Below are 114,554 nucleotides of genomic sequence, written 5' to 3'. Positions count from 1 at the left end.
GTCCCATTACAGCAACGATTATCGACCCATTACACCGTAGCTGAGAACAGGATATCAGAGAAGTCAAACACTTACGTTAACTCCTCCAGGTCTGTTCGCGAGACCGGCCAGCGGATTGGCCGGTTCCTGCAAGCCGCTAGCGCGCGGCCTCGAAGCCGCCGAGCACCGCCGTCAGATTGGCGCCGAGGATGTCGGAGAGATAGCCGCCCTCCTGCACCAGCACCGTCGGCAGGCCGAACCGGGCCAGCCCCTCGCCGATCCGGCGGAAGCCGTCGGTGGTGACGGCGAGGCCGGCCAGCGGGTCCTTCTCGGAAGCATCGAGACCGAGCGCGACCACGAGCGCGGTCGGCGCGAAGGAACGGATCGCCCGCTCCGCTGCCGCCAGCGCCTTCATGTAGTCGTCGTCGCCGGTGCCTCTCGCCAGCGGGATGTTGAAATTGGCGCCGAGGCCGGGTCCGGCGCCGCGCTCATGGGCGTAGCCCCAGACGAACGGATAGAAGAACGACGGATCGGCGTGGATCGACACGGTGAACACATCCGGCCGCTCGTAGAAGATGCCCTGCGTGCCGTTGCCGTGATGGACGTCGACATCGAGGATCGCGACCCGCTCATGCTTCTGGCGCAGGTGCTCGGCCGCGATCGCGCTGTTGTTGAGGAAGCAGAAACCGCCGGCAATATCGCGATAGGCATGGTGGCCGGGCGGACGGCACAGCGCATAAACCGCATCCTCGCCATCGAGCACCATCTGCGCGGCGGTGACCGCGACATCGCTCGAGGCGCAGGCGCCGGCCCAGGTGCCCTTGCCGATTGGCGCTGCGGTATCCGCCGTGTGCCAGCCGAGCTTGCCGACAATATGGGTCGGATAGGTAGCGGCGTTGCGCACCGGATGGATGTTCGCGATCATCTCCGGCCCGGCATCGCCAAGCGCGGTCCACGCATCCCAGGCGTCGGCGAGAAAGCTGAGATATTCCGGACTGTGCACGCGCGCCCGCGGCCCCTGCCCGAATTTGGTCGGCTCGATCAGCGTGTGCTTGCCGGCCTTCAGGCCTGCCAGCAGGCGATCGGCGCGCTCGGGCTGCTCGGTGGTGCGCTGGACCACGCCGCGGACCAGGAAGAACTGCGGATCATGGCTGCGGTGCAGATCACTGTAGACGGCCTTCACGGGACACTCCTGTTGGATGAATCAGAAAGATCGCAAGATCGCGCGGCTATTTCGCCGCCGCCGGCCAAGGCGGAATCTCGCGCACCAGCCGCCCGACTTCGCGCCAGGCGTGACCGAGGTGGTAATCGATATGAGCGACGATGCGCTCGGGGTGACCGGCCTCGATCGCGGCAAGCACCGGCTCATGCGTGCGCGCGATCTCATGCGGATCGTCATAGAGGCGGCCGATCAGGCCGATCACCATGCGCAGCTCGGAGGCGAGATCGTCGAACAGCCGCAGCATCCGCCGGTTGCCGGCGATCTCGCAGATCAGGCGATGGAAGCGGTAATCCTCCTCGACCTGCCGCGCCGGATCGTCGAGATCGGCCATCTCGTACAGCACATCGATCTGCCGGCGCAGCTTGTCGCGCGTCTCCGGCGTCAGGTTGCGCGCGGCGAGCACCGCGGCATGACGCTCCACGCACAGACGCAGGTCGTAGATCTCGTCGATATCATCAGCGGCAAACTGCCGGACGAAGAAGCCGCGGCGCGGATTGGCGACCAGCAAGCCCTGCTGCTCAAGCAGCCGCGCCGCCTCGCGCACCGGCGCCCGGCTCACCCCCAGCTCGCGCGCGATTCCGGCTTCGACCACCTTTGATCCCGGCGGCAGCCGCCCCTGCACGATGGCTTCGGTCAGACGCCGGGCGACCTGGCCGACAAGGTCGGTCTCGTTGAGGGCCGGCAAGCCGACCGGAGGGGAAATCGTGCGCATCAAAAGGGTCCGTTTCGACCCTTGTACATTATTTAATCGCCGACTGTCGACAGTTTAGACTTGATCAATTCTTAGATTGTCGACAGTTTAGCGAAGCGGGCATTGCAACGCAACAAAAACGGCCCGCGGACAGGGACTAGCAGCAACGATGACGACGCATGTGCGGCCCGACGCCGTGAAGGACCAGAACCAGCAATTCCGCATCGACCTCGCCGCGGCCTACCGGCTGATCCACCGGCTCGGGCTCGATGACAGCATCTACACCCACATCTCGGTGCGGCTGCCCGGCAGCCATGACCGCTTCCTGATCAATCCCTACGGCATGCGCTTCGAGGAGGTGACGGCGTCGAATCTCGTCACCGTCGATCTCGACGGCGTCGTGATCGACGATCCGCTCGGGCTCGGCATCAATCCGGCCGGCTTCACCATCCACAGCGCGGTGCATGCGGCACGGCCGGACGTCGCCTGCGTGCTGCACACCCACACGGTGGCCGGCGTCGCGGTATCCTGCCAGAAGCAGGGCCTGCTGCCGCTCAATCAATGGTCGATGCAGTTCACCGGCTGCCTCGCCTATCACGACTACGAAGGCATCGCGCTCGATCTCGACGAACGCGAGCGCCTGGTCGCCGACCTCGGCGACAAGTTCGTGATGGTGCTGCGCAATCACGGCATGCTGACTTGCGGCCGCTCGGTCTCCGAAGCCTTCAAGCTGATGCACAATCTGGAGCGCTCGTGCCGTGCGCAGCTTGCGATCCAGTCCGCCGGCGCCGAGATCGCGCCGCTATCGGACGCGGTCGCGCACAAGACCGCCGGTCAATACGCAACCTTCTACGACAGCATCGAGACCCACGGCGTGCCCGACACCGAGTGGGCGGCCTTCAAGCGCATGCTCGCGCGCACCGATCCGGATTTCGTCAACTAGAGCGTTTTCGAACAAGAGAGCCTGAACATGTTGAAGCGAGTTCTGTTGAGTCTTTTGGTGGCGAGTGCCCTAAGCACCGCGACATTTGCCGAGGAACCGAAATCGGGCGGCGTGATCAACGCGGTGATCCAGCCGGAGCCGCCGGGCCTGATGGTCGGCCTGGTGCAGAACGGCCCCACGCAGATGGTCGCCGGCAACATCTATGAAGGCCTGCTGCGCTACTCCCCGAAGCTCGAGCCGCTGCCCGGCCTCGCCGAAAGCTGGAGCGTCAGCGAAGACGGCAAGATCTATACGTTCAAGCTGCGCAAGGGCGTCACCTGGCACGACAACAAGCCGTTCACCTCGGCCGACGTCGCGTTCTCGATCGATTTCCTCAAGCAGACCCATCCCCGCGCCCGCGGCAACCTCGCCCAGCTCGACAAGGTCGAGACACCGGACGATTACACGGTGGTGTTCACGCTGAAGCAGCCGTTCGGCCCGTTCCTCGGTATCTTCGAGGTCGGCTCGCTGCCGATGATCCCCAAGCACATCTACGAAGGCACCGACTACAAGACCAATCCGGCGAACAACACGCCAATCGGCACCGGCCCCTTCATGTTCAAGGAATGGCAGAAGGGCTCGTTCATCCGCCTGGTCAAGAATCCGAACTACTACATCAAGGGCCTGCCCCATCTCGACGAGATCTACTGGCACGTGATCCCTGATGCCGCCGCGCGCGCGGTGGCGTTCGAGACCGGCAAGGTCGACGTGCTGCCCGGCGGCTCGGTCGAGAATTTCGACGTGCCGCGGCTGACGAAGCTGAAGAATGTCTGCGTCACCGGCGCCGGCTGGGAATTCTTCAGCCCGCACTCCTGGCTGTGGCTCAACAACCGGCAGGGCCCGACCGCGAACAAGAAATTCCGCCAGGCGCTGATGTATGCGATCGATCGCAACTTCGCCAAGGACGTGATCTGGAACGGCCTCGCCAAGGTCGCGACCGGCCCGTCGGCCTCCACGATCAAATACTACACCGACAAGGTGACCACCTATGATTACGACCCGGCCAAGGCCAAGGCGCTGCTGAAGGAGGCTGGCTACAAAGGCGAGAAGGTCCGCCTGCTGCCGCTGCCCTATGGCGAAACCTGGCAGCGCTGGGCCGAAGCCGTGAAGCAGAACCTGCAGGACGTCGGCATCAATGTCGAGATGATCGCAACCGACGTGCCCGGTTGGAACCAGAAGGTGGCCGACTGGGACTACGACATCGCGTTCACCTATCTCTATCAGTATGGCGATCCCGCGCTCGGCGTCGGCCGCAACTACATCTCGAGCCAGATCTCCAAGGGTTCGCCGTTCAACAATGTCGAGGGCTATTCCAACCCCGAGATCGACCAGCTGTTCGCCGACGGCGCCACCGCCTTCCCCGACTCCAAGCGCCAGGACATCTATCTCAAGGCGCAGAAGATCCTGACCGACGACGTGCCGGTGGCCTGGCAGCTCGAGCTCCAGTTCCCGACCATTACCCGGTGCACCGTCAAGAACCTCGTCACGACCGCGATCGGCGTCAACGACGGCTTCCGCGACGCCTGGCTCGACAAGTAACGACGCTTCCCGGCGCGGCGCCGTCCAGCGCCGCGGCTTCTGCCGTTTCCTCGAACGCAACGACGTCACCCATGCTCTCTTTCATTGCCCAGCGACTTGCCAAGGCCGTCGTCGTGCTGCTCGCGATCGTGGTCTTCAACTTCATGCTGATCCGTATGGCGCCGGGCGACCCGGCGATCGTGATGGCGGGCGAGGCCGGCGCCAGCGACCAGATCTTCGTCACCCAATTGCGCGAGAAGTTCGGGCTCGACCAGCCGCTGCCGGTCCAACTCTACCGCTACGTCAAGGGCATCGCGACGCTCGACCTCGGCTTCTCGTTCCGCCAGCAGATGCCGGTGGCCCAGCTGATCGCCGAGCGGCTGCCGGCGACGCTGCTGCTGACCGTCACGGCCTTCGTGATCTCGTTGCTGCTCGGGGTTCTGTTCGGAACATTGGCCGCACGCTTTGCCGGCACCTGGGCCGATACCGCGATCACGATACTGGCGCTGATCTTCTACGCCACGCCGCTATTCTGGGTGGCGCTGATGGCGATCCTGCTGTTTTCGGTCTCGATGGAATGGCTGCCGAGCTTCGGTTACGAGACCGTCGGCGCCAACTACACCGGCTTCGCCCATGTGCTCGACGTCGGCGCCCATCTGATCTTGCCGGCGACGACGATGGGCCTGTTCTTCATGGCCACCTATGCCCGCATGACCCGCGCCTCGATGCTGGAGGTGAAGCGGCATGACTTCGTCAAGACCGCACGCGCCAAGGGCCTGCGCGACGCCGTGATCCAGCGCCGCCATGTGCTGCGCAACGCGCTGCTGCCGGTGGTGACGCTGGCGGGCCTGCAGGCCGGGACGCTGGTCGGCGGCGCCGTGCTTACGGAGACCGTGTTCGCCTGGCCCGGCATCGGCCGGCTGATGTACGAAGCGCTGCTGCAGCGTGACTACAATCTGCTGCTCGGCGTCTTCGTGGTGTGCTCGGCGATGGTGCTCGCCTTCAACCTGATCACCGACCTGATCTACCGGGCGGTCGATCCCCGCATCGAGTTCGCCTCATGAGCAAGTTCTGGCGCACCATGCTGCGCAACCCCGGCGGCGTGATCGGCCTGACGATCCTGCTGCTTGCGATCGCGATCGCCATCTTCGGCCCGCTGCTGTTTCCGACTTCGCCCTGGCGCATGGTGCAGCGGCCGTTCCTGCCGCCGTTCACGGTGCCCGGCCTGCCGCTCGGCACCGATGCACTCGGCCGCGACGTGCTCGCCGGGATCATCTACGGCGCTCGCGTCTCGCTGCTGGTCGGCCTGGTCTCCACCATGGCCGCGCTCGCGGTCGGAATTCCCGTCGGTGCCCTCGCCGGCTATTTCGGCGGCAAGATCGGAGACGCCCTGATGCGCTTCACCGAATTCTTCCAGACCGTGCCGAGCTTCGCGCTCGCCATCGTGCTGGTCGCGATCCTGCAGCCCTCGATCGTCTCGATCGTGCTGGCAATCGCGATCGTGAGCTGGCCGCCGGTCGCCCGTCTGGTTCGCGGCGAGGTGCTGTCACTGCGGACGCGCGAATATGTCCAGGCCGCTGTAGTCACCGGACAGAGCCACAGCTGGATCATCTGGCGCGAGATCCTGCCCAACGCCCTGTCGCCCGTCATCGTGCTGGCCTCGCTGATGGTCGCGACCGCGATCCTGCTGGAATCCTCGCTCTCCTTTCTCGGCCTCGGCGATCCCAATCTGATGTCCTGGGGCTACATGGTCGGCGCCGGCCGCACCGTGATCCGGCAGGCCTGGTGGATCACGCTATTCCCCGGCATCGCGATCCTGCTCTCGGTGCTGGCGCTGAACCTGATCGGCGAAGGGCTCAACGACGCGTTCAATCCGCGCCTCAACAAGGAAGGGCGTTGACGCATGTCGGCCGCACCCGTCGTTTCGATCAAGAATTTGAAGCTCGCGCTGCCGCCGGGCTCCGACCGCCCCTACGCGGTCGACGGCGTCTCCTTCGATCTCGTGCCCGGCAAGATCCTCTGCGTGGTCGGCGAGTCCGGCTCCGGCAAGTCGATGTGCGCGCACGCGCTGCTGGGACTGTTGCCGGACACCATCAGCCGCGAGGCCGGCGAGATCGCGTATGACGGCCGGAACCTGCTCACCCTCGACGATACCGGTTGGCTTGCGCTGCGCGGGCGCCATATCGCGATGGTGTTCCAGGAGCCGATGACGGCGCTCAATCCCCTGATGCGGATCGGCGACCAGATCGCCGAGATGTTCGAGGCGCACGATCTGCTGACACCGCGGCAACGCAAGCAGAAGGCGTTGCAGCTGCTGCGCGAGGTCGGCCTGCCCGAGCCCGAGCGTTCAGCGCGCGCGTATCCGCATCAGCTGTCCGGCGGTCAACGCCAGCGCGCGATGATCGCGATGGCGCTGGCGCTGGAGCCGGCGGTGCTGGTGGCGGACGAACCGACCACCGCGCTCGATGTCACCACGCAGGCGCAGATCCTCGAGCTGATCCGCGACTTGCAGCGCCGCCGCAACATGGCGGTCATGTTCATCACCCACGATTTCGGCGTCGTCTCCGATATCGCCGACCGCGTCGTCGTGCTCCAGCACGGCAAGGTGGTCGAACAGGGCGCGGCCGACGACGTGTTGCGGCGTCCGCAACATGCCTACACCCGCGCGCTGCTCGCGGCGGTGCCCTCGATGCAGCCGCCACCGCGTGCGCCGCTTGCGGATCGCGCCAAGGCGGTCGAGGTGGTCGGTCTCGACAAGACCTATGTCAGTGGCGGCGGCTGGTTCCAGCCGGAGCGGCGGGTGCGCGCCGCGAACGAAGTCAATTTCGATATCCTGCAAGGCGAGACCGTCGGCCTGGTCGGTGAATCCGGCTCCGGCAAGTCATCGGTCGCTCGCCTCGTGATGCGCCTGATCGAACCGGATCAGGGCACGGTCCGTCTCGGCGACACCGATTTCACCCGCATCGCCGGCCGCGCGCTGCGCAGGGAGCGCAGCCGTATCCAGATGATCTTCCAGGATCCGTTCGCCTCGCTCAACCCGCGCCGCAAGGTCGGCAGCATCATCGCCGACGGACCGATCGCCCACGGCACCGATCCCGCGGTCGCACGTCAGCGTGCCGCTGATCTGCTCGGCCTGGTCGGTCTCAATGCCAGCGCGATGGAACGCTATCCGCACGAGTTCTCCGGCGGCCAGCGCCAGCGCATCGGCATCGCCCGCGCGCTTGCGCTCGAGCCGGAAATCATCGTCGCCGACGAAGCCGTCTCGGCGCTCGATGTGTCGGTGCAGGCGCAGGTGCTGAATTTGCTGGAAGACCTCAAGGCGCGGCTCGGCCTGTCGATGCTGTTCATCACCCACGATCTGCGGGTGGCGGCGCAAATCTGCGACCGGATCGCGGTGATGCAACGCGGCGCGATCGTCGAGCTGAAGCCGACGGCGGCGCTGTTCGCGGCCCCCGAGCATCCGTACACCCGCGAGCTGCTCGCCGCGGTGCCCGGGCAGATCTCCTCATCGCGTGCGGCCTGAGCCATGCGTTGTGCCCTGATCAGCAGCAGCCTCGATCTGCGCAACTATTTCGGCGCGGAGCTGGCGCGCATTGCGCCGCATGTCGAGGTGGTCGATCATGCCGGCGGTGCCGCGGATGTCCGTCTCGCTTTGGCCTGGCATCCGCCCGACGACGCGTTCCAGCGCTATCCCGATCTGCAGGCGGTGTGCTCGATCGCCGCCGGCGTCGACAACATCATGGCCTGCCCGAGCCTGCCACCCAGTGTCGACGTGGTGCGCGTGGTCGATCCCGGACAGGGGCAGATGATGTCGGGCTTCATCGCCTGGCAAGCAATCGGACATCAGCGCGGCTTTGCCGCCTTCAGCGCCCAGCAGCGCGACCGGATTTGGCAACGCGGCGCGCAGCGGCGCGCGCAGGATGTTCCGGTCGGCATCCTCGGCAATGGCGAGATCGGCCGGCGCGTCGCCGTCGACCTCGCCCATCTCGGCTTTCCCGTGATGTCCTGGAGTCGGACCGCCAAGGCGATTTCATCGGCGAGCCGGAGCTTTCACGGGCCCGCCGGTCTTGCCGCGATGCTCAGCGAGACCGAGGTGCTGGTCAATCTGCTGCCGCTGACACCGGAGACGCGCAACATCCTCAATGGCGATCTGTTCGGCCGGATGCGTCGCGGCGGCTATCTGATCCAGGTTGGCCGCGGCGAGCATCTGGTGGAGACCGATCTGCTCGCAGCGCTCGACAGCGGTCAGCTGTCAGGAGCTGCGCTCGACGTCTTCGCGACCGAGCCATTGCCCAAGGCGCATCCGTTCTGGCATCATCCGCGGATCGCCATCACGCCGCATGACGCCAGCGACGTCAGCATCAGCGCCGTCGCGACCACGCTTGCCACGACGGCAGACGCGATCCGCGCCGGACGGCGACCCCCGCATGCAATCGACCGCGCGCGCGGCTATTGATTGCGACATCGAGGAGCGCCAGATGCAGATCCCCCGTTCGTCCACTGACGCCGCGGACCGGCTCGACGGGCTGCGCGCCGCCGGGCCGATTGCGGAGGCACATGCGCTGACGCTTGTCAGCGAGCACTACGGCCTGTCGGCCGACATCCGCCGGCTCGACAGCGAGCGCGACCAGAATTTCCGGCTGCGCGCGCAAGACGGATGCGAATACGTCCTCAAGATCGCCAATCCCGACGAAGATCGCGCCGTCACCAATCTGCAGACGGAAGCCCTGCGCCACGTCGCGATCCGTGATCCGTTGCTGCCGATCCCGCGCATCATCCCTGCGCGGAATGGCGCGACCGAACTCGACGTCGGCTTCGACGACGGCTCGACCAGGATGGTGCGGCTGCTGACGTTCCTTGCGGGAACGCCGATGCATCAGGCGCCGCCATCGGCGACGTTGCGCGGTGACGTCGGCCGCTGCGCGGCACGGCTCGCCGTTGCGCTGCGCGACTTCGTTCATCCCGGCGCAAACCATAAATTGCTCTGGGACGTCCGGCACGCCGCCGAGCTGCGTCCGCTGCTCGGCGCGGTACCGTCCGCCCAGCGCGAGCTGGTCGAACGCGTCCTCGATCATTTCGACGCCGACGCCGTGCCCGTATTGGCGCAGCTTCCAACGCAACCGCTGCATAACGATCTCAATCCGCACAACATCGTCGTCGACGCGGCCTCACAGACGCGCATCTGCGGCATCATCGATTTCGGCGACATGACCGCGACGGCGCGTATCAACGACCTCGCGATCGCGGCAGCCTATCAGGTGACCGACAGCGACGATCCGCTGGCGCCGGCGCTCGATCTGATTGCGGCCTATCATGCGGTCTCGCCGCTCGAGCGGTCCGAGCGCAGCATCCTGTTCGACCTGATCGCGACCCGCATGGTGATGACGATCGTGATCAGCAACATCAGGGCCGCTCGCTATCCGGAGAACAGCGGGTATATTCTGCGCAACAACAAGCAGGCGTCGGCCCGGCTCGCCCGGATCGCGACACTGACGCGAACACAGGCCAGGCAGCAGATCGAGCGTGCCTGCCAGGGAGAGTGACACGATGCCGGCCGAAACCTCGACGCAAGAGCTGATCGCGCGCCGCAACCGCCTGCTCGGTCCTGCCTACCGGCTGTTCTACGAGCAGCCGGTGCATGTCGTGCGCGGCGAAGGCATCTGGCTCTACGACGCCGCGGGCAAGCGCTATCTCGACGCCTATAACAACGTCGCCTGCGTCGGTCACTGCCATCCGCACGTGATCGAGGCGATCGCGCGGCAGGCTGCGGTGCTCAACACCCACACCCGCTATCTGCACGAGACGATCCTCGACTACGCCGAGCGGCTGCTCGCGACCTTCCCGGCCGAGATCGGCCAGGTGATGTTCACCTGCACCGGCAGCGAGGCCAACGACCTGGCGCTCCGCGTCGCCCGCACCTGCACCGGCGGCACCGGCGTCATCGTCACCCGGACCGCCTATCACGGCGTGACCGGCGCGCTTGCCGAATTGTCGCCGTCGCTCGGCCTGCCCGAGCCGACCGCGCCCCATGTCCGGCTGGTGCCGGCGCCGCAGTCCGCCGGTGACGAAACGGGCGAGATCTTTGCAAGCCACGTCCGCACAGCGTTCGCCGATATGGCACGCAGCGGCATTCGCCCGGCCGCGCTGCTGGTCGATACGATCTTCTCCAGCGACGGCGTGTTCGCCGACCCGCCTGGCTTCCTGAGGCCGGCCGTGGAGGCCACGCGTGCCGCCGGCGCGCTGTTCATCGCCGACGAGGTGCAGCCCGGCTTCGGCCGCTGCGGCCAGGGCCTGTGGGGCTTTGCCCGCCATGGGATCGTTCCCGACATGGTCACGATGGGCAAGCCGATGGGCAACGGCCATCCGATCGCCGCGATGGCCGCACGCCCGGACTTGCTCAGGGAATTCGGCGCCCGCTCGCGCTACTTCAACACCTTTGGCGGCAATCCCGTGTCGGCCGCCGCCGGCATGGCCGTGCTCGATGTGATCGAGCGGGAAGGCTTGGTCGAGAACGCCGGGCGCACCGGTGCGCTTCTGCGCCAGCGGCTCGACGCCCTGCGCACGCGGCATCAACTGGTGGCAGAGGTCCGCGGTGCCGGCCTGTTCATCGGTGTCGAATTGCGCCATGACGGCACCCCCGCCGGCAAGCAGGCGGCGCAGATCGTGAACGCGCTGCGTGAAAAGGGCGTGCTGATCAGCGCGGCGGGGCCAGGCGGCAATGTCCTGAAGATCCGGCCGCCGCTGGTCTTTGGCCCGGAGCATATCGACCTGCTGGTCGACGCCCTCGACCAGGCGCTGCAGGACAATTCGCCGGGCTGACGGTCCGTATTATCCCAAACCGCCGGCGCCCGGCCGCTGAATTTTCGCTTGACGTCCGCCCCCGACAATAATGTAATACACTATAACTTGGTGGTGCGGCTTTGAAGCCGGCCGCCCAAGCAAGCTAGAACTTGCATGATACGAAAACGAGGAACCCGGCGCGCTCCGCAGCGCGCCAGAGCCGAGGGAGAGCGCTTGCATGTCCAAGCTCAGAATCCGCGTCGACCAGGATAAATGCCAGGGTCACGCGCGCTGCAAATCACTCGCCCCCGAACTGTTCGAGCTCGACGAATTCGGCAACGCCCATGAAGCCGGCGACGGGACCGTTCCCGCCGGGCTCGAGGACAAGGCCTGGCTCGCGCAGACCAATTGCCCGGAAATCGCGATCGAAGTCACCGAGGAGTAGCGGCCGCGCGCCGCCCGCTCCGCCGACCAGCGTTTGATCGAACGAGAAGGAAACGAGCTGATGTCCGATTCCCCGTCCGCAAGCTTTTTGCCCGAACATCCCCCGGTCACCGACTGGGTCCATGATTTCGACCACACCGATCCGGTCTGGACCGATGACCCGTTCCCGATCTGGGAGACGCTGCGCGCGGCCTCGCCGGTCGTGCACACCGAGCGCTTCCTCGGCTGCTACATGCCGACCACCTATCAGGCGGTGAAGGAGATCGCCTACGACACCGAGCACTTCTCCTCGCGCCGCGTCATCGTACGCGACGTCCGCCCCGAGATCTCCGCCCGCGCGCCGCCGATCACGTCGGATCCGCCGGAGCACAAGCCCGCCAAGCAGGTTCTGCTGCCGCCGTTCACGCCGGATGCGATGAAGCGGCTGGAGCCGCGGGTGCGCGCGATCTGCAACGAGCTGATCGACGAATTCATTGCCGATGGCCATTGCGACGCCGCGGCGCGCTACACCAAGCACATCCCGGTGCGCGCCATCGCGCATATGCTGGGAATTCCCGAGAAGGACGGCGACCTGTTCATCAAGTGGATCCACCAGATCCTCGAGCTCGGCATCAAGAACGAAGAGGAGCTGATGAACGGCGTGCGCGAGATGACCGGCTATTTCATGGCCCATCTCGAGCAGCGCAAACTTCAACCGGGCGACGATCTGATCTCGCAGCTTTTGCGGGCCAAGGGCCCCGGCGGCCAGCCGCTGACCGACGAGCACGTGCTCGGCTCGCTGCGGCTGCTCCTGATTGCCGGCATCGATACCACCTGGAGCGCGATCGGCTCCTCGCTCTGGCACCTCGCCAGGACGCCGGCTGACCGCGAGCGCCTGGTTGCGGAGCCGGCGCTGATCCCGATTGCGATCGAGGAATTCCTGCGCGCCTATTCGCCGGTCACGATGGCGCGCGAGGTGATGAAGGAAACCACGATCTCCGGCTGCCCGGTCAAGGCCGGCAACATGGTGCTGTTGTCGTTCCCCGCGGCCAACCGCGACCCCGCGATGTTCCCCGATGCCGACAAGGTGGTGATCGACCGCAAGGAGAACCGCCACGCCGCCTTCGGCCTCGGCATCCACCGCTGCGTCGGTTCCAATTTGGCGCGGATGGAGATGCAGGTGGCAATCGAGGAATGGCTGAAGCGGATTCCGGACTTCCGCCTCGACCCGGCCGGCAAGGTCACATGGTCCGAAGGCACGGTGCGCGGCCCGCGTCAACTGCCTGTCCTGTTCGGCAAGAATGCCTGAGGAACAGGACAGCAGTTACATCGCCCCACGCAAATGAGTTAGGTTGCCCCGGAATCGTGCCAGAGAATCCGGGGAGGCCTGTCAATGTCCGAACAAACCGCTCAATCCGCGAGCGATCGTCTCGACATCCATGACGTCGAGCGGCGGGTGAAGGCGATCTTCATCGGATCGGTCGGCAATCTCGTCGAATGGTACGATTTTTACGCCTACACCGCGTTCGCGCTGTATTTCGCACCGGCGTTCTTCCCGCACAGCGATCCGGTGGTGCAGCAGCTCAATGCCGCCGTGCTGTTCGCCGCGACCTTCCTGATGCGCCCGCTCGGCGGCTGGCTGTTCGGCTACATCGCCGACCGCTATGGCCGGCGGCTGTCGCTGACGCTGTCGGTGGTCTGCATGTGCTTCGGCTCGCTGATCATCGCGGTGACGCCGACCTACGCCACGATCGGCTTTGCGGCCCCTGCAATCCTCGCGCTCGCCCGCGTCATCGAGGGCCTCAGCCTCGGCGGCGAATATGGCGCCAGCGCCACCTATCTCAGCGAAGTCGCCGATGCCAAGCATCGCGGCTTCTATTCCAGCTTCCAGTACGTCACCCTGATCGGCGGCCAGCTGACCGCGATCATCGTGCTGCTGTTGCTGCAGAAGGTGTTCCTGACCCCGGACGAGCTGAAGGCCTGGGGCTGGCGGATTCCGTTCGTGATCGGCGCCATGCTCGCGATCTTCGCAGCGGTGATGCGGCGCGGCCTGCATGAGACCGAGGCGTTCGAGGAAGCCAAGAAGGTCTCCAAGCCGACCGGCTCGATCGTCGGCCTCCTGAACTACCCGCGCGAATTGCTGCTGGTGGTCGGCCTCACCGCCGGCGGCACCGCGGCGTTCTACACCTTCACCACCTACATGCAGACTTTCGTAAAATTGTCGGTTGGCCTGACCGAGGACCAGACCACTTTCGTGATCTTCGGCTCACTGATCTTCGCGACCTTCCTGCAACCGATCTATGGCGCGCTGTCCGACCGCATCGGCCGCAAGCCGCTGCTGATCTTCTTCGGCGTCGTCGGCACACTCGCCACGGTGCCGATCCTGACCGCGCTGAAGGACACCAAATCGCCCTTCGTCGCCTTCCTGTTGATCTGCGGCGCCTGGATCTTCGTCGCCGGCTACACCTCGATCAATGCGATCGTGAAGGCCGAGCTGTTCCCGACCAATGTCCGCGCGCTGGGCGTCGGCCTGCCCTACGCCATCACGGTGTCGATCTTCGGCGGCACCGCGCCGGCGGTCGCGCTCTACTTCAAGAGCATCGGGCACGAGGACTGGTTCTACTATTGTCTCAGCGGCATGATTTTCCTGTCGCTGCTGATCTACTCGACCATGCGCGACACCAAGCACGAGTCCGCGATGCATCGCCACGAATGATGGCCTGACGCTATGACCGACGATCAGGAACCACCCGAGAGCAAGCTGACGCGCAGCAAGCAGAACTGGGCGCGCCAGGGCAAGTTCCTCACCGGCAAGATCACCCGGCCGGAGGAGCAGCGCCTGCCACCGGGCCAGCATCTGACCAAGGACTGGCCGGTGCTCGATCTCGGGCTGCTGCCGAACATCACGCGAGAGCGCTGGCGGCTCGACGTCTACGGCGCGGTCGAGCAGACGATCTACTGGGACTGGCCGCAATTCACCGCGCAGCCGCAGACGCAGTTCGTCTCCGACATTCATTGCGTCACCACCTGGTCGCGCTACGACAATCAGTGGGAGGGGCTCGCGACCCGCGACCTGCTCGCCGCCTGCCGGCCGCGCGAGGACGCGCGCTTCGTCGTGTTGCATTCGTATGACGGTTATACGACGAACCTGACGCTGGAGGATTTCGCCGCCGAGGACGCGCTGCTCGCGCATAGCTGGTCGGGCAAGCCGCTGGAGCAGGAGCATGGCGGGCCAGTGCGGCTGGTGGTGCCGCATCTCTATTTCTGGAAGAGCGCGAAATGGCTGCAGCGCATCGAATTCTTGACCGACGATGCGCCGGGCTTCTGGGAGGTGCGCGGCTATCACAATCGCGGTGATCCCTGGGCCGAACAGCGCTATTCTGACGACTGACGAACCAACACAATGATGGAGCCTGCCCGTGCCGCATGAACGCTTTCAATTCACCGGTGTGGGCGGTCACCAGCTGGCCGCCGCACTCGATACGCCCGATGGACCGATCAAGGCCTATGCGCTGTTCGCGCATTGCTTCACCTGCGGCAAGGACGTGCTTGCGGCCAAGCGCATCGCGGTCGCCCTCGCCGCCAAGGGCATCGCCACGCTGCGGTTCGACTTCACCGGGCTCGGCTCCAGCGAAGGTGATTTCGCCAACGCGACCTTCTCGTCGAACGTCGCCGATCTGGTTCGCGCCGCCGACCATCTGCGCGAGACGCGCAAGGCGCCCGCAATTCTGATCGGCCACAGCCTGGGTGGCGCCGCGATCCTGGCCGCCGCAGGCCAGATTCCCGAGGCGAAGGCGGTCGTCACCATCGCCGCGCCGTCCGACCCCGTCCATGTCACGCATTTCTTCAAGGACAAGATCGAGGATATCCGCGCGCAGGGTGAAGGCGAAGTGTCGCTCGCCGGCCGCCCGTTCCGCATCAAGCGCGAATTCCTCGACGACGTCGCCGAGCAGAATTTGATGGCGCAGGTCAAGCAGCTGCACAAGGCGCTGCTGATCATGCATGCGCCGACCGACGACACCGTCGGCATCGACAATGCCACCAATATCTTCATCGCGGCCAAGCATCCGAAGAGCTTCGTCTCGCTTTCCGGCGCTGATCATCTTCTGAGCGGCAAGCAGGACGCCGCCTACGTCGCCGACGTGATCGGCGCCTGGGCCGAGCGTTATGTCGATCTCATGCCGCAGCCCGTGGCGGAGGCCGGTAGCGCGCCGCGCAACGTCGTGGTGCAGGAGACCCGTAACGGCAAGTTCCAGCAGATCGTCACAACGGGTCCGCACCGGTTGATCGCCGACGAACCGGTCAGCGTTGGCGGCGATGACAGCGGCCCCGGGCCGTACGATTTCCTGCTCACCGGGCTCGGCGCCTGCACCTCGATGACGATGCGGATGTATGCCGATCGCAAGTCGCTGCCGGTCGATCGCATCACCGTGACGCTCCAGCACAACAAGATCTATGCCAAGGATTGCGAGGAGTGCGAGACCCGCGAGGGCATGCTCGACCAGATCGACCGTGTTATCAGGATCGAGGGCGATCTCGACGCCGATCAGCGCAAGCGGCTGATGGAGATCGCCGACAAGTGCCCGGTGCACAAGACGCTGACCTCGGAGGTGCGGATCGTCACCAAGGCCGCCGAGTGAGCCTGCGACTCTACCCGCGCGCCACGCGCCTGCCGGTCAGGCAGCTCGCCATGGTCCGCACCGCGGCGCCGATCTCGTTCTCACGCCAGGCAGCGAAGCCGAGCAACAGGCCGTGGTCGCGCGGCCGCTCCAGCGCGAGGCTTGACAGCGCGCGCACCTCGACGCCGGCGGCCACCAGCCGCGTCACGGCGCCCTGATCTGCGGCACCATCCTTGAAACGGGCCACCAGCTGCATGCCGCCCGGCGGGACCTCGGCCGTCAGCACCTCGCCCAGCTGCCGCGCCAGCGCCGCGGCGAGATGGTCGCGGCGTGCCCGGTAGATCCGCCGCATGCGCCTGATGTGTGCCAGGAAATGCCCGTCGGCCATGAAATCGGCCAGCGCCTCCTGGACATGCACGGAGGCGATCAGCCCGAGATGCCGCTGCGCGATCTCCATGGTCCGCGCCAGCTGCGGCGGCACCACCAGATAGCCGAACCGGATATCGGCGGTCATCGCTTTTGCGAACGTGCCGAGATAGAGCACGCGTCCCTCGCGGTCGAGCCCCTGCAAGGCCGGCATCGGCCGGCTGTCATAGTGAAACTCGCCGTCGTAATCGTCCTCGACGATCCAGGTCTTGCCAGGCTCGGCCGCCGCCAGCAATTCGGTGCGGCGCGCGACCGGCATCACCCGTCCGGTCGGGTGCTGATGCGACGGCGTCGTGAAGATCAGCTTTGGCGCACGCGCGGCGCGCGTCCGCATCATGCCCCATTGGTCGAGCCTGATACCGACGACCTCGGCGCCGGCCGCGCGAAACGCCGCCGCGGCGCCGGGATAGCCGGGGTCCTCGGTCCACACCGCGTCACCGGCGACGATGGTGGTCGCGGCGATCAGCGACAGCGCCGCCTGTGCCGTCGGCAGAATCAGGATCTGATCGGCCTCGGCGCGCACGCCCCTGTTGACTTCGAGGTAATCACGCAAGGCCCCGCGCAGCCTCGGCCGGTTGACCACGGTCTGGTCGTTGAAGCGGCGGCGCAACGCGCTGCGGCGCAGGCCGCGCGCCCAGATCTGGTGCGGAAACTCGCGCGCATCCGCAAGCCCAGGACGGAGCGGCCGGAAATCGGCCTGGTAGGACAGCGGCCAATCCGTGTCGGAAAGCTGCAAGGCCCACGGCGACAGCAGTGGCTTGCGCGCGGCATCGCGCCGTGGCGCCGGTACAGGTTTGGCAAAGCGCGCTTCGATATCATCGGTTACCACCGGACGCCGCCGCGCGGATACGCGCAGATAGCCCTCGGCGGCAAGTTGTTCATAGGCGTAGATGACCGTGTTGCGCGCCACATCGAGCTCGGCCGCAAGACTACGGCTCGACGGCAGCATGGCGCCGCTCCTGATCTGACCAGCGGATATCATCGCGCGGAGCTGCTGCGTCAACTGCGCAGCCAGCCCGGCCTCATCCGAGCGCTTCAACGTGAGTAATCCGGCGAAGAGCAATCTGGATCCTTCATTCTATATGATCTGGCCCTTTTTATAGGACCAGCGCGATCCTATTCACAGGAGGTATTGCCCGCAAGGATTCTGCCGTGAATCAATCGCTATCGCCGGCCAAAGCCGCCGCCCTGTTCATCGTCGTGGTGCTGGCCTGGGGCATCAACTGGTCGGTGACGAAATCGCTGGTCGAGGCGGTGCCGCCGCTGTGGACCGCATCGATCCGCAGCTGGGTCGCCCTGGCCGCGCTGCTGGTGATCCTGCGCGCCAGCGGCAATCTGATCATTCCGCGGATCGCCGATGTGCCGGTCGTGCTCAGCGTGGCGCTGCTGCACATGACGTTCTTCTCGACCCTGGTCGCCGCCGGCCTGCGCTATCTGCCGGCGAGCAAGGGCATCGTGCTGGGCTACACCACGCCGCTCTGGGTGGCGCTGGCCGCCGGCGCCGCGCGAACCGAACGGCTCGGAGCGCTGAAGCTCGTCGGCGTCGCGTCGGGGCTCGCCGGCCTTTGCGTGATCCTCAACCCCGCGTCGCTGGACTGGAGTAATCTGCACGTCCTCGCCGGCGCCGGCATGATCATCCTCGCTGCGATCTGCTGGGCCGCCAACATCATCTATATCCGCTCGCACCGCTGGATCGCGACGCCGCTACAGCTGCTGCTGTGGCAGGTGCTGGTCGCAACGCTGGTGCTGACGACGACGGCGCTGGTCACCGAGGGCGTGCCCACGGTTACATGGTCGCCGCACCTCGTGCTGCTGTTCCTCTATTCCGGCTTCATCGGCACGGCGCTGGCATATTGGGCGATGTCAATGGTCAACAAGAGCCTGCCGGCGCTGACCACCTCGCTCGGCACCACGGGAACGCCGATCGTCGGCATCGTGACCGCTGCGCTGCTGCTCGGCGAGCCGATCGATCTCTCGCTGGCGATTGCTGCGGCCCTGATCGTCGGCGGGATCGCGCTGAGCTCGCTCGCGGATGCGCCGGCGCGGGCCTAGGCTGCCGCGAGCGGTCGAACCCGCAAGGCGCCGCGCAGGCCCGCACCGGTGCCGAGCATGATGCCGGCGATGGCGATGAAGGATGACAGCGACAGCGTCGACAGTCCGGTCAGCCCCTGTCCGACCGAGCAACCGAACGCCATCACGCCGCCCGCGCCCATCAGCGCGGCGCCGCTTGCCGAGCGCAGCATGTGTTGCGGCGACCGATAGCCTTCGAGCTGGAAGCGCCCGGTGGCGAGCGCCGTGATCAGGCTGCCGGCGAATACGCCGAACACGGTGACGATGCCGAAATTCAGCGTCGAGCCGGTCGACAGCATGACATATTGCAGGGCGTCGGCGATCGGCGCGATGAAGGTCAGCGACGTCACCGGCACCGGATTGAAATCATCGGCGCCGAGATAGCCGGTCGCGTACCAGCCGCCCGCCACGAGCAGGCCAACGATCAGGCCCGCCGCGATCTGGCCCGGCGATTTTCGGAATGGCGCATCGGCAAAGGCGAAAATGATCAGCACGGCTGAGAGCACCGATGCCGCCACCATCCGTGCCGGCACAGCGCCGAGGCCGATACTTGCCAGCAGCGCCGGCACCGAATTGGCGGCAACGGTCGCCTGCGAGGCCTGCACCATCGCGATCCGCGCCGGCGCGATCAGGCCCTTCAGCGTCATCTCGGCGACAATGCCGAGCACGATCACGACCACGAACGAACGGAGATTGCCGCGCCCGAGCAGCACCAGCGCTCGCGAGCCGCAGCCATTCGACAGCACCATGCCGTAACCGAACAAGAGCCCGCCGAGAAACATCACCGGCGCCGAGAACGACGGTTGCAGATAGATCGACTTGCCGAGATCGACGAGGCCGGCCGCCGCCAGCAGCTGCGAGGCGGCGATCGCAACCCCCATCGCCAGCGCGTAGGTGCGTGCCAGGCGCCCGTCACCCTCCGCCCACCAGCCGCGCAGGCCGCTCATCATGCAGAAGCCGCTGAGCAATCCGACCGAGCCGTAGATCAGGCCGATGATGAGAGCGGCGAGGATGACGATCGTGGCGGAGTCCATGGAAGTCCCTCAGAATTCGTCATTGCGAGCGAAGCGAAGCAATCCATATCACCGCAACAGGAGAGAGTGGATTGCTTCGTCGCTTCGCTCCTCGCAATGACGGTGAATTACGGTCGCAAAATCACGCGGTCGCGCGACGAGCCTGCCACGGCAACGAACGCGGCCCTGGCCTGTTCCAGCGGATAGATCGCGCTCGGCTGGATCGGAAACGGCTTGAGATGTCCGCTGGCAAAGCCCGGCGCGAGCTCGCGCAACACCTCGCCGGTCGCGACCGACGACAGCGCGAGCGTGTCGATGCCGACATAGGTGTGCTGGCCGCGATAGAATTCGAGGATGTTGAACTGCACGATGCGATCGACCGCCGCGATCAGAATCTGCCGGCCGCGCAGCGCCAGCGACTTGTGCGCGGCCTGGAAATAGGGATCGCCGACCGTGTTGTAGACGATGTCGGCCCCCTTGCCGCCGGTCAGCTCACGCACCCGCGCGGCCACATCGACGGCGGAGGCGTCGATCACCTCGACCGGCGAATTGCTGTGGCCTTCATAGGGCTCGCTCTTGCGCACCACGCCGATCACGCGCGCACCGTGCCAGCTCGCGATCTGCACCGCGGCCTGGCCGACCTTGCCGTTGACGCCCATCACAAGCACGGTCTCACCCGCCTTCGGAACGCCGGCGCGACGCAACCCCTCCATCGCGGTGACAAAGGGCACGCCGATCCCGGCCGCTTCATCCCAGGAAATGCCGGCGGGCTTTTCCACCACGGCATCGGCCTCGACCACCAGACGCGTGGCATGGGTGCCGTCGCGACGGATGCCGAGGTCGCCGGACGAGCCGAACACCTCGCGCCCGATCAGGCCCGAGGGACCGTCGATCACGACGCCCGCATAGTCGCGGCCGGAGGTGCGCGGGAATACGGCATAGGGCATCAGCCCGGTCGCGGCCTTGACGTCGGACGGATTGACCGCGGCCGCTTTCACCTCGATCAGGACATCATTGTCCCCGCGCGAAAGTGCATGGGTCTCGACAACCGGCGTCACCGCCGCCGCGTTCTCCACCTTTGTCAGCAGGCGGACGCAACGAGCATCGACGGGGTGACGGGTTGCTTGCGGGGCCGACGGCATCAGCAGTCCAGTCTTGGTCATGAAGCGCGCCGCAAAGCGCAGGGATCGTGGCGGCCGGGCGGCCTCAGATCATGACTAATCGACTGACCAATCAATTCAAGGGGCTTGTTGCGGTCTGCGGTGTCAGAGCTTCGGCGGCGGGGCCGTGCCCAGGATCGCCTCGATCGACAGGCCGAGCCCGAGCAGTCTGCCATCGCTGCCGACGGGACCGTCGAGCTCGAGCCCGACCGGCAGGCCGCCGGGCGTCATGCCGGCATAGAGCGACAGCCCGGGCAGGCCGGCATTGCTGCCGGGATCGGTGTTGCGGATCATGGTGCCGAAGGTCGGCGTCGGCGCGCCGCCATTGACCGACATCTCGCCGGACCCGGTCTTCTCGTCGATCACGGGTGCAGGCGCGATCGTGGTCGGAAACAGGATGGCGTCCAGCCTGTTGTCCCTGAGATAGGCGGCGTAGATCGCCTGCAGCGCCGGCCGCTGCACCTTGATCGCATCATCATAGGCGGCACCGAAGGCGTCCGCGGTGATGGCACCGAACGCGCCGACCACGTCAGGACTGGCGACACTGCCTGCGATGTCCGACAGCGTGATCCCCTCGATCCCGGAGGCGGCGAGCCAGGCCGGGATGTCGGCGATCGGCTCATGCAGCGCGACCACGAACGACACCTTGCCGTTCTGCTCGAACAGGTCGGGCATATCGACATCGACCAGCACCGCGCCCCCCGCGGCGAGCGCGGCGCAGGCCGCGCGGGTGACGGCTTCGACATCGCGATCGAGGCCGCTCCAGAAGCACGCGGGAATGCCGAGACGCACGCCGCGCAACGGAACGGCTGACGCAACCGGCGTGCCAGTGATCACGGCATCGAGCAGCGCGACATCGGCGACGGTGCGACCCATCGGGCCGACGGTGTCACGGGTATGGCTGATCGGAACCACCTGATTGTCGTCGTGATAGCGCCGCTCGGCGCCGCCATTGCCGACCGACGGCCGCAGCCCAACGGTCCCGGTCAGCGCCGCGGGCACGCGGGTCGAGCCGCCGGTGTCCGATCCGAGCCCACAGGTGGTGATCCGTGCGGCGATCGCTGCCGACGTTCCACCCGACGACCCGCCGGGGATGCGGCTAGTGTCGTACGGATTCCGAACCGGTCCCGCGAAGGGTGCGAGATTGGTGCTGGTGATGCCGAAGGCGAGCTCGTGCAGATTGGTCTTGCCGATGACGACAGCGCCGGCGTCGAGCAGCTTCTGCAACGACGGCGCGTTGCGCGCCGGCCGCGCGTGTTGCAGCGCCGGGGTGCCGCCCGATGTCGGCAGATCCGACGTGTTGATGTTGTCCTTGACGACGATGGGGAGCCCGGCGAGTGCGCCGGAGCGCTTTCCGGCATCGACCTCGCGCGCCGCGGCCAGCGCACCATCACGGTTCAGCACGATGAAGGCGTTGAGGTGCCTCAGCCGCTCGGCACGATCGAGCGCGGCCTCGACGAGGCTGACCGCCGTCACCTTGCCGTTGCGAATATCAGCCAGGATCTCCGCAGCGGTTACTTCGTTGGTATCGGCCATGGAAACCCCGCGCCCTCTTCGATTGCGGGCGAGAGGCTATTCTTTCGGCCGCTTGTCGTAAACACGTTTCGCCTTGCCGAGCGAGCGTTCGAGCGTCTCGGGAGCGACGACGCGGACGCGAGTGGAGATGCCGATCGTGTTCTTGATGAAGCCGGAGAGCTTCTCGGCGTGCGCGGTCAGCCCCGCGCCGTCCCAGCTTTCGGGACGGGCTTCGGCGAGCACCGTCATCTCGTCCATGCGGCCCTCGCGGGTCAGCTCGATGACAAAATGCCCACCGCACCAGTCGGTCGCCAGCAGCGCTTCCTCGATCTGGGTCGGGAACACGTTGACGCCGCGCAGGATGATCATGTCGTCGGAACGACCGGTCACCTTCTCCATTCGCCGCATGCCGGGCCGCGCCGTGCCGGGCAGCAGCCGCGTCAGGTCCCGGGTGCGGTAGCGGATGATCGGGAAGCCTTCCTTGGTGAGCGAGGTGAACACCAGTTCGCCCTTCTCGCCGTCGCCGAGCACCTTGCCGGTCACGGGATCGATCACCTCGGGATAGAAGTGATCCTCCCAGATGTGCAGGCCGTCCTTGGTCTCCACGCATTCCTGCGCGACGCCGGGGCCGATCACCTCCGAAAGGCCGTAGATATCGGTAGCGTCCATGTCGAAGGCCTGCTCGATCTCGACGCGCATCGCGTTGGTCCAGGGCTCGGCGCCGAAGATCCCGAACTTCAGTGACGATTTGCGCGGGTCGAGGCCCTGCCGCTTGAACTCGTCGAGGATCGCCAGCATGTAGCTCGGCGTCACCGTGATGACGTCGGGCCGGAAGTCGTTGATCAGCTGCACCTGCCGCTCGGTCATGCCGCCGGAGATCGGGATGACCGTGCAGCCAAGCCGCTCGGCGCCGTAATGCGCGCCGAGGCCGCCGGTGAACAGGCCATAGCCATAGGCATTGTGCATCAGCATCCCAGAACGGCCACCGGCGGCGCGGATCGAGCGCGCCATCACGTCGGCCCAGGTGTCGATGTCGCCCTTGGTGTAGCCGACCACGATCGGCTTGCCGGTCGTGCCGGATGAGGCATGGACCCGCACCAGCTGCTCCCGCGGCACCGCGAACATGTTGAAGGGATAATTGTCGCGCAGATCGGTCTTCACCGTGAAAGGAAACTTGGCGAGATCGGGAAGCTGCTTGAAGTCCGTGGGGTGCACGCCCGCGGCGTCGAACGACTTCTTGTAGTGCGCGACATTGTCATAAGCATGCTTGAGCGACCAGGCGAGCCGCTTGGTCTGCAGCGCCACCATCTCATCGCGCGAGGCGCGTTCGGCCGCATCGAGCTCGGCGTGATAGCCGCTATTTCCAACTCTGAGCTTTGCCGTAGCCATCGACGTTTCCCCTGAAGCCTTATGCCTTGATGTCCGTGTCGGGCAGCCAGGTGCCCTGTATCACCCGCGAATGTCCGCGGAATTCGGCGATCACGCTGTCGCCGGCGGTGACGCGCACGTCATAGATTCCGGAGCGGCCGCTGCGCGAGATCTCGCGCGCGGCCGCGACCAGGCGGTCGCCGAGCTTGCCGGGCCGGATGAAGGTGATGTTGCCCTGTGCCGCCACCGCGCGATCGTTATGGCTGTTGCAGGCGAAGGCGAAGGCTGAATCGGCCAGCGTGAAGATGTAGCCGCCATGGCAGATGCGCTGGCCGTTGACCATGTGCGGTTGCACCGTCATCGCCATGGTCGCGTGGCCCGGCTTGATCTCGACGAGCTCCATGCCGAGGCCCTTGCTGGCGTCGTCTTCCTTCCACATCGCATCCGCGCAGGCGCGGGCGACATCCTCTGATGATAGCGTGGCCTTCAAATTCACATCGAACTCCCTGTGCGCGGGCCCGTTGCGATGGGCCTCTTGGTGTCACATCAGTGTTTGGCGCGACACCTTGGGTGTCAACGCGCAGATAGAACTAGACGTGGTCGTAATCGACCACGACCTTCTCCGAGCACGGCTTGGCCTGGCAGGTGAGGATGAACCCCGCCTTCAGCTCCCACGGCTCCAGCGAATAATTCAGGTCCATCGGCGCCTCGCCTTCGACCAGCTTGGCGCGGCAAGTCGAGCACATGCCGCCCTTGCACGCGAACGGCAGGTCCATGCCGGCGCGCAGCGCGGCGTCGAGGATCGACTCGCCGTCAGCGACCGGGACTTCGCGGCGCTTGCCGTCGATGATCAAGCCGGCGATCGCCTTCGGCGGTGCGCCTGCGGGCACGACGACCTTGGGGCGCGGCTTGCCGCCGAACTCCGACACGAAGCGTTCGACATGGATGCGTTCGTCGGCGATGCCGATCTCGCGGCAGGTCGCCTCGATGGTCTCGCTCATCGCGGTCGGGCCGCAGACGAAGACATGATCGACGGTCGCGGCCGGCACCAGCGAGCGCAGCAGCACCCGCACCTTCTCACCATCGAGCCGGCCGTGCAGGATCGGGATGTCCTGCTCCTCGCCCGAGATGACGTGGAACACCGACAGCCGCCGCATGAAGCGGTCCTTCAATTCTTCCAGCGCCTCGCGGAACATGACGCCTTCGGTCGAGCGATTGCCGTAGAACAGGAAGAAGCAGCTCGTCGGCTCGCGCGCCAGCACGCCCTTGATGATCGAGAGGATCGGCGTGATGCCGCTGCCGGCGGCGAAGCCGACATAGGTCCGCGCCTCCCCGGGCGTATGCGCGATACCAAAACGGCCGGTCGGCGTCATCACGTCGAGCTCGTCGCCGGCCTTCAATTCGTCCGCGGCCCAGTTCGAGAAGGCGCCGCCGTCGACCTTCTTCACCGCGATGCGCAATTCGCCGTCGTCGGGGCCGGAGCAGATCGAATAGGAGCGGCGGACTTCCTCGCCGTCCATGGTGGTGCGCAAGGTCAGATACTGACCGGGCGTGAAGCGGTAGTCGCCTTGCAGATCGTCGGGGATCGCGAAGGTCATCGAGATGGCGTCGGACGCCTCGCGGCGCAGATCGCTGACAGACAGGCGGTGGAATCGTGGTGTCGACATGGTCAATGACACTTGAAGTAATCGAAGGGTTCACGGCAGCTCTTGCAACGCCACAGCGCCTTGCAGGAGGTCGAGCCGAATTCGGACAGCAGCTCGGTATCGACGGAGCTGCATTGCGGGCACATCACCTGCTGCTCGCCGAACAGCGCGCGGCGCGAGGAGCCCGGCAGCGGCGGCGCGATGCCGTATTCCCTGAGCTTGCGGCGGCCGTCCTCGCTCATCCAGTCGGTGGTCCAGGCCGGCGACAGCACGGTGCGGACCTTCGGCCGGTGAATGCCTTCGCGTTCCAGCGCAAGCTCGATCTCGAGCGCGATCATGTTCATCGCCGGGCAGCCGGAATAGGTCGGTGTGATCGCGACCTCGACATGGCCGTCATGGACCGCGACATCGCGCAGCACGCCGAGATCGGCGATGGTCAGCACCGGAATCTCGGGATCGACCACCTGCGCGGCCGCGCGCCAGGCGCGCCGGCGCAGATCGGCGTCGCTGAGTGCAACGGTCACCATGTTGCCCCCGGGAAGGTTCGCTGCAGGGACTGCAATTCGCTGAGCAGATGGCCGAGATGTTCGCTATGGCTGCCGACGCGGCCGCCCTGCTGCATCCAATCGCTCTTCGGCAACGCCAGCGTCGCCTCGTTGACGATGCCGGTCACGGCCTTGAGCCAGCGCGACTTCAGCGCCGCCGGATCAATCGCGATGCCGGCGTCGATCAGGCCGCGCTCGCCGTCGTCGACTGCGAACATCTCGCCGGTGTAGGCCCAGAGATCGTCGATCGCGTCCTGCGCGCGGCGGTGGCTTTCCTCGGTGCCGTCGCCGAGCCGGACGATCCATTCCGACGAGTGCCGCAGATGATAGGCGCTCTCTTTCTCCGACTTCGCCGCGATCGCAGCAAACGTCGGATCGGATGAAGCCATCATCGCGCGCCAGTAGAGATCGGCGAATGCCGCGTAAAAGAACTGCCGCACCATGGTGCGGGCAAAGTCGCCGTTCGGCTGCTCGACCAGCAGCAGATTGCGATACTGCCGGACGTCGCGCAGATAGGCGAACTTGTCCTCGTCATTGCCGCGGCCTTCGACCTTGGCAGCGTAGGTGTAGAGCTCGCGGGCCTGGCCGAGCAGGTCGAGGCCCATATTGGCGAGCGCCATGTCCTCCTCCATCGCCGGCGCATGACCGCACCATTCGGACAGCCGGTGGCCGAGGATCAAGGCATCGTCGGCACGGCGCAGTGCGTACAGCACCAGCGGCGTTTCGGAGACTTCGATGTTGGCGGTCGCCATCTAATCAACTCGCTGGTTGGCCGTCATTGCGAGGAGCGAAGCGACGAAGCAATCCATGCTTGCTTCTTGCTCCGCGGTCCGATGGATTGCTTCGCTTCGCTCGCAATGACGAGCGGAGACACAGTCACATATGCCCGACTTCGTCGGGAACGTCGTAGAAGGTCGGGTGGCGGTAGATCTTGGATTCCGCCGGCTCGAACATCATGCCCTTCTCCGACGGATCGGACGCGGTGATCGCGTTCGAGGGCACCACCCAGATCGACAGCCCCTCGCCGCGGCGGGTGTAGATGTCGCGCGCGGCTTGCAGCGCCAGCGTCGAGTCGGCTGCGTGCAGCGAGCCGACATGCTTGTGCGCAAGACCATTGCGGCTGCGGATGAAGACTTCCCAGAGCGGAACGTTCGGCGTGGCCATCTCCAGCGCTCCCTTATTCTGCGGCTTGCGCGAGCTGGCGGCTCTTGCGCTTCTCGGCATATGCCATCGCGGCCTCGCGCACCCAGGCGCCCTCCTCATGCGCCTTGCGGCGCGCGGCGAGACGATCGCGGTTGCAGGGGCCGTTGCCGGCCAGCACCTGCTTGAACTCGTCCCAGTCGATCGGGCTGTGCACCCAACTGCCGTTCTCGTTCTGCTTCATGCCGGGATCGGGAATGGTGAGCCCGAGGAACTCGGCCTGCGGCACGGTGGCGTCGATGAATTTCTGGCGCAGCTCGTCGTTGGAGAAGCGCTTGATCTTCCACTTGGTCGAAGTGTCGCTGTGCTGGCTGACCTGGTCGGGCGGGCCGAACATCATCAGCACCGGCCACCACCAGCGATCGAGCGCGTTCTGCGCCATCGCCTTCTGTTCGGCCGTACCGCGGCACAGCGTCACCATGATCTCGAAGCCCTGGCGCTGATGGAACGACTCTTCCTTGCAGACGCGGATCATCGCGCGCGCATAGGGGCCGTAGGAGCAGCGGCACAGCGGAATCTGGTTCATGATCGCAGCGCCGTCGACCAGCCAGCCGATGGTGCCGATGTCGGCCCAGGTCAGCGTCGGATAATTGAAGATCGAGGAGTACTTCGCCTTGCCCGAGAGCATACCGTCGACCAGCTCCTCGCGCGAGGTACCGAGCGTCTCGGCGGCGGCATAGAGATAGAGGCCGTGGCCGCATTCGTCCTGCACCTTGGCGAGCAGCGCGGCCTTGCGGCGCAGCGACGGCGCGCGGGTGATCCAGTTGCCCTCGGGGAGCATGCCGACGATTTCGGAGTGTGCGTGCTGGGAAATCTGCCGGGTCAGCGTCTTGCGATAGGCGGCGGGCATCCAGTCGTTCGGCTCGATGCGCTCGTCGGCATCGATGCGGGCCTGGAACTGACTGGCACGGGCAACATCCTCGACGCGGCGATCGTCGCCGTCGGATGAGTTGAGCGCCTGCGTATACATGGCCGACCTCCCGGTGTGTTGTTAGGCAGGAATATATAACACAAATTTTGAAATGCAAGTTGTTTTTGTAATACGTTCAGATGCCCTCGAAACGCCGCGCCACGGCTCCGTTGGGCTTCGGCAGCGGCCCGTCCTCGTTGGTTGCGTGGTCGTCAAGCCATTGTTCTGACGCAGGAAGCAGCCCGCGATAGATCTCGCCGCAGAGTTTGCGCGCCGCCCTGCCCGGCCAGTCCTTCGGCAGCAGCTGATACGGCAGCAGCGGATCGCGCAGCACGACCCGGCGGTAATGGTGGATCAGCAGGATGCGCGCGGTGAAGGCGTCGGCATCGCTCAGCTTTTCGCCACGCATGATCGAGCCATGCAGCGGCTCGAACGTCTTCATGAATTTCAGATAGGCGTCCGCGGTGCGATCGAGCGGCCAACTCTCGCTGAGCAGCTTGCGCCCACTGTCGTCTTCCGCCGAGACTTCGAGACGGATCGCACGCGACGCCTCGTCGGGGATCGGCACGCCTGACGGCGCGACCCACACGCCGGGCAGCGGGCTGCCGAAGCCGGCATTCTTCAGCGCGTCGCGCGCGGCGTCGCGGTCCTCGGCATTGCCGATCAACAGCAGCTCGAAGCGGCCGGTCCAGTCCGATGGCGGTGGGTCGTAGATGTGCCGCGTCGCGGTGTCGAAGGTCTGCCGTCCCCGGGCATTCAACCGATAGAAACTGTTGCGGCCGACCTTGCTGCGCTCGAGCCAGCCATCGGCGGCGAGCCGCGACATCGCGGTGCGCACCACGTTGCCGTCGATGTCAAGCGACTTGAAGAATTCGAGCAGCGTGCCGAGCCACACCGCGCCGCCGCGCGGCACGATGGAATCCCCGAACACGGTGATGATGATCGAGCCGGTGCGTGACGGCTCGCGCTTCAGCTGATCGACGATGCGGGCAAGCGGCTGTGGCATGCCCCAACGCATAGCGCGTTTTGTCGATTCACGACAATGCGGGGCGCGGCGCCGCTGCTCCCTCGCCCCGCTCTTGCGGGGTCGAGACGAGCGGAGCTCGCTCTTAGAGGGTTAGGGTGAGGGGCTGCCTCCGCGCTCACGGTGAGAGACGACTCGTGGACACTCCCCTCACCCGGATCGCATTGCGCTTCGCTTCATGCGTTCCGGCCTCTCCCCGCACGCGGGGCGAGGCAAACAAGTCAGCGGTTCGGATCCGGATAGACGAAGCTGCGCCAGCCGCTGCGATCGAACGGTGCCCACTCGCCTTCCTTCTGCGCGAGGCGATCGGCCACCGCGTAAACCACGGCCGGGTGATGGCCCATGCCGCAATGGCTGCTCTCGACCTCGATGCTGTCGGTCATCGACGAGGACTGCTCGCGGCAACCCTGCCAGGCGCAGACGCCATCGGTGCGGCTGAAGATCGCGGTGGTCGGCACCGGCGGCGCACTGGCGAGCGAGCCGCCGAAACGTGAATCCTCTTCATCGGCGCGGCGGCCGCTGGCCATCTCGTAGACGCGCCAGGCGTTGGTCGACTTCGGGCCTGCGGCAAACGGGCTGCCGAGCGTGATCACCTGGCGCACGCGCTCCGGCATCATCTTGGCGAGTTGGCGCGCATAGAGGCCACCGAGGCTCCAGCCGACCACCGAGACCTTGCGGCCGGTCGTTTCATTCATCTCCTGCAGCAGGTCGACCATCCCGTCCTGCACGCCGGCGCGAAGCCCGAGGTTGCGGCCCTGGCGCCAGCCGCTGACGGCGTAGCCCTTGCTCTTCAGGAAGTCGCGCAGCGGGCGCGTCGACATGTCGGAGGCGATCAGTCCGGGCAGCACCAGCACCGGATGCCCGTCGCCGCGCGGCGCGAGACTCAACAGCGGCAATGCACCAAGGAAAGCACCGAGCTCATGAATGGCGCGGCCTTCCAGAAACATCAGCGTCCTGGACGGCGGGCGTAGCGTCTGCGCAGCAACGGACATTTCAACTCCTCTTCCGGCACCGTCGTGGCGGCCGGCAATGGGATCATCAGGAATAGGTCAACAGGATTGACGCAAACCCGGCGGAATCGTTCCGCAACGCAACAATCAACCTTGAAAAGCTAGGGAACCGAGTACCTTCGTGCAAGCGGCCCAGGTCACACTTGCCACAACTAATGTGATCGCCGTGCTCAATCGGTCACAGCAGGCGCAGCACATATTCCAGCGTGTAAAGCGTCAGCCCGGCAAGTCCGCCGATCAGCGAACCGTTGAAGCGGATGTATTGCAGATCCTTGCCGACGTTGACCTCGATGAGAGAGATCAACTGCTCCATGTCCCAGCTCTTCATCTGGTCGGCGATGAAGCTCGAGACGCCGCTCTTCTGCTCGGCAACGACCGAGCGCAGGATCGCAACCAGGCCCTGATTGATTTCGCCGCGCAGGTCCACGTCGCCGTCGAGCGCATCGCCGGCCTCGACGAACATTCGTGCCAGCTGATGCTGCAGCACCTGCGACTCGCCCGAGGCGCTGCGCTCGATGAAGTCCTTGACGTTGGCCCAGACAGCGCGCCCGAGATTGGCAAGCTCCGGCCGCGCCATTAGATCGCGCTTGAGACCGTCGATGCGATCGGCAAATGCCTTGTCGCTGCCGATCCTATCGACGAACGACAGCAGCATGCGATCGAATTCGCCGCGGAACGGATGCTGCGGATCGTTGCGCACCTCCTCGAAGAATTTCGTGGCCGAGGCGATGATCCGGTTCACCACGAACTTGTCGGCACGATAGAGCCGCAACAGCGTCGGCATCTCGGCGCGGACCTTGTCGCGGATCACGGCCATGGTCTCCTGCTGCGTCAGCGTCTGGTGCAGCACGCGCAGCAGGTCGTCGAGCAGGCCGCCATGCTTGCCCTCCTGCACGAAGCCGCGCAGCGCGCCGGCGGCGAGCGGCGCGAGATCGACCGAGAGCAGCTGCGTCGTGACGCGGCGGCTGATGAACTGCATCAACCCTGAGTTCTCGGTCGCCGCGAACGCTTCGGGCAGCATCCGCAGCACGAAGCGGGCCAGGTCCTCGGAGCGTTTGCGGTCGCGCAGCCAGTCCGCGATGAAGCTGCCGAAATCGATCTCGCGCAGCTTGGCCTCGACCGGGCCCGACTCCAGGAAATTGTTCTCGATGAATTCGCCGAGCTTCTCGGCGATGCGCTCCTGATTGCTCTGGATGATCGCGGTGTGCGGGATCGGCAGCCCCAGCGGCCGCTTGAACAGCGCGACGACGGCATACCAATCGGCGAGCCCACCGATGGTCGCGGCCTCGGCAAACGCGGCGATGAAGCCGAAGGCCGGATGCACCGGCAGCAGCGCCTTCGCTGCGACGAAGATGATGAGGGTTGCCGCCAGCACGCCGGTCGCCAGCCACTTCACGCGCCGCAGCTCGGCGGCGCGTTCGACATCGAGGGGCGTTGCGATGAGGGCGGCGGGAAGGGTCATTGGGATCGAGGAGGCTTTCGCACTGGCCGCACACCAACCGTCATTGCGAGCGAAGCGAAGCAATCGGCGCGACATCAACGATGTATGAGACGCACAGGCAAAAAAGAAGGCCCGCGAAATGGCGGGCCTTCGAAAAGGGCAGTTGGTCAGTGCAAGCGCGATCAGGCGGTCTTGCCGTAGACCTTGGCGAAGTTGTCCTGCGCGGTCTTCGCACCGTCGCTGACGAGCTTGCCGAGATATTCCGACGTGGCCTTCGCCCGCGAGACGAACAGTTCGCCACGCGCACGGACCAGGTCCGACTGGATCTGGGCGGCTTCGCTCAGCGACTTGGCCGAAGCGAGCTTGTCGATGCCGGCGAAGAACGCCTCGGCGTCCTGGTAGATCGCCTGCTGGATGTTGCGGCTGATCTTGGCGGCTTCGGTCACCGAACCGGCAACAGCGGTCTCGATCACAGAGGTCACCTTCTCGGAGCCGGCATATGCATCGGCAGCGCGGGTCTTGGCGGCCTCGGCCTGCTTCTTCACGAACTCACGGGCGGCTTCCGGAACTTCCAGGTTCTGGAGCTTGGTGAACGCCTCGGTGACGGGCGCGAAGGCTTCCTTGACGCTGTTCAGCACGGAATTGGTTTCGGTGGTCATTGGGGTCTCTCTCCATCCTCAGGTTTGAGCTATGGGCTCACCCCGTCCGGATTGGCCCGGGGCAACGGTGTTATGACACACCCGATGGTGCGTCGCAACATAGATATTGCAGCGCGATATCACGAACTCGTGAACAGCATGAATAACCGGCAAATTGCCTGCGGAATGCGCAGCTAGCGGTATTTATCCACCGCCAACGGCGCCAGGCAGTCCGTACGCCTCCATCTGCGCCCGGACCTGCGCCACATTGTGCCCCAGCACGACGATGTCGTGGGTCTTGCCCTCGACGTCCCGGACATGGTCCCGCAGCAGGGCCTCCGCCTTGAAGCCGAGGCTTTCGAACAGCGCGATCGCCGCCCGCTGGTCGACGGTCATCTGCACCGAGAACTTCTCCAGCCCGGCGCCGAGCGCGATGGCGAAGGTCTCCTGTGACAAGGCCCGGCCGACGCCCTGTCCGCGCACGTCGAGCGACACCACCATCCGGATCTCGCCGACATGCGGCGACCAGGAATGCGGATCGCGCACCAGCGTGCCGCAGCCGACCACCGTGCCGTTCCTGATCGCGAGCAGGCTCGTGATGTCGCCGCGCTCGATCTCGTTGATCCAGGCCGACAGCACCTTCGGCTGGCTGATGTTGCGCGGCAGGAACAGCAGATCATGCGTCGGCAGCTTCTGCGCGAAGGCCAGCACCGCGGCCTCGTCGGTCCGCTTCATCAGGCGAAACTCGATGTCGCCGGCCTCGGTCTTGACGTGGCGCGGATAGGAACGTTGTTCGGTCATGTCGATCTCTTGCTCAACCAGGAGTCCAGCTTCGGCCACAGCCGCTTGATTGCATTGGCGCCGGCGACCAGCGAGACGTGACCGCCTTTCAGCATCACCTCCTCCTTGTCCTCCGAGCCGATCTTGGTGATCAGGTGCTTTGCCGCGTCATACGGCACGATGTGATCGTGCTCTGCGACCGCGTGCAGGATCGGCACCTTGATGTCGGCGAGCTTCGCCGCGCGGCCGCCGACCGTCATGGTGTCGTTGTAGAGCTTGTTGTCCCACATCAGGTCCTTGGTGATGGCGCGGAAATATTCGCCCGCGAGCGGCAGCGTGTCGGTCGCCCAGCGGTCGAACATCCGGTACGACTTGACGAACTCGTCGTTCCAGATGTTGTCCCAGAGCTGAATCTGGCCGACGACGCGCGCGGCCGGCCGCAACATGTCGAATGACTGCAGGATCAGTTCGGGCGGCATGTTGCCGGTGCTGTCGATCAGGCGGTCGACGTCGAAATAGCGCCGGTCGGCGAAGTTCGAGAACAGCTTCATCTCGCGGAAATCGATCGGCGTGGTGAAGCAGATCAGATTCTTCATCGGCCCGTCGTTGAAGATCGAGCCATAGAGCAACGACAGCACGCCGCCGAAGCAATAGCCGATCACGGAGACGTCCTTCTCGCCGGAGTCCTGCTGCACCCGGCGGACCGATTCCGGGATGAAGTCGAGGACGTAGTCCTCCATGCGCAGCGATTTCTCCTCGGGCTTCGGCGCGGTCCAGTCCAGCATGTAAACGTCGAAGCCGCGCTTGAGCAGGAATTCGATGAAGCTCTGCCCCGGCACGAGATCGAGGATATAGCCGCGGTTGGTGGTCGCCATCACGATCAGGACCGGCACGCGATAGACCTCACTGGCCTGCGGCCGGTAATGATAGAGGTTCATGGTGCCGCGCGAATACAGCACGTCCTTCGGCGTCTCGCCGAGAGTGGGCCCGGAGCTGGAGAAGTATTCGACACCCTTGATGCTGCGCTGGATCGCGCGCTGCACCTCGGACTGAACGCGCTCGGAGATCGAGGCGAAATCAAATGGGGTGGGAGCATTCATTTGCTGCCTCCCTCCGCTGGCGGCTGCCTGGTGCGCGGCGGCCGTGGCGTTGCGCCGTGGCCGTCGTCCGGCGCCAGCGAATTGTGGTGCACCTGCTGCAGCAGCGACTTGATCTCGTTGAGCTGATTCTCCATCGATTGCAGGCGTTCAGCCATGCCGACGAGCTGGGCGCGGCTCGGCAGGTTCATTGCCAGCAGATATTTCTCCATCAGCTCGCCGAGCTGCTTCTGCGCGCCGGCCGCGACGCCGCCGGCCTGATTCATCACCTTGGAAAATTCAGGCGAGCTCATCAGCTGGTTGCCGAAGGAGTTGAACCCCTTCTCCATCTCGCCAATCATCGTCTGCCAGATCACGGCAGGGTCGTTGCCCTTGTCGGCCATGCGGCGCTCCTCCACACCAATTTCGGGCGCTTGCCGCGCTTCGATTTGTTCGTGCCATACGACACTGTTGACGCTGATCGGTCAACAGTGCGGCGCGCCCGGCGACGTCGACGCTCTTCTGCGCTGCGTCAATCCGTGGCATAGAGGTTCCTGACCGCGACACCAGCAGGGGATGCCCGTGACCACGCTCGCCCATCAGCCGCCGCAGCTCGCCCGCGCCAACGGCATCGACATCTGCTACGAGGTTTTTGGCGATGCCAATGCCGAGCCGCTGCTGCTGATCATGGGCCTCGGCGCCCAGATGATCCATTGGGACGACGAGTTCTGCCGCCAGCTCGCCGCGCGCGGTTTTCGCGTGATCCGATTCGACAACAGGGATATCGGCAAGTCCACCCGCCTGAGCGGCGGCAAGCGGCTGAGCGCGCTCGAGCTGCTCAAGCTGCGCTTCCTGAAGATCCCGGTCGCCGCGCCCTATAGACTGGCCGACATGGCGCGGGACACGATCGGCCTGATGGACGCGCTCGGCATCCGCAAAGCGCATCTGGTCGGCGCCTCGATGGGCGGCATGATCGCGCAGGAGGTTGCGATCACCTTTCCCGAGCGCGTGCTCTCCCTGACATCGATCATGTCGACCACCGGCAATCCAAAGATTCCGGGGCCGACCCGCGAGGCCACCGCGGTGCTGATGGCGCCGCCCCCGAAAAGCAAGGAAGAATACTTCGTCCGTTTCGGGCAAACCTGGAAGGTGCTGCGCAACGGCTCATTCCCCGAAGATGAAGCGCTCGACCCGGAGCGCGCGCGGCGCACCTTCGAGCGCGGCCTCAATCCGGAGGGCGTCGGCCGCCAGCTGCGCGCCATCCTGGCCTCCGGCAGCCGCAAGGAACGGCTGCGCAGCGTCAAGGCGCCGACGCTGGTGATCCACGGTACGGTCGATCCGCTGGTGCATCCCGAAGGCGGCAAGGACACCGCGGTCTCGATCCCGGGCGCCAAGCTCGTGATGATCGAGGGCATGGGACATGCGCTGCCAATCCCGATGTGGCCGCAGATCATCGACGCCATCGACAAGCACGCGCATGGGGCCGCGGCGAAGGCGGCGTAGGGGCGGCGCGTTTTCGAGCGAAGTGGATACCGGTTCGCGTGAAGAAAACGCGTCAAAAACAAGAATCCGGAGCCTCGTTCCGATCAATCGGAACGGGGCTCCGGTATCTCCGGGTAACCATGTGAGCCTGGGGTGCGTTCTTCCGGGCGACGCATGGAAACTGTAGACAGCGCAATGCATCGCGCAGGTCGCGCACCATCAGCCACCGGGAGCAACCAGATGAAGACCTTCCTCCGGCCGCGGACAGCCGCCGCCGCCCTCCTCCTCGCGCTCGCGTCGTCCTCCGCGATGGCGGCCACCAGCGAGGCGCAGCAGGAGGCGAACCGCAAGGCGGTGCTGGCGTTCTACGAGAAGGGGCTGAACCAGAAGGACGCCGACGCGGCGCTCGCCTATGTCGGCAATCGCTATGTGCAGCACAATCCCGGCGCGGCCGACGGTCCCGAGGGCTTCCGCAAGTTCATCAGCTTCCTGCGCGAGAAGTTTCCGAACTCGCACAGCGAGATCAAGCGATCATTCGTCGACGGCGACTACGTGATCCTGCACGTCCACGCGGTGCGCGAGCCCGGGACCCGCGGCAACGCAATCATCGACATCTTCAAGCTCGAGGACGGCAAGATCGTCGAGCATTGGGACGTGGTGCAGCCCATTCCGGAAAATCCGGCGAACAACAACACGATGTTCTGAGCGCTAGCGGCTGCGGCCGAGCCAGCGCTGGGTCGGGAACAGCTGCAATTGCCAGCGCCGTGCAGCCGCGCCCCACACGCCCCTTGGCATGAACAGCATGATCAGGATGGCGAGCGTGCCGAGCACGACGAGATAGAGGCTGCCGTACTGGGCAAGCCAGGTGACGAGCCCCCACAGCAGCAGCACGCCGACCATCGGGCCTTCGATGGTGCGCACCCCGCCGATCACGACGATGAAGATCACGTACGCAGTCCAGTCGGTGACGCTGAAGGCCGCGTCGGGCGAGATGCGCGCCTTCTGCAGATAGACCACGGCGCCGACCATGCCGGTCGCGAAGGCGACCGCGATCCACAGCACGTGGCGGATCCGCGCGGTGCGTACGCCGACGCTGCGCGCCGCTGCCGCATTGTCGCGGCTGGCCGCCAGTGCAAGGCCATGTCGCGAGCGGATGAAGGCATAGATGCCGAGCGTGACCAGCACGGCGAGCAAGAGCGCCAGCCAGTAGACCAGGACGTCGCGGGCGGCGGCCGGACGCAGGCCGAGCAGCGCCTGCACGGCTTTCAGCCCAAACATCTGCGACAGCTCGCTCGGCGAGATCGACATTCCGGTACCGCCGCCGAGCGACTTGAACTGGGCGCAGATCAGCCGCAGCGCTTCGGCGGCAACCCAGCTGCCGATCGCAAAATATGGCCCCTCCAGGCGGAACAGCAGCGGTCCGAGCACTGCTGCGATCAATGCGGCAAACAGCCCAGCCAGCGGGATCGCCGCAACGGGATCGAGCCCGGCCATCACGATGCCGGCAAACAGCGCATAGGCGCCAAGCCCGACAAAGGCCTGCTGCCCGACCGACACCAGCCCGCCCCACCCGGCCAGCACGTTCCAGAGCTGCGCCAGCGTCAGCATGGTGAGGACGAAGATCAGATCCTGAATCAAATTGCGCGATGCGATCGCAGGCAACACGGCAAGCACCAGCACCAGCACGATGCCGGCCACCGCCGCAACGCGCGACAAGCGCGTGCCGACCCGGACTTGCCACACCGGCACATCTGCCGCGTGCTGCTCCCGGCTCGCGGGCAGATCGATGCTTTCGACACTCATGCCCGCCTCGCCGGAAAGAGACCGCGCGGCCGCACCATCAGCACGGCCAGGAAGGCGAGATGGCCGGCGAGGATCTGCCACTCGGGATTGATCCGCCCGCCGATCGCCTGCGCAAGCCCGAGCACGATGCCGCCCGCCAGCGTCCCCCACAGGCTGCCGAGGCCGCCGATGATCACGGCCTCGAACGCGTAGAGCAGCCGCGCCGGCCCGATCGACGGGTCGAAGCTGGCGCGGATGCCGAACACGACAGCGGCGATCACCGACACCGCGAGCGACAGCCCGACCGCGGTCGCGTAGACATTGCGCTCGTTGACGCCCATCAATTGCGCGATCGTGGGATTGTCGGCGGTGGCGCGGAAGGCGCGGCCGAGCGAGGTGCGGTAGAAGATCAGCTGCAGCAGCGCGACGGCGGCGATCGCCGTCACCAGCGCCGTCAGCGGCGCAAGGCCAACGCTGAGGCCAGGGGCCAGCGTCACAGAGGAGGATTCGAAGGCGCCTGCCTGCAGCCGCCGGCTGTCGGCGCCATAGCCGAGCAGCAGCCCGTTCTGGATCACGATCGACAGGCCGAAGGTGACGAGCAGCGGCGGCAGGATGTCGTCGCCGAGCACCCGCTCCAGCACCAGCCGCTGCAGCACGAAGCCGAGCGCGAACATCACTGCGACGACCAGCAGCGATGCGGCCGCAAGCGGCAGGCCGATCGCCGTGGTGGCGCTGAGCACCAGATAGGCCGCGAGCAGGATCAGATCGCCATGCGCCAGATTGACCAGGCGCATGATGCCGAAGATCAGCGACAGGCCGAGCGCGAACAGCGCATAGACGCCGCCGAGCAGCACGCCTTCGATGATGGTGTCGAATCCGCTCATCGCTCCCTCATGCTCCGAAATAGGCCGCGCGGATCATGTCCTGATCCACGTCCTTGGGCCGTCCGCTCAGCGTCACGCGCCCCTCCTGCAGGCAGTAGAACCGATCGGCGGCGCGCAGCGCGCGGGTGATGTCCTGCTCGACCAGCACCACCGCCGTGCCGCCGGAACGAATCTGCGGCAGCATGCGGTAGATGTCCTCCACCACGATCGGCGCGAGGCCGAGGCTGATCTCGTCGCACAGCAGCACCGACGGGTTCGACATCAGCGCGCGGCCGATCGCCACCATCTGCTGCTGCCCGCCGGACAGCGCCGTGACGGCACCGCGCCGCCGCTCCCTGAGCACCGGAAACATCCGGTAGACCGCGGCGAGATCCCACGGCGTGCTGCGTTCGCCGCCATAGGCGCCGATCAACAGGTTCTCCTCGACGCTGAGCGAGGGAAACAATTGGCGGCCCTCGGGCACCAGCGCGAGGCCGAGCCGCACGATGCTCGCGGCGGACGCATCGCCGATCGCCCGCCCGCCGAGACGGATGGTATCCGGACGGTTCTTCACGAGACCCGCCAGCGACTTCAGCATCGTCGACTTGCCGGCACCGTTGGCGCCGATTACCGCGACCGCCTCGCCCTCACCGAGCTCGAAATCGATGCCGAACAGCGCCTGGAAGTCGCCATAGAACGCGTCCAGCCCACTGACATTGAGCAGCGCGGTCATGCCGGCACTCCCATGTAGATCGTCTCGACTTCACGCCAGCGCATCACCTCGTTCGGCACGCCCTGCGCGACGACCTTGCCGAAGTTCAGCACGACCAGCCGCTGCACCACCGCGAGCAGCGCGTGCACCACATGCTCGATCCAGATGATGCCGACGCCTTCAGCATGGATGGTTCTGATCGTCTCGACCAGCTCGTGGCATTCCGCATCGGTGAGGCCGCCCGCGATCTCGTCGAGCAGCAGCGTGCGCGGCCTGGTGGCCAGCGCCCGCGCCAGCTCGAGCCGCTTGCGATCGAGCAGCGGCAGGCTGCCGGCCAGCCGGTTGGCCTTGGTTTCGAGGCCGGTCAGAGCAAGCATGCGACCGCAATGCTGGACCGCATCCGCCTGCGACAGCCTGCCGCCGAACAGGGCGGCGACCGCAAGATTCTCGAACACCGAGAGATGATCGAACGGCTGCGGGATCTGGAACGAGCGCCCGATGCCGGCGCGGCAACGTGCCTCGGGCGAGAGGCCCGTGATATCGACGCCATCGAGCACGATGCGACCGGCGTCCGGCCGCAATAGCCCGGTGATGAGGTTGAACAGCGTCGACTTGCCGGCGCCGTTCGGCCCGATCACGCCCAGCGCCTCTCCGGACGCAAGCGCCAGGTCGATGGCGTCGGCAACCACGATGGCACCGAATCGCTTCGAGACGGAATGGAGTTCGAGCATGTTCGCTCTCAAAAATGGATTGGTCCGGGGAGATGCGCGGGCGTGCCGCGCATCTCCGATCGACAACCGCCGACGGCGCGTTAGCTCAGCGCCTGCATGTCGCCGCCAAGCGGGATCTGCGGCGCCAGCTTGTTGTCGGTGATCACCATGTCGTATTTGTCGCCATTGAGCCGCCACTGGCCGCCGACGAGCGGCGTCTTGGCGATGTTCTTGGCTGCGAACGGCGGGACCGCGCTGGAGCCGAATGCGACCTGGCCCACGATCGTATCGAGCTTGGTCGCTCCGATCGCCTTCGCCAGCGCGGCGCCGTCGCTCGGATCACTGGAGCGCTTGATCGCGTCGATCGCGACCTCGAACAGCGAATGCACGAAGCCGATCGGCTGGGTCCACTGCTTGCCGGAGGCCTGCTCATAGCCCTTGGCGAGATCGGTCGCGCTGACGCCGCTGAGGCTCGATTTGTAGGGATGGGTCGGCGTCCACCACACCTCGGTCGAGATATTGTTGCCGCCCTTGCCGAGTGCCTGCACCGAAGCCGGGAACAGCAACGCCTTGGCCACCGACACGACTTTCGGCTTGAGCCCTTTCTGCCGTGCCTGATTCCAGAAGGTGGTGAAGTCGGGCGGGATGATCACGCCGGTGATGATCTCGGCATCGGCGCCACGAAAGGCCGCGATCTGCGAACTGAAATCGTCGGTGAGATTCTGGAAGCGGCCGGGATCGGTGAGCTTGAAGCCCTGCTTGGCCATAACAGGCGGGAAGCCGATCGTGGTGTCGCCCCAGGCGTTGCCGTCGGCATCGTTCGGAAACAGCGCGCCGACCGATTTGTTCGACGCGACCTGGCTCCACATGCTGGTGAAGACGCCGATCACATCCTCGAGCCCCCAGAAATAGTGGAAAGTGTAGTCGAATGGCTTCCAGCTCTTGGGATCGCCGGGATTGGCCTGCCGGCCGATGAAATTGGTCTGCCACGGTGCGACGGAGGAGATGCACGGCACCTGTTCGAGCTCGCACTGCGTCGCCACCGGATTATTGGTCTCGGGCGTCGCGCCGACCACGATCAAGCTGACATTGTCGCGGGTAATCAGCTCCTTGGCGACTTCAGCGGCGCGGTTCGGATTCGACTGGCTGTCCTTTGTCACCACCTCGACCGGATAGGTCTGCGATCCGACCTTGACGCCGTCCTTGATGAACTTTCTGAACTCGCCGAGCACGAAGTCGTCAGCTTCGGCGAAGGCGGCGAGCGGGCCACTCTTGGGCGAGACGTAACCGATCTTGATCGGCTTGTTGGCAGCACGCGCCGCCGGCGCGAACAACGTCGTCGTACCTGCTGCGGCGACCCCACCGGCGATACCCTGCAGCACGCGGCGGCGATCGAAAGACATGACGTTCAAATGGTCCTTGCTCATTTTCCCCTCCTTGAGGCGAGCCGGTTGCATGCCGGCTGCCGTTTCATTTCGTTCTGAAAAATTATTTGCGTCGCGTCGCATCACGCGGCGGCGACGGACTTCGCTTGCGCGCTACGGCCGAGGATCTGGCCGAACACGTCGAGCAGCACGTCGGTGGCGTCAGCCGCCGCCTCCCTGGCGCGCCAGGCGACATACATGTCGGGACGCACCAGCACGCAGCCGTCCTCGTCGACCTCGCTCTGGCGATACCAGTCGGCATAGATGTCGAGCGCATCGCAGCCCTGCGGACCGATGGTCACGACATCGACCGGCAGGCCGTAAGCCTTCTCCACCGTGGCGGCAGCAGTCTTCCAGCCGTCGCCGCCGATCCCGGTGAGCAGCGTGAAGCGGCCCTTGCCAGTGAGATCGAGCGTCGATTTGCGCTGGCCGTGATGCTCGACCCAGACGTGCGGCAGATGCGCGCCGGGCCAGGTCGTGGCCTGATAATAGAGCTCGTGATCCCTGGTGAAGGCCGGCATCGGCGTGCCGTCGGACACCACGGCTGTCGAGCCGTAGCGCTGGTTCAGCTCGACACCGTGGCAGTTGAACTCGTAGCTCTTGTTGGCGATGGCCTCATAGAGCTTCTTGCGACGTGCCTTGCCCTCGGCGGTCGGCGCCTTGCGCGCGGCGATCGCCTTGCGGGCCTCGGCCGGATCGGTCGAGGCGACAAGTCCCACCGCCTCGAAGATCGGTGGGAAATCGCCGATACTCTTGTTGGCGCGGGTCACGATCTGCTTGCCTACCGGCTGGCGCTCGGCCGAATAGGTCTCGAGCAGCGACGGCGCCGCGTGGCCCTCGAGCACCAGCTTCAGCTTCCAGCATAGATTGAAGGAATCCTGGATCGAAGTATTGGAGCCAAGCCCGTTGGTCGGTGGATGACGGTGCACGGCATCGCCGACACAGAACACGCGGCCGGACGAATAGCGGCCGGCATACATCTCGTTCACGGTCCAGGTCGAGGTCGAGCGGACGTTGACCTCGAGAGTCTCGTCGCCGACCAGATTGCGCACGATCGAGATCGCCTCGTCGTTTGAGAGCTTGCGCTCGCCCTGCTCGATGTCGTAGCCCCAGATGATCAGCCATTCATTCCACGGCCGCACCATGCGGATCAGGCCGGCGCCGATGCCGCCGATCTCAGCGCCGGGTTGCAGCACCCAATAGAGTACGCTCGGCCGGTGCGCGACGTACTTGCTCAAGTCGGCCTGCACGATGATGTTCATGCTGCCGGCGCGGCCCATCTGGCCCTCCATCGGCAATCCGACCACTTCGGCGACCCGGCTGCGGCCGCCGTCAGCGCCGATCAGATATTTGGCGCGGATCTGGTAGACCTCGCCGGAGAGGCGGTCTTTTACCGTCGCGGTGACACCGTCGGCATCCTGCACCAGGTCGACGAATTCAGTGTTGAAGCACAGCGAGGTGCCGCGCTGTCCGGCAGCCTCGATCAGGATCGGCTCGAGGAAATTCTGCGGCAGATCGCAGATCCGGGTCGGGCTGGCGAGATCGTAATCCGCCTTGCGCGCGGGATGGTTGCCCCAGGAGTAGAGCCGGCCGAATTCCTCTCCGGCGAGGCTCTCGCAGAACACGTTGTTGGCCATCAGGGGCTGCGGCACGGCCTGCGCCACCGCCTTCTCCTCAAGGCCGAGGTCGCGCAGCACTTCCATCGCACGCTGGTTGGTGATGTGGGCACGCGGCGTGTCTGCCAGCCAGCCGTATTTCGTGACCATGATGTGCTTAACGCCATACATGCCGAGCAGCGCCGCCGCCGTCGCGCCGGCCGGGCCGCTGCCGACGACAAGCACGTCGGTCTCAACAGGTTTGCTGGTCATCGTCGTCTCCCTGGTCGTTCTGTTGGTTGAGGTCGTTATTCCGCGGCCATCATCGGCTTCGGCACCAGGCCTGCGCCGGGCCGCATCTGGAAGTCGTAGGTCATCAGGTGCCACGGGCCGGACACCCGCTCGCCGTTCGGCAGCGCCGGTTCGCTCTTCGGCGCGACACGCGCGATCAGCTCGTCCTTGACGCCGAACACCACGTCGCTGCGCAGATATTCGTCGCCATCGAGGAAGACGTGGGTGATCAGCGGCTCGTAACCCTCGGCCTTGACCAGGAAATGCACATGCGCGGGCCGCATCGGATGCCGCTTCGTGGTCGTGATGAGATCGCCGACCGGGCCATCGGTCGGGATCGGATAGCTGCACGGCAGGATGGTGCGGAACGAGAAGCGGCCATCGGCGTCGGTCACAAAGCGCGCGCGCAGCGACGGGCCGTGTGCCGCGTAGTCCGCTTTCTGCGAATCGTAGAAACCGTCGTCGTCGGCATGCCAGACGTCGATCTCCGCACCGACGAGCGGCTCGCCGGCAAGGTCGGTGACGCGGCTCTGCACGAACATCGGCTCGCCGTCGATCCCTTCGGAGATGTTGGCGCCGTGCGGCGTGACGCGGTGCTCGCCGACATAGAACGGGCCGAGCACCGTGGTCTCGGTGGCGCCCTCGCGCTCGCGGTGATTGACCGCGTCGACCAGCATTGAGACGCCGAGCACGTCGGAGAGCAGGATGAACTCCTGGCGCAGCGGCGTGCAGGTCTGGCCGGTGCGGGTGAGGAATTCGATCGCCTGATTCCATTCCTCGAAGGTGAGCTCGGTGCGGCGTACCAGATCATGCAGCGACTTGACGGTCTCCTCGATGAGGAATTTCAGCCGCTTGTTCGGCGTGCTGGCGAAGCTGCTGATCACCTCGTCGGTAAGGTCATGCTCGTTGAAATTGGCCATCGTGTCGTCCTTTTGAGCTCGAGATGTCAGTGCCGCGCAGGCGCGTCGCCACGCCAGGCTGCGGCGATCAGGTCCTGGATCGCGACGCGCTCGACAGGTCTTGGATTGGCATAGGGGCTACGCACGGCCATCTCGGCGGCGCGCGCAATGCCGTCCTCGGGCATGCCGATGTCGGCCAGCCGGCGCGGCAACGTCAGCCGGCGCGCGAGGTCGAACAGCCCTTGCGGCGCATCTGTCACGCGCAATGCGCGCGCAACTCGGGTCATCGCGTCAGGTGCGGCCGCGGCGTTGTAGGCGGCAGCATGCGGCAGCACGATCGCGTGGGTTTCGGCATGCGGCAGGTCGAACATGCCGCCGAGCACATGGCAGAGCTTGTGATGCAGCGACATCCCGACCGCGCCGAGGCAGACGCCGCAAAGCCAGGCGCCATAAAGCGCATCGCGGCGTGCTCCGGCATCCGCCGGCATCGTCATGATGCGCGGCAGCGCACGGGCAAGCGCGGCGATGCCGTCTTCCGCCATCAGCGAGGTCAGCGGATTGACGTCGGGCGCATAGAGTGCCTCGACGGCGTGGGCGATCGCGTTCAGGCCGCTCGCGGCGGAGACGTGCGGGGGCAAACTGACGGTGAGATCGACGTCGTAGATGACGGTGTCCGGCACCAGGTCCTGGGACTGTTGCGTGGTCTTGATGCCGTTGGCGGTTTCGCCAAGGATCGGCGTCATCTCCGAGCCGGCATAGGTAGTGGGCATGGCGATATGCGGCAGCCCGGTGCGCAGCGACAGCGCCTTGCCGAGCCCGACCGTCGAGCCGCCGCCGATCGCGACCAACCCATCGATGTCATGGGATTCGACGATTCCGAGCGCCTCGTTGGTGACTTCCACCGGCGTATGCATGCGCGCGCCGGCGTAGAGGCCTGCGAGCCGGTCACCGAGACCAGCGCCGAGCCGGCGTCCCAGATCCTGCTGCTCGGGGGTGGTAAGCACCAGCGCCCGCTTGATGCCGAGGCGCTCGCTCTCCTCGCCAAGCCGCACCGAGGTGCCGGCGCCGAACACCACACGATATTGCTGCGAGCAGTACGCAAAGGTACCGCTGCCGGCATCTCCGGCCCCAACGATGGGTGGGCGTACGGCATCGGGCGCTGCGATGCTCATGGCATTTCTCCCAGCCGGCAAACCGGCAAAATTTCGCTTTGTTGGGAGAAAGCTAGCGGCAGGCGGCGGTCGCGGGCCTGCACGAAACCGAACAGAATCTGCACAAAACCGGAAAAATCGTCTGGGCAGCGCCCTCGCCGGTCCCGACCGTCGGGCGGCTAACGGGCTAGTGGCTGCGCCGGTACCGCCCGGGCGTCACGCCGGTGAACCGGCGGAACATGCGCGTAAAGTGCTCTTGATGGGAGAAGCCGCAGGCCAGTGCGATGTCGGCCAGGCTCTGCGTCTCGTCGGCGAGCAGCGCTCGGGCACGCTCGATGCGCAGATTGAGCACGTATTGATAGGGCGAGACGCCGCTGGTCGCCTTGAACAGCCGCACGAAATATTCGGTGCTGCGGCCGCACAGCTCCGCCAGCTGGTCGAGCCGGATGTCGGTATCGAGATTGGCGTCGACGAATTCCCGGATCCGCGCCATCTGCCGGTTACTGAGCAGGTTCGGATGCTTGCCGGCCTCCACGCTTGGCTTGTGGAAATTGATCGCGACAAAGCGGTTGGCAATCGCCTGCGCGATCGGGTCGACGAACAGCGACGAGGCCGGCAGGCCGCCGGTGATGGTGTCGCCGATCGCCGCTGCGAGATGCTCCAGCACGGCATCCTGATCGCCGAGCATCGGCGCCAGACCGCCGATCAAGCTGGACGCCCCGTCCCGGCCCGCGAACAGGTCGGAGCGCAGATAGATATGGGTCGATTCCAGCGCCTCGCGCAGCACCACGTTGCAGGCGTGGCCCGCGGGCAGGAAGAATACGCCGCCACGGGGGATGTGCCGTGCGACCGACTTGCCGTCCATCACATAGGTGATGTCGACCGGACCGCCCCGGTGCAGCACCATCAGATTGTCCGACAGCGCGTGGAAGTGCCCGTCAAACGGCCGTTCGCGCTGGACCGAGGCATAGGCCGACGACCAGCCGAGCCCCTCGCTCGAGCCGCGGAATTCGGCCTGGAAGCGGTCCAGGATCCCGTGCGTCTCCTGCACCCCAAAATTCGACGTCGCCTGCATCCGACAGACCAAGGGCTCGAGGCTTCGGTTGCTGTCGAGTGAAACCCAACGGCCCCCGATTTTCAACACCGGGCCGCGTTCGCGACAGCCTTGCTGCGCCGCAATAGCGCCGCCGCCTACTCCTTGGCCGCGATCCAGATCACGTGGCGCACGCCGCGGCCGCGGCCGGTGGCACGGACCGCAATTTCGTTGACCGCGAACCCGGCCCGCGACAGCGATTTCGGGAATTTTGCGTTCGGCCCGGATGACCAGACAGCGAGCACGCCGCCGCGCCGCAACGCGGTGTGTGCGAGCTTCAGCCCGGCGACATCGTACAGCGCATCATTGGCCTTGCGGGTCAGCCCTTCGGGGCCGTTATCGACATCGAGGAGGATGGCATCGAAGCTGCGCGGATGACGCTCGATCACGTCGGCGACATCGACCTCCTCAATGCTGACGCGCGGATCGTTCAGGCTGTCACCGAAAATCTCCGCCATCGGACCTCGCGCCCAGGCGACGACCGCCGGCACCAGTTCGGCCACCGTGATCTTCGCCTCGCCTCCGAGCACCTTGAGCGCAGCCCGCAGCGTAAAGCCCATGCCGAGACCGCCGATCAGAAAATGCGGCTTTGCGACCTGCTCGATCTTCTTCGCCGCAAGCGTCGCCAGCGCCTCTTCCGAGCCCGACAGGCGACTGTTCATCAGCTCATTGGTACCGAGCATGATCGAGAATTCGCGGCCCCGCCGCATCAGGCGCAGTTCACCTTCGGTGCCGGGAATGCGCCCGGTATCGATCTTTTCCCATGGAATCATGCGGCGGCTTGTAGCATGGGCAGCACCTTTGCCGAAGGCACGGGGCTAGCCACCGGCCCAGACGTCGAGCACGTAGCGATTCCCTGTGCCCATGTCCTCGATCCAGCGCGCGGCGGCATCTGCGTCGGAACCGGTGCGCTCGCGATAGATCGACATCAACGTCGCCTTGACGTCGGGCTCCATCTTGCCGCCGTCGCCGCAGACATAGACGATCGCGCCCTTCTGGATCAGCTCCCAGACCCGGTCCTTCTGCGCGGCGACGAGATGCTGCACATAGGTCTTCGGGCCATCGGCGCGCGAGAAGGCGGTGAAGAGCTCACTGATGCCGTCGGCTGCGAACGCCTTCAGCTCGTCTGCATAGATGAAGTCCTGCTCCGGATGGCGGCAGCCGAAGAACAGCATCGCGGGGCCCAGCGTCGCCCCCTGCGCCTTGCGCGCGGCACGCTCCTGCAGGAAGCCGCGGAACGGGGCTAAGCCCGTGCCCGGTCCGATCATGATGATCGGCACGGCGTTGTCGTCGGGCAGCCGGAAGCCGGCCTTGGTTTCCTTGATGGTGGCATGGACGGTGTCGCCGGCGCGGCGGCGCGCCAGATAGTTCGAGCAGATGCCCTTGTAGATGCCGCGGCCCGAGCTTGCGGGCGCTTCCACCACGCCCACGGTGACGCTGCAGCGCTGCGCCTCGCCCGCCGGTGACGACGAGATCGAGTAATAGCGCGGCGCCAGCAGCGACAGCATTTCAAGGTAGAGGTGGAACGGCAGCTCGCAGGCCGGATATTCCTCGAGCAGGTCGAACACCGATTTGCGCTTGGCGAGCACCTCGGCACGATAACGCGTGGCCGAGGCCTCATCGTCGCCGACATAGGCCAGCAGCTTCGGCTTGGTCACCGGGCAGCGGGTATGCTCGGCCATGATCTGGATCTGCTTGCGGGTCGCGACCTGTTGCAGCTCGACGAACTCGGTGAGCAGCCGCCCGACCGACACGGCGTTGCCGACCGGCAATTGCGCGCGACGGCCTTCGGAGACTTGCAAACGGATCTGGTCGGCCGGCAGGAAGCCGAAGCGGCGCGCGACGGAATCGACCAGGGTCGGATCGTTGCGCGGCACCACGCTGAGATGATCGCCGACGCGGTATCTGAGATTGGCCGGCAGCTCGACCTCGATATGCCGGGTCGAGCGCTCCGACGGATGGGCGCCATCCTTGGTCTGCAGCTCGTTGTTGGCGAGCACCTTCATCGGCACCGCGCCGCCCTGGGTCACGATGGTGTTGACCGCGCCCTGCGCCACCGGCTCGATCGCGTAGAGCGGCTCATCCTCGGCGGTGCGGGTGAAATTCCAGTCGATGCCGAATTCCTTGGTCGCGACCTTCGCCGCCTCCGGGAACCATTTCTGGAACTGGCCGTCGAGATCGCTGCGCGCATCACCCTCGCCGCGCGGATAGACCGCGCGCGCGCCGTGCTTGGTCAGTTGCTCATCGATGAAGCGCGGCACCGATTGGTAGGTCGCCGCCCAATCGCTGTTACCGCAGCCGAACACGGCGTAGCGCACCTTGGCGAAGGCATCCTTCGGCAGGTCGCTCTCCAGCCATTTGACGAATTGCATCGCATTGTCAGGCGCCGCGCCATTATAGGAGGCGCAGATGATCAGCACGCCGCCTTCCTCCGGCAGCTTGCCGACATAATCGTCCAGCGGCCCGAGGCGCACCGAGAAACCATTGATCTCCGACAGGTCAGCCATGCGGGTCGCCAGCTCCTCGGCCGATCCGAGGTTCGAGCCGTAGAGCACCAGCATCGGCGTGTTGTGGCCGGGACGCGTGGTCGGCGCGCGCTGAACCTTCGGCGCGGCCGCAACCGCGCCGGTGCTGCCGGTGAACGCGCCGCGATCCCTGTCGTCGCGCGGCCGCACCTTGATCCTGAAGCCGTCGGGCTTGACGGTCAGCGTCTCCTTCAAATGCATCTGGTAGCGATGCACGTCGAGCAGCTTGAAGCGTTGCAGGATCATCCCGATCGCGAGCGCCGCCTCGTGCATGGCAAAGCCGCGGCCGATGCAGGCGCGCTGGCCGTTGCCGAACGGCTTCCAGGCGTTGATCGGACGTTTTGCTTCAGCCTCACGGCTGAAATTCTCGGGATCGAACACATCGGGGTTCGGGCCCCAGACCGAGGGATCACGATGCAGCGCCATCACCAGCACGGTGATGAAAGTGTTCTTCTTCAGTCTGTATTTGCCGCCGATCGTCTCATCGTTGAGCGGCGCAATGCCGTAGGCCGGCGCCGGCGGCCACAGCCGCAGCGCCTCCTTCAGGCACTGGGTGATGTAGGTGAGCTGCGTCACCTGCTGGTAGGTCGGCCGCGCATCGATGTCGGGCCCGAGGACGCGATCGACCTCCTCATAGGCCTTCTTCAACACCTCGGGGTGCTTTAGCAGCGCATAGATCGTGCACGACAGCAGGCCGGAGGTGGTCTCGTGGCCCGCGATCAGGAAGGTGTTGATCTGGTAGCGGATGTTGACGTCGTCGAGCTGCTCGCCGGTTGAGCGGTCGACGCCGGTCATCATCGCGGCCAGCATGTCCTTCTTGTCGTCGGTCACGTCGGTGTTGCCGCGCCGCTCGGCGATGATCTCGTCAACCATCTTGTTCATGAAGGCGACGTCGTCGGTCAGCATCTTGCGCCGCTTCTGCATCCACAGACCCTCGAGCGGCAGGCCGCGGGTCATCATGATGGTCTCGAGCGAGCGCACCAGCGATTCCACGAACGGGTGGTAATCGCGCCGATAGAACGAATTGAAGCGATAGTCGAAGCCGCAGAGCCCGATGGTGTCCAGCGTCAGCGCCGTCATGTCGTGGACGACCTCGATCTCCTCGTCGGCGTTGAGGCGTTCCCATTTCTTGACCAGCTGCTCGGCGATATCGACCATGCTCGGGTGATACGATTGCATGGCGCGGTTGCCGAACGGCTGCATCAGGATGTTGTGCGCCTTGCTCCAGTTCGGCTCCTTGGTGTCGGCGGTGAACAACCCGTCGCCGCCGACCGCGCGCACCCGGCGCAGCGAGCCGCGCACCGCCTTGTCGAAGCGCTTTTCATCCGAGAGCTCTTCCACGAGATCGTGGCCGGACACGATCACGATCGGTGAACCCATCATGTCGAGCCAGAAGATCGGTCCGAGCTCCTTGGAGAGCTTCACCAGGTGCTGCACCGGCGCGGTCGAATCCAGCGACAGCATATTGCCGACCACCGGCTTCGTCGGTGGATGCGGGATCGGACTCAGTCTGTTGCCGGACGCCATGTTGGAAGTGCCCCCTACCTTGTCTCAACCGTCATTGCGAGCCACCCGGTCGGCGCGTAGCGCCGCCGGATGACAGGCTCCGCGAAGCAATCCATCGTGCCGCAAGCGGATAGAATGGATTGCTTCGTCGCTTCGCTCCTCGCAATGACGGCCAGAAATTACCCAAACCGCTTTCTGCGCCATTCGATCAGCTTTGCGCTGACCTCGTCAGGCTTTTCCTGCTGCGTCCAATGGCCGCTGTCCTTGACCAGATATTTTTCGAGGTCCGGCACAAGCTTCTCCATGCCGTCCGCGGCGGAAGGCGGCAGCACCGCGTCGTTCTCGGCCATGATCATCAGCGACGGCACCCGCACGTGATGGTCGAGCCCGGCCGAACGTTCCCAGTTGCGGGTGAAATTGCGATACCAGTTGATGCCGCCGGTGAAGCCGGTCTTGGTGAAGGTGTCGACGAACACCTTCTTCTCGTCGGCGGACAGGATCGGCGTCCGCGGATCATGCTTGGCGTCGTAATTCGCGATCATCTGCGGGAACGCCAAATTGAGCCGCGCCGAGGCGCCTACGCCGGCGATCGGCTGCTCCTCCGGCGCGCCGGGCGGGCGGGCAGCCGGCTTGCGCATGAAGGCGTCAAAGGTCTGCTCGACCCGGCTGCCGAAGATCCGATCGGGCTCGCGCGCCGGATCCTGGAACTGGACGATGTACATGTGGTCGCCGAAGCGCTGGCGAAACAGCGCGATCGGATCGACAGGCGCCCTATCCCAATGCGGCGTGTTGACGCCGACGACGCCGGCGACCCGCGACGGGTGCCTGAGCGGCATCTGCCAGACGACGAAGCCACCCCAGTCGTGTCCGACGAAGATCGCCTTGTCGATCTTGAGATGGTCGAGCAGGCCGACCAGATCGCCGGTCAGGTGCTCCATGTCGTAGGCCTCGACCGGCTCCGGCAGGTCGGTCGCGCCATAGCCGCGCTGATCCGGCGCGATCACCCGGATGCCGGCCTCGCCCAGCGCCTTGATCTGGTGGCGCCAGGAGAACGCCAGCTCAGGCCAGCCGTGGCACAGCACCACGGGCGGTTTGTCGGTCTTGGGGCCTGCTTCGTAAAACCCCATGCGGATGCCGTTCGTCTCGGCGAACTGCAGCGGTGGCATCTCGATCATTGTGAAATTCCTATTCGGCCGCGCCCTTGATATCCGCAGGCGGGGGAGCGAACGCCGCCTCGAGTGCATCGAACTCGAGCGGCAGCATGTCGCACATCACCTGCACGTGCGGAATGATGTTGGCACCGACTATGAAACCGAAATCGAGCTGATCGCGGTAGCTCTGCACGGTGATGTTGAGCGCAACACCGTGGGTCGAGATCGAAACCGGGAAGATGTGCAACAGCTCGGCGCCGGCCGCATACAGCGTCTGCCGCGGTCCCGGCACGTTCGACACCGTGATGTTGGTCGCCGGCGGCAGCACGTTGGAGAGGTCGGAACGGCTGTAGAGCAGCGCCAGAACCTGCACCACGATCGGCGCACCGAGCAGCGAGATGTTGGAGACCTGCGGCACCAGGGCGCGCAACGGATGCGACATCTCCTTGGACTTGGTGGATTGCGCGATGATGGTCTCAAGCCGCTTCTTCGGATCCTCGACGTCGGTCGCGATCGAGCAGATCATGCCGAACACCTGGTTATTGGATTCGGAATTGCCCTCCTCGCGCAGCGAGATCGGCACGCCGGCGGTCAGCGACTTGTTCGGCAGCGCGCCCTGGCTGATCAGGTAGCGCCGCACCACGCCGGAGGCGAGCGCCAGCACGACGTCGTTGAGCTTGCCGCCGGATGCCTTCGCCAGCGTCTTGGCGCGCGACAGCGAGATCGAGGTACCGGCAAAGCTGCGCTCCGACGAGATCGCCTTGTTGAGGATGGTCGGCGGCGAGGCCATCGCCTGCAGGCTCTCGCGCGACCTGGGATCGGCGACCTTGGCGACGACGTCGGACAGGCTTTTCATCACGGTCGGCATCGAGCCCGCGAACTTCACCGCGCTCTCGATCTGGAACATGGCGTTGTCGAACAGGATCGAGCCAAGGTCGCTCTTGCCGGAGCGCGGCAGCTCCAGGCTCTTCTGCGCGGCGGCGGCCGCCTCGAACGGCTGGGTCCAGAGCTGCTGATAGGCATCGATCAGATTGGCCGCGATGTCGCGCGGCTCCTGCGCGACCTTCTTGGCGCTCGGCGGCTCGATCTCGCGCGGCACCGGCGTCAGGTCGTAGATCATGCTGGTCAGCGCAGCGCCTGCGCCGCCGTCGATGCAGGCGTGGTGCATCTTGGAATAGAGCCCGATCTCGTTGTCTTTCATGCCCTCGAAGACGTAGAACTCCCAGAGCGGTCGGGCGCGGTTCAACAGCTTGGCGTGCATCCAGCCGACGATGCGCTCCAGCGTGGCGCGGTCGCGCGGCGCCGGCAGGCTGGCGCGGAAGATGTGGCGGTCGATGTCGAACTGGTCGTCCTCGACCCAGGACGGATGGTCGATATCGAGCGGCGCCTTCTGCAGGCGCGCCTTGAGGATCGGCGCGATGTGCAGCCGCGAGGCGATCATCGCCTTGAACTCCTCGAAGAAGTCGCCCTTGTAGCCGTCGGGCAGGCGGAAGATCGCCATGCTGCCGACATGCATCGGCATTTCCGGCGTTTCCAGATACAGAAACGATGCGTCCAGCGAGGACAGCTTCTTGGCGTCGCTCATGATCTCCTCCCGAGAGCCAACTCACGCGGGCGCCTTGGCGGCGCCTCTCGTCGTTTGATTAGGATAGTGCCTGTTCTGCCGGTCCGTAGGCAATGGCAAAGGGGCCGGACCGGTCAAAATGCCGGAACTCGCCTTCCGGCTGCGCCAGCCGGTCCGCGATTGCCCACAGCGCTGCGGGGTTGACGCCGAGGCCGAGATGGCTGGCCAGATGCACCTCGATATTCTCGGCGGTCGCCGACGGCCGCACCCGTGAGGTCCGCCAGTTCACGATGCCGTCGGTTCGGGAATAGATCGAGGTCGCCGGCACCGGCATGTCGCCGGCGATCGCGGCGCGGACCTCGGGGATGGCATCCACCCCCTCGCCGGACAATAATTCATAGAGCCGGGTCGCATTGGTGGCGCGGATGTCGTCGGCGAATGGACTGCCGAGCGTAATGATGGAGCGCACCAGCTCGGGCATCTGCGACGCCAGATCGCGCGCGTAGACGCCGCCGAGGCTCCAGCCGATGATCGAGACCTTGCGCCCGTTGGCCTCATGAACCCGCTTCAGCAGGTCGCGCAGCGCACCTCGCCTGCTGGAAATCCCGCCGAAATTGCGGCCCATGTTCCAGGCATAGGCGTCGTAGCCGAGCTCCTTCAGATAGCGCCGCATCGGCGCCATCGAAAGGTCGCTGGCGAGGAAGCCCGGCAGCGCCAGCACCGGATGGCCGTCGCCCTTCGGCGCCTGCAACAGCAAAGGCGACAGCAGCAGGCTCGAATTCAGCTCGAGCACGCCGCGTGCTTCCGCCAGCATCAGGAACAGGCTGGGCGGGCGCAACCGGCGTTCGGTCCCATCTACGCTCCTGTCCATGTCGGTCACTATTTCTTCTTGCTCGTGCCGAAGCCGGCCATCGCCACGAACATGTCCTGGAAGCGCTCCGCGATCTTGGGATCGAAGGTGAACCAGCTCTGCATCAGCGATTCCGGTGAAATCTTCTCGATGTTGGACAGCATCTGCTGCTGCAGCTTGTCCATGACGGCGGTTTGCATCGGCGCCACATCGGGCAGGCCGAAGAATTGCCGCGCTTCGAGGGGCGTACAATCTATCTCGACGTTGACTTTCATATCCGCCTCCTCAAATGCGCCTTGACCCGGCGCAGTATCGCCGCGACGGGGTGCGTTGCGCAAGTCGGCCTCCCCCGCCCCAAGCTGCGGTCGGCCTCAATCATCCGTTATGGTCAACCAAACTGTCTTGCAGCGGCCGGCATCGGCAGAGCGCGCCGCCGATCATTCCCGCGTCCCGCAAGCAGCACTCCGAAAGTCGAATGTCACGCGCCGATACCGACCGCCTATCTTGAAATCCCAGTCGTTGCGCTGCACCCGCGCGAGCAGGTTAACCCTTTGGGAAATCGCGCTTGCGCAGCCGGTAAACTCTGGCAACATGCATCAATAATACCAGCCGGACAAAGCAGCCGGCGGACAAAAACGGGGACGCGGGATCACATGTCGGTACGTTGGAGTTTGTTTGCGGCGGCTGCCGTCGCACTGGCCGTCTTTGCCTTGCCGGCATCGGCGCAGACGCTGAGATATGCCAACCAGGGCGAGCTGAAATCGCTGGATCCCTACACGCTGAAGGAAACCACGACGATCGCGCATCACGCGCATGTCTACGAAGGCCTCACCGCCCGCGACAAGAACCTCAAGATCATTCCGGCCCTGGCAGAAAGCTGGGAGACGCTGAGCCCGACCAAATGGCGCTTCCATCTGCGCAAGGGCGTCAAATTCCACAATGGCGACCCCTTCACCGCCGACGACGTGCTGTTCTCCGCCGACCGCGTCCGCGCCAAGGGCTCCAATTTCCTCAGCAACGTCCCGGCCGACGCCAAGTTCACCAAGGTCGACGACTACACCGTCGACGTGACGCTGGACTCGCCCAATCCCATCCTGACCTCGCAATGGGATAGCTGGTACATCATGGACAAGAAGTGGTGCGAGGAGAACAACTCCGTCGCACCGACGCCGGCCTCCGCGACCACGCCGAGCTACGCGGCGCTGCACGAGAACGGCACCGGTCCCTTCACGATCGAGAGCCATCAGCCCGGCGTGAAGACCGTGTTCAAGGTGTTCCCAGGCTATTGGCGCAAGCCCGAGCATAATCTCAAGGAGATCATCTTCACCTCGATCGGCTCCGACGCCACCCGCGTCGCCGCGCTGCTGTCGGGCGAGGTCGACGTCATCGAGCCGGTTCCGCTGCAGGATATCCAGCGCGTCAATTCCAGCGGCGTCGCCACCGTGATGACCGCACCCGAGATCCGCACCATCTTCATCGGCATGGATGTGACGCGCGACGAGCTCCTGTACTCCAACGTCAAGGGCAAGAATCCGTTCAAGGACATCAAAGTCCGCGAAGCCTTCTACAAGGCGATCGACGTCGACCTGATCAAGACCCGGGTGATGCGCGGCATGTCGACGCCCTCGGCGCTGATGATCGCGCCCGAGCTTTATCCGCTGTCGAAGGACTTCGTCCGGCCGAAAGCCGATCCGGATGCCGCCAAGAAGCTGCTCGCTGAGGCCGGCTATCCGAACGGCTTCGAAGTCACCATGGATTGCCCGAACGACCGTTACGTCAACGACGCCGCGATCTGCCAGGCGGTGGTCGGCATGCTGGCCCGCATCAACGTCAAGGTGAACCTGCTGGCGCAGCCGAAGGCGCAGTATTTCGCCAAGGTGCTGAAGCCCGGCGGCTACCAGACCTCGTTCTTCATGCTGGGCTGGACCCCCGCGACGTCGGACTCGCACAATGTGCTGCACGACATCCTCGGCTGCCGCGACGATCCGAAGGATTCGACCCGGGGCGAGGCCAATCTCGGCGGCTATTGCAACAAGGAAGTCGACGCGCTCACCGACAAGGTCCTGGTCGAGAGCGATACGGCCAAGCGCGACCAGCTGATCAAGCAAGCCTACGAGATCGTCATCAAGGATTACGGCTACATTCCGCTGCATCAGCAGCCGCTGGTGTGGGGCGTGTCGAAAAAGGTCAAACTGACCCAGCGCGCCGACAACCAGGTGCTGCTGTACTGGGCGACCAAAGAGGGTGAATAGTGGTTTCGGCGAATTGGGTCCCGGAAGCGCAGGCTTCCGGGACCTCGCGTTTTCCGGTCGCGCAAAGCCGCGCGCCAATTGCAAAGAGCAGTGAAAGGTAGAGATGCTCGCTTTCACTCTTCGCCGCTTCCTGCAGGCGGTCGGCGTCATGCTCGCCGTGGGCGTCATCGCGTTCGCGATGTTCCGCTTCGCCGGCGATCCCGTGAACCAGATGGTCTCGATCGACACCTCGGCCGCGCAGCGCGCCGAGATCCGGCACTCGCTCGGCCTCGACGATCCCGTGCTGGTGCAGTTCGGCCGCTACTTCATCAATGCGCTGCAGTTCAAGTTCGGCGTGTCTTACCAGTTCCGCCTACCGGTCTCTTCGCTGCTCGCCGAGCGCATGCCGGCGACGCTGGAGCTTGCGATCGTCGCCACCATCTTTGCGATGGTGGCCGGCATCCTGATGGGGGTCTATTCGGCGCTGCGCCGCGACACCATCCTGGCCAAATTATTCCAGGCGATATCGCTGATCGGCATTTCGCTGCCGACCTTCCTGATCGGCATCCTGCTGATCTATCTGTTCGCCGTGACCCTGGGCTGGCTGCCCTCCTTCGGCCGCGGCGAGGTGGTCAAGCTCGGCTGGTGGTCGACCGGGCTCCTCACGGTCTCCGGCTGGAAGGCGATCATCATGCCGGCGATCACGCTCGGGCTGTTCCAGATGACCCTGATCATGCGGCTGGTGCGCGCCGAAATGCTGGAAGTACTGCGCACCGACTATATCCGCTTCGCCCGCGCCCGCGGGTTGACCACCCGCGCGATCCATTTCGGCCACGCGCTGAAGAACACCCTGGTTCCGGTGATCACGGTGGCCGGCCTGCAGTTTGGTTCGGTTATTGCTTTCTCGATCATCACCGAAACCGTGTTCCAATGGCCGGGCATGGGGCTTCTGTTCGTGCAGGCCGTGCAAAACGTCGATATCCCGATCATGGCCGCGTATCTCCTGATGGTCTCGCTGATCTTCGTCACCATCAATCTCGTGGTCGACATCCTCTACACCGTGGTCGATCCGCGTTTGCGCTCGACCGTCGGCCGCGCGGCGTGAGGGGCTGACCGATGTCCGACGCCGCCATCCCCGATCGCACGCAAGATCACCAGCCCGCTGCCGGCTGGTTCAGGCGCGCGCTCGACAGCGACATCTTCTATTCGTTCCGCCGCTCCAAACTGACGATGGTCGCCGCGGCGATCACGCTGCTGTTCTTCCTGCTGGCGATCTTCGCATCCTGGCTCGCGGTGCAGAACCCGTTCGATCCGGCGCAGCTGCAGCTGATGAACTCGCGGATCGCGCCGCTCTGGAGCGCCGACGGCCAGAGCCCGTTCCTGCTCGGCACCGACGAGCAGGGCCGCGACGTGCTCTCGGCGATCCTCTACGGCCTGCGCATCTCGCTTGCGGTCGGCCTCGCCGGCGTGGTCTTCGCCGGCGCGCTGGGCATCGCCCTCGGCCTGGTCGCCGGCTATTTCGGCGGCGTGGTCGACACCGTGATCATGCGGATCGCCGACGTGCAGCTCACCTTCCCGGCGATCCTGATCGCGCTCCTGGTCAACGGGGTCGCCAAATCGCTGCTCGGCAACCGGCTCGACGAGATGAGCACGCTTGGCGTGCTCGTGATCGCGATCGGCCTCAGTTTCTGGGTGCAATATGCCCGAACCGTGCGCGGCTCGGTGATGGTCGAGAAGAACAAGGACTATGTGGCGGCGGCGCAGCTGATCGGCCTGCCGGCGCCGAAGATCATGTTCCGCCACGTGCTGCCGAACACGATGGGCCCGATCCTCGTCATCGCCACCATCAACCTCGCGCTCGCGATCATCACCGAGGCCACGTTGTCGTTCCTCGGCGCAGGGATGCCCGACACCATGCCCTCGCTCGGCACCCTGATCCGGATCGGCAACAACTATCTGTTCGCCGGCGAATGGTGGATCGTCGCCTTCCCGGGCATTGCGCTGGCCGGCCTGATCCTCTCCATCAACCTGCTCGGCGACTGGCTGCGCGACGCACTCAACCCAAAGCTCCGATGACCCAGCCTGTTCTCTCCGTGCGCAATCTCGAGGTGGAGTTCGTCACCCGCCGCGCGACGTTGCGCGCCATCAACGGCGTGTCGTTCGACATCGCCAAGGGCGAGGTGCTCGGCGTGGTCGGCGAGTCCGGCGCCGGCAAGTCGGTCACTGGACTTGCGGTGATCGGGCTGATCGATCCGCCCGGCCGCATCTCCGCCGGCGAGATCGAATTGTCGGGCACGCGGATCGACCATCTGCCGCCGGAGGAGATCCGCCGCGTCAGGGGCAAGCGGATCGGCATGATCTTCCAGGATCCGCTGACCAGCCTCAATCCGCTCTACAAGATCGGCGACCAGATCATCGAGACCATCCGCACCCACACCAATCTGAGCGAAAGCGCCGCGCGCAGGCGCGCCATCGATCTGTTGGCCGAGGTCGGCATCCCCGCGCCGGAGAAGCGCATCGACGGCTATCCACATGAATTCTCCGGTGGCATGCGCCAGCGCGTCGTGATCGCGCTCGCGATCTGCGCCGAGCCGGAGCTGATCATCGCGGACGAGCCGACCACCGCGCTCGACGTCTCCGTGCAGGCGCAGATCATCGCGCTGATCAAGCGGCTCGGCCGCGACCACGGCACCGCGGTGATGCTGGTGACCCATGACATGGGCGTGATCGCCGAGACCTGCGACCGCGTCGCGGTGATGTATTCCGGCCGCATCGCCGAGATCGGCCCGGTGCAGGAGGTGGTGCGCAATCCGCTGCATCCCTATGCCAAGGGCCTGATGGGCGCGATCCCGACGCTTGCGGGCGAGGACAAGCGCCTGGTGCAGATCCCGGGCTCGATGCCGCGGCTGTCGGCGATCCCGCCGGGCTGCCCGTTCAATCCGCGCTGCGCATTTGTCTTCGATCGCTGCCGCGTCGAACGCCCCGAGCCGATCCGGCAGGGTACGCAATCCGTCGCCTGCCATCTGTTCGAGCCCGCGAAGGAGACCGCGGCATGAGCGGGACGTTGATCGAGGTCAGGAACCTGCGCCGCGTCTTCGACGTCTCGAAGCCGTGGCTGAACCGCGTGCTCGAGGGCGGCCATCTCGAATATCTCAAAGCCGTCGACGGCGTCTCTTTCGACATCAAGCGCGGTGAGACCTTTGCGCTGGTCGGCGAATCCGGCTCCGGCAAGACCACGGTTGCACGCATGGTGGTCGGCCTGCTGCCGCCGAGTTCGGGCGAGGTCGTCATCGACGGCGTATCGATGACCGATCCACGGCAGGCTCAGGCGCGCCGCCGGCTGCGCCGGCGCATCCAGATGGTTTTCCAGGATCCTTACGCCAGCCTCAATCCGCGCTACCGGGTCGCCGCCATCGTCGCCGAGCCGATCCGCGCCTTCGACCTGATCCAGGGCGAACGCGACATCAAGGCCAGGGTCGGCGAACTGCTCTCGCTGGTCGGCCTGCACCCCGACGACGGCCAGAAATTCCCGCACGAATTCTCCGGCGGCCAGCGCCAGCGCATTGCGATCGCCCGTGCGCTGGCGTCGGAAGCGGAGTTCATCGTCTGCGATGAGCCGACCTCGGCGCTCGACGTCTCGGTGCAGGCGCAGATCCTCAATCTGATGCGCGATTTGCAGGACAAGTTCGGCCTGACCTATCTGTTCATCAGCCACAATCTCGCCGTCGTCCGCCACATGGCGAGCCGGATCGGCGTGATGTATCTCGGCCGCATCGTCGAGATCGCCGAGGGCCGGAAACTGTTCGAGAACCCGCGGATGCCCTACACCAAGATGCTGCTCGGCGCGGTTCCGGACCTTGCGATGTCCGGCCGGCAGCGCATCCCGGTCAAGGGTGAGATTCCGAACCCGATCGATCCGCCATCGGGCTGCGCGTTCAATCCGCGCTGCCCCCTCGCCTTCGATCTCTGCCGCCAGAAGACACCGGAACTGATCGACGGCGTCGCCTGCCACGCCGTCAACAGCCCTGCCGCTGCCGTACCGGCATGATCACGCGGATGGGAGCGGCCATGTCCACCAGGCGGTTGGCATGCCAGCGCGCCTGTGATCAAGTGCGCGCGCAACAAGCCCAACAAGCCGCCGAACGGTGAATAGCCATGAGCAACGTCAACCCCGATCCATTCACCACAAGGCCCGAGATCGAAGGCACTTTCGGCGTCGTCACCTCGACGCACTGGATCGCCACCGCGGTCGGCATGGCGGCGCTGGAGAAAGGCGGCAACGCGTTTGACGCCGGCGTTGCAGCGGCATTCACGCTGCAGGTGGTGGAGCCGCATCTGAACGGCCCCGGCGGCGACGTGCCGATCATCGTGCACGACGTCAAGCGCGGCAAAAGCGAGGTGATCTGCGGCCAGGGCCCGGCGCCGGCGAAAGCAACGATCGCGCATTATCGCAGCGAAGGACTCGAGATGGTGCCCGGCACCGGCCTGCTCGCCGCCTGCGTGCCCGGCACGTTCGAAACCTGGATGCTGCTGCTGCGCGACTACGGCACAATGAAGCTGCGCGACGTGCTGGAGCCCGCAATTGGCTATGCCCGTGACGGCCATCCGCTGGTCGAGCGCGCCTCCGCCACCATCAAGGCCGTCGAGCAGCTGTTCCGGAAATACTGGACCACCTCGGCCGACGTCTATCTGCCCAACGGCGAAGTGCCGAAGCCCGGCACCCTCTTCACCAACAAGACGCTGGCTGAGACTTACGCGCGCATCCTGACCGAGGCGGAGAGCGCGGGCGACGACCGTGTCGCGCAGATCGAGCGCGCCCGGCAGGCCTGGTCGAAAGGCTTCGTCGCGGAGGCGATCGACAAGTTCTGCCGCACCCAGGAGGTGATGGACGTCTCCGGCTCGCCGCATCGCGGCGTGCTGTCGGCCGACGACATGGCGCGCTGGCAGCCCACCATCGAGGCACCGCTCACTTACGATTACGGCCGCTACACCGTGCAGAAGTGCGGCGTCTGGAGCCAGGGTCCGGTGATGCTGCAGCAGCTCGCGCTGCTGAAGGGCTTTGAGCTCGACGGGCTCGATCCCGCGGGCCCCGACTTCATCCATCTGCAGATCGAGGCCGCCAAGCTCGCTTATGCCGATCGCGAGACATTCTACGGCGATCCCAAGTTCACGAACATTCCGATCGAAACGCTGTTGTCCGATGCTTACAACACCGAGCGGCGCAAGCTGATCTCGAAGGACAAGGCCTCGCTCGACTTCCGCCCCGGTTCGGTCGAAGGTTTCGGCGGCGTCGTCAAGTTGCGCCACGCCGAAGGGCATCGCGAGGCGGTCGGCGCCATGGGCGCGGGCGAGCCGACCGTCGGCCGGTTCGGCGAGGTGCGCGGCGATACCGTGCATTTCGACATCATCGACAAGGCCGGCAACATGATCTCGGCGACGCCGTCCGGCGGCTGGCTGCAATCCTCGCCGGTGATTCCCGAGCTCGGCTTCTGCCTCGGCAGCCGCGCCCAGATGTTCTGGCTGGAAGAGAACCACCCGGCATCGCTGGCGCCGGGCAAGCGGCCGCGCACCACGCTGTCGCCGACCATGGCGCTGCGCGACGGCGCGCCCTATCTCTCCTGGGGGTCGCCGGGCGGCGACCAGCAGGACCAGTGGATCACGCAGTTCTTCCTGCGCCACGTCCACGCCAAACTCAATTTGCAGGAGGCGATCGACGCGCCGGCCTGGCACTCCGAGCATTTCCCGATCTCGTTCTGGCCGCGCACCTCGCGTCCCGGCGTGCTTGTGCTGGAAAACCGCGTGCCGAAACCGACCATCGACGAATTGAAACGCCGCGGTCATGTCGTGGAGATCGGCCCCGATTGGTCGGAAGGCCGCCTCACCGCGGCCTCGAAGGTCGGTCCCCGCCGCCGTGCCGCCGCCAATCCGCGCGGCATGCAGGGTTACGCCGCGGGCCGCTAGAGGTTTCGGATGACCTGGTCGATCATCGCCCGCGACAGCGCCACCGGCCAGCTCGGCATCGCCGTCGCGACGCGGTTCTTCGCGGTCGGTGCGCTGGTGCCGCACATTGCACCCGGGATCGGCGCTATCGCGACCCAGGCGCTGGTCAATCCCTATTACGGCATCGACGGCCTCACGCTGCTGCGCGACGGCAACAGCCCGCATGACGTGATCGCGGCGCTGATCGCGCCCGACGGTGGCCGCGAGAGCCGGCAGGTACATATGATGGACGCCAAGGGCCGCATCGCCGCGCACTCCGGCAAGGATTGCATCGACTGGTTCGGCCATATCGCCGGCGACGGTTTTTCGATCGCCGGCAACATGCTGGCCGGACCCGCGGTGCTCGACGACACCGCACGCGCCTATGCTGCAAATGCAGCGCTGCCGTTCGCGGAGCGGCTGATCAGGGCGATGTTCGCCGGCGAAGCGGCGGGCGGCGACAAGCGCGGCAAGCAATCGGCGGCAATGCTCATCCACGGCAGCGAGGAATGGCCATTGCTCGACCTGCGGGTTGACGACCACATCGATCCCCTGCGCGAACTGGAACGGCTGGAAGCCGTCAGCCGCGAACACTGGGTGCCGTTCCGCGACTTCATGCCGACCCGCGACAACCCGACTGGCACCAGCGATCGTGCCAGGATCGACGCTGGCATTGCAGCCGCAAAAGCGGGCCGCGAATGACTGCGGGCCCGCTGATCGAGATCGAGGGCCTACGCGTCAGCTTCCACGGCGACGACGGTCGCATCACGCATGCGGTCGACAGCGTCGATCTGTCCGTCGCCAACGGCGCCACGCTCGCCCTGGTCGGCGAGTCCGGTTGCGGCAAGAGCGTCACCTCGCTCGCGATCATGGGGCTGTTGCCGAAGCAATCCGCCGCGGTCTCCGGCGCGATCCGCTTCGACGGCTTCGACCTGCTCGAGGTGCCGGATGCGACGCTGCGCGACCTGCGCGGCAATCGCCTCGCAATGATCTTCCAGGAGCCGATGACCTCGCTCAACCCGAGCTTCACCATCGGCGACCAGATCACCGAGACGATCCTGCGCCACCGCGGCGGCTCCCGGCGCGCGGCGCGCGAGCGCACCATCGAGCTGCTGCGCCGCGTCCACATCCCCTCGCCGGAGAAACGTATCGACGAATATCCGCACAAGCTGTCCGGCGGCATGCGTCAGCGCGTGATGATCGCGATGGCGCTGGCCTGCGATCCGCAGCTGTTGATCGCCGACGAGCCGACCACCGCGCTCGACGTCACGCTGCAGGCGCAGATCCTCGATCTGATGCGCGAGCTGAAGGCCGCAAGTGGTGCTGCGATCATCCTGATCACCCACGATCTCGGCGTCGTCGCCGAAGTCTGCGACGAGGTCGCGGTGATGTATGCCGGCGAGATCGTCGAACGCGCGCCGGTCGACGAGCTGTTTGCCAATCCGCAGCATCCCTACACGGTCGGCCTGCTCGGCTCGATCCCGCGGCTCGATCGCCGCACCAGCCATCTCGCAACCATCGAAGGCATGGTGCCGAACATGGCGAACCCGCCGCCAGGCTGCCGCTTCGCCGCGCGCTGTCCGTTCGTGGAGGATGCCTGCACCAAATCACCGCCGTCGCTGGCGATGCTGAGCGCGACCCACGCCTCGCGCTGCATCCGCGCGCCGCTGGAGCGGCTGGTGTCATGACCGCGCTGCTCGAAGTCGAAGGGCTGGTGAAGCATTTCGTCGCCGAACGCTCGCTGTTCGGCCGGCCGACCGCCCATGTGAAGGCGGTCGACGGCGTCAGCTTCACGGTCGAGGCCGGCAAGACGCTGGCGCTGGTCGGTGAGTCCGGCTGCGGCAAATCCACCGTCAGCCGGCTGGTGCTGCGGCTGATCGAGCCGGATGCCGGCCGCGTCAGCTTCGAGGGGCGCGACCTCGGCGCGCTCAATGCCGAGCAATTGCGCGCGTTCCGCCGCGATGCGCAGCTGATCTTCCAGGACCCTTACGCGTCGCTCAACCCGCGCATGACCGTGAGCCAGATCCTGACCGAGCCGCTGGCGCTGCACAATCTGGTGCCGGCTGCGGGTCGCCGCGAACGGGTCGAGGAGCTATTGCGACTGGTCGGGCTCGAGCCGCGCTTTGCCCGCCGCTATCCGCATGAATTCTCCGGCGGCCAGCGCCAGCGCATCGCAATTGCCCGCGCGCTCGCGGTCGAACCGAAACTGATCATCTGCGACGAGCCGGTGTCGGCGCTCGACGTCTCGATCCGCTCCCAGATCCTCAATCTGCTGCGCGACCTGCAGGATCGGCTGAAGCTGGCCTACATCTTCGTCTCGCATGATCTGGCTGTCGTGAAGCACATCGCCGACCGCGTCGCCGTGATGAATCTCGGCACCATCGTCGAGACCGCGGACGCACAAGCGTTGTTTGCCGCGCCGCGCCATCCCTACAGCCGCGCATTGCTGTCGGCGATCCCGGTGCCGAAGCCGCGCGCGAAACGCAGCCGCATCGTGCTGGAGGGCGAGTTGCCGAGCGCGCTCAATCCGCCCTCCGGCTGCCGCTTTCATACCCGCTGCCCCTATGTGATCGCGCGCTGCCGCAGCGAGAGTCCACAACCGCTGGCAGACGGCGCGGGCCACGCCACAGCCTGTCACCGCACGGCAGACCTGCCGCCCGCGGAGAACATCGTTCCCGCCGATGGCGGCTTTTCGCCTGCATTGGAGAAATTGGTGGCCGCCTTCAGCAGAGCCACGGAAGGGACCGGGCGCGGCGGGGTTGGTCATATCGGGACGGCGCCGCAAGCATGATGATCGGAGTTGCGCGATGAGGATGTTTCGTTTTGCGGCGATGGCCGCCGCCCTGCTGCTTTCGCTCGTGGCAGGCGCCCAGGCCCAGTCTACGCTGCGGATCGGGCTTGCCGAGGACCCCGACGTGCTCGATCCGACCATGGCGCGCACCTATGTCGGCCGCATCGTGTTCGCCGCGCTCTGCGACAAGCTGTTCGACATCGACGAGAAGCTCAACATCGTGCCGCAGCTCGCGCTGTCGCACGAGACCTCCGCCGACGGCAAGGAGGTCACGATCAAGCTCAGGCCCGGCGTCAAATTCCAGGACGGTGAGCTGCTCGATGCGGAGGCGGCCAAGTTCTCGCTGGAGCGCCATTTGACCTTTCCCGGCTCGTTCCGGAAGCCGGAGCTTGCCAGCATCGATCACATCGACGTCGTCGATCCCCTGACCATCAAGCTGGTGCTCAAGGCGCCGTTCTCTCCCCTGATCGCGCAGCTCACCGACCGCGCCGGCATGATGGTGTCGCCCAAGGCCGCCAAGGCTGCCGGCGACAAGTTCGGCCTGCATCCGGTCTGCGCCGGCCCCTACAAATTCGTCGAGCGCGTGCAGCAGGACCGGATCGTGCTGGAGAAGTTCACCGACTACTGGAACAAGGACAACGTCTTCATCGACCGCATCGTCTATCTGCCGATCGTCGACGCCACGGTACGGCTCGCAAACCTCAAGTCCGGCGGGCTCGACCTGATCGAGCGCGTGCTTGCAACCGACCTGAAGGACGTGCGGGCCGACTCTCGGCTCAAGGTGTCGAGCGCGATCGAGCTCGGCTATCAAGGCATCACGCTCAACATCGGCAAGGACAAGGCCAAGGGTCCGCTCAGCCAATCCGCCAAGGTGCGGCAGGCGCTCGATCTCTCAATCGACCGAGAGGCGCTGAACCAGGTCGTGTTCAACGGCGAGTTCCGGCCCGGCAACCAATGGGTCAGCCCAGATCATCCCTATTATCAGAAGGATTTCCCGATTCGTCCACGCGACGTCGAGAAAGCCAAGGCACTGTTGAAGGAGGCCGGCGTCACGCCGCCGGTCAGCATCGACTTCATGGTGCCGAAGGGCCCCGAGACCGAGGGCTCCGCACAGGTCATTCAATCGATGGCCGCGGAAGCCGGCTTCGACATGAAGATCCGGGTCACCGAATTCGCGACGTCGCTGAAGCAGGCCGAGGCCGGCGAATATCAGGCGTATATGCTGGCGTGGAGCGGCCGCATCGACCCGGACGGCAATTCCTACGTCTTCCTGCACAAGGATGCGCCGCAGAACTACAGCGGCTGGGCCAATCCGGAGGCCGACAAGGCGCTCGACGATGCCCGCCTCACCACCGACATGGCACAGCGCAAGGCGATCTACGCCAGGCTGACCAAGCTGGAACTCGAGGACGAAGCCCTGCTCTATATCTACCACCGCCGCATCATCATCGCGCACACGACGAAACTCGACGGCTACAAGCAGATGCCTGATGGCCTGGTGCGCGTGGTCGGGCTGAAGCTGAAGTGATCGCACCAGCGTCGGGAACACGAGCACCGCCATGCTGAACTTCCTCGCCAAGCGGCTGGTTCAGATCGTGCCGACGCTGTTCTTCGTCTCGATCCTGATCTTCTCGTTGCAGCATTTGCTGCCGGGCGATCCGGCGCTGGTGATGGCCGGCGAGGAGCGCGATCCGGCGGTGATCGCGCAGATCCGCGCGCAGTACCATCTCGATCAGCCGATCCCGGTGCAGTACGTCTACTGGATCAAGGGCGTGCTGTCGGGGGATTTCGGCGAGTCCCTGCGCAACAAGATGCCGGTGCTGGATCTGATCGCGCAGAAGCTGCCGGTGACGCTGCAGCTTGCCGCGATGGCGATCGTGATCGCCTTCCTGATCGGCATTCCCGCCGGCATCGTCTCGGCAGTTAAGAAGGGTACGGTCTGGGACTACGGTGCCAATCTGTTCGCGCTGTGGGGCATCTCGACGCCGAACTTCTGGCTCGGCATCATGCTGATCTTCCTGTTCTCGATCGAACTGGGCTGGCTGCCAGCGTCCGGCTATGTGCCGCTGAGCGAGAACTGGCGCGCCAGCCTTGCCGTCACCATCATGCCCGCCTTCGTGCTCGGTAATGCGATCGCGGCGATCCTGATGCGGCACACGCGAAGCGCCATGCTGCAAGTGCTGGAGAGCGACTATGTCCGCACCGCGCGCGCCAAGGGCCTGTCCGAACGCATGGTGATCCTCAAGCACGCGATGCGGAACGCGCTGACGCCGATCATCACGCTCGGCGCGCTGGAGCTCGGCACGCTGCTGTCGGGTGCGGTTCTCACCGAGCAGATCTTCTCGATCCCGGGCTTCGGCAAGCTGATAGTCGATGCCGTGTTCAACCGCGACTATGCCGTAGTGCAAGGTGTGGTGCTGACGACGGCGACGATCTACATCACGCTCAACCTGATCGCCGACATCGCCTATATCCTCGTCAACCCGCGGCTGAGAGGCTGATCGGATGACGGATGCTGTGCTCAACCCCTCCGCTTCGCTTGCCGCCGCCGAGACGCTGGAGAGCCCGGCGCGGCGCGCCTGGCGGCGGCTGATCCGGCGCAAGGGTGCGGTGCTCGGCCTTGCCGTGATCGCGCTCTTCATTCTGCTTGCCGTGTTCGCGCCGCTGATCGTGCCCTATGATCCCATTGCGACGAGCTGGTCGCTGGTCCGCAAGGCGCCGTCGATGCAGCACTGGTTCGGCACTGACGAACTCGGTCGCGACGTGCTCGTCCGCGTCGTGTACGGCGCGCGCGCCTCGCTGCTCGCCGGCGTGATCTCGGTCGGCATCGCGCTTGCGATCGGCGTACCGCTCGGATTGCTCGCCGGCTATCGCGGCGGCTTCATCGACGCCCTGATCAGCCGCATCACCGACGCGATGCTGGCCTGCCCGTTCCTGATCCTGGCGATCGCGCTCGCAGCGTTCCTCGGCCCGAGCCTCGGCAATGCGATGATCGCGATCGGCGTCTCGGCGACCCCGATCTTCATCCGCCTGACCCGCGGCCAGGTGATGAGCGTTAAGGTCGAGGACTATGTCGAGGCCGCGCGCGCCATGGGCAATCCGCGCTGGCGCATCGCGCTGGTGCACATCCTGCCCAACATCCTGCCGGCACTGCTGGTGCAGGCGACGCTGTCGATCGCGGCCGCGATCATCGCCGAGGCTGCGCTGTCCTTCCTCGGCCTCGGCCAGCAGCCGCCGTCGCCGTCCTGGGGCAGCATGCTCAACGCCGCGCAGCGCTTCCTGACCACCGCGCCGTGGATGGCGATCTGGCCCGGGTTTGCGATCTTCCTGGTGGTGCTGTCGTTCAATTTGGTCGGTGACGGCCTGCGCGACGCGCTGGATCCGAAGGCGCGGTGAGCGCCGCAACTGCCAAGCTTTTCATCGCTACGCCGAGGAGGCAGCCATCAGTTCCACGATCAGCGCCGGTTCTCGTCATACTCTTGGCATCCACTCGGACGGGAGTGTGACGGCCATAGGTGACAACAAATACGGTCAATGCGACGTGGGCAGCTGGCGTGACATTTCGGCGGTCGCGTCGGGCAACGTTCATATGGCGACAAATACCGGCAACGCACATTCGATTGGACTTCGATCGGACGGAACCATGGTGGCCGCCGGATGGAACGTACACGGTCAGTGCGATGTCGACGGATGGCGCAACATCGTCGGCGTTGCCGGGGGATGGCGCCGCACCGTCGGCGTCAGGTCGGACGGCCGGGTCGTTGCGGTGGGGCGCAGCAATGAGGGTGCGTGCGATGTGAGCGACTGGCACGATATCGTCGCGGTCGCAGCGGGTGACTGGCACACCGTCGGCCTCAAATCCGACGGCACCGTGATTGCAGCCGGCAACAATCAGTACGGGCAATGCAACGTATCCGAGTGGCGAGATATCGTTCGGATAGCCGCCGGCTATCTTCATACTGTCGGCCTTACATCTGGCGGCGAAGCGTTGGCCACAGGTCGAAACGCGGAAGGCCAGTGCGAGCTGGACGATTGGCGCGACATTGTGGAGATCGCCGTCGGCAGCAGTCACACCGTGGGGCTGCGATCGAACAGCACGGTGACTGCGGCAGGCTGGAATAAATTTGGGCAATGCAAGGTCGGGGACTGGCGCGAGATCGTCGGGATTGCTGCAGGTTGCGCGCACACCGTCGCGATCAAGACCGACGGAACTGCAGTCGCTGCAGGCGACAACAGATATGGACAATGCAACGTGAGCGGCTGGCGTGGCCTTAGATTGCCCACCAGTCGCACCCCACCCCAGTGAGAATTGGCTCGGGCTAGATCACCACTTCCCGCAGCACCCGCCTGCAATCCATCTCGTATTCGAGATCGATCACCGGCGGGCGGCAGAAGTGCCAGGTCAGGCCCGAGCGCGTGGCGCCGCGGCGGACCAATTCGTCGGCCATCACCGGATGGATGTCGTGCACGGTGTAGGCCTGCACCGCCGTCGTCTCCTGCCAGCCGAAGCTGAACTCGGCGAGGCGCCGCTCCATCTCACCTGCGGTGAAGCGGACCTTCTCCCGCCACGCGCCAGGACTGAGATCACGGTAGCAAACGATGCGGTCGGGATAGGGGGCGGTGCCGCCGCGCGCCTCAGCGCCGCCGGCGATCACGAAGGACGGCGACGTGCTCGTGCTCGGCCGCGTGAACGAGAACGCATGGAACGACGGCTCGGCCGGCGGATCGATTTCGGGACAGACATTGCTGCGCGCCACCGGATTGATGGCGCCGTCGAACAGGCCCCATTCGGCGAGCGTCTTGACATAGTGCTGGTTGAAGGCGCGGAAGCCATCCTCGGTGAAGGCGGCCGGCGAGCGCAATTCGCAGGCACAGAACGAGGTCAGCGGCCGGCCGGCGCCCTTGATGTAGGCCGCGATCCGCGCAAAGCCTTCCGCAAGCGGCACCAGGCGGTCGAAGCGGACCCGCTCGATCTCGTAGCCGGCGTTCGCCTGCGCGCCGCTTGAATACTGGAACACCGCCGGAATGAACCGGTAATTGCCCGCCGCAAACTCGCTCGCCATGCCAGTTTCCTCCAGATCTTGTCAGGGGAGCATAGCGTTTTCGAGCGAAGTGGTCTCCCGGTTCGCGTGAAGAAAACGCGTCAAGCCAAAAAGTCTTCTGCCCGCCCGTCGGCAGAAGCTATCACGAGACAAAGAAAAGGCGGCAGTGGCTTTCGCCAGTGCCGCCTTTCCTGCGAGCATGAGCCTAGAGGGCTCAGGTTGGTTTCAGTGCGCCGCCGCGGCCTTCGAGTTCGTAGTCGGCGATCTGCTTGGCGCGGTCCGAACGGGCCGCGGCCTGGTGGTCGGTCGCGATCACCGTGTAGACCATCGGCAGCACGAACAGCGTGAACAGCGTGCCGATCGTCATGCCGGTGACGACGACAAGCCCGATCGAGAAGCGGCTGGCGGCGCCGGCGCCCGAAGCGGTGAGCAACGGCAGCAGGCCGGTGACCATCGCCGCCGTCGTCATCAGGATCGGACGCAGACGAATCCGGGCCGACATCTCGATCGCCGAGCGGCGGTCCAGTCCTTCGTTGAGCTGCAGTTCGTTGGCGAACTCCACCATCAGGATGCCGTGCTTGGTGATCAGTCCGACCAGCGTCAGCAACCCCACCTGGGTGTAGATGTTCATGGTGGCGACGCCGAAGAACAGCGGGATCAGGGCGCCGACGATCGCCATCGGCACCGAGATCATGATCACGAACGGATCGCGCAGGCTCTCGAACTGCGCCGCCAGCACCAGGAAGATGATAATGATGGCGAACGCGAAGGTGACCAGCAGCTGGTTGCCTTCATGGACGTATTGCCGGGAGTCGGCGAGGAAGTCGTAGCTGAAGCCGGTCGGCAGCTTCTTGGCTTCGCCTGTCAGGAACTCCACCGCCTGGCCCATCGAGACGCCGGGCATCGGCACGGCCTGGAAGGTCGACGAGTTGAGCTGGTTGTAGTGGGTCAGAGCGTTCGGATCGACGCCGGTCTCGACCGACACCACGGTCGACAGCCGCACCAGTTGCCCGGTCGCGGTCGGGACATAGTAATCGTTGAACGCTTCGGGCGCGAGCCGGTTGGCGCGCGGCACCTGCGGGATCACCTGATAGGAGCGGCCTTCCAGGTTGAAGCGGTTGACATAGTTGCCGCCGAGCAGCGTCGCCAGCGCACCGCCGATCGACTGCATGGTGATGCCGAGGTCGCTCGCCTTGGAGCGATCGACCTTCACCCGGACCACCGGCTGGTTGAAGTCGAGGTCGCTATCGGTGACGATGAACAGGCCGCTCTTGCGCGCGGCTGCCTTCAGCTTGTTCATCTCGTCGAAGACCTGCTGGAATCCAGCCGTCGACGAGATCACCATCTGCACCGGCAGGCCGCCGGGGCCGCCAGGCAGCGGCGGCAGGCTGAACGCGAACGCGTTGATGCCTTCAAGCTTCGACAGCTCGGCCTGCATCAGCGGCTGCAACTGCTGCGCGGTACGCTTGCGCTCGTCCCACGGCTTCAACAGCGCGCCGGCGAAGCCGCCCTGCGGACCGGTGATGCCGTTCAGGATGAACCGCAGGTCGGTCTCGGGAAACTTCTGGAACTCCTTGTCCATCTTGTCGCCGTAGTAGTCGATGTAGTCGATGTTGGCGTATTTCGGCGCCTTGGTGATCGCGAACACGATGCCCTGGTCTTCCTGCGGCGCCAGCTCCTTCTGGATGTGCATGTAGAGGAAGCCGACCAGGCCGAGGATGGTCAGGGCGAACAGCGCCGTGATCGGGCGGTAGTCGAGCGAACGGTCGAGCAGGCGGCCGTAGCCGCGGGTCATCGCACCGAACACGCGGCTGACCAGCTTGGCGAAACGCCCCTCTTCCGAGCTCTTGAGGAACACCGAGCACATCATCGGCGACAGCGTCAGCGCGATCACGCCCGACACGATCACCGAGCCGGCCAGCGTGAAGGCGAATTCACGGAACAGCGTGCCGGTCACGCCACCGAGGAAGCCGATCGGCGCGTACACCGCCGCCAGCGTGATCGTCATGGAGACGACGGGGCCGACGATCTCGCGGGCGCCTTTCAGCGATGCCTGCACGGGTGGCAGGCCCTCCTCGAGATGTCGATGGATGTTCTCCACCACAACGATGGCGTCGTCGACCACGAGGCCGATCGCCAGCACCATCGCCAGCAGCGTCAGCAGGTTGAAGCTGAAGCCCGCGGCCAGCATCAGGATGCAGACACCGACCAGCGACAGCGGAATGGTGACCACCGGAATGATCACCGAGCGGAACGACGCCAGGAACAGGAAGATGACGACGACGACGATCAGCACCGCTTCCGTGAGCGTCTTCTCGACCTCGTCGATCGACGATTGGATGAACTTGGTGGAGTCGTAGGCCACCTTCATCTTCATCGACGGCGGCAAATTGCGTTCGAGATCGGGGAACAGCGCGCGCACGCCCTTCACAAGACTCAGCGGGTTGCCCTGCGGCGTCGCCTTGATGCCGATGAAGATCGCATGCTCGCCGTTGAAGGCGACGCTGGCGTCGGTCGACTGCGCCGCGAGCTCCACCGTCGCGATGTCCTCGATGCGCACGAAGCCGCCGTCTTTCGACTTCACGATCATTCGCTTGAACTGATCGATGTTCTGAAGGTCGGTGTTGGCCGAGACGTTGGAGACGATGAAGAACCCCTTGGTCTGGCCGGCGGCCGCCTGGAAGTTGTTGGCGGCGATCGCAGCCGCAACGTCGTTGGGCGACACGCCGCGTCCGGCCATCCGGGTCGGATCGAGCCAGACGCGCATCGCGAAGGTCTGACCGCCGAGGATGTCGGCCGATGCGACGCCGTCGACCGTCGAGAGCACCGGCTGCACGACGCGGGTCAGATAGTCGGAGATCGCCGATCCGGTGAGCTCCTCGCTGGAGAAGCCGAGATACATCACGGCGATGGTGTCACCGGTCGCCTTGGTCACGACCGGGTCGAAGGCTTCCTTCGGGATCAGATATTTGACCGAGTTGACCTTGGCGAGCACCTCGGTGAGCGCCTGGTTCGGATCGTGGTTGAGCTTGACATAGACCTGGATCGTCGAGGTGCCGAGCACCGAGTTCGACGTCATGTAGTCGACGCCCTCGGCCGAAGCGACCGCCTGCTCGATCGGCGTCGTGATGAAGCCGTTGATCAGCTCGGGCGACGCGCCGGGATAGGACGTCGTGATCGTCACGACGGTGTTCGAGAGATTCGGATATTGCCGGATCGGCAGCACCATCGCCGCGCGCAAGCCGATCAGCAGGATCAGCAGGCTGACGACGACCGACAGCACCGGGCGCTTGATGAAAATATCAGTGAAGGCCATCGCCAACTCGATTCGTGTTGTCTGCCGATATTCGGCGCAAGTGGCGGAGGGCCATCAGGCCCTCCGAGTTCAAATGATCAGGATTAGTAGCGCGGCGGCTCGGCCGGCACCGGCGGCGGCGGATCGGTCGAGATCACGACCGCCATGCCCGACTGCAGCTTGATCTGGCCGACGGCCACGACCTTGTCGCCGGCCTTCAGACCCTTGAGGATCTCGACGCGACCTTCGACGCGCTTACCGGTCTTCACGAAGGTACGGTCCGCGGTCAGCGTGGTCTTGCCGTCGTCGCCCTTCTTCTCGGTGATCAGGAACACCGAGTCGCCGTACAGCGTGTAATCGACCGCTGTTTCAGGAACGGTGACGACCGGCGGCTGCTCGGGCAGCACGATCGTGGCGGTCGCGAACATGCCGGGCTTGAGGATGCTGTCCGGATTCTGGATCGTCGCCTGCACCTTGATGTTGCGGGTGTCGGTCGCGATCTGCGGCTCGATGGTCGTAATCTTGCCGTCGAAGGTGCGGCCCGGATAGGCGTCGACCGCAATCCGCACGGTCTGGCCGACCTTGATCTGCGAGCTCTGCTTTTCGGTCACGGTCATGTTGGCGTACAGCACCGACAGATCGGTGAGCGACACGATCTGCGTGCCGGCCGTCAGATACTGGCCGACTTCGACCTGGCGAACGCCGAGATCGCCTTCGAACGGCGCGCGCACCAGCTTCTGCGAGATCAGCGCTTCGGTCTTGGCAATGCCCGCCTTGGCCTGGTCGTAGGTCGCCTGCGCCGTGTCGACGGTCGACTGCGGCCCGAACTGGCGCGAGGCCAGCTGCTTTGCGCGGTCGAGCTGCTGCTCGCCGACGGTTGCCTGCGCCTTGAAGCTGGCGAGGTCGCCCTGCTCCGGTGCGTCGAACAACTGCACCAGCGGCGTGCCCGCCTTCACATGGCTACCGGCGGTGAACTGGATCTCGGTGATGCGGCCCGGCACGTCGGTGGTGACGTTGACCTGGTGCACGGCAACGAGATCGCCGACGGCGGTCAGCAGATTCGGAATCACTTCCGTCTTCGCCTCGACGGCCGAGACGTTCGACGGCGGCGGCTTATTGTTGGCAAAGAACTGCGCGATCATGTGGCTGCGGAAGGCGTTGAAGCCGACCAGCGCGCCGACCAGCAGGGCCAGCAGCAAGCCCACGATGATGAACCAGCGCACCATCTTCACGGGACGCCTGGCTTGCTTCTCTTTGATCGGTTGGCCCGAGATGTGGCCTTCGGTCTGAATGTTCATGTCATGCACTTTCTGCAGTTACCGACGGTCCTGCGCTCGGCGACGGCTGGCGGCCCAAATGAGTTGAAATTGCGGCCTCGGTAAGTCCGATGCCGCGAAGAATGAATTGGCTGAGCTGCCGCTCGGTGGCAGCGGCATCGCCGTAGGGGAGACATGGTGTCGCAGGCAGCTGCGTCAGCGCGGCCATAAGCACGGTGTGATGCGCAAACCAGAACAGGTTGAGCGGATCGTCGCCGATCCGCGTCGCCTCGCCGGCAGCGATCGCCCGCTCAAGCGAAGCGGCGAAGGTCGGGCCGATCAGCTTGCCGACCTTGTCGTAGAGCAGGCGCGCAAACTCGCCGTCGTCGAGATGGCTCGTCACCATCAGGCGCATCCGCTGCGCCTCTTCCTGGTCCGGCGCATCGCGCAGCTGCATGAAGTGGCCGACCATGCCCTCCACCAGTTCGACCAGCGTCGCAGTCGACGGCTCCTGGCCGAGCAGATGCGCGAGATCGGGATCCGCCTCGCACTCTTCGGCAAGGATTTCGGCGTAGAGCGCCGCCTTCGACGGGAAGTGCTTGAACAGCAGCCCTTCCGAAATGGCAGCCGCGGCCGCCACGCTCTTTGTCGTGGTGCCGGCAAAGCCGTTGCGGGCGAAGCATCGCTTTGCAGCGCTCAGGATCAACTGACGCCGCAAGTCACTCGTCATGCGTAAGGTCGACATTTGGGTCGTGAGTAATCACTCACTTTACCAAAAGTCAAGGTTCTATTGCACCGCGAAAGCCACTTTAAATTGGAGTGTGGCCGATCGATCCCCTGATGCGGTTCACGATGTAGGTGCCGTCGCGGCTGGACAGCACGCGCTCCAGATTGGCCCCGTCGATCTTCGCGCTGGCGAACCGCGGCCCTGCCATAACGTCCTGCAAAGACGAGGCAAAAGCCTCGACCTCGGCCATCGTGCTGATCGCGCGGCTATTCCCGATTCCGCAGGCTTTGGCAACACCGACGAGGTCGGCGGTTCCACCGGTATGGCTGGTCTGGCCACCGGTTTCGCCATACGCCTCGTTGTCCAGCACGATGATCGAGAGGTTTTTGGGCTGCTGCAGGCCGACAGTCGCAAGGCTTCCCATGCCCATCAGCATCTCGCCGTCACCGGTGATCACGACGACCGGCAGCGTCGGCTGGGCCAGCGCCAGGCCGAGTCCGATCATCACCGCGCCACCCATGCCGCCCCAGAGGTAGAAGTTGCGATCATGGTCGCCGGCGGCGGCGATGTCATAGGTCGAGGCGCCGAGGCCTCCGATCGCGAAGGCGCCCTTGCGATCTCGCAGCAGTTCGGAAACCACGGCGCGGCGGTCGAGGAGATTGGCTTTGCTCATTTGGTGAAGACCTTTGCCCCGATCAGGCGCTGCGACAGCAGGACGGCGGTTGGCGTGCAGGCGTTGTAGGCCTGCGCCGCGCCGGCCTCGACGACCTCGCGGACCTCATCCGGACGCGAAGCACGCAGCACCTTGATCCCCGACAATTCGAGAATGCCTTGCGTGTTCGACCCCATCGGCACCTGCCAGGGATTGAACTCGCCCCATTCGCCGCGCATCGTCACCAGCGTGAGGAACGGCAGGCGGAAGATCTGCACCAGCGACAGCATGTTGATGCAATTGCCGACGCCGCTCGACTGCATCAGCAGCACGCCGCGCTGGCCGCCGGCCCAGGCGCCTGCGAGCAGCGCCACGCCCTCCTCCTCGGTCGTCAACGCGATACCGCGCATCGAGGATGATCCCAGCACCCGCTCGATCAACTCCGAATGCCCGGCGTCCGGCACGTAGGGCACCTGGCGCACCTCGAAGCGTTGCAGGATCGAGAAAATCTCCTCGGGCCAGGAGGCCGCAGTCTCGGCACGGGCATGCATCGGCGTTTCCAGTTCTCTATTATTTGGCCGGGACTGTAGTGGGCCACGCGCGCTTCATCAAAGCGCAATACCGCATGTGGCTCTGCGATTTACAGGCATCACGCGGCGCGCGGTGCGCTGTTCCGTCAGCTTGCAAATTGTGTTGCGTGGCCGCCGCTCGCGGCTTACGATAGTTGCAAATGAAACTAATCAGGGCTGGATATCCGCCATGGACGGGCACGCGCGAGAGCTGGCTGACGGCTTCGACCTGGAAAAGCTGACGCCTGAGTTCTACGCCAACCCCTACCCGACCTATCGCGCGCTGCGCGAGACCGCGCCGGTCAAGCGGCTGCCGAACGGCTGCTATTTCCTCACCCGCTACGACGACCTGATCGCCGCCTACAAGAACACCAAGACGTTCTCCTCCGACAAGAAGAAGGAGTTCTTGCCGAAATACGGTGACTCGCCGCTGTACGAGCACCACACCACAAGCCTCGTCTTCAACGATCCGCCGGCGCACACCCGCGTGCGGCGGCTGATCATGGGTGCCTTGTCGCCGCGCGCGATCGCCGGCATGGAGCCGGACCTGATCGCGCTGGTCGACAGCCTGCTCGACCGGATCGAGACCCGCAACCGCTTCGAGCTGATCGAGGATTTCGCCTCGGCGATCCCGGTCGAGGTGATCGGCAATCTGCTCGACGTGCCTCACGACGAGCGCGAGCCGCTGCGCGACTGGTCGCTGGCAATCCTGGGCGCGCTGGAGCCGGTGATCGGCAAGGAGGCGTTCGACCGCGGCAACACCGCGGTGAAGGATTTTCTCGGCTATCTCGAAACCCTGGTCGAGCGTCGCCGCGCCAAGCCGGGCAATCCCGAGCGCGATGTGCTGACGCGATTGATCCAGGGCGAGGACAATGGTGAGCGGCTGACCGCAAAGGAATTGCTGCACAATTGCATCTTCCTGCTCAACGCCGGCCACGAGACCACGACCAATTTGATCGGCAACGGGCTGGTGACGCTGTCGCAAAATCCGGATCAGAAGCAGCGGCTGATCGCGCAGCCCGATCTGATCAAGACCGCGGTCGAGGAGATGCTGCGCTACGAAAGCTCGAACCAGCTCGGCAACCGCATGATCGTGGAAGAGACCGAGCTCGGCGGCATCAAGCTGCCGGCCGGCTCGCTGGTCACGCTGTGCATCGGCGCCGCCAACCGCGACCCCGCGCAATTCCCCGAGCCCGAAAGATTCGACGTCGCACGCACGCCGAACCGCCACCTCGCCTTCGGCACCGGCGCGCATCAATGCGCAGGGATGGCGTTGGCGCGCCTCGAGGGCGCCATCGCGATCTCGCGGTTCCTCAAGCGCTTCCCGAACTATCTGCTCGACGGCGAGCCGGTGCGCGGCGGCCGGGTGCGCTTCCGCGGCTTCCTCAGCGTGCCCTGCAGCATCAACGCATAGAGAGTATTGCCCCCGCGAATTTGGCCGGTAGCCCACTTCCCTGTGGAGGAACTGACACCCAAATCAACTGCAGGCACGAATTGATGTAATCTCTCGTGCGCTGAAGCGGGAGTGACGCATGATGAATGCATCGGTCACTAATTTCCTCGCAACCGAAGCGCAGTTCGGCACCTACAATTACGAGCCGATCGGGGTGGTCCTGTCCCGCGGCGAAGGCGTCTGGGTCTGGGACATCGATGGCAACCGGTATCTCGACTGTCTCTCCGCCTATTCGGCGGTGAGCCAGGGCCACTGTCATCCGAAGATCCTGGCAGCAATGATCGAGCAGGCGCATCGGCTGACGCTGACCTCGCGCGCCTTCCACAACGACCAGCTCGCTCCGTTCTATCGTGAGCTCGCGGAGCTGACCGGCTCGCACAAGGTGCTGCCGATGAACAGCGGCGCCGAGGCGGTGGAGAGCGCGATCAAGTCGGTGCGCAAATGGGCCTATGAGATCAAGGGCGTGCCGGACGGGCAGGCCGAGATCATCGTCTGCGCCAATAATTTTCACGGACGTACGCTCGGCATCGTCGGCTTCTCGACCGACCCGGCGTCGCGCGATCATTTCGGCCCGTTCGCGCCGGGCTTCAAGATCATCCCGTTCGGCGATGCCGCGGCACTCGAGCAGGCGATCACGCCGAACACCGCGGCCTTCCTGGTCGAGCCGGTGCAGGGCGAAGCCGGCGTCATCATTCCACCGCCGGGCTATTTCGCGCGCGTGCGTGAGCTGTGCACCGCGCGCAATGTGATGCTCGTGCTCGACGAGATCCAGACCGGGCTCGGCCGCACCGGCAAGCTGCTCGCCGAGCAGCACGAAGGCATCGAGGCCGACGTGACGCTGCTCGGCAAGGCGCTGTCGGGCGGCTTCTATCCGGTGTCGGCGGTGCTCTCGAACAACGCCGTGCTTGGCACGCTGCGGCCGGGCCAGCACGGCTCGACCTTCGGCGGCAACCCGCTGGCCTGTGCGGTGGCACGCGCAGCGCTGCGGGTGCTGGTCGAGGAAGGCATGATCGAGAACGCGGCGCAACAGGGCGCGCGGTTTCTCGCCGGATTGCAGGACATCCGCGCCAACGTCATCCGCGAGGTGCGCGGACGCGGGCTGATGCTGGCGATCGAACTGCACCCGGAAGCCGGCGGCGCCCGCCGTTACTGCCTGGCGCTGCAAGCGCGCGGCATCCTCGCCAAGGACACCCACGAGCACACCATCCGCATCGCCCCGCCGCTGGTGATCACGGCCGATCAGGTCGACTGGGCGTTGGAGCGGATTGCGGCCGCCCTGACCCAGGATGTCTCCTGACGGTTCCCTGCGTCGGAAGACCGCACCGCCGGCTGCGGCCGACAAGAACGATTTCGACATCTGTGCGTTGAAGCTCTGCGGGCAGGGATGGACGGAGAGCCACGCTCATGCCTCCCCGCGGGATTTACTTTGCTGTACTTTTCGTTGGTGCCGCGACGCTCGCGGCGAACGGCGCGGCCGCCCAACCACACGATCCACACGCAAGAGGTGGAGCCCCAGCGGCGGCAGCACGTCCAGCCGCGCCGCCGGCGATGGCGCGTCCCTCCGCACCGATGGTGCACGCTACCCCACCCGCAATGGCAAGACCGCCTGCAATGGCTCGGCCACCTGCGATGGCTCGACCGGCCGCACCTGCGTTCCATGCCCCGCAGCGACCGGCGATGGCGCCACGCCCGGCGCCGCATTTCGCCGCCCCATCACCGCACCAGGCTCCCCATATCGCCGCGCCACGCGTCGCAACGCATCGACCCGAATTCCGTCGTGGGGCACCGCCGCAGCGCCCTGCTCCCCATTTGGCCACGCCATCACGCCCGAGCCCACCGTCGCGCGTGAGCGAGCGGCCGTCGCAGACCGAGCGAATTCAACAGCGCGCGCAACAGCGGCAGCAGCTCACCCAGCAACGCCAGCAGGCCGCGCAGCAGCGGCAGCGCGACACGCTCTCGCGCCAGACCACCGAGCGGCAAACCCGGATCGATCGCCTGCAGCAACGGGTGCAGCAGTTGCAGTCGCAGAATGTCCAGGGCGCACGCGCGCAACGCGCCCATGACCGTGCCCTGCAGGCGCAGAACCGCCTGCTGCAGCGCGAGCAGCGCTCACAGCAAGCCGACCTTGCGCGGCAGCAGCGATTGGGGCCAGCAGCGACGGTTGGGGCCGCCACCGCAACCACCGCCGCGACGCAAGCGGCCCAGCGCGAGCGATTTGCCGCGCGCTTCCGCGAGCAGGCCGGCGCGCAAGGCCAGGCGGCGCTTGCAGCGCGCCAAGGCGGCTGGGCGCCGCGGAATGCCTGGCACCGCGGCCACCGCGCCGCGTTCGTGGCGTGGCTTGGCCCGGTGTTCCTGCCTTATGCCTATTCGGACATCTTTGACTACACGTTCTGGTCCTATGCCTACGAGCCCGGCTATTGGGCCTACGCCTACGACGACTTCGTCGACACCGTGTTCTGGGACACCAACAGTCCCTACTCCGCCTATGCCAGCATCGAGCCCGGCGATTATCAGTCGATCGCAGGCCGCACTCGATCCCGTCAACGCGCCGATACGAGCCCGCAGGCGATCAAGCAGCTGTGCGGTGAACCCGACAAGGGCGTCACGGCCTGGCCGCTTGCCGCCATCGCGCGGGCGGTACGCCCGGACCAGCAGCAGCGCGCCTTGCTGGACGATCTGAAGGCTGCCGCGGCGCAGGCGGCCAATGTTTTCAAGGACTCCTGCACCGACAGTTATGCCTTGACGCCAACCGGCCGCTTGCGGTCGATGCTGAACCGCATCAGCGCAACGCTCGAAGCGATCAAGATCGTGCGGCCTGCGCTGGAAAATTTCTACAGCGCACTCAGCGACGAGCAGCAGGCCCGCTTCAATACGCTTGGTCCACATGTCGGCGAGCGTTCGCCGCAACAGCAGGACACGACCGCGCAATCCGGCAATTGCGGCGATTCGAAATCTGACCTGGCCCAATTGCCGATCAACCGGATCGAGGCCTCGCTTCATCCGGCGGGCAAGCAGAAGGAAGCGCTCGACCGCTTGAGCAACGCGACCACGAAGGCCATTGCGGACCTGCAGGCGGCCTGCCCGAACGATGTGCCGCTGACCCCGGTCGGCCGGCTGGAGGCGATGCAGCACCGGCTCGAGGCCATGCAGAAGGCCGCGCAGCTGATCGAGCCTGCGCTCGACAAGTTCTACGCCATGCTGAGCAGCGAGCAGAAGGCACGCTTCAACTCGCTGCAGCAGGTCGCGAGCCCCTAGAGCCTTTTCCGTTCCGATGGAATCGGAACGGGGCTCTAGATTCGTGTTTTAGCGCGTTTTCTTGACGCGAACCGGGATCCACTTCGCTCGAAAACGCTTTGAAGCCGCCGGCCTGCGATCTTCACCGCCCGGTGCACGCGACGCCGGTTTCCCGTCTTGCGTTTGTGGCCGCCGCAAAGCAATGTTCGGCACCGGCATCCTGATGTCATGCCGAGTGGCGGGGCGGGAATGAAGCGCAATTGGACGAGCATCGGTGATCTGCGCGAGCGCTGGGGCGACTCCCTGCTGACCGTGCTCACCGTCCTGATCATGATCATGATGTTCGTGATAGCGCCGCTCCAAGCCCTCGGCCTGTTCGAATTCCAGATCTTCGAGCTGCTGCTCGCGCTCTTCCTGGTCGGCGGCGTGTTCCTGATGTCGGGAAGCGCAATCGCGGTCACCGCGATGCTGGTTGCGCTTGCCATGATCGTCACGGGGGGAGTCCTGAGGCTGCGTTCGCCCTCGATCCTCGACCTCAATCTGTTCGCCGGCTCGTGGCTGATCGTCGGCACCACCCTCGCTGTGACGGTGGCTCGTGCGACGTTTGCGCCGGGCCGCGTCACCTATCACCGCGTCGTCGGTGCCGTCCTGCTCTATCTCTCCGTGGCCGTGATCTTCTCGGCACTCTACACCTTCATCGGCACGCTGCTGCCGAACGCCTTTTCCGGGATGAAGATGGAGGACAGTCCGGCGCTGGCGAATCAACTGATCTATTTCAGCTTCATGACGCTGACGACCACCGGCTATGGCGACGTCGCCCCGCTGCACCCGATCGCACGCAGCCTGTGCAATCTCGAGGCGATCTTCGGCCAACTCTATCCCGCAACGCTGCTGGCGCGGCTCGTCACGCTCGAGATCACGCACAGCGATCAGGATTCGTGAGCGCGATGCAGCATAGCCGGGCGGCTATCTGAACCGCAGGTTTGCCCGGGAGAGCTGGCTGATCGAGGAACACCCCATCAGCCGCATGTCCCGCACCAGCTCCGCCTGCAGCAGACCGAGCGCCCGCTCGACTCCGGGCTGGCCGGCCGATGCCAGTGGATAGAGATAGAAGCGACCGAGGCCGACAGCCTTGGCGCCCAGCGACAGCGCTTTCAGCACGTGGCTGCCCCGCTTGATGCCGCCGTCCATCATCACATCGATCCGGTCGCCCACGGCATCGACGATCTCGGCCAGCTGATCGAACGCCGCCCGGGAGCCGTCGAGCTGCCGGCCGCCATGGTTGGACAGGATGATGCCGGTGCAGCCGATCTCGACGGCACGCTTGGCATCCTCGACCGACATGATGCCCTTCAGGCAGAACTGGCCATTCCACTCCCGCACCATTTTGGCGACGTCGTCCCATGTCATGGCGGGATCGAGCATTTCGGTGAAGTACCGCCCGATCGACATCGCGCCGCCGCTCATGTCGACATGCTCGTCGAGCTGCGGCAGCTTGAAGCTTTCATGGGTGACGTAATTGATGGCCCATGCCGGCTTGATGGCGAATTGCAGCATGCCGCCGAGCGTCAGGCGGAACGGAATCGAGAACCCGGTCCGCAGGTCGCGCTCGCGGTTGCCGCCGGTGATGCTGTCGACCGTCAACATCATGACGTCGACGCCGGCCTGCTTGGCACGCTGCATCATCGCCGTGTTCAAACCGCGATCCCGGTGGAAATAGAACTGATAGACCTGCGGCGTCGCATAGGCCTTGCGCAATTCCTCGAGGCTCACGGTCCCGAGGGACGACACGCCGAACATCGTACCGAATTTCGATGCCGCGGCCGCGACGGCCCGTTCCCCATCATGGTGGAACAGGCGCTGCAGCGCGGTTGGCGAACAATAGAACGGCGTCGCCAGCTTCTGCCCCATCACGGTGACCGAGAGATCGACGTTCTCTACGCCGCGCAGCACATTGGGCACCAGGTCGCACCGCTCGAAGCTCGCGGTGTTCTGCCGAAGCGTAGCCTCGTCGTCCGCGCCGCCGTCGATATAATTGAAGATCGGCCCCGGGAGCCGCCGCCGCGCCAGCTCGCGGAAATCATGAAAATTGTGGCAATGGCTCAAACGCATGTCGTGCTCCGAAGATCCGGACCGCGGCGTTCAACGGCGCTCTGCGCCGTTCACACCACAGCACCCGGAATAGCGGGCACGCTTCGCCTTGTCCACCGGCCCTGGGTCAAACCACGGAGCGGTGCCGCTCGATGCACGTCGCCAAGACCTCATCCATCGGCCTCGTCCACCAGTCGTTCGAGAAGATCTCGATCTCCGAATAGCCGGCAAAGCCCTGCGCCTCGACCATTGCACGCACCGATTTGATGTCGATGACGCCGTCGCCCATCATGCCGCGGTCGTTGAGGATGTCCTTGGTCGGCACCAGCCAGTCGCAGACATGGAACGCGAGCAGCCGGTCCTTGCCGGCGCGGACGATCTGGCTCTTGAGTTCGGGATCCCACCAGATGTGATAGACGTCGAGCGCGACGCCGATCGCGCCGCTGCGGCCGGGATCGAGCGCGTCACAAATATCAAGCGCGTGCTTCGTGGTGTTCACGCAGGCGCGGTCGGCGGCATAGGCCGGATGCAACGGCTCGATCGCGAGCGGCAATTTTGCCTGTTTCGCATAGTCCAGCATCTCGGCGATGCCGTCATGCACCTGCGAACGGGCCGTCGCGATGTCCTTGGACGCCGTGCTGCCCGGCCGCGAATATTGCGGCAGGCCGCCGACCACGAGCACGATGCAGGAAGCGCCGAGCGCCGCCGCTTCGTCCACCGCGCGGCGGTTGTCGTCGCGCGCCTCGCTGCGATGCGCGTGATCCGCCGTGAACATGCCGCCGCGGCAATAGCCCGACAGATCGAGCCCGGCGTCCTTCACCGCGCGCACGGCACGGTCGAGGCCGACGGCTGCGACCTGATCGCGCCAGGGATCGATGGCACGGATGCCGTGGCGCGCGCAGGCGTCGATGATGGCAAGCAGATCGCCCTGCTTGCGGACGGTTGCCGTGTTCAGCGACAGCCAGCGGTGATCGTCGGAAAAATCACGCATCAGGTGTCGATGCCGCGTGTGGTCAGAATGGCCTGCATCCGTCGTGTCGCAAGCTCCGGATTGGCGAGCAGCCCCGCCTGGTCGGCGAGCCGGAACAGCTCGGCGAGATGCAAAGTCGACCGCGCACTCTCCTGGCCGCCGACCATCGTGAAGTGATCCTGGTGGCCGTTGAGATAGGCCATGAAGACGATGCCGGTCTTGTAGAAGCGGGTCGGCGCCTTGAAGATGTGGCGCGACAGCGGCACCGTCGGGCCGAGCACGTCATGGAAACCGGCCTCATCGCCCGCCGCCAGCCGCGACAGCGCATAGGACGCCGCCGGCGCGATCGCGTCGAAGATGCCGAGCAGTGCGTGGGAGAAGCCCTTGTCGTCGCCGGCGATCAGCTCCGCATAATTGAAGTCGTCGCCGGTATACATCTTCACGCGCGGATCGAGCCGCCGCCGCATGTCGATCTCGCGCTGCTTGTCGAGCAACGAGACCTTGACGCCGTCGACCTTGGCCGCATTGGCGTTGATGATGGCGACTGCCGTGTCCATCGCCTTGTCGAGATCGGCCGTGCCCCAGTATCCAGCCAACGCCGGATCGAACATGTCGCCGAGCCAATGGATGATCACGGGTTCGCGGACCTGCGACAGCACGCGGTCATAGACCTTGGCATAATCGTCCGCGGTCCTGCCAAGCTTGGCCAGCGCGCGCGAGGCCATCAGGATGATACGGCCACCGGCTTTCTCCACCGCCGCGACCTGTTCCTCATAGGCCCGGATGACGTCGTCGATCGACTTCGCATCCTCGACCGCGAGATGATCGGTGCCGGCGCCTGAGAACACCAGCGCATTGCCCTTGGCCTTGGCAGCCTTCACCGAGCGCTGGATCAATTCCAGCGAGGTCGCCCAGTCCAGGCCCATGCCGCGCTGCGCGGTGTCCATCGCCTCGGCAACGCCGAGGCCGAGGTCCCAGACATGCTCGCGGAACGCGATCGTCCTGTCCCAGTCGATCGCGGCCGTCAGCCAGGGATCGACGTCGGCACGGGGATCGGCGACCACATGGGCGGCCGAGAACGCCACACGATTGAGCGTGCCCTCGAGCTTCGCCGGAAAGGTCCGCGACGCCGCAAGGCGATAGGTCTCGAGGACTCCGCCAGCGGTCGGCAGCTTCAGCGACAGCGACGAGATCGGCAGGACTGACTTGTTCATGACAAAAGTCCCTTCTCAGACTACGATCGGGGCGACGTCGACCCAGCGCCGCTCCTTCCAGCTCTTCAGCGCGCATTCGGCAAGCTGCACGCCTTTGGCGCCTTCAAGCAGGGTGTATTTATAGGGCGCATCCTCGCAGACATGGCGGATGAACATTTCCCACTGCTCCTTGAAGCCATTGTCGTAGACGACGTTCTCCGGGAGCTTCTGCCAGTCGGCATAGAAATCGTGCATGCGCTTCTCGTCCGGATTCCACACCGGTCGCGGCGTCGCCTGGCGCGCCTGGATCACGCAGTCGGTCAGGCCCGCAACCGCCGAGCCATGGGTGCCGTCGACCTGGAAGGTGACGAGGTCGTCGCGATAGACCCGCGTCACCCAGCTCATGTTGATATGCGCGATCACGCCGCCCTTCAGACGGAAGGTGGCGTAAGCGGAATCGTCGGCGGTCGCCTGGTATTTCTTGCCCTTCTCGTCATAGCGCTCCGGAATATCGGTCGTCCCGATGCAGACCACGCTCTCGACCTCGCCGAAGAGATTGTCGAGCACGTAGCGCCAGTGGCAGACCATATCCAGGATGATGCCGCCGCCGTCCTCAGCGCGGTAGTTCCAGGACGGCCGCTGCGCTTCCTGCCAACCGCCCTCGAACACCCAATAGCCGAATTCGCCGCGCACCGAGAGCATGCGGCCGAAGAAGCCGGAGTCGCGCAGGAAGGCGAGCTTCTTCAGGCCGGGCAGGAACAGCTTGTCCTGCACCGTGCCGTGCTTGAGCCCCTTGGCGTTGGCGAGCTTCACGACCGCAACGGCTTCTTCCAGATTGGTCGCGATCGGCTTCTCGCAATAGACATGCTTGCCGGCATTGATCGCCTTGGTCAGCAGCGAGGGCCGCGCCTGCGTGGTGGCGGCATCGAAGAACACGGTGTCGTTGTTGTCGGCGAGCGCGCGATCGAGATCGGTGGTGTGGCGCTCGATGTCGTAGCGTTTCGCCAGGCCGGCGACCTTCTCGGCGTCGCGGCCGACCAGGATCGGATCGGGCATGATGCGGTCGCCGTTCGCGAGCTGCACGCCGCCCTGCTCGCGGATCGCGACGATCGAGCGGATCAGATGCTGGTTGAGCCCCATCCGGCCGGTGACGCCGTTCATGATCAGGCCGAGGCGTTTGGTCGTCATACTGTCTGCTCCTGCGAAACGCGTGGTGTTGGCCGCTTCAGCGGCTGCATGGTGGACCAGTCCGGATGGACCGAACTGGCAAAGCCCGGTGCGGCGGCGATCGATCCGGTCAGGAGATCGCCGTCATGGATCGCGAGGCGGACCTTGCCGCCTGCGCGGGTGTAGAGATCGGGATGCGCGGTGAGGAAGGCATCGGCCTCGTCAGCGGGCGTATCGGCGAAGCCGTCGACGTAATGGTGGCCGTTGCGCTCGGCATGGGGGACGCCGATCAGCGCGCCGAGCGCGAGGTCCTGCTGCACGCCGAGCCCGGCCTGGCAGGTCAGGTCCTCGCTGCTGATGAAATACCGGTTGCCATCCGCGCTCCACGCTGCCGCGCGCGTCGCATTGATGACCGACTTGTAGATGCCCTTGCACGATTTCGAGGAGATGCCGCGATAACCGAGCGCCCGCACCTGCGGGAATGCATCGTAGGAATCGTCGGCCTCGTCGATGATGAAGGTCCGCGCCGCCAGTTTCCCGAGCGGCGAGGCCTTAGTGATGTCGCGCGGCATCGGCTGCTCGATATAGAGCAGGTTCGCCGCGATCGACCGCAGTGCCGCGTCCTGGTCGAGCCGCTCGACCAGCGCGTTCAGTGCGGCAAGGTCAGCATATTGCTCGTTGGCATCGAGCGTGACTTTGGTGGCGTAGGGCAGCTTGGCGAGCTCGCTGCCGATCCGTGCCAACCGCGCCGCGTCATGCGTGGGGTCGCCGTTGAGCTTGAGCTTGAAGTAGCGTGCCCCCGCGTTCTCGTTCGCGTCGGCGACACCGCCCTCGCCTTCGACCTTGTCGTCCATCCCGACCGTATGCCTGACGGCGACGCGGTCGAGCCGCTGGCGCGTCGCAAGGAACCGCGCGATCGCGGCATCCTCGAGATCGGTCGCCAGCCGCGCGTCGATGCCGGCGATATTGCCGGCCATGCCGTCGAAGACATTCGCGCCGGCTGCGCGCAGCAGCGCATCCAGGATCGCCTTGTCGATCTCAGCCGGGCCAAAGCCGGCGGCGAGCGCTGGAATGTCCTCCGCGGCACAAGCCGCAACCTGCAACCCGATACACGCGGCGTGCAGGCCGAACGCAGTGTCAAAACCCTTGTTCGCCAGATAGAGCTCGCGTGCAATCGCAAGCGAGCGGCGAAGCCCGTCGAGCGATTGCGCTTCGGTCAGATGCGGCCGCTTGTCGAACCATTTCGGCGCCAGCATTTCGGCGCTGGCGCCGGTCGCCCGGCCCTTGCCCTCCACCTCGATCTCGACCCGCACGAACAGCTGCGTCGACGCCGTGATCGTCACGGCGCCGAAGCGGAACGGCCGGGCAAACACCAGCGACCGTTCGAAGAAGACGATATCTTTGACTGCGAGACGAAGCGGCATCGAAGGCTCGGGTGTTAGTCCAGTGACCCCTGCGTGAAGAAATGCTTGCGGATCCGCTGCACCAGCTCGGTGAAGACGGGATCGGACATCGTCTCCAGCGAGCGCGGCCGCGGCATCGGCACGTCGTAGACCGCTGCGATCGCACCGGGCCGCTCGGTCATCACGAGCACGCGGTCGGCGAGGAACACCGCCTCGGGGATCGAGTGTGTGATCAACAAAACCGTCTTGCCGGTCTCGCGCTGGATCCGCATCAGCTCGACATTCATCCGCTCGCGCGTCATCGCATCGAGCGCGCCGAACGGCTCGTCCATCAGCATGATCTTGGGATCGTGCACCAGCGCGCGGCAGATCGAGGCGCGCTGCTGCATGCCGCCGGAGAGCTGCCAGGGCAGCTTCTTCTCGAAACCTTCGAGCCCGACCAGCTTCAGCAGCGCCTTGGCGCGGGCGAGATACTTGTCGCGCGGCAGCTGCTTCATATCGATCGGCAGCATCACGTTGGAGAGGATGTTGCGCCACGGCAGCAGCAGCGCGTTCTGGAACACGATGCCGACATTGCCGTGCGGCTTGGTCACCGGCTCGCCGTCGACCAGCACCTCTCCGGTCGTCGGCGGCAGCAGGCCCGAGATCATCTTGAGCAGCGTGGACTTGCCGCAGCCGGAGGGCCCGACCACGACAAAGAACTCGCCGTCATTGATGGTGAAGTCGAGCGGTCGCAGCGACGGCACGTCGCCGTCGCGCGAGCGGTAGGTCTTCGATACGCCTGACAGTTTGATGCCCGGCGCAGCGCCGGCCGCACGGTCGGATACCAGGCGCAGATGCGCGGCGGGCTGGATGATATCGGCTGGCTTGGTTGCTGGGTTCATCGCGCCTCTCTCCACCCGTCGTCCCTGCGAAAGCAGGGACCCATACGCCGCGGCTTCTCGTTCGGGCACATGGAGAGAGACCTTTCGCGACAAATAAGATCGGTGGTTATGGGTCCCTGCTCCGTGCGCAATCGCGCACTCGGCAGGGACGACAGTTGAGTGTGGGTCACGAATTACCCTTCGGCAGATAGTCGTTGGTGTAGAACGCCTTCGGATTGGCCTTCGCCTTGGCGTCGAGACCGCCATATTCGACCATCAGATTGACCGACTCGGTCATGTTCTGGTCGGTGACCTGGAACGGCCGCTTGTCCTTGGTTTCAGGCGTGCGATAGAGCGGGATCGTCAGCTCAAACCCCTGCGTCAGCGTCCCGATCTTGCCGCCCTTCGGATTGGCGTCGAGGATCGACTGCGCGGCAGCCTTGGGGTCCTTCTCCGCGGCCTCCACCGCCTTTGTCGTCGCCGACATGAAGCGGCGCACCAGATCGGCATTGGCTTTCACGTAGTCGGAATTCGCGATGATGCCCGACGACACCATGTTGATGCCGTAGTCGGCGAATTTGATCGGATAGACGTCCTTGCCGGTGGCGTCCTTGATCTTCATCGACTGGTCCATGACGTAGCCGAGCAACAGATCGGCTTGGCCGTTGATCACGGCATTGAGCTTGGTCTGGCCGTCGCCGGCGACGGTGTTGAAGTCGCTTTCCTTCAGGCCGGTCTTCTTCAGGAACAGCGGCCAGATCTGGGTCATCGAATCCGCCGGAGTGATCGCGACCGTCTTGCCCTTGATGTCCTCCGGCTTCCTGATGTTCTTGTCGACAAAACCCATCGCCGACATCGGGCTTGTCTGCAGCAGCACGCCGGTGGCAATCACCGGCGCGCCCTTCACCGCCGCACGCATCATGGTGGGCACGTCGACATAGCCGAAATCGGCGGTCTTGGCGGCGACCGCCTGCGTGGTCGCGGCCGAGCCGCGGCCTTCCTGGATCTCGAGGTCGATACCCTCGGCGGCATAGATGCCCTTGGCCTTGCCGTAATAGAACGGCGCGTGCTCGCCGTAGACGTACCAGTTCAGCATCAGCACGACCTTGTCGGCCGCCGCAGCCGGTGCCACCGCAAGCGCGGTCCAGGCCAGTGCCGCGCCGGCGACCGCAATCAAACGCTTCATGGTTGTTCTCCCTTTATTGTCCGCGGCCCTTGTGTGGGCCGCTTGTTCGGTTGCCGCGCTAGGAAGCGAAGCTGATGTCGTCGCGCTGGCTGACGTGCCAGGGGATCACCAGCCGTTCGATGCGGTCGACGATCCAGAACAGGATGACGCCGAGCAGCGCCAGGATCACCAATGCGGCGAACATCGTCGGCAGGTCGAAGGTGCCGATCGAACGCTGCATCACATAGCCGATGCCGGAATTGGACCCGACGAACTCGCCGACGACGGCACCGACCACCGCGAGCGTCACCGAGACCTTCAGACCGGAGAAGATCGCGGGCATCGCGTGCGGCAGGTTGACTGCGCAAAACACCTTGAAGCGGCTGCCCTGCATCGCGCGCGCGAGATCGACCATGTCGGGGTCGACCGACTTGAAGCCCTGCACCGCCGAGACCACGACCGGGAAAAAGCCGAGCAGAAACGCGGAAATCACCTTGGGGATGATGCCGAAGCCGAACCAGACCACGAACAGCGGCGCGATCGCGATCTTCGGTACCGATTGGGAGAACACCAGCAGCGGATAGACGTAGCTCTCGACCGTCTTCGAGCCCGCGATCAGCATCGCAACGGGAATGCCGAACAGCGCCGAGAGCAGGAAGCCGCAGATCGTCGCATAGGTGGTCGGCCAGGACTGCCGCAGCAGTTCCGGCCAGTCGCTCCACAGCACCGCGACGACGTCGCCGGGCGACGGGATCTGATAGGCCGGGATGTGGAACAGGCGGATCGAGAGGTCCCAGGCCACCACGATGACCACCAGGAACAGGAACGGGCGCACCCACGCCGCATTCAGCACCTTCGACAGGCCCGAAGGGCTCTTTGCCTCCGCCACGCCACGCTCCCTTGCAGTTTCTCAGTTCGGCTAGAAATTAACCCGTTGGATAAATACTGTCCAGCCCCTCGCACGCGGCAAAATCGCGCCGAAATCCCCTACTTTCGTCAGGTGAAAGATTTTGGGCTCGAATGTTTTGTAGTCTTCGTGGCCCGGATGAGCGGAGCGAAATCCGGGCTACGTGCTCAAATCACCCGGTGTTCCGCGGCGCGCGGCACCGGCATCGCGCCGAACGCGGCGGTGGACTTGCCGGTCAGCGCGGCCAGTACCAGCGCGGTCATGTGTTCGAGGCGCTCGTCGCGGGCGTCTTTCTTGAGCAGGTCACGGCCGAAGATCACGCTCAGGGTGGCGCTGTTGGAGAGATAGAAGAACGCGAGCCCCGCGATCGAGATATAGAGCTGCACCGGATCGACCGCGACGCGGAAATCGCCGCTCTCGACCCCGCGCGTCACTACGGTGCGGATCATCTCGACAAAGGGCGAGTGCATCGACTTGACCTTGGTCGAGCGCTTCAGGTGTTTTGCCTTGGCGAGGTTTTCCGTGTTCAGCAATGCCAGGAACTCGGGATTGCGCAGAAAATAGTTCCACGTGAAGTCGATCAGGCGCCCGATCGCCTCGGGCGGATCGAGATGCTCGAGGTCGAGCGTGCGCTCCTCGGCACGAATCTTCTCGTAGGCGCCTTCGAGCACCTCGAGATAAAGATCCTCCTTGTTGCCGACGTGGTAGTACAGCATGCGCTTGTTGGCGTCGGCATTGGCCGCAATACGGTCGACCCGTGCGCCGGCAAGGCCATGGGCGGCGAATTCCTGCTTGGCCGCCTCGAGAATCCGCAGCCGCATCCCCTGGGGATCGCGCTGCCATCTCTGTATCCGCTTTGCCTTGGCCAAATCGATCGCCCGTGATGCTGAATTGATGAATGTAGCATGACGCACGGCGTTTGAGAACGAATGTTGTCGTGACGGTCATGCGGGAATATTTCTCGCGGTTGCATCCTCCCCGTCATTCCCCGGTGCGCAATTGCGCACCTGAGGGCGCGCCGCCCTTTGGCGAGAGCGCGGAATCCATTCATCGACAGAACATGTTGCTTGCTGGATTCCGGGCTCTCGCTTCGCGAGCCCCGGAATGACGAAGAAAATGGACGCGCTTCCCAGGCACGCACGCTGCCGTGACGACACGCGCATCACCTGCACCCTAGTCTGGCTTTCCCTGCGAGGGCTGCACCAGAAGCGTCGGCACGCCACACGTGCCGTTGCGCACCGTCATCACGCGCGTGCCGGGCTTGCGGCCGGTGCGAATCTCCGAGACGTCGACGCCGGCGGCAAGCAGCCGCGCATGCGTGGCATCGATGTCGGCCACCCGCCAGCAGATGCCACGCAGCCGGTCCGGCGCGTCAGCTTCCGCTTTGCCCGGCCGGTGCGTGACCTCGACGACGAGGTCGCCGCAGCGGAAGAACATCAGCCGGCCCCACTCCGGATGTGACCGATCGAGCGCCATGTCGAGCCCGAGCCGTGCGCCATAGAGCGCGGCGGCGCGTTCCGGGTCCGCGGTCGAGACCACGACATGATCCATCGCGGTGATCAAGGCCTGTGTGGTGCGCACCGACAGCGGCCGCTCCTGCTCCCGCTCCAGGAAGAACATGCGCACGCCACGCGTCGCGTCGGTCGCCGCGCGCGTGCGCTTCCATGACAACGTGGCGCCGCTGGTCTCGTCGCGGCTCTCGACCTCGGCGACCGGCTCGGGCTTCAGGGTCAGCCGGTCGAGCCTGCGGTACGTCTTGGCGATATCGCTGGTGCGGAAGCAGAGGCTCGCAAGCCCCTCGCCCTGCCCGGCGAGCGCATTGCGAATGTGCTGGGCTGCATCGTCGTCGCCGTGCGGCGCCACCAATTCCAACGTGGTGTTGTCGAGCGTGAACAACGTGCGATCCGCGCCACCGCCGCTGTAGCGCCAGGCCGGCGCCCGCGCGAACAGCGTCTCATAGGCGGCGCTGGCCGCCGTGATGTCGCCGGTCAGGACGACGACGTGATCGAGACCGGTAATCATGGCCGCGGCCTCCTCGAATCTGCCGTCATTGTGCGCCTCCTTACCTACCCCGGAACCACGGCCCGCGAGCAGCCGTTATGCCGGATGCCAGGACGACCCCCGGGAATCCATCATCTCTACCTGTAAACCAAGCAGGGTTGCGAATATTTTCAGCAATACCGGCTGACCAGCGGTGCCAAAGCGTTTTCGAGCGAAGTGGACACCGGTTCGCGTGAAGAAAACGCGCAAAAGCTAGAATCTAGAGCTTCGGTTCTGATTTCAATCAGAACCGAAAATGCTCTAGTCTCATCATCGGCCGGGACCACACCAAGCGACGACGGAAAGCGAATGCAGGCTCTCTTCATCGGACAGACCTATATCGACGTCACCTTCATCACCGATCACATGCCAGTTGGCGACGAGAAGCACGTCGCCGACGCCTATGCGGTGTCGTTCGGCGGCAACGCGGTGACCGCGGCGTTCTGCTGCGCCAAGCTCGGCGTCCAGCCGGACCTGATCGCCACCATGGCCAATGACTGGCTGGGACGGATGTTCTGGGACATGGCCGACCGGTACGGCATCTCGTTCCATCCCCGCAAGGTCAACTCCTCCTCGCTGTCCTTCATCATGCCCCATGACGGAAAGCGCGCCATCGTCCGCTGCCGCGACGACCAGCACATCCACCCCTTTCCGCTCTTGAACATCAAGGGCTGCCGCGCGCTGCATATCGACGGCCACCAGCCGGACGCCGCGATCCACTACGCAAAACTCTGCCGCGAGGACGGCATCCTGACCTCGCTGGACGGCGGCGGTTTGCGCACCAACACCCACGAGCTGCTCGCCTTCATCGATATCGCGATCGTCGCCGAGCGGCTGTGCGAGCAGATGGACAAGACGCCGGAGCAAATGCTCGACTATCTCAAGAGCCGCGGCTGCAAGGTCGGCGGCGTCACCATGGGTGAGCGCGGCCTGCTCTGGTATGACGAGGCGGGCGTGGTGCGCACGCTGCCGGCGTTTCCGATCCCGCGTGAACGGGTGATCGACACCAACGGCGCCGGCGACGTCTTCCACGGCGCCTACATCTACTCCTATCTGGCAAACCCGAGCAAAGGCTGGCATGAGCATTTCAAGTTCGCGCGCGCGGCGTCGACCTTCAAGATCCAGAAGCTCGGCAACGAAGCCGGCCTGCCGACGCTCGCCGATATCGCGGCGGTCAAGCAGGAGTTTCGCGCCGAAGCCTGATACGGCTGAATGGGGTTAGGGATGGGGCGCGTCTTCGTCGCAGGCAGCATCAATATGGACGTGGTGGCGACCGCCGAGCGCCATCCGAAGGTCGGCGAGACCGTCGCCGGCGAGGCCGTGCTGTATTTTCCGGGCGGCAAGGGCGCCAACCAGGCCGTGGCGTCGGCCAAGCTGGGTATACCGACCACGCTGGTCGGCCGGCTGGGCACTGACGCGTTCGGCAAGGAGTTGCGCGCATTCCTCACCGCGCAAGCCGTCGATCTCTCCTTCGTCAAGGACACCGACGGCACGCATTCGGGCACGGCGATCATCACCATTGCCAATGCCGACAACACCATCGTGGTGGTGCCGGGCGCCAACGGGCTGGTCGATGCCGATGATGTCGCAGCCCCCGTGGTTGCGAAGGGCGACGTTGCGGTCAGCCAGTTCGAGATCCCGCTGCCGTCGATCGCAGCATTTTTCCGGCGCGCTCGCGCGGCCGGCGCCACCACCATCCTCAATCCGGCTCCGGCAAAGCAGGCCGACAAGGCGCTGCTCGATCTCGTCGATGTCCTGATCCTCAACGAGACCGAGCTCGGCTTCCTCACGGGAACGGAGCTGCGCGACAGTGACGCCCCCTCGCGCTTTGCCGAGGCGGCGCGCGCGTTGGGGCAAGGCAAGATCGTCTGCGTCACGCTCGGCAAGCGCGGCGTGCTGGCGCTGGTCGACGACCGGCCGCTGCTGGTGCCGGGACGCGAGGTCAAGGCCGTCGACACCACGGGTGCCGGCGACTGCTTCGTCGGCGCCCTCGCCTCACAGCTCGCCAGCGGCAAGCCGCTCGGCGACGCGCTGGCCTACGCCAACGCCGCCGCCTCGATCTGCGTGCAACGGATGGGGGCGGCGCCGTCGATGCCTACGGCGGAGGAGGTTAGCGCCGTTCTTTCCACGAGTCGTCCCGGCGAAGGCCGGGACCCATAACCACTGACGTCAATTGTTGGGCAACGCTGGAACGACCAACCCCGTAATACAACTAAGGCCGCGGAGTATGGGTCCCGGCCTTCGCCGGGACGACGAGGTTGTTAGTGCGTAGGGTGGGCAAAGGCGCTTGCGCCAGTGCCCACCGTCAAGCGCACTGCTCGTGATAGTGGGCACGCTGTCGCTTTGCCCACCCTACGCGCTCAGCTCAGCGCACTCTTCAAATCAAAGCTCGCATCCGCGGCCTGCTCCGGCATGATCGAACCGCCGGCGCCGAGCAGCCGGCGGCCGAACATGTGGTCGCCGGCGCGATTGACCGACTCGATGCCGAGCAGTCTGTCGCCGCGATAGCAGAACGCCGAGAACGCGCCCTGCGCACGGTCGCCGCGCACCACGACGCGGTCGTAGCCGGTGGTGAGACCGGCCATCTGCAGCTTGTCGGGACCCTGGTCGCTCCAAAACCATGGCAGGCCGTCATAGACCTCGGTCTTGCCGGTCAGCCGCGATGCCACGCAGCGCGCATGGTCGGTGGCGTTCTGCACCGACTCCAGTCGCAGCGATCCGCCGAAGCGCTTGCTGGTGTAGAGCGCGCAATCGCCGATCGCGGAGACATTCGGATCGGCGGTCAGGAGATGCTCGTCGACGATGATGCCGGATGCGACCGGCAGGCCGGCCTCGGCGGCGAGCTCGACATTCGGCAGCACGCCGACGCCGACCACGACGAGATCGGCCGGGATGTGCGTACCGTTGCTCAGGCTGACGCCGGTGACCTTGGCACCATCGGCCTCGATCGCCGTGACCTGGACGCCGAGATGAATCCGGATGCCGGCCGCGGCGTGGCGCGCCTGCGAGAACTCGGAAATCTCCGCCGTCACCGCCCGCGCCATCACACGGGAAGCGAGTTCGACCACATCGACTTCGAGACCCTTGGCCCGCGCGGTGGCGGCGAATTCGAGCCCGATGAAGCCGGCGCCGATCACGACGACGCGCATGCCGGGTGCGATCAAGTCGCGCAGCGCCTGGCTCTCATCCAGGATGCGCAAATAGCGGACCGCGTCGAGCTTGGCGTTGGGAATATCGAGCAGCCGGTTCCGCGCGCCGGTCGCGAACACCAGATGGCCGTAATCGAGCGAGGCGCCGGAGGCGAGCGCTACCTTCCGCGCATTGCGGTCGATCGCATGCGCCCGATCGGTGATCAGCTCGATCTTGTTGTCGTCGTAGAATTTCTCGGGCCGGAACATCAGGGTCTCGGGCCCGCCGGTGCCCTTCAGATAGGCCTTCGACAGCGGCGGCCGCTGATACGGCAGATGGCCTTCGTCGTTGAGCAGCGCAATGCGCTCGGAAAAGCCCGCCTGGCGCAGCGACGCCGCGAGCTGGAAGCCGGCATGTCCGGCGCCGACGATGATGACCGAGCCTGTCATCGGAACAACCCAAATACGCGCGAGCAGGAGTGACCCATGCCGTTTCCTCTTGTCGATGTTAGCTTGCTTGCCCCGTCCCCACAGCGCTCGTGTCTGCGTACCGAAGGCGCGGGCCATTTGGCCCCATGGCTCGCGCCGATGCAAGGGGGTCTCCAGCGATTCTGGGCCCGCCGCGGCGCCGGGGCGGATTGCCACGGCTCCCGGCAAGGCCTTAAATGTCCGGAAATAACAAGCCCAAGGTCTTCAATATGCCAGCACCCGCCTCCCCGAACGACCCCGCTTTGCTCCGCATCGACGGCGCCATCGCCACCATCACGCTGAACCGGCCGGCCGCGTTCAATGCGATCGACATGACGATCGCCAAAAAGCTCGAACAGCTCAGCGCCGAGGTCGAAGCCAACAAGGACGTCCGCGTGCTGGTCATCGAGGGCGAAGGCCGCGCCTTCTGCGCCGGCGGCGATCTGCAGACCATCGGTGCTGCGGCTGAAGCCAACAACGTCACGCCCGTGGTCGGCGACATGCTTCATCACTACCATGCCTTCATCGAGACGGTCCGGCGGATGCCGAAGATCGTGCTGTCCAGCGTGCATGGTTCGGCGGCCGGCGCAGGCATGGGCCTCGCCTTCGTCACCGACCTGTGCATCGCCGCGGAGGATGCGCGCTTCACGCCCGCCTATGCCAAGATCGGCGTGTCGCCGGATGGCGGCAGCACGGTCGGCATTGTCGGTACCGTCGGGACCCGCCGCGCGCTGCAGATCTTCCTCGCGGAGGACGGCTTCACCGCGCAGCAGGCCTATGAATGGGGCCTCGTCGTCAAGACCGTGCCGGCGACCGAACTGAAGGCCGCCACCCGGCAACTCGCCGAGCGCCTCGCCAGGAATCCGCCCGCCGCGATCGCGGCAACCAAATCACTGGTCTATCAGGCTGCCACCACACCGACCAAACAGCAGCTCGAAGCCGAGGAGCACAAGATCATCGCGACCATGCATACCGATGATTTCCGCGTCGCGGTGAAGAAGTTCACCAGCAAGTCGAAGTAGGCACGCAAAGCATGGCTCGAGGTCCCTTCGATTGATCGAGCCATGCTTCCCTGCGTTTTGGGGCGCGGCCGGCAGGCTGCTTAAGCTAGCGAGCTCCTGGTCGCTTGAGTTCGGCGACCTCATGCTTCTCCCCGGCCAACTTGCCGGCGACTAACAAGCTGCTGCAATGCCATCGAGCTTCTCTTGGTATCCAACCCAGGAAAATTTTGGTGCTCGTGCACTCCGAATAGGTTCTGTAGGTGAGTGTGTCTCTGCAGGTTGACGAGAAGGCTGAGACTGAATTTTCTCCCCCCGAAGAGCTACATCCAACCCAGGGGACGTCGCCGTGCCTGATGCTCGTTTCGCAACCACCGTTGCAACTGCTGCTGGCCTTCTCAAGCTTGGCGAGCTTGCCCAATACTGTGTCTGGCCCAGCCGACGACGTTTGAGCCGTTGACGATCGCGTTTCAGCGGCTGGTGAAGTCCGGCGAGATGCAACTGCGTTTGCCACCTGCTTCGGCCCATGTGGCCTTGCCACCTGCTTCGGCGCTTCGATCGTGATGCTGGGAAGCGGGGCGGCGGAATTCGTTTGCGACACTGCTGTACCGCTGAAGCTGCACAGCAATGCAGTCGACAGAATAGTGACGGCTGACGGCGCGACTAGGCTTGACGACAACCTCATGACACATTCCTCCCAATCCGGGACGGAACAGCCGTCCCGGTGAATGTAACGTAGCAAATATTGCGCATTCGCGCTACCGGGGGTTGAAACGCCATCTGACGACATCTGACAATGACTCGCGATCGACTTGTCGGGCGCCGCCATAGCTCTATTGCGCGCGTACTAGTTCGGACAGATGTAGCCCTTGCCGCCGGGTGCCTTGAAGCAGCCGACCGATTCCGGGATCACCTGCTTGGGCAGCCACAGCACGACCTTCGGGAAATAGATCGTGAAGCAGATCGTGACCAGGAACACGACATAGATCGGCAGCGCCGCCCGCAGCGCTTTGGCAAAGCTGATACCGACGAATTTCGAGGCCATCAGCAGCACCAGCCCATAGGGCGGCGTGATCAGGCCGAACGCCAGCGTCGCGATCAGCACCACGCCCATATGGACGCCGTTGATGTCGCCGGCCTGGGTCAGCGCATTCACCAGCGGCATGAAGATGATGATGGTCGGTACCGGCTCGATGAAGTCGCCGACCACGGTGAACAGCAGCACCATCAACAGCATGATGAGGTGCGGATCGTTGCCGGCGATCGAGGTGATCCAGTCGGCGATGTAGATCGCACCACGCAAATAGGCCAGCATCCAGCCGAACGCGTTCGCCGCGCCGATCGTGATCAGCGGCAACGAGAAGATCAGACCGGCGAGGCAGAAATCGTACGGGATCTTCTTCAGGTGTCCGCGGTTCAGCGCCGGGATCACCACGATGATGATGTAAGCGACCGCGACCACGCCGGCCTCGGTCGGCGTGAACCAGCCGGTCAGGATGCCACCGAGCAGGATCACCGGGATCATCAGCGGCAGTGCGGCGTCACCGGCGGCAAAGACCACCTGGCGCAGCGGCGCGCGCGGCTTGCGCAGGCCTGACGGCCCGAAGAAATAGCAATAGATCATCAGCCCGAAGCCGATCATCAGCCCCGGCACCACGCCGGCCATGAACAGGCCGGCGATCGAGACGTTGCCGACCGCGCCGTAGACCACGGCCGTGATGCTCGGCGGCACCAGCGCCGCAATCGTCGAGGCCGAGGCGATGATCGCGGCGATGAAGGCCGGCTCGTAACCCTCCCGCCGCATCGGGCCGCCGAGTGCCCGGCTCATGACGGCGACATCGGCGGTGGTCGAGCCCGACATTTCCGAGAAGAACATGCTGAACACGACCACGACCTGCGACAGCCCGCCCCTGATATGGCCGACCAGTGAGACCGACAAATTGGCGATACGGACCACGACATTCGCCGAGCTCATGAGCTCGCCGACCAGCAGGAAGAACGGGATCGCCAGCAGCGCCTCGGAATCGACGCCGTCGAAGATCTTCTGGATGATCGCGGCCAGCGACACGTCGGAGAGAATCGCGCCAACGAACACGCCGGCCATCAGCGAGAACGGCACGGGCACGCCGAGATAGCCGAAGAACAGGAAGCAGAACGACATCAGCGCCAGCACGACCGGTGCGCTCACGACTGCACTCCCGTCGCCGCGCCGGTGCTGATCGCTGGGATCGCAAGATCGTCGTCCGGCGGCTCCGGATGATCAAAGCCGTTGCGGACGCCGTTGACGAGCTGCTCGATCGTGAACAGACCGATCAGGACGCCGGACAGCGGGATCACCGCATAGAGCGACGCGATCGGCGTGCCCGACGGCAGGCGGAAGCTGCCGAAACCGCGCAGGTAATTCTGATAGCCATACCAGACCAGGCAGAACGCAACCCCCAGCACGACGATGCGAATGATGATCTCGACGAATGTCCGCGACCTGCCATGCATCGCCTCCGAAATCGCCGTGAGATAGAGATGATCGTTGCGCCTTGTCGCGGTCGCGGCACCGATGAAGATCGCATAGATGAACAGCGTCGAGGTCACTTCCTGCAGCCACAGCCAGGGATGGCCGATGGTGCGGGTGACGATGTCGGCGGTCACTGAGAGCGAGAAGCCGAAGCACAGCAGGCCACACAGCAGCATCAGGACCAACTCGAGCCGGTCGAGCGCGCGCCATTTCAGATGCCGCTGCCGTTGCAGCACCAGTCGGTCGGCGATGGCCATGGCTCAATATTCCTCGTCGTCCCGGCGAAGGCCGGGACCCATAACCCCCGGCTCGAGCTGCTTGTAGAAAGTCGGCGACCTAATCGCCCAACTGAAAGGCCGCGGCGTATGGGTCCCGGCCTTCGCCGGGACGACGCTTGTTCAATTGATCCCACGGATCAAATTCTTGATCTTCTCCGCATGCGGGCCGAGCTCCTTGGCGAGCTTGTCGAGATAGGGATCGGCGATCGCGGTGAATCCCTTCTTGTCGACGTCCTCGACCACCTTGACGCCGAACGACTTCAGCTTCGTCGCCGCGGCCTTTTCCAGTTCGAACGCCTTCGCAGGCTCCTTGGTGCTCACCTCGTTAGCCGCCGTCGTCACCCAGCCCTTTTGCTCGGCCGAAAGGCTCTGCCACAGCTTGTCACTGATGAACAGCAGCGCATTGTTTGCCTCGTGCTCGGTCATCGAGAGCACCGGCGCGACTTCGTAGTGCTTGTTGACGAGGTAAACGTTCACGCTGTTCTCTGCCGCATCGACGACGCCGGTCTGCAACGACGTGTACACGCTGCCGAACGGCATATGAACGGTTTGCGCCCCGTAAGCCGGGAAGATCGTGTCCTCCGTGGCCGTGGCCTGAACACGGATCTTCACGCCCTTGAGGTCGCTGACGTTATGGATTTCCTTCTTCGCGTAGATGCTTCGCACACCTTGGCTGCCCGTCGCGATGACGTGAAGTCCTTGTGACGTTTCGTCGATCATCGCCTTGATCGCGTCAATCACCTTCTGATCGGCAAGGGCCTTCACCACGTGGTTGGCATCGCGGAAAAGAAAGTGCAGCGACATCACCCCCGCCTGCGGCGAAATCGTTGCAGTGTTCGCCGATGAGATGATCGCGAACTCGATATCGCCGGATTTCACCAGTTGCAGCAGCTGCGGCTCCTGTCCGAGCTGCGCTCCCGGATACTGGTCGACGATCATGGTCCCCTTGCTCAATTCCTTGAGCTTGGCGGAGAACATGTCGTAGGCGACGCTGTAACCGGTGTTGAGCTGCTGGTCGTGCGCGAAGCGGTAGTGCTTGACCTCCTGCGCGCGAGCGCCCGCGGACAGCAGCAACGCTGCCGTGGCCATGGCGATCCCGACGATCCTGGCTGAATAGCCCATCGCGACGTTCCCCCTGCTTTTAATTGACGCGATCATCCCACCAGTCTCGCGGGATTGTCAATAAAACAGAGGTAATCAGCTCGTCGTAGGCGCGAACGGGCACCGCATTGCAGAAATTATCGACAATTTGGCAGGACGCCGAACTTTGCGCGTCACTTCCCCTTGGCACGCATGAAGTCGAAATCACAGCCTTCGTCGGCCTGCAGGATGGTCTCGTTGAAGAGATGCGCATAGCCGCGCTTGGCCCAGTCAGGCGTACCGCCCGGCGCGAGCGCCGCGCGGCGCTTCTGCAACTCGGCCTCGTCGACCAGGAGATCGATGCTGCGCTTGGCGACGTCGAGCCGGATCATGTCGCCGTTGCGCACCAGCCCGAGCGGACCGCCAACGGCGGACTCCGGCGTGATGTGCAGCACGATGGTGCCGAACGCGGTGCCGCTCATCCGCGCATCGGAGATGCGGACCATGTCCTTCACCCCGGTGCGCGCGAGCTTCTTCGGGATCGGCAGATAACCCGCTTCGGGCATGCCCGGCGCGCCCTTCGGTCCGGCATTGCGCAGCACCAGCACGTCGTCGGCGGTCACGTCGAGCGCGGGGTCGTCGACCCGCAGCGTCATGTCCTCGACCGACTCGAACACCACGGCACGCCCGGTGTGCTGCAACAGCTTCGGGCTCGCCGCCGACTGCTTGATCACGGCGCCGCGCGGCGCGAGATTGCCGTGCAGGATCGCCATCGCGCCTTCGGACTTGATCGGGTTGGCCTTGGAGCGGATCGCATCCTGTCCCGGCACGTCCTCGGCGTTGGCGACGACCTCACGCAAGGTCTGACCGGTGATGGTCTTGGCGTCCAAGTCGATGAGGTCGCCGAGCTGAGCCATCAGCTTCGGCACGCCGCCGGCATGATGGAAGTGCTCCATGTAGTGCTCGCCCGACGGCTTGAGGTCGACCAGCACGGGGACCTCGCGACCGAGCTTATCGAACGCCTCGAGATCGATCTTGTACGGCGAGCGGTTGGCGATCGCGGTGAGATGGATCAGCCCGTTGGTCGAGCCGCCGATCGCCTGCAAGACGACCTGGGCGTTGCGGAACGACGACGGCGTCAGGATCTCGCTCGGCTTCGGTCCCTTGGTCTTCGCCATCTCGGCGGCGACGCGGCCGCTGGCCTCCGCGGAACGGAAGCGCTCGGCATGCGGCGCCGGGATCGTCGCGCTCATCGGCAGCGACAAGCCGAGCGCCTCGGTGATGCAGGCCATCGTGGACGCCGTGCCCATCACCATGCAGGTGCCGACCGATGGCGCGAGGCGACCGTTCACCGCCTCGATCTCGACATCGTCGATCTCGCCGGCGCGATACTTGCCCCACAGCCGGCGGCAATCTGTACAGGCGCCGAGCACCTCGCCCTTGTGATGGCCGACCACCATCGGGCCGACCGGAATCACCACTGTCGGCAGGTCGGCGCTGATCGCGGCCATCAGCTGCGCCGGCAGGGTCTTGTCGCAGCCGCCGATCACGATCACCGCATCCATCGGCTGGGCGCGGATCATCTCCTCGGTATCCATCGCCATCAAATTGCGCAGATACATCGAGGTCGGATGCGCAAAGCTCTCGGCGATCGAGATGGTCGGGAACACGAACGGCATCGCGCCCGACAGCATCACGCCGCGCTTCACCGCCTCGATGATCTGCGGGACGTTGCCATGGCAGGGATTGTAGTCGCTGTAGGTATTGGTGATGCCGACGATCGGGCGATTGAGAGCATCGTCCGAATAGCCCATCGCCTTGATGAAGGCCTTGCGCAGGAACAGCGAGAAGCCGGCGTCACCGTAGCTGGTCAGTCCCTTGCGAAGTCCGTCGGCCATTTTCTTCTCGTCCCGTGGTTGTTCGACTGCACTTAAGGAGCGGCGGTAATTATTGTCAATATGAGATAATCTGGCGCTAGAGCGGCGCTGCCATGCGGCAAAAACGCCCTCATTATTGACAATAACCGGGCTGCCATGCTGACCTCTGGCATCGATCCGAAGCCGAGAGCACATGAAAGCAGAGCCCACCCTGCCCGAACTCCAGACCCCCTCGCGCGAGGAGGAACAGGCGGAGGTGATCCGCCGGCTGGAGGAGGACATCATCTTCGGCCGCTTCGAGCCTGGCCTGCGGCTGGTCGAGGATACCTTGATGCAGCGCTACGGCGCGAGCCGACATTTCGTCCGCCAGGCCCTGTTCCAGCTGGAACGCCAGGGCATCGTGCTGCGCGAGAAGAATGTCGGCGCCACGGTGCGGTTCTATTCGGCCGAGGAAGTGCGGCAGATCTACGAGGTGCGCGAGATGCTGACGCGCCAGGCCGCGCTGATGATCGCCCTGCCCGCCCCCGACAGCCTGATCGATCAATTGAGCGAGCTGCAACGGCATTACTGCCTCAAGGCCGACGCGCAGGACATGCGCGGCATTCACGAGGCCAACGACGCGTTCCACCTCGCGCTGTTCTCGGCCTGCGACAATCCCTATCTGGTGCGCTCGTTGCAGGACTACATGAACCTGACGCTGCCGATGCGCGCCAAGAATCTCGCCGACAGCGAGGGCCTCGCATTGTCGCGCCGCCAGCATGAATTGATGATCGAGCTGCTGAAGGGCCGCGACAGCTGGGCGCTGGCGCAGCTCTGCGTCGATCACATGCAGTACAGCAAGGCGGATTATCTCGTCCGCATCTCCAACGACAAAAAGCCGCAATAGCGCGATACGCGGCCACCTCGTGAAGGAGACGGCGATGCGCTACGTGGCTTTGTTGGTTGGTTCATTCGCCGCGCAGCTTGCGCTTGGCGGCGTCGGCGTAGCGGCCGATCCGCGCGCCACCGAGCTCACCTATGAGCCCTGGAGCAAGACCTGCCTCACCGAGGCGAGCTGCTTCGTCGCTGCCGCCGCGCGCGGCAAGTGTGCGCCGTCAGGCGGCACCATCAGCATCTCGCCGCAGAGCAGCACGCGCGCGCTGCTCACCGCCAATGTCGGCACGCGGACCATGCTGGAAGGCACGATCAGCCTCCGGATCGATCAGGACGAACCGATGCAGATCGCGAGGACGCACTGCTACACGCTCGGCTGCGGCGGCACGCTGGAGGCCAATAGCGAGCTGATCGAACGGCTCAAGCACGCGCAAGCGATCGCGGTGGAAGCCAAGAACCTGACCGGGCAGAAGATCAGTCTCAGCTTCCCGCTCAGCCACTTTTCCCAGACCTATGACGGGCCCGGAAGCGCACCCAAGGCTTCCGGGAAAAGCGCGAACGAGCCGCAACGCGAGCACACCGAGGCGGTGAAGCAGCTCCCGCAGTGCGAGGATTGATCACTTCTTCCAGTCGATCACTCTGGTTCGGTCGCCGTCGAACTCCATGCTGCAGAACGCGCCGCCCTGGTAGTAATCGCCGACCGGATCCGGCGGCAACTTGGCCTGCTCGGCCATCGCGTGCTCGCGAAACTCTTCGCCACGGCCGGTCGGGCGATAGCCGAGATCGTAAGCGCGGTGATTGTCCCACCACGAGCGCTCATTGTAGGAGGCGCCGTACAGCACCTCGAAATGGATATCGGGGTGCTCGAGCCCGATGCGGCAGAGCTGCACCAGATCTTCCGGCTTGAGCCAGATCGACAGCCTGCGGTGATCGAGCGGCGCCTCGCCGAAATTGCCGATCCGGATGCAGGTCACCTTGATGCCGTGCTTGTCGGCATAGAGCGCGCCGACGCCCTCGCCGAACACCTTGCTCACGCCGTAACGGCTGTCCGGCCGCGCGGTGACGTCGGTGCCGATGCGGTGATGCCGCGGATAAAAACCGACGGCGTGATTGGATGAGGCGAAGATCACGCGCTTGACGCCCTGCTTGCGCGCCGCCTCGAACAGGTTGTAGCCGCCGATGATGTTGGCCTGCAGGATCGCGTCCCACGAACCTTCCACCGAATAGCCGCCGAAATGCAGGATGCCGTCGACGCCCTCGCAGATCGCCTCGACCTGTGCGAGGTCGGCGAGATCGGCGGCCTTGAATTTTTCGTTGCTGCCCAGATCGGAGGGCGGCTTGATGTCGCTCAGCAGGAGGTCCGGATAGATCGGCGGCAGCAGCTTGCGCAGGCTTGTTCCGATTCCACCCGATGCGCCGGTCATCAATATGCGTGGCATGCCGTCCCTCTTCTGTCCTGATTGCTGCGATCGAATTGCGGTCGCAAGCCGACAATGATAGCAAACCATGCGCTCAAGGAAACACCATCGAAACACAACAACGAGAACAGCAAATGTCCGATGTTCATTCCGCCGGCTGGCGTCCCGCGACCTACTATCCCGATCCCGCGATCCACGCGCTCGACCCTCGCTTCGAGAAATACTGGCTGAAGCTCTCCGCCATCGAGCGCATCGCCACCGGCCTGCGATGGGCCGAAGGACCGGTGTGGTTCGGCGATGGCCGCTATTTGTTGTGCAGCGACATCCCGAACCAGCGCATCCTGAAATGGGAGGAAGAGACCGGCGCGGTCAGCATCTTCCGCAAGCCGTCGAACTTCGCCAACGGCAACACCCGCGACCGCCAGGGCCGGCTAATCACCTGCGAGCATGGCGGCCGCCGCGTGGTGCGCACCGAATATGACGGATCGATTACGGTGCTGATCGATAGCTTCGGCGGCAAGCGGCTGAACTCGCCGAACGACGTCGTGGTGAAATCCGACGGCTCGGTCTGGTTTTCCGATCCGACCTTCGGGCTGCTCGGCAACTACGAGGGCTACAAGGCCGATCCCGAGATCGCGCCCAACGTCTACCGGCTCGATCCCGAAACCGGCAAGGCCACCATCGTCGCCGAGGGCGTGCTCGGTCCGAACGGGCTGTGCTTCTCGCCGGACGAGAAGATCCTTTACGTCGTCGAATCCCGCGGCGAGCCGAACCGCAAGATCCTGGCCTATGACGTCGCAGTCGACGGCAAGACGATCGCCAACAAGCGCGTGTTCATCGATGCCGGCCCGGGCACGCCCGACGGCATGCGCTGCGACATCGACGGCAATCTGTGGTGCGGCTGGGGCATGGGCGATCCCGAGCTCGACGGCGTCGTGGTGTTCGCGCCCGACGGCGTCATGATCGGCCGCATCGCGCTGCCGGAGCGCTGCGCCAATCTCTGCTTCGGCGGCGTGAAGCGCAACCGCCTGTTCATGGCGGCGAGCCAGTCGATCTACGCGCTCTACGTCAACACCCAGGGCGCGCTCGGCGGTTAGACCTTTTCGTCGTCCCGGCCTAGTGCGCAATTGCGCACGGGGGCCGGGACCCATAACCACAGGGTTGCGTTGTTGAAGCAAGCTTTGGCCTGCAGCGCGTCACAACAATGTCCGCTGGTGGTAGTGGGTCCCGGCCCCCGTGCGCAATTGCGCACTAGGCCGGGACGACCATGAAATATGCATCCCAAAACGTCTGACGCCGGAGCGGTGATCCGCCCCGGCGCCAAATTCGCGTCTCTCGCAGCTTCAGCTTACGCGGCGTTGTAGCCGGCGACCGCCTTGGCCTCGAGATATTCTTCCAGACCGTAGCGGCCCCACTCGCGACCGTTGCCGGACTGCTTGTAGCCACCGAACGGCGCGGTGCGCTCGTTCGGCACGCCCTGCAGGTTGACGTTGCCGGCGCGGATCTGGCGGCCGACGCGGCGCGCGGTTTCCACGGTGTCGGCCGAGACGTAACCGGCGAGACCATAGGGCGTGTCGTTGGCGATCTTCACGGCTTCAGCTTCGTCCTTGGCGCCGAGGATGGTCAGCACCGGTCCGAAGATTTCCTCGCGAGCGATCGTCATGTCGTTGGTGACGTCGGCGAAGATCGTCGGACGGACATAGAAGCCCTTGTTGACGCCCTCGGGCAGGCCCGGGCCACCGGCGACCAGCGTTGCACCCTCGTCGATGCCCTTCTGGATCAGCGCCTGGATCTTGTCCCACTGGCCGCGGTTGACCACCGGGCCGATCGTGGTGCCGTCGGCACGCGGATCACCGGCCTTGGTCTTGTCGGCGACGCCCTTCGCGATCGCAGCCACTTCCTTCATCTTGGAGAGCGGCACGATCATGCGCGACGGCGCGTTGCAGGACTGGCCCGAGTTGTTGAACATGTGCATCACGCCACCGGTCACCGCCTTGGCGAGATCGGCGCCGTCGAGGATCACGTTCGGTGACTTGCCGCCGAGCTCCTGGCTGACGCGCTTGACGGTCGGCGCCGCACGCTTGGCGACGTCGACGCCGGCGCGGGTCGAGCCGGTGAACGAGATCATGTCGATGTCCGGATGCTCGCTCATCGCTGCCCCCACCTCCGGGCCGAGGCCGTTGAGGAGGTTGAACACGCCCTTCGGCACGCCGGCTTCATGGAGGATTTCCGCGAAGATCAGCGCCGAGGTCGGGGTGAACTCCGACGGCTTCAGGATCATGGTGCAGCCGGCGGCGAGCGCGGGCGCGACCTTGCAGGCGATCTGGTTGAGCGGCCAGTTCCAGGGGGTGATCATGCCGACAACGCCGACCGGCTCGCGCACGATCACGGCGGTGCCCATGGTCTCCTCGAACTCGTACTTCTTGAGCACTTCGAGAGTGTTCATCAGGTGGCCGAGGCCGGCGCCGGCTTGCAGCTTCTCGGCCATCGGCAACGGCGCGCCCATCTCGTCGGAGACGGCGGCGCCAATCTCCTTCATGCGGCCCTTGTAGACCTCGACGACCTTGGTGAGCAGCGCGATGCGCTCCTCGCGGCTGGTCTTGGAATAGGTCTCGAAGGCGCGCTTGGCGGCGGCAACTGCCTTGTCGACATCGGCCTTGGAGCCGAGCGCAATCTCATACATCGCTTCTTCGGTCGCCGGGTTGACGACCGGGGTGGACTTGCCTTTGACGACGGGATCGACCCAGGCGCCGTCGATGTAGAATTGCATACGATTGACCATCGGAAACCTCTTGTAGGGGGCGTATGGAATTGGGAACGGAAAGCGTTCGGCAGGCATCCTTGCACGAAAGCAGGGCGAATTGAACCCGCCATATGCGGGGCGCGGCTCGTGCACGCCCACGGCATATAATGTCGCTGCTGCACCGGTGGCAAGACATGCCACCGTCCCACATCAATCGCCTTACACCGCCATCTTGCGATGTCGCACCGGGGCGCCGGCCGACACGGTTTCGGCCGCATCGATGATGGCGTTGGCGTCGATGCCGTAGTGGCGGTAGAGGTCGCCGATCGTGCCGGTCTGGCCGAAATGCTCGACGCCGAGCGCCTCGACGCGGTGGCCGCGCACGCTGCCGAGCCAACCGAGCGAAGCCGGATGGCCGTCGATCACGGTCACAATGCCGCAGTCGCGGCCGAGCGGCGCCAGCATGCGCTCGATATGACTCAAATGCTGCGCGCCGCGGCGATCGCGACGCAAATTCCGCGCCGCGGACCAACCCGCATAGAGCCGGTCGGCCGAGGTTACCGCCAGGAGACCGACATCGCGGTGGCTCTCGCCGATCAGGCCGACCGCCTCGATCGCCTCCGGCGCGACGGTGCCGGTATAGGCGATCACGATGTCGCAGTTCGGGCCCGGCTTGCGCATCCAGTAGGCGCCCTCGGTGATGTCGCGCTGCAGGTCCGGCGTCATGATCCGTTGCGGCTGCTCCAGCGTTCGCGTCGAGAGTCGCAAGTAAACCGAACCACCCTCGGCGCCCTCGCGCTGCATGTGGCCAAAGCCCCAGCCCATGATCACGGCAAGTTCATCGACGAAGGCCGGATCGAACGAGGCGAGCCCATCCTGCCCCATGCCGATCAGCGGCGTCTTGATCGACTGGTGCGCGCCACCTTCCGGCGCCAGCGAGATGCCCGACGGCGTCGCCGCCACCATGAAGCGGGCGTCCTGGTAGCAGGCATAGTTCAGCGCATCGAGGCCGCGCTCGATGAAAGGATCGTACAGCGTGCCGACCGGCAGCAGCCGCGCCCCGTTGATCTGCTGCGACAGGCCGAGCGCGGAGAGCATGATGAACAGATTCATCTCGGCGATGCCGAGCTCGAGGTGCTGACCCTTCGGCGAATATTCCCAGGTGTAGGCCGACGGGATCTTCTCCTGCCGGAACAGATCGTGGTTCTCCGCCTTGGCGAACAGGCCGCGGCGGTTGACCCAGGCACCGAGATTGGTCGACACGGTGACATCAGGCGAAACGGTGACGATGCGCGAGGCGAGTTCGCTGTCACCGCGCGCAAGCTCATGCAGCACGAGACCAAAGCCCTGCTGCGTCGACATCTGCGCGGAGGCCTTGAAGGCCAGTCGCTCCGGCACGTCGATTTCCGGAGCCGAGAGACGGCGGCGGCCCTCGCGGTTGAACGGCGCATCGGCCAGGAACGCTTCGAGCTTCGCAGGCTCCTGCGACAGGCCCTCGAACTTGTCCCACTCGTGACCGGTGCGGATGTTCTGCGCGGTGCGCCACTTCTCCATCTGCGCCACGGTCATCAGGCCGGCGTGGTTGTCCTTGTGGCCCTGCATCGGCAGACCGACGCCCTTGATGGTGTAGGCGATGAAGCAAACCGGACGATCGTGATCAACAGCCTCGAACGCCTCGATCATGCTTGCCATGTCGTGGCCGCCGAGATTCGACATCAGCGCCAGCAATTCGTCGTCGCTGCGCCGATCGATCAGCGCCGATACCTCGCCCTGGTCGCCGATATCGTCGCGCAGATGCTTGCGGAACGCAGCACCGCCCTGGAAGCAGAGCGCCGCATACATCTGGTTCGGGCAATTGTCGATCCAGCGCCGCAGCGCCTCGCCGCCGGGTTCGGCGAACGCCTCCAGCATCAGCTTGCCGTATTTCACGATCACCACGTCCCAGCCGAAATTGCGGAACATGGTCTCGAACTTGGCCCACAGCCCCTCGCGCACCACGGCATCGAGCGACTGCCTGTTGTAGTCGACCACCCACCAGGTGTTGCGCAGGCCGTGCTTCCAACCTTCCAGCAGCGCCTCGAAGATATTGCCCTCGTCCATCTCGGCGTCGCCGACCAGCGCAATCATGCGGCCTTCGGGCCGGTCGTTCATCCAGCCATGCGCCTTGACGTAGTCCTGCACCAGCGAGGCAAACAGCGTCTGCGCCACGCCGAGGCCGACCGAGCCGGTGGAGAAGTCGACATCGTCGACGTCCTTGGTGCGCGACGGATAGGACTGCGCGCCCTTGTAGCCGCGGAAATTCTCCAGCTTGTCACGGGTCTGATGGCCGAACAGATACTGGATCGCATGAAACACCGGGCTCGCATGCGGCTTCACCGCGACGCGGTCCTGCGGGCGCAGCACCGAGAAATACAGCGCCGACATGATGTTGGCGAGCGACGCCGACGAGGCCTGGTGGCCGCCGACCTTCAGACCGTCGCTGGAGGGCCGCACATGGTTGGCGTGATGGATGGTCCACGACGACAGCCACAGCACCTTGCGAGCCAAGGCGGACAGCAACTCGAGGCGTTCAGGCGCAATTCCCATGGCAGGGCTCCCAGCGATATTCCCGATGTTACTGCCGGCTGCGCCGCTGAAAATCTCAATTCCACGCGACAGCACAGGAAAAATTGGGATAAATTCCCACGATCCGGCCTCAACTGACGAGTTCATCCCAATGCCTGCCCTCGACGCGATCGACCGCAAGATCCTGAGTCTGCTCCAGACCGACAGCCGCATGACCATGCAGGAGCTCGCCGACAAGGTCGGACTGTCGGTGTCGCCGTGCCACCGCCGGGTCAAGCTGCTCGAGGAGCGCGGCGTGATCTCGCGCTACATCGCTACCGTCGACCAGAAATCGATCGGGCTGCACGTCTCGGTCTTCATCTCGATCAAGCTCGCGCGGCAGAAGGAGGAAGACCTCAACCGCTTCGCGCGCGCGATCTCGAAATGGGACGAGGTGCTCGAATGTTATCTGATGACCGGCAACCGCGATTATCTCTTGCGCGTCGTCGCCGCCGACCTCTCCTCCTATGAAGCATTCCTGAAGAACAAGCTGACCCGCCTCGACGGCATCGCCTCGATCGAATCGAGCTTTGCGCTGAGCCAGGTGAAGTATTCGACGGCGTTGCCGGTGTAGGAAAGGTGGCTGGGAGCTTCGCTAGCGCCACAACCTCACCGTCGTCCCGGCCTTCGCCGGGACGACGGTGAGTATTTGGCACGGCCAACGTTCTATCGCCGTCGGACAGCTCGGTGTCATCACCCACCCGACAAATAACCGCATCGCCGTTGGAACCCGGCAGCGGCGTGGGATGTTGACCTTAGGCATCACTGAGTATCCGAAGGGTGAGGACACATGCTGACGGCCGCCCGCAGCAAATATTCCGTGTTGGTGTTCGCCGCGATCATCGCAGTGGCGGCATCGGCTGCGCTTTTCGCAGGTCGTGCCGATGCCGCTCGCGGCGGCGGAGGCCATGGCGGTGGAGGTGGAGGTCATGGCAGTGGCGGCTTCCATGGTGGCGGTGGTGGATTTCATGGTGGCGGCGGCTTCCACGGCGGCGGCGGATTTCATGCTGGCGGTGGCGGCTTCCACGGCGGCGGGTTTCACGCCAGCGGCCCGCGCGGCGGCGGTTTTCACACCATTCGTCCCGCAGCAGGAGCCGGGACGAGGTTTAGCGGCAGCTCTGCCGCACGCCGTTCTCAATTCCGCCCTGCCGCGCATGCCGCACGCTCTGCGCCGAGCTTAGCCGCACGCCGTGCTGCCGCCTCGCCCGCCGCGATGCGGCACAGTGCGAGCGTCGTGGGTCACTCGCTGGCCTCGCGCCAGATCCGAACCGCGATGAGCAGACCGGGCGGCTTGCGCAACCCGATGACGCGCGCCGCCATCACGACCGCCGCCGCCGGAGCCGCCCTGGGTTATCGCAATGGCGACGGTTGGTGGCGTCATCCGCACGGTGGCTATGGCTGGGTCGGCCCGGTGTTCTGGCCCTACGCCTATTACGACCTCTATGACTACACCTGGTGGGGCTGGGGCTATGATCCGTACTTCTGGGATTACGGCTATGGTGATCTTTATGCCGGTCTGTTCGGTCCCTATGACTACGATGCACTGAGCGGCTATGCCGACTATTTGCCCGGCCGCGCCGGTCCTCCGCCGACGACAGGCCGATCCAGCGCACGCGCGCAAGCCACCACCCTTGCCGACATGTGCGGCAGCGACCGAAGCGATATCGCGGGCTTCCCGATCGAGCAATTCCGCAGCGCCATCCAGCCCAATGCGGAGCAGAGCGCGGCGCTCGACGAGCTCGCCAGCGCGTCGCAAAAGGCGTCCGAGACCATTCTCAATTCCTGTCCCAAGGACGTGCCGCTGACCGCGCCGAGCCGGCTCTCCGCGATGCAGCAGCGCCTCCAGGCGATGCGCGACGCGGTCGGCATCCTGCAACCCGCGCTCGATAAGTTCTATGGACTGCTCAGCGACGATCAGAAAGCCAAGGTGACGGCGTTGGCGGCGGATCAGCACCGCGGCCAACGTGAAGCGACGTCGGACAACGCCACCTGCAACACGGCGCAGCCTGCCGCCATCTCATGGCCCGGCGACATCATCGATCGCGACGTCAAGCCGACCGACGCACAGCGGGCGAGCCTCGACGCCCTGCGAGACGCGGCAACAAAGGCCGAGGACACCTTGAAATCATCCTGCCCGCCCACCGATGCGCGCACGCCGCCGGCACGCCTTGCAGCGGTCGAAGCCCGACTGGATGCCATGCTGCAGGCGATCGGCACGGTGCGCCCTACGCTGGATACGTTCTACGCTGCGCTCAGTGACGAGCAGAAGGCCGCGTTCGACGCGGTCGGCCCCGAGCGGGACGGCGGGCGGACCGCGATGGCCGCAAGCAGCGACGAACCTCCGCGGGGCCGTCATCGCCACCACCATCATCATGGTCCGAATATCGGAGGCATGATCTTCCGGATGATCGGCCTGTAAGGCGCATCATCCCCGCGCATCCGCGGCCGTTACGGCGCGATCCAGATGCCCATCACGATGATGACAAGTGCGACGGCGATCACCACCATGTCCGTCGTGAGCCAATCGGGCATTCCCTTTGATGGCTGCTCGCTCATGTCCGCGACTCCTTCTGTTCGCGTCGAGCCGACATGCTGAAACGGATCGGCGCGAACGAAGATGAACTGGTTCACATATCGGCGCGGCAAGCGGTCGCTGCGAATTTCGCGCATTTGCGCGCGCTCAAGTTGCGGCATGCGATTGACTTGCCGCCCAGGTTTCTGAACATGTTCGACAACGAAGGCGGCTGCAGCAATCAGTAGCAGATCATCGCGCAGCGTGCAGACGGATCGCGCAACAATGCAGACGTGCCGCGATGCTCAACAGCCCCGCCTCAGCTCTTCCCGCGATATCTCAATGCGTCGACCAGCAGCGAGAATGCCGGCGACGCCTGCCGCCGGCTTGGATAATACAGGTGATAGCCGGAGAACGGCGGGCACCAGTCGCCGAGCACGCGCACCAGGTGACCGCTCGCCAGCTGCGGCTTCGCCTGCCCTTCGGTCATGTAGGCGAGACCAAGCCCGTTGACCGCGGCGCTCAACAGCGTGCCGGAGCCGTTGAACACCAGCTGGCCCTCGACACGCACATTGAGCTCCCGCCCGTTCTTCTCGAACTCCCACGCATAGAGCCGGCCGCCATGGGTCGGCAGGCGCAGATTGAGGCAATTGTGTTCGGTCAATTCCTGTGGCGTGCGCGGCTTCCTGCGCGTCGCGAAATAGTCGGGCGAGCCGACCACCGCCATGCGCAGATCCGGACTGACCCGCACCGCGATCATGTCCTTTGCAACCAGCTCGCCGGGCCGGATACCGGCGTCATATTGCTCGGCGACGATGTTGGTGAGACCATAGTCGATCACGACTTCCACCTTGATGTCGGGGTATTTCGGCAGGATCTTGCGCAATGCCGGCATCAGGATCGCCTCGGCGGCATATTCGGTCGAGGTCACGCGGATAGTGCCCGCCGGCTTCTCGCGCAGTTCACCAAGCGCCGCCAGCTCGCCATCCATCTCGTCGAACTTCGGGCCGATGGTGCGCAGCAGCCGCTCGCCGGCCAGTGTCGGCGCGACGTTGCGCGTGGTGCGGCTCAACAACCGCACGCCGAGGCGTTCCTCGAGCGCCCGGACGATCTGGCTCAGGGCCGATTGCGACAGCCCGAGCTGAGCCGCGGCGCGCGTAAAACTCCGCTCCCGCGCCACCGCGAGGAAGACCAGCAGGTCGCTGGCGTTGTCCCGGTTCATTGATAAGCCTGGTTGATAAATCCATGCGGATTTTATCATCTAATCGGGGGACGGCGGAAGCCCTAGCTTGCACGCCAGAGATTAATCGAACCCGTTGTCCGCCCATGTCCGTCACGACGTCACCGATCCCGGTCGCCGAACCGTCGATCGCCGCAACACTGTTCCCGATCGTCGCCGTG

The 114,554-nt window shown here is 65.1% G+C and carries 105 protein-coding genes (2 of these 105 running past the window's edge); 43 read left to right on the top strand and 62 right to left on the bottom strand.

The genetic code is table 11. The features are described 5' to 3' along the window. The 3 genes from JQ616_RS23745 to JQ616_RS23735 all read right to left on the bottom strand — a co-directional run. Positions 1 to 7, bottom strand: the 5' portion of a protein-coding gene (locus JQ616_RS23745; RefSeq protein WP_212018582.1) for a TetR/AcrR family transcriptional regulator. It extends 626 nt beyond the left edge of the window; 7 of the gene's 633 nt are visible here — the first part of the coding sequence; its start codon is at positions 5 to 7; the stop codon falls past the left edge of the window. A 129-nt stretch (positions 8 to 136) separates the two neighbouring features. Continuing rightward, positions 137 to 1,162, bottom strand: a complete 1,026-nt coding sequence (locus JQ616_RS23740) for a histone deacetylase family protein (RefSeq protein ID WP_212018580.1) — start codon at positions 1,160 to 1,162, stop codon at positions 137 to 139. 46 nt (positions 1,163 to 1,208) lie between these two features. Next, a complete protein-coding gene (locus JQ616_RS23735) occupies positions 1,209 to 1,913 on the bottom strand; it encodes a GntR family transcriptional regulator (protein ID WP_212018577.1) in 705 nt (234 codons plus the stop codon). Positions 1,914 to 2,061: 148 nt separating this feature from the next. Between JQ616_RS23735 and JQ616_RS23730 the strand changes: the two genes are divergently transcribed. The 13 genes from JQ616_RS23730 to JQ616_RS23670 all read left to right on the top strand — a co-directional run bounded on the left by JQ616_RS23730 (position 2,062) and on the right by JQ616_RS23670 (position 16,235). Next, positions 2,062 to 2,835: a class II aldolase/adducin family protein gene (locus JQ616_RS23730; RefSeq protein ID WP_212018575.1), complete on the top strand. Its 774-nt coding sequence runs from the start codon at positions 2,062 to 2,064 to the stop codon at positions 2,833 to 2,835. Between the two features lie 27 nt (positions 2,836 to 2,862). Next, the gene (locus tag JQ616_RS23725; protein ID WP_212018573.1) at positions 2,863 to 4,413 is read left to right on the top strand and encodes an ABC transporter substrate-binding protein; all 1,551 of its coding nucleotides are present in this window, start codon (positions 2,863 to 2,865) and stop codon (positions 4,411 to 4,413) included. Positions 4,414 to 4,484: 71 nt separating this feature from the next. Next, positions 4,485 to 5,456, top strand: coding sequence for an ABC transporter permease (locus JQ616_RS23720; RefSeq protein ID WP_212018571.1), 972 nt, complete (start codon positions 4,485 to 4,487; stop codon positions 5,454 to 5,456). Further along, complete coding sequence (locus JQ616_RS23715; protein ID WP_212018569.1) at positions 5,453 to 6,292, top strand: ABC transporter permease; 840 nt, start codon at positions 5,453 to 5,455, stop codon at positions 6,290 to 6,292. The genes JQ616_RS23720 and JQ616_RS23715 overlap by 4 nt, the downstream gene beginning before the upstream one ends. A 3-nt stretch (positions 6,293 to 6,295) precedes the next feature. Then, a complete protein-coding gene (locus JQ616_RS23710) occupies positions 6,296 to 7,915 on the top strand; it encodes an ABC transporter ATP-binding protein (RefSeq protein ID WP_212018567.1) in 1,620 nt (539 codons plus the stop codon). A 3-nt stretch (positions 7,916 to 7,918) separates the two neighbouring features. Then, positions 7,919 to 8,848 carry a 2-hydroxyacid dehydrogenase gene (locus tag JQ616_RS23705; protein WP_212018565.1) on the top strand — a complete coding sequence of 310 codons (930 nt, stop codon included), beginning with the start codon at positions 7,919 to 7,921 and terminating at the stop codon, positions 8,846 to 8,848. A 22-nt stretch (positions 8,849 to 8,870) separates the two neighbouring features. Then, positions 8,871 to 9,935, top strand: coding sequence for a phosphotransferase (locus JQ616_RS23700; protein ID WP_212018563.1), 1,065 nt, complete (start codon positions 8,871 to 8,873; stop codon positions 9,933 to 9,935). Between the two features lie 4 nt (positions 9,936 to 9,939). After that, complete coding sequence (locus JQ616_RS23695; RefSeq protein ID WP_212018561.1) at positions 9,940 to 11,211, top strand: aspartate aminotransferase family protein; 1,272 nt, start codon at positions 9,940 to 9,942, stop codon at positions 11,209 to 11,211. Positions 11,212 to 11,410: 199 nt separating this feature from the next. Next, positions 11,411 to 11,617 (top strand): ferredoxin, encoded by a 207-nt coding sequence (locus JQ616_RS23690; protein ID WP_212018559.1) that lies wholly within the window; start codon positions 11,411 to 11,413, stop codon positions 11,615 to 11,617. A gap of 60 nt (positions 11,618 to 11,677) precedes the next feature. Continuing rightward, a complete protein-coding gene (locus JQ616_RS23685) occupies positions 11,678 to 12,904 on the top strand; it encodes a cytochrome P450 (protein ID WP_212018557.1) in 1,227 nt (408 codons plus the stop codon). A gap of 84 nt (positions 12,905 to 12,988) precedes the next feature. Then, entirely contained in the window at positions 12,989 to 14,311 is a 1,323-nt protein-coding gene (locus JQ616_RS23680) for an MFS transporter (protein WP_212018555.1), read from the top strand. Between the two features lie 12 nt (positions 14,312 to 14,323). Then, the gene (locus tag JQ616_RS23675; protein ID WP_212018552.1) at positions 14,324 to 14,986 is read left to right on the top strand and encodes a sulfite oxidase-like oxidoreductase; all 663 of its coding nucleotides are present in this window, start codon (positions 14,324 to 14,326) and stop codon (positions 14,984 to 14,986) included. Positions 14,987 to 15,014: 28 nt separating this feature from the next. Continuing rightward, the gene (locus JQ616_RS23670) at positions 15,015 to 16,235 is read left to right on the top strand and encodes a bifunctional alpha/beta hydrolase/OsmC family protein (RefSeq protein ID WP_212018550.1); all 1,221 of its coding nucleotides are present in this window, start codon (positions 15,015 to 15,017) and stop codon (positions 16,233 to 16,235) included. Between the two features lie 10 nt (positions 16,236 to 16,245). Here the strand turns inward: JQ616_RS23670 and JQ616_RS23665 are convergent, their stop codons facing one another. Next, positions 16,246 to 17,703: a PLP-dependent aminotransferase family protein gene (locus tag JQ616_RS23665; RefSeq protein ID WP_212018548.1), complete on the bottom strand. Its 1,458-nt coding sequence runs from the start codon at positions 17,701 to 17,703 to the stop codon at positions 16,246 to 16,248. 89 nt (positions 17,704 to 17,792) lie between these two features. Between JQ616_RS23665 and JQ616_RS23660 the strand changes: the two genes are divergently transcribed. Then, entirely contained in the window at positions 17,793 to 18,692 is a 900-nt protein-coding gene (locus tag JQ616_RS23660; RefSeq protein WP_212018546.1) for a DMT family transporter, read from the top strand. On the opposite strand, the gene JQ616_RS23655 is transcribed toward JQ616_RS23660, so the two are convergent. The 17 genes from JQ616_RS23655 to JQ616_RS23575 form a co-directional block, all read right to left on the bottom strand. Beyond that, positions 18,689 to 19,744 (bottom strand): YeeE/YedE family protein, encoded by a 1,056-nt coding sequence (locus tag JQ616_RS23655; RefSeq protein WP_212018544.1) that lies wholly within the window; start codon positions 19,742 to 19,744, stop codon positions 18,689 to 18,691. The two genes, JQ616_RS23660 and JQ616_RS23655, sit on opposite strands and share 4 nt — an antisense overlap. 107 nt (positions 19,745 to 19,851) lie before the next feature. Continuing rightward, on the bottom strand, positions 19,852 to 20,886 hold the full coding sequence (locus tag JQ616_RS23650; RefSeq protein WP_249137158.1) for a quinone oxidoreductase family protein: 1,035 nt from the start codon (positions 20,884 to 20,886) through the stop codon (positions 19,852 to 19,854). 102 nt (positions 20,887 to 20,988) lie between these two features. Then, the gene (gene iaaH / locus JQ616_RS23645; RefSeq protein WP_212018542.1) at positions 20,989 to 22,419 is read right to left on the bottom strand and encodes an indoleacetamide hydrolase; all 1,431 of its coding nucleotides are present in this window, start codon (positions 22,417 to 22,419) and stop codon (positions 20,989 to 20,991) included. Between the two features lie 36 nt (positions 22,420 to 22,455). Beyond that, complete coding sequence (gene paaK, locus JQ616_RS23640) at positions 22,456 to 23,787, bottom strand: phenylacetate--CoA ligase PaaK (RefSeq protein WP_212018541.1); 1,332 nt, start codon at positions 23,785 to 23,787, stop codon at positions 22,456 to 22,458. Positions 23,788 to 23,806: 19 nt separating this feature from the next. Then, a complete protein-coding gene (gene paaI / locus JQ616_RS23635) occupies positions 23,807 to 24,262 on the bottom strand; it encodes a hydroxyphenylacetyl-CoA thioesterase PaaI (RefSeq protein WP_212018540.1) in 456 nt (151 codons plus the stop codon). Between the two features lie 94 nt (positions 24,263 to 24,356). Further along, positions 24,357 to 25,433, bottom strand: a complete 1,077-nt coding sequence (gene paaE / locus JQ616_RS23630; RefSeq protein WP_212018539.1) for a 1,2-phenylacetyl-CoA epoxidase subunit PaaE — start codon at positions 25,431 to 25,433, stop codon at positions 24,357 to 24,359. Between the two features lie 2 nt (positions 25,434 to 25,435). Next, on the bottom strand, positions 25,436 to 25,939 hold the full coding sequence (gene paaD / locus JQ616_RS23625) for a 1,2-phenylacetyl-CoA epoxidase subunit PaaD (RefSeq protein ID WP_212018537.1): 504 nt from the start codon (positions 25,937 to 25,939) through the stop codon (positions 25,436 to 25,438). Beyond that, positions 25,933 to 26,709: a 1,2-phenylacetyl-CoA epoxidase subunit PaaC gene (gene paaC, locus JQ616_RS23620; RefSeq protein WP_212018535.1), complete on the bottom strand. Its 777-nt coding sequence runs from the start codon at positions 26,707 to 26,709 to the stop codon at positions 25,933 to 25,935. Before paaC ends, paaD begins: the two co-directional genes overlap by 7 nt. A 124-nt stretch (positions 26,710 to 26,833) precedes the next feature. Further along, positions 26,834 to 27,121: a 1,2-phenylacetyl-CoA epoxidase subunit PaaB gene (gene paaB / locus JQ616_RS23615; RefSeq protein ID WP_024579339.1), complete on the bottom strand. Its 288-nt coding sequence runs from the start codon at positions 27,119 to 27,121 to the stop codon at positions 26,834 to 26,836. Positions 27,122 to 27,134: 13 nt separating this feature from the next. Then, positions 27,135 to 28,127 carry a 1,2-phenylacetyl-CoA epoxidase subunit PaaA gene (gene paaA, locus JQ616_RS23610; protein WP_212018533.1) on the bottom strand — a complete coding sequence of 331 codons (993 nt, stop codon included), beginning with the start codon at positions 28,125 to 28,127 and terminating at the stop codon, positions 27,135 to 27,137. Between the two features lie 76 nt (positions 28,128 to 28,203). Beyond that, positions 28,204 to 29,073: a phenylacetic acid degradation operon negative regulatory protein PaaX gene (gene paaX / locus JQ616_RS23605; protein ID WP_212018531.1), complete on the bottom strand. Its 870-nt coding sequence runs from the start codon at positions 29,071 to 29,073 to the stop codon at positions 28,204 to 28,206. A gap of 239 nt (positions 29,074 to 29,312) precedes the next feature. Beyond that, complete coding sequence (locus tag JQ616_RS23600) at positions 29,313 to 30,083, bottom strand: esterase/lipase family protein (RefSeq protein ID WP_212018529.1); 771 nt, start codon at positions 30,081 to 30,083, stop codon at positions 29,313 to 29,315. A gap of 196 nt (positions 30,084 to 30,279) precedes the next feature. Continuing rightward, a complete protein-coding gene (locus tag JQ616_RS23595; protein WP_212018527.1) occupies positions 30,280 to 31,563 on the bottom strand; it encodes a DUF445 domain-containing protein in 1,284 nt (427 codons plus the stop codon). Positions 31,564 to 31,724: 161 nt separating this feature from the next. Further along, positions 31,725 to 32,201, bottom strand: coding sequence for a phasin (locus JQ616_RS23590; RefSeq protein ID WP_212018525.1), 477 nt, complete (start codon positions 32,199 to 32,201; stop codon positions 31,725 to 31,727). 183 nt (positions 32,202 to 32,384) lie between these two features. Further along, positions 32,385 to 32,981, bottom strand: a complete 597-nt coding sequence (locus tag JQ616_RS23585) for a GNAT family N-acetyltransferase (RefSeq protein ID WP_212018523.1) — start codon at positions 32,979 to 32,981, stop codon at positions 32,385 to 32,387. Continuing rightward, positions 32,978 to 34,060: a PHA/PHB synthase family protein gene (locus JQ616_RS23580; protein ID WP_076862504.1), complete on the bottom strand. Its 1,083-nt coding sequence runs from the start codon at positions 34,058 to 34,060 to the stop codon at positions 32,978 to 32,980. The genes JQ616_RS23585 and JQ616_RS23580 overlap by 4 nt, the downstream gene beginning before the upstream one ends. Then, positions 34,057 to 34,440 carry a hypothetical protein gene (locus JQ616_RS23575; RefSeq protein ID WP_212018521.1) on the bottom strand — a complete coding sequence of 128 codons (384 nt, stop codon included), beginning with the start codon at positions 34,438 to 34,440 and terminating at the stop codon, positions 34,057 to 34,059. The genes JQ616_RS23580 and JQ616_RS23575 overlap by 4 nt, the downstream gene beginning before the upstream one ends. 172 nt (positions 34,441 to 34,612) lie before the next feature. Here JQ616_RS23575 and JQ616_RS23570 point away from each other — a divergent pair, with 172 nt between their 5' ends. Then, a complete protein-coding gene (locus tag JQ616_RS23570) occupies positions 34,613 to 35,539 on the top strand; it encodes an alpha/beta fold hydrolase (RefSeq protein ID WP_212018519.1) in 927 nt (308 codons plus the stop codon). A 288-nt stretch (positions 35,540 to 35,827) separates the two neighbouring features. Then, positions 35,828 to 36,223, top strand: coding sequence for a nuclear transport factor 2 family protein (locus JQ616_RS23565; RefSeq protein WP_249137226.1), 396 nt, complete (start codon positions 35,828 to 35,830; stop codon positions 36,221 to 36,223). 3 nt (positions 36,224 to 36,226) lie between these two features. Here the strand turns inward: JQ616_RS23565 and JQ616_RS23560 are convergent, their stop codons facing one another. From JQ616_RS23560 to JQ616_RS23490, 15 genes are all read right to left on the bottom strand, one after another. Then, positions 36,227 to 37,321 (bottom strand): branched-chain amino acid ABC transporter permease, encoded by a 1,095-nt coding sequence (locus JQ616_RS23560; RefSeq protein ID WP_212018515.1) that lies wholly within the window; start codon positions 37,319 to 37,321, stop codon positions 36,227 to 36,229. After that, the gene (locus JQ616_RS23555) at positions 37,318 to 38,184 is read right to left on the bottom strand and encodes a branched-chain amino acid ABC transporter permease (protein WP_212018513.1); all 867 of its coding nucleotides are present in this window, start codon (positions 38,182 to 38,184) and stop codon (positions 37,318 to 37,320) included. The genes JQ616_RS23560 and JQ616_RS23555 overlap by 4 nt, the downstream gene beginning before the upstream one ends. A 7-nt stretch (positions 38,185 to 38,191) precedes the next feature. Then, positions 38,192 to 38,896, bottom strand: coding sequence for an ABC transporter ATP-binding protein (locus JQ616_RS23550; protein WP_212018511.1), 705 nt, complete (start codon positions 38,894 to 38,896; stop codon positions 38,192 to 38,194). Then, positions 38,893 to 39,606, bottom strand: coding sequence for an ABC transporter ATP-binding protein (locus JQ616_RS23545; protein ID WP_212018509.1), 714 nt, complete (start codon positions 39,604 to 39,606; stop codon positions 38,893 to 38,895). The genes JQ616_RS23550 and JQ616_RS23545 overlap by 4 nt, the downstream gene beginning before the upstream one ends. Before the next feature lie 80 nt (positions 39,607 to 39,686). Then, positions 39,687 to 41,012: an ABC transporter substrate-binding protein gene (locus tag JQ616_RS23540; RefSeq protein ID WP_433995994.1), complete on the bottom strand. Its 1,326-nt coding sequence runs from the start codon at positions 41,010 to 41,012 to the stop codon at positions 39,687 to 39,689. An 80-nt stretch (positions 41,013 to 41,092) separates the two neighbouring features. Beyond that, positions 41,093 to 42,877 carry an FAD-dependent oxidoreductase gene (locus JQ616_RS23535; protein ID WP_212018507.1) on the bottom strand — a complete coding sequence of 595 codons (1,785 nt, stop codon included), beginning with the start codon at positions 42,875 to 42,877 and terminating at the stop codon, positions 41,093 to 41,095. 35 nt (positions 42,878 to 42,912) lie between these two features. Then, positions 42,913 to 43,815, bottom strand: coding sequence for an intradiol ring-cleavage dioxygenase (locus JQ616_RS23530; protein ID WP_212018505.1), 903 nt, complete (start codon positions 43,813 to 43,815; stop codon positions 42,913 to 42,915). A 26-nt stretch (positions 43,816 to 43,841) separates the two neighbouring features. Further along, positions 43,842 to 44,966, bottom strand: a complete 1,125-nt coding sequence (locus tag JQ616_RS23525; protein WP_212018503.1) for a maleylacetate reductase — start codon at positions 44,964 to 44,966, stop codon at positions 43,842 to 43,844. 166 nt (positions 44,967 to 45,132) lie between these two features. Then, entirely contained in the window at positions 45,133 to 45,996 is an 864-nt protein-coding gene (locus tag JQ616_RS39825) for a helix-turn-helix domain-containing protein (protein ID WP_212018501.1), read from the bottom strand. Positions 45,997 to 46,136: 140 nt separating this feature from the next. Beyond that, complete coding sequence (locus JQ616_RS23515) at positions 46,137 to 46,811, bottom strand: spermidine synthase (RefSeq protein ID WP_212018499.1); 675 nt, start codon at positions 46,809 to 46,811, stop codon at positions 46,137 to 46,139. A 45-nt stretch (positions 46,812 to 46,856) separates the two neighbouring features. Beyond that, entirely contained in the window at positions 46,857 to 50,090 is a 3,234-nt protein-coding gene (locus tag JQ616_RS23510; protein ID WP_212018497.1) for a bifunctional cytochrome P450/NADPH--P450 reductase, read from the bottom strand. Positions 50,091 to 50,248: 158 nt separating this feature from the next. Then, entirely contained in the window at positions 50,249 to 51,244 is a 996-nt protein-coding gene (locus JQ616_RS23505) for an alpha/beta fold hydrolase (RefSeq protein ID WP_212018495.1), read from the bottom strand. A gap of 10 nt (positions 51,245 to 51,254) precedes the next feature. Continuing rightward, complete coding sequence (locus JQ616_RS23500; protein WP_212018493.1) at positions 51,255 to 52,805, bottom strand: WS/DGAT/MGAT family O-acyltransferase; 1,551 nt, start codon at positions 52,803 to 52,805, stop codon at positions 51,255 to 51,257. A gap of 58 nt (positions 52,806 to 52,863) precedes the next feature. Continuing rightward, positions 52,864 to 53,655, bottom strand: coding sequence for an esterase/lipase family protein (locus JQ616_RS23495; RefSeq protein WP_212018491.1), 792 nt, complete (start codon positions 53,653 to 53,655; stop codon positions 52,864 to 52,866). A gap of 8 nt (positions 53,656 to 53,663) precedes the next feature. Continuing rightward, positions 53,664 to 53,909 carry a DUF6489 family protein gene (locus JQ616_RS23490; protein WP_212018489.1) on the bottom strand — a complete coding sequence of 82 codons (246 nt, stop codon included), beginning with the start codon at positions 53,907 to 53,909 and terminating at the stop codon, positions 53,664 to 53,666. Positions 53,910 to 54,287: 378 nt separating this feature from the next. Here JQ616_RS23490 and JQ616_RS23485 point away from each other — a divergent pair, with 378 nt between their 5' ends. From JQ616_RS23485 to JQ616_RS23425, 13 genes are all read left to right on the top strand, one after another. Beyond that, positions 54,288 to 55,886, top strand: a complete 1,599-nt coding sequence (locus tag JQ616_RS23485) for an ABC transporter substrate-binding protein (protein WP_212018487.1) — start codon at positions 54,288 to 54,290, stop codon at positions 55,884 to 55,886. A gap of 103 nt (positions 55,887 to 55,989) precedes the next feature. Continuing rightward, complete coding sequence (locus JQ616_RS23480; RefSeq protein ID WP_212018485.1) at positions 55,990 to 56,970, top strand: ABC transporter permease; 981 nt, start codon at positions 55,990 to 55,992, stop codon at positions 56,968 to 56,970. 11 nt (positions 56,971 to 56,981) lie between these two features. Then, the gene (locus JQ616_RS23475; RefSeq protein WP_212018483.1) at positions 56,982 to 57,941 is read left to right on the top strand and encodes an ABC transporter permease; all 960 of its coding nucleotides are present in this window, start codon (positions 56,982 to 56,984) and stop codon (positions 57,939 to 57,941) included. Then, positions 57,938 to 58,921, top strand: a complete 984-nt coding sequence (locus JQ616_RS23470; protein WP_212018481.1) for an ABC transporter ATP-binding protein — start codon at positions 57,938 to 57,940, stop codon at positions 58,919 to 58,921. Before JQ616_RS23475 ends, JQ616_RS23470 begins: the two co-directional genes overlap by 4 nt. Then, complete coding sequence (locus JQ616_RS23465) at positions 58,918 to 59,913, top strand: ABC transporter ATP-binding protein (protein ID WP_212018479.1); 996 nt, start codon at positions 58,918 to 58,920, stop codon at positions 59,911 to 59,913. Before JQ616_RS23470 ends, JQ616_RS23465 begins: the two co-directional genes overlap by 4 nt. A 107-nt stretch (positions 59,914 to 60,020) precedes the next feature. Beyond that, entirely contained in the window at positions 60,021 to 61,826 is a 1,806-nt protein-coding gene (locus JQ616_RS23460; RefSeq protein WP_212018477.1) for a gamma-glutamyltransferase family protein, read from the top strand. Between the two features lie 9 nt (positions 61,827 to 61,835). Then, a complete protein-coding gene (locus JQ616_RS23455; RefSeq protein WP_212018475.1) occupies positions 61,836 to 62,546 on the top strand; it encodes a DUF1028 domain-containing protein in 711 nt (236 codons plus the stop codon). After that, positions 62,543 to 63,532 (top strand): ABC transporter ATP-binding protein, encoded by a 990-nt coding sequence (locus JQ616_RS23450; protein ID WP_212018474.1) that lies wholly within the window; start codon positions 62,543 to 62,545, stop codon positions 63,530 to 63,532. Before JQ616_RS23455 ends, JQ616_RS23450 begins: the two co-directional genes overlap by 4 nt. Further along, entirely contained in the window at positions 63,529 to 64,635 is a 1,107-nt protein-coding gene (locus JQ616_RS23445) for an ABC transporter ATP-binding protein (RefSeq protein WP_212018472.1), read from the top strand. Before JQ616_RS23450 ends, JQ616_RS23445 begins: the two co-directional genes overlap by 4 nt. A 16-nt stretch (positions 64,636 to 64,651) precedes the next feature. Continuing rightward, complete coding sequence (locus JQ616_RS23440) at positions 64,652 to 66,163, top strand: ABC transporter substrate-binding protein (protein WP_212018470.1); 1,512 nt, start codon at positions 64,652 to 64,654, stop codon at positions 66,161 to 66,163. 31 nt (positions 66,164 to 66,194) lie between these two features. After that, complete coding sequence (locus JQ616_RS23435; RefSeq protein ID WP_212018468.1) at positions 66,195 to 67,136, top strand: ABC transporter permease; 942 nt, start codon at positions 66,195 to 66,197, stop codon at positions 67,134 to 67,136. A 4-nt stretch (positions 67,137 to 67,140) separates the two neighbouring features. Continuing rightward, positions 67,141 to 68,031, top strand: coding sequence for an ABC transporter permease (locus tag JQ616_RS23430; protein WP_212018466.1), 891 nt, complete (start codon positions 67,141 to 67,143; stop codon positions 68,029 to 68,031). After that, the gene (locus tag JQ616_RS23425) at positions 67,991 to 68,941 is read left to right on the top strand and encodes an RCC1 domain-containing protein (RefSeq protein ID WP_212018464.1); all 951 of its coding nucleotides are present in this window, start codon (positions 67,991 to 67,993) and stop codon (positions 68,939 to 68,941) included. Before JQ616_RS23430 ends, JQ616_RS23425 begins: the two co-directional genes overlap by 41 nt. Positions 68,942 to 68,954: 13 nt before the next feature. Here JQ616_RS23425 and cnbZ read toward each other — a convergent pair whose 3' ends face one another. From cnbZ to JQ616_RS23395, 6 genes are all read right to left on the bottom strand, one after another. Beyond that, a complete protein-coding gene (gene cnbZ, locus JQ616_RS23420) occupies positions 68,955 to 69,698 on the bottom strand; it encodes a 2-amino-5-chloromuconate deaminase CnbZ (protein WP_212018462.1) in 744 nt (247 codons plus the stop codon). 193 nt (positions 69,699 to 69,891) lie between these two features. Beyond that, positions 69,892 to 72,993 (bottom strand): multidrug efflux RND transporter permease subunit, encoded by a 3,102-nt coding sequence (locus JQ616_RS23415; protein ID WP_212018460.1) that lies wholly within the window; start codon positions 72,991 to 72,993, stop codon positions 69,892 to 69,894. Positions 72,994 to 73,076: 83 nt separating this feature from the next. After that, positions 73,077 to 74,270: an efflux RND transporter periplasmic adaptor subunit gene (locus JQ616_RS23410; protein WP_212018458.1), complete on the bottom strand. Its 1,194-nt coding sequence runs from the start codon at positions 74,268 to 74,270 to the stop codon at positions 73,077 to 73,079. Position 74,271: 1 nt separating this feature from the next. Next, positions 74,272 to 74,958, bottom strand: coding sequence for a TetR/AcrR family transcriptional regulator (locus JQ616_RS23405; RefSeq protein ID WP_433995993.1), 687 nt, complete (start codon positions 74,956 to 74,958; stop codon positions 74,272 to 74,274). Between the two features lie 79 nt (positions 74,959 to 75,037). Then, positions 75,038 to 75,628: a thiamine pyrophosphate-dependent enzyme gene (locus JQ616_RS23400; RefSeq protein WP_212018454.1), complete on the bottom strand. Its 591-nt coding sequence runs from the start codon at positions 75,626 to 75,628 to the stop codon at positions 75,038 to 75,040. After that, entirely contained in the window at positions 75,625 to 76,158 is a 534-nt protein-coding gene (locus tag JQ616_RS23395; RefSeq protein ID WP_163153037.1) for a thiamine pyrophosphate-binding protein, read from the bottom strand. The genes JQ616_RS23400 and JQ616_RS23395 overlap by 4 nt, the downstream gene beginning before the upstream one ends. A gap of 208 nt (positions 76,159 to 76,366) precedes the next feature. Here JQ616_RS23395 and JQ616_RS23390 point away from each other — a divergent pair, with 208 nt between their 5' ends. The 4 genes from JQ616_RS23390 (at position 76,367) to JQ616_RS23375 (ending at position 81,805) form a co-directional block, all read left to right on the top strand. After that, on the top strand, positions 76,367 to 77,590 hold the full coding sequence (locus tag JQ616_RS23390; protein ID WP_212018452.1) for a cytochrome P450: 1,224 nt from the start codon (positions 76,367 to 76,369) through the stop codon (positions 77,588 to 77,590). 121 nt (positions 77,591 to 77,711) lie between these two features. Next, positions 77,712 to 78,926: an ornithine--oxo-acid transaminase gene (gene rocD, locus JQ616_RS23385; protein ID WP_212019140.1), complete on the top strand. Its 1,215-nt coding sequence runs from the start codon at positions 77,712 to 77,714 to the stop codon at positions 78,924 to 78,926. Between the two features lie 548 nt (positions 78,927 to 79,474). Further along, entirely contained in the window at positions 79,475 to 80,884 is a 1,410-nt protein-coding gene (locus JQ616_RS23380) for a Spy/CpxP family protein refolding chaperone (RefSeq protein WP_349630042.1), read from the top strand. 228 nt (positions 80,885 to 81,112) lie between these two features. Continuing rightward, complete coding sequence (locus JQ616_RS23375) at positions 81,113 to 81,805, top strand: potassium channel family protein (RefSeq protein WP_212018448.1); 693 nt, start codon at positions 81,113 to 81,115, stop codon at positions 81,803 to 81,805. 24 nt (positions 81,806 to 81,829) lie between these two features. Here JQ616_RS23375 and JQ616_RS23370 read toward each other — a convergent pair whose 3' ends face one another. The 10 genes from JQ616_RS23370 to JQ616_RS23325 all read right to left on the bottom strand — a co-directional run bounded on the left by JQ616_RS23370 (position 81,830) and on the right by JQ616_RS23325 (position 92,644). Next, a complete protein-coding gene (locus tag JQ616_RS23370) occupies positions 81,830 to 82,975 on the bottom strand; it encodes an alpha-hydroxy acid oxidase (protein WP_212018446.1) in 1,146 nt (381 codons plus the stop codon). Positions 82,976 to 83,081: 106 nt separating this feature from the next. After that, positions 83,082 to 83,945: a sugar phosphate isomerase/epimerase family protein gene (locus tag JQ616_RS23365; RefSeq protein ID WP_212018444.1), complete on the bottom strand. Its 864-nt coding sequence runs from the start codon at positions 83,943 to 83,945 to the stop codon at positions 83,082 to 83,084. Next, positions 83,945 to 85,138: a dihydrodipicolinate synthase family protein gene (locus tag JQ616_RS23360; RefSeq protein WP_212018441.1), complete on the bottom strand. Its 1,194-nt coding sequence runs from the start codon at positions 85,136 to 85,138 to the stop codon at positions 83,945 to 83,947. The genes JQ616_RS23365 and JQ616_RS23360 overlap by 1 nt, the downstream gene beginning before the upstream one ends. Before the next feature lie 15 nt (positions 85,139 to 85,153). Then, the gene (locus JQ616_RS23355; RefSeq protein WP_212018440.1) at positions 85,154 to 86,305 is read right to left on the bottom strand and encodes a Gfo/Idh/MocA family protein; all 1,152 of its coding nucleotides are present in this window, start codon (positions 86,303 to 86,305) and stop codon (positions 85,154 to 85,156) included. Next, positions 86,302 to 87,708, bottom strand: a complete 1,407-nt coding sequence (locus tag JQ616_RS23350; protein ID WP_212018438.1) for a hypothetical protein — start codon at positions 87,706 to 87,708, stop codon at positions 86,302 to 86,304. The genes JQ616_RS23355 and JQ616_RS23350 overlap by 4 nt, the downstream gene beginning before the upstream one ends. Before the next feature lie 14 nt (positions 87,709 to 87,722). Continuing rightward, the gene (locus JQ616_RS23345) at positions 87,723 to 88,571 is read right to left on the bottom strand and encodes an ABC transporter ATP-binding protein (protein WP_212018436.1); all 849 of its coding nucleotides are present in this window, start codon (positions 88,569 to 88,571) and stop codon (positions 87,723 to 87,725) included. 166 nt (positions 88,572 to 88,737) lie between these two features. Next, positions 88,738 to 89,736: an ABC transporter substrate-binding protein gene (locus JQ616_RS23340; protein ID WP_212018434.1), complete on the bottom strand. Its 999-nt coding sequence runs from the start codon at positions 89,734 to 89,736 to the stop codon at positions 88,738 to 88,740. Between the two features lie 58 nt (positions 89,737 to 89,794). Beyond that, positions 89,795 to 90,604 carry an ABC transporter permease gene (locus JQ616_RS23335; protein ID WP_212018432.1) on the bottom strand — a complete coding sequence of 270 codons (810 nt, stop codon included), beginning with the start codon at positions 90,602 to 90,604 and terminating at the stop codon, positions 89,795 to 89,797. Between the two features lie 185 nt (positions 90,605 to 90,789). Next, positions 90,790 to 91,443, bottom strand: a complete 654-nt coding sequence (locus tag JQ616_RS23330) for a TetR/AcrR family transcriptional regulator (protein WP_249137156.1) — start codon at positions 91,441 to 91,443, stop codon at positions 90,790 to 90,792. A 352-nt stretch (positions 91,444 to 91,795) separates the two neighbouring features. Then, the gene (locus JQ616_RS23325; RefSeq protein WP_212018428.1) at positions 91,796 to 92,644 is read right to left on the bottom strand and encodes a VOC family protein; all 849 of its coding nucleotides are present in this window, start codon (positions 92,642 to 92,644) and stop codon (positions 91,796 to 91,798) included. Between the two features lie 327 nt (positions 92,645 to 92,971). Between JQ616_RS23325 and JQ616_RS23320 the strand changes: the two genes are divergently transcribed. Together JQ616_RS23320 and rbsK are read left to right on the top strand one after the other, a co-directional pair. Continuing rightward, positions 92,972 to 93,865, top strand: a complete 894-nt coding sequence (locus JQ616_RS23320) for a sugar kinase (RefSeq protein WP_212018426.1) — start codon at positions 92,972 to 92,974, stop codon at positions 93,863 to 93,865. A gap of 21 nt (positions 93,866 to 93,886) precedes the next feature. Further along, positions 93,887 to 94,822 (top strand): ribokinase, encoded by a 936-nt coding sequence (gene rbsK / locus JQ616_RS23315; RefSeq protein ID WP_212018424.1) that lies wholly within the window; start codon positions 93,887 to 93,889, stop codon positions 94,820 to 94,822. A 200-nt stretch (positions 94,823 to 95,022) separates the two neighbouring features. Here the strand turns inward: rbsK and JQ616_RS23310 are convergent, their stop codons facing one another. Next, positions 95,023 to 96,240 carry an NAD(P)/FAD-dependent oxidoreductase gene (locus tag JQ616_RS23310; RefSeq protein WP_212018422.1) on the bottom strand — a complete coding sequence of 406 codons (1,218 nt, stop codon included), beginning with the start codon at positions 96,238 to 96,240 and terminating at the stop codon, positions 95,023 to 95,025. A gap of 248 nt (positions 96,241 to 96,488) precedes the next feature. Here JQ616_RS23310 and JQ616_RS23305 point away from each other — a divergent pair, with 248 nt between their 5' ends. Further along, complete coding sequence (locus tag JQ616_RS23305) at positions 96,489 to 97,280, top strand: enoyl-CoA hydratase/isomerase family protein (protein WP_212018420.1); 792 nt, start codon at positions 96,489 to 96,491, stop codon at positions 97,278 to 97,280. An 823-nt stretch (positions 97,281 to 98,103) separates the two neighbouring features. On the opposite strand, the gene JQ616_RS23300 is transcribed toward JQ616_RS23305, so the two are convergent. The 4 genes from JQ616_RS23300 to JQ616_RS23285 all read right to left on the bottom strand — a co-directional run bounded on the left by JQ616_RS23300 (position 98,104) and on the right by JQ616_RS23285 (position 103,024). After that, positions 98,104 to 99,444 (bottom strand): TRAP transporter large permease, encoded by a 1,341-nt coding sequence (locus JQ616_RS23300; protein ID WP_212018418.1) that lies wholly within the window; start codon positions 99,442 to 99,444, stop codon positions 98,104 to 98,106. Continuing rightward, entirely contained in the window at positions 99,441 to 100,025 is a 585-nt protein-coding gene (locus tag JQ616_RS23295) for a TRAP transporter small permease (RefSeq protein ID WP_212018416.1), read from the bottom strand. The genes JQ616_RS23300 and JQ616_RS23295 overlap by 4 nt, the downstream gene beginning before the upstream one ends. Positions 100,026 to 100,166: 141 nt before the next feature. Then, positions 100,167 to 101,168 carry a TRAP transporter substrate-binding protein gene (locus tag JQ616_RS23290; protein ID WP_212018414.1) on the bottom strand — a complete coding sequence of 334 codons (1,002 nt, stop codon included), beginning with the start codon at positions 101,166 to 101,168 and terminating at the stop codon, positions 100,167 to 100,169. A 152-nt stretch (positions 101,169 to 101,320) separates the two neighbouring features. Beyond that, on the bottom strand, positions 101,321 to 103,024 hold the full coding sequence (locus tag JQ616_RS23285; RefSeq protein WP_212018412.1) for an IlvD/Edd family dehydratase: 1,704 nt from the start codon (positions 103,022 to 103,024) through the stop codon (positions 101,321 to 101,323). 172 nt (positions 103,025 to 103,196) lie between these two features. Here JQ616_RS23285 and JQ616_RS23280 point away from each other — a divergent pair, with 172 nt between their 5' ends. Then, positions 103,197 to 103,889: a GntR family transcriptional regulator gene (locus tag JQ616_RS23280; RefSeq protein ID WP_212018410.1), complete on the top strand. Its 693-nt coding sequence runs from the start codon at positions 103,197 to 103,199 to the stop codon at positions 103,887 to 103,889. Between the two features lie 34 nt (positions 103,890 to 103,923). Next, complete coding sequence (locus JQ616_RS23275) at positions 103,924 to 104,493, top strand: invasion associated locus B family protein (RefSeq protein ID WP_212018408.1); 570 nt, start codon at positions 103,924 to 103,926, stop codon at positions 104,491 to 104,493. On the opposite strand, the gene JQ616_RS23270 is transcribed toward JQ616_RS23275, so the two are convergent. Next, a complete protein-coding gene (locus tag JQ616_RS23270) occupies positions 104,494 to 105,315 on the bottom strand; it encodes an NAD-dependent epimerase/dehydratase family protein (RefSeq protein WP_212018406.1) in 822 nt (273 codons plus the stop codon). Between the two features lie 113 nt (positions 105,316 to 105,428). Here JQ616_RS23270 and JQ616_RS23265 point away from each other — a divergent pair, with 113 nt between their 5' ends. Beyond that, on the top strand, positions 105,429 to 106,391 hold the full coding sequence (locus tag JQ616_RS23265) for an SMP-30/gluconolactonase/LRE family protein (protein WP_212018404.1): 963 nt from the start codon (positions 105,429 to 105,431) through the stop codon (positions 106,389 to 106,391). 251 nt (positions 106,392 to 106,642) lie between these two features. Here JQ616_RS23265 and JQ616_RS23260 read toward each other — a convergent pair whose 3' ends face one another. Both JQ616_RS23260 and JQ616_RS23255 read right to left on the bottom strand, forming a co-directional pair. After that, entirely contained in the window at positions 106,643 to 108,076 is a 1,434-nt protein-coding gene (locus JQ616_RS23260) for an aldehyde dehydrogenase family protein (RefSeq protein ID WP_212018402.1), read from the bottom strand. Between the two features lie 180 nt (positions 108,077 to 108,256). Further along, a complete protein-coding gene (locus JQ616_RS23255; protein WP_212018400.1) occupies positions 108,257 to 110,623 on the bottom strand; it encodes a transketolase in 2,367 nt (788 codons plus the stop codon). 130 nt (positions 110,624 to 110,753) lie between these two features. On the opposite strand from JQ616_RS23255, the gene JQ616_RS23250 reads away from it, so the two are divergent. The 3 genes from JQ616_RS23250 (at position 110,754) to JQ616_RS23245 (ending at position 113,060) form a co-directional block, all read left to right on the top strand. Further along, on the top strand, positions 110,754 to 111,215 hold the full coding sequence (locus JQ616_RS23250) for an Lrp/AsnC family transcriptional regulator (protein ID WP_016841346.1): 462 nt from the start codon (positions 110,754 to 110,756) through the stop codon (positions 111,213 to 111,215). A gap of 310 nt (positions 111,216 to 111,525) precedes the next feature. Beyond that, positions 111,526 to 111,822 carry a hypothetical protein gene (locus JQ616_RS39380; RefSeq protein WP_249137155.1) on the top strand — a complete coding sequence of 99 codons (297 nt, stop codon included), beginning with the start codon at positions 111,526 to 111,528 and terminating at the stop codon, positions 111,820 to 111,822. Between the two features lie 92 nt (positions 111,823 to 111,914). Further along, a complete protein-coding gene (locus tag JQ616_RS23245; protein ID WP_249137154.1) occupies positions 111,915 to 113,060 on the top strand; it encodes a Spy/CpxP family protein refolding chaperone in 1,146 nt (381 codons plus the stop codon). A 29-nt stretch (positions 113,061 to 113,089) separates the two neighbouring features. Here JQ616_RS23245 and JQ616_RS23240 read toward each other — a convergent pair whose 3' ends face one another. Together JQ616_RS23240 and JQ616_RS23235 are read right to left on the bottom strand one after the other, a co-directional pair. Beyond that, complete coding sequence (locus tag JQ616_RS23240) at positions 113,090 to 113,335, bottom strand: hypothetical protein (protein ID WP_249137153.1); 246 nt, start codon at positions 113,333 to 113,335, stop codon at positions 113,090 to 113,092. A gap of 137 nt (positions 113,336 to 113,472) precedes the next feature. Next, on the bottom strand, positions 113,473 to 114,375 hold the full coding sequence (locus JQ616_RS23235) for a LysR family transcriptional regulator (RefSeq protein WP_212018396.1): 903 nt from the start codon (positions 114,373 to 114,375) through the stop codon (positions 113,473 to 113,475). 104 nt (positions 114,376 to 114,479) lie between these two features. Between JQ616_RS23235 and JQ616_RS23230 the strand changes: the two genes are divergently transcribed. Then, positions 114,480 to 114,554 carry the beginning of an arabinose transporter gene (locus JQ616_RS23230; RefSeq protein WP_212018394.1) on the top strand. It continues 1,134 nt past the right edge of the window, so the window shows 75 of its 1,209 coding nt (coding positions 1–75); it begins with the start codon at positions 114,480 to 114,482; its stop codon lies off the right edge, out of view.

This window comes from Bradyrhizobium tropiciagri (assembly GCF_018130545.1).
Lineage (GTDB): Bacteria > Pseudomonadota > Alphaproteobacteria > Rhizobiales > Xanthobacteraceae > Bradyrhizobium > Bradyrhizobium tropiciagri_A.
Note: the sequence above shows the minus strand (reverse complement) of the source record. Positions and strands in the feature narration are given on the sequence as shown.

Excerpts from the sequence above, each read along its gene's own strand:
- JQ616_RS23735 (WP_212018577.1), bottom strand. The coding sequence starts at position 1,913 with ATGCGCACGATTTCCCCTCCGGTCGGCTTGCCGGCCCTCAACGAGACC.
- JQ616_RS23730 (WP_212018575.1), top strand. The coding sequence starts at position 2,062 with ATGACGACGCATGTGCGGCCCGACGCCGTGAAGGACCAGAACCAGCAA.
- JQ616_RS23725 (WP_212018573.1), top strand. The coding sequence starts at position 2,863 with ATGTTGAAGCGAGTTCTGTTGAGTCTTTTGGTGGCGAGTGCCCTAAGC.
- JQ616_RS23720 (WP_212018571.1), top strand. The coding sequence starts at position 4,485 with ATGCTCTCTTTCATTGCCCAGCGACTTGCCAAGGCCGTCGTCGTGCTG.
- JQ616_RS23715 (WP_212018569.1), top strand. The coding sequence starts at position 5,453 with ATGAGCAAGTTCTGGCGCACCATGCTGCGCAACCCCGGCGGCGTGATC.
- JQ616_RS23710 (WP_212018567.1), top strand. The coding sequence starts at position 6,296 with ATGTCGGCCGCACCCGTCGTTTCGATCAAGAATTTGAAGCTCGCGCTG.
- JQ616_RS23705 (WP_212018565.1), top strand. The coding sequence starts at position 7,919 with ATGCGTTGTGCCCTGATCAGCAGCAGCCTCGATCTGCGCAACTATTTC.
- JQ616_RS23700 (WP_212018563.1), top strand. The coding sequence starts at position 8,871 with ATGCAGATCCCCCGTTCGTCCACTGACGCCGCGGACCGGCTCGACGGG.
- JQ616_RS23695 (WP_212018561.1), top strand. The coding sequence starts at position 9,940 with ATGCCGGCCGAAACCTCGACGCAAGAGCTGATCGCGCGCCGCAACCGC.
- JQ616_RS23690 (WP_212018559.1), top strand. The coding sequence starts at position 11,411 with ATGTCCAAGCTCAGAATCCGCGTCGACCAGGATAAATGCCAGGGTCAC.
- JQ616_RS23685 (WP_212018557.1), top strand. The coding sequence starts at position 11,678 with ATGTCCGATTCCCCGTCCGCAAGCTTTTTGCCCGAACATCCCCCGGTC.
- JQ616_RS23680 (WP_212018555.1), top strand. The coding sequence starts at position 12,989 with ATGTCCGAACAAACCGCTCAATCCGCGAGCGATCGTCTCGACATCCAT.
- JQ616_RS23675 (WP_212018552.1), top strand. The coding sequence starts at position 14,324 with ATGACCGACGATCAGGAACCACCCGAGAGCAAGCTGACGCGCAGCAAG.
- JQ616_RS23655 (WP_212018544.1), bottom strand. The coding sequence starts at position 19,744 with ATGGACTCCGCCACGATCGTCATCCTCGCCGCTCTCATCATCGGCCTG.
- JQ616_RS23650 (WP_249137158.1), bottom strand. The coding sequence starts at position 20,886 with ATGACCAAGACTGGACTGCTGATGCCGTCGGCCCCGCAAGCAACCCGT.
- iaaH (WP_212018542.1), bottom strand. The coding sequence starts at position 22,419 with ATGGCCGATACCAACGAAGTAACCGCTGCGGAGATCCTGGCTGATATT.
- paaK (WP_212018541.1), bottom strand. The coding sequence starts at position 23,787 with ATGGCTACGGCAAAGCTCAGAGTTGGAAATAGCGGCTATCACGCCGAG.
- paaE (WP_212018539.1), bottom strand. The coding sequence starts at position 25,433 with ATGTCGACACCACGATTCCACCGCCTGTCTGTCAGCGATCTGCGCCGC.
- paaD (WP_212018537.1), bottom strand. The coding sequence starts at position 25,939 with ATGGTGACCGTTGCACTCAGCGACGCCGATCTGCGCCGGCGCGCCTGG.
- paaC (WP_212018535.1), bottom strand. The coding sequence starts at position 26,709 with ATGGCGACCGCCAACATCGAAGTCTCCGAAACGCCGCTGGTGCTGTAC.
- paaB (WP_024579339.1), bottom strand. The coding sequence starts at position 27,121 with ATGGCCACGCCGAACGTTCCGCTCTGGGAAGTCTTCATCCGCAGCCGC.
- paaA (WP_212018533.1), bottom strand. The coding sequence starts at position 28,127 with ATGTATACGCAGGCGCTCAACTCATCCGACGGCGACGATCGCCGCGTC.
- paaX (WP_212018531.1), bottom strand. The coding sequence starts at position 29,073 with ATGCCACAGCCGCTTGCCCGCATCGTCGATCAGCTGAAGCGCGAGCCG.
- JQ616_RS23600 (WP_212018529.1), bottom strand. The coding sequence starts at position 30,083 with ATGTCCGTTGCTGCGCAGACGCTACGCCCGCCGTCCAGGACGCTGATG.
- JQ616_RS23595 (WP_212018527.1), bottom strand. The coding sequence starts at position 31,563 with ATGACCCTTCCCGCCGCCCTCATCGCAACGCCCCTCGATGTCGAACGC.
- JQ616_RS23590 (WP_212018525.1), bottom strand. The coding sequence starts at position 32,201 with ATGACCACCGAAACCAATTCCGTGCTGAACAGCGTCAAGGAAGCCTTC.
- JQ616_RS23585 (WP_212018523.1), bottom strand. The coding sequence starts at position 32,981 with ATGACCGAACAACGTTCCTATCCGCGCCACGTCAAGACCGAGGCCGGC.
- JQ616_RS23580 (WP_076862504.1), bottom strand. The coding sequence starts at position 34,060 with ATGAATGCTCCCACCCCATTTGATTTCGCCTCGATCTCCGAGCGCGTT.
- JQ616_RS23575 (WP_212018521.1), bottom strand. The coding sequence starts at position 34,440 with ATGGCCGACAAGGGCAACGACCCTGCCGTGATCTGGCAGACGATGATT.
- JQ616_RS23570 (WP_212018519.1), top strand. The coding sequence starts at position 34,613 with ATGCCCGTGACCACGCTCGCCCATCAGCCGCCGCAGCTCGCCCGCGCC.
- JQ616_RS23565 (WP_249137226.1), top strand. The coding sequence starts at position 35,828 with ATGGCGGCCACCAGCGAGGCGCAGCAGGAGGCGAACCGCAAGGCGGTG.
- JQ616_RS23560 (WP_212018515.1), bottom strand. The coding sequence starts at position 37,321 with ATGAGTGTCGAAAGCATCGATCTGCCCGCGAGCCGGGAGCAGCACGCG.
- JQ616_RS23555 (WP_212018513.1), bottom strand. The coding sequence starts at position 38,184 with ATGAGCGGATTCGACACCATCATCGAAGGCGTGCTGCTCGGCGGCGTC.
- JQ616_RS23550 (WP_212018511.1), bottom strand. The coding sequence starts at position 38,896 with ATGACCGCGCTGCTCAATGTCAGTGGGCTGGACGCGTTCTATGGCGAC.
- JQ616_RS23545 (WP_212018509.1), bottom strand. The coding sequence starts at position 39,606 with ATGCTCGAACTCCATTCCGTCTCGAAGCGATTCGGTGCCATCGTGGTT.
- JQ616_RS23540 (WP_433995994.1), bottom strand. The coding sequence starts at position 41,012 with ATGAGCAAGGACCATTTGAACGTCATGTCTTTCGATCGCCGCCGCGTG.
- JQ616_RS23535 (WP_212018507.1), bottom strand. The coding sequence starts at position 42,877 with ATGACCAGCAAACCTGTTGAGACCGACGTGCTTGTCGTCGGCAGCGGC.
- JQ616_RS23530 (WP_212018505.1), bottom strand. The coding sequence starts at position 43,815 with ATGGCCAATTTCAACGAGCATGACCTTACCGACGAGGTGATCAGCAGC.
- JQ616_RS23525 (WP_212018503.1), bottom strand. The coding sequence starts at position 44,966 with ATGAGCATCGCAGCGCCCGATGCCGTACGCCCACCCATCGTTGGGGCC.
- JQ616_RS23515 (WP_212018499.1), bottom strand. The coding sequence starts at position 46,811 with ATGATTCCATGGGAAAAGATCGATACCGGGCGCATTCCCGGCACCGAA.
- JQ616_RS23510 (WP_212018497.1), bottom strand. The coding sequence starts at position 50,090 with ATGGCGTCCGGCAACAGACTGAGTCCGATCCCGCATCCACCGACGAAG.
- JQ616_RS23505 (WP_212018495.1), bottom strand. The coding sequence starts at position 51,244 with ATGATCGAGATGCCACCGCTGCAGTTCGCCGAGACGAACGGCATCCGC.
- JQ616_RS23500 (WP_212018493.1), bottom strand. The coding sequence starts at position 52,805 with ATGAGCGACGCCAAGAAGCTGTCCTCGCTGGACGCATCGTTTCTGTAT.
- JQ616_RS23495 (WP_212018491.1), bottom strand. The coding sequence starts at position 53,655 with ATGGACAGGAGCGTAGATGGGACCGAACGCCGGTTGCGCCCGCCCAGC.
- JQ616_RS23490 (WP_212018489.1), bottom strand. The coding sequence starts at position 53,909 with ATGAAAGTCAACGTCGAGATAGATTGTACGCCCCTCGAAGCGCGGCAA.
- JQ616_RS23485 (WP_212018487.1), top strand. The coding sequence starts at position 54,288 with ATGTCGGTACGTTGGAGTTTGTTTGCGGCGGCTGCCGTCGCACTGGCC.
- JQ616_RS23480 (WP_212018485.1), top strand. The coding sequence starts at position 55,990 with ATGCTCGCTTTCACTCTTCGCCGCTTCCTGCAGGCGGTCGGCGTCATG.
- JQ616_RS23475 (WP_212018483.1), top strand. The coding sequence starts at position 56,982 with ATGTCCGACGCCGCCATCCCCGATCGCACGCAAGATCACCAGCCCGCT.
- JQ616_RS23470 (WP_212018481.1), top strand. The coding sequence starts at position 57,938 with ATGACCCAGCCTGTTCTCTCCGTGCGCAATCTCGAGGTGGAGTTCGTC.
- JQ616_RS23465 (WP_212018479.1), top strand. The coding sequence starts at position 58,918 with ATGAGCGGGACGTTGATCGAGGTCAGGAACCTGCGCCGCGTCTTCGAC.
- JQ616_RS23460 (WP_212018477.1), top strand. The coding sequence starts at position 60,021 with ATGAGCAACGTCAACCCCGATCCATTCACCACAAGGCCCGAGATCGAA.
- JQ616_RS23455 (WP_212018475.1), top strand. The coding sequence starts at position 61,836 with ATGACCTGGTCGATCATCGCCCGCGACAGCGCCACCGGCCAGCTCGGC.
- JQ616_RS23450 (WP_212018474.1), top strand. The coding sequence starts at position 62,543 with ATGACTGCGGGCCCGCTGATCGAGATCGAGGGCCTACGCGTCAGCTTC.
- JQ616_RS23445 (WP_212018472.1), top strand. The coding sequence starts at position 63,529 with ATGACCGCGCTGCTCGAAGTCGAAGGGCTGGTGAAGCATTTCGTCGCC.
- JQ616_RS23440 (WP_212018470.1), top strand. The coding sequence starts at position 64,652 with ATGAGGATGTTTCGTTTTGCGGCGATGGCCGCCGCCCTGCTGCTTTCG.
- JQ616_RS23435 (WP_212018468.1), top strand. The coding sequence starts at position 66,195 with ATGCTGAACTTCCTCGCCAAGCGGCTGGTTCAGATCGTGCCGACGCTG.
- JQ616_RS23430 (WP_212018466.1), top strand. The coding sequence starts at position 67,141 with ATGACGGATGCTGTGCTCAACCCCTCCGCTTCGCTTGCCGCCGCCGAG.
- cnbZ (WP_212018462.1), bottom strand. The coding sequence starts at position 69,698 with ATGGCGAGCGAGTTTGCGGCGGGCAATTACCGGTTCATTCCGGCGGTG.
- JQ616_RS23415 (WP_212018460.1), bottom strand. The coding sequence starts at position 72,993 with ATGGCCTTCACTGATATTTTCATCAAGCGCCCGGTGCTGTCGGTCGTC.
- JQ616_RS23410 (WP_212018458.1), bottom strand. The coding sequence starts at position 74,270 with ATGAACATTCAGACCGAAGGCCACATCTCGGGCCAACCGATCAAAGAG.
- JQ616_RS23405 (WP_433995993.1), bottom strand. The coding sequence starts at position 74,958 with ATGACGAGTGACTTGCGGCGTCAGTTGATCCTGAGCGCTGCAAAGCGA.
- JQ616_RS23400 (WP_212018454.1), bottom strand. The coding sequence starts at position 75,628 with ATGAGCAAAGCCAATCTCCTCGACCGCCGCGCCGTGGTTTCCGAACTG.
- JQ616_RS23395 (WP_163153037.1), bottom strand. The coding sequence starts at position 76,158 with ATGCATGCCCGTGCCGAGACTGCGGCCTCCTGGCCCGAGGAGATTTTC.
- JQ616_RS23390 (WP_212018452.1), top strand. The coding sequence starts at position 76,367 with ATGGACGGGCACGCGCGAGAGCTGGCTGACGGCTTCGACCTGGAAAAG.
- rocD (WP_212019140.1), top strand. The coding sequence starts at position 77,712 with ATGAATGCATCGGTCACTAATTTCCTCGCAACCGAAGCGCAGTTCGGC.
- JQ616_RS23375 (WP_212018448.1), top strand. The coding sequence starts at position 81,113 with ATGAAGCGCAATTGGACGAGCATCGGTGATCTGCGCGAGCGCTGGGGC.
- JQ616_RS23370 (WP_212018446.1), bottom strand. The coding sequence starts at position 82,975 with ATGCGTTTGAGCCATTGCCACAATTTTCATGATTTCCGCGAGCTGGCG.
- JQ616_RS23365 (WP_212018444.1), bottom strand. The coding sequence starts at position 83,945 with ATGCGTGATTTTTCCGACGATCACCGCTGGCTGTCGCTGAACACGGCA.
- JQ616_RS23360 (WP_212018441.1), bottom strand. The coding sequence starts at position 85,138 with ATGAACAAGTCAGTCCTGCCGATCTCGTCGCTGTCGCTGAAGCTGCCG.
- JQ616_RS23355 (WP_212018440.1), bottom strand. The coding sequence starts at position 86,305 with ATGACGACCAAACGCCTCGGCCTGATCATGAACGGCGTCACCGGCCGG.
- JQ616_RS23350 (WP_212018438.1), bottom strand. The coding sequence starts at position 87,708 with ATGCCGCTTCGTCTCGCAGTCAAAGATATCGTCTTCTTCGAACGGTCG.
- JQ616_RS23345 (WP_212018436.1), bottom strand. The coding sequence starts at position 88,571 with ATGAACCCAGCAACCAAGCCAGCCGATATCATCCAGCCCGCCGCGCAT.
- JQ616_RS23340 (WP_212018434.1), bottom strand. The coding sequence starts at position 89,736 with ATGAAGCGTTTGATTGCGGTCGCCGGCGCGGCACTGGCCTGGACCGCG.
- JQ616_RS23330 (WP_249137156.1), bottom strand. The coding sequence starts at position 91,443 with ATGCGGCTGCGGATTCTCGAGGCGGCCAAGCAGGAATTCGCCGCCCAT.
- JQ616_RS23325 (WP_212018428.1), bottom strand. The coding sequence starts at position 92,644 with ATGATTACCGGTCTCGATCACGTCGTCGTCCTGACCGGCGACATCACG.
- JQ616_RS23320 (WP_212018426.1), top strand. The coding sequence starts at position 92,972 with ATGCAGGCTCTCTTCATCGGACAGACCTATATCGACGTCACCTTCATC.
- rbsK (WP_212018424.1), top strand. The coding sequence starts at position 93,887 with ATGGGGCGCGTCTTCGTCGCAGGCAGCATCAATATGGACGTGGTGGCG.
- JQ616_RS23310 (WP_212018422.1), bottom strand. The coding sequence starts at position 96,240 with ATGACAGGCTCGGTCATCATCGTCGGCGCCGGACATGCCGGCTTCCAG.
- JQ616_RS23305 (WP_212018420.1), top strand. The coding sequence starts at position 96,489 with ATGCCAGCACCCGCCTCCCCGAACGACCCCGCTTTGCTCCGCATCGAC.
- JQ616_RS23295 (WP_212018416.1), bottom strand. The coding sequence starts at position 100,025 with ATGGCCATCGCCGACCGACTGGTGCTGCAACGGCAGCGGCATCTGAAA.
- JQ616_RS23290 (WP_212018414.1), bottom strand. The coding sequence starts at position 101,168 with ATGGGCTATTCAGCCAGGATCGTCGGGATCGCCATGGCCACGGCAGCG.
- JQ616_RS23285 (WP_212018412.1), bottom strand. The coding sequence starts at position 103,024 with ATGGCCGACGGACTTCGCAAGGGACTGACCAGCTACGGTGACGCCGGC.
- JQ616_RS23280 (WP_212018410.1), top strand. The coding sequence starts at position 103,197 with ATGAAAGCAGAGCCCACCCTGCCCGAACTCCAGACCCCCTCGCGCGAG.
- JQ616_RS23275 (WP_212018408.1), top strand. The coding sequence starts at position 103,924 with ATGCGCTACGTGGCTTTGTTGGTTGGTTCATTCGCCGCGCAGCTTGCG.
- JQ616_RS23270 (WP_212018406.1), bottom strand. The coding sequence starts at position 105,315 with ATGCCACGCATATTGATGACCGGCGCATCGGGTGGAATCGGAACAAGC.
- JQ616_RS23265 (WP_212018404.1), top strand. The coding sequence starts at position 105,429 with ATGTCCGATGTTCATTCCGCCGGCTGGCGTCCCGCGACCTACTATCCC.
- JQ616_RS23260 (WP_212018402.1), bottom strand. The coding sequence starts at position 108,076 with ATGGTCAATCGTATGCAATTCTACATCGACGGCGCCTGGGTCGATCCC.
- JQ616_RS23255 (WP_212018400.1), bottom strand. The coding sequence starts at position 110,623 with ATGGGAATTGCGCCTGAACGCCTCGAGTTGCTGTCCGCCTTGGCTCGC.
- JQ616_RS23250 (WP_016841346.1), top strand. The coding sequence starts at position 110,754 with ATGCCTGCCCTCGACGCGATCGACCGCAAGATCCTGAGTCTGCTCCAG.
- JQ616_RS39380 (WP_249137155.1), top strand. The coding sequence starts at position 111,526 with ATGCCGCTCGCGGCGGCGGAGGCCATGGCGGTGGAGGTGGAGGTCATG.
- JQ616_RS23245 (WP_249137154.1), top strand. The coding sequence starts at position 111,915 with ATGAGCAGACCGGGCGGCTTGCGCAACCCGATGACGCGCGCCGCCATC.
- JQ616_RS23240 (WP_249137153.1), bottom strand. The coding sequence starts at position 113,335 with ATGCCGCAACTTGAGCGCGCGCAAATGCGCGAAATTCGCAGCGACCGC.
- JQ616_RS23235 (WP_212018396.1), bottom strand. The coding sequence starts at position 114,375 with ATGAACCGGGACAACGCCAGCGACCTGCTGGTCTTCCTCGCGGTGGCG.